Source organism: Streptomyces spinosisporus, assembly GCF_022698145.1.
GTDB lineage: Bacteria > Actinomycetota > Actinomycetes > Streptomycetales > Streptomycetaceae > Streptomyces > Streptomyces spinosisporus.
The window spans coordinates 1,086,160-1,198,500 of record NZ_JALDAX010000001.1; the positions used below are offsets into that span (position 1 = coordinate 1,086,160).

The window sequence follows — 112,341 nt, forward strand, 5'->3', positions numbered from 1 at the left end:
CGGCGGCAAGGCCGTGCGTCCCGCGCTCGCGGTGCTCTCCGCCGAGGTCACCGGTGCGGCGCCCGAGGCCGGCATCCCCGGCGCGGTCGCCGTCGAACTGGTCCACAACTTCTCGCTGCTGCACGACGACCTGATGGACGGCGACGAGCAGCGCCGCCACCGCGACACCGTCTGGAAGGTGCACGGCCCCGCCCAGGCGATCCTGGTGGGCGACGCCCTGTTCGCCCTCGCCAACGAGGTCCTGCTGGAGCTCGGCACGGTCGAGGCCGGCCGCGCCGCCCGCCGGCTGACCGCGGCGACCCGCGCCCTGATCGACGGCCAGGCCCAGGACATCTCCTACGAGCACCGCGACCGCGTCAGCGTCGAGGAGTGCCTGGAGATGGAGGGCAACAAGACCGGCGCCCTGCTGGCCTGCGCCTCCTCCATCGGCGCGGTGCTCGGCGGCGCGGACGACCGCACCGCCGACACGATGGAGAAGTACGGCTACCACCTCGGACTCGCCTTCCAGGCCGTCGACGACCTGCTCGGCATCTGGGGCGACCCGGACTCCACCGGCAAGCAGACCTGGAGCGATCTGCGCCAGCGCAAGAAGTCCCTGCCGGTCGTGGCCGCGCTCGCGGCGGGCGGTGCCGCCTCCGAGCGGCTCGGCGAGCTGCTCGCCGCCGACGCCAAGAGCAGCGACTTCGAGAACTTCTCCGAGGAGGAGTTCGCGGCCCGCGCCGCCCTCATCGAAGAGGCGGGCGGCCGCGAATGGACGGCCGAGGAAGCGCGCCGTCAGCACACCATCGCCATCGAGGCCCTCGACGCCATCGACATGCCCGACCGTGTCCGGGCCCAGTTCGCGGCGCTCGCCGACTTCGTCGTCGTACGAAAGAGATGATCAGTATCGGTCGAAGACTCCTCGCGTAGTCGCCGGCCGGTGCCGGACAAGATGTATAAGGCACCGGTCGACGGCGGACCCACAGCAGGCACGACACGCACGACTGCAAGAAGGGGAAGCCATGACAGCGACGACCGACGGAAGCGCCGGGGCCGTCCCGCCCCGAGCTGCCTCGGCCAGCGACACCGACAGCACGACCCCCGTGGCGGCCGGGGTGCACGACGCCGCCGCACGCGCGACCCGACGCGCCACCGACTTCCTGCTGTCCCGGCAGGACGCCGCGGGCTGGTGGAAGGGCGACCTCGAGACCAATGTGACCATGGACGCCGAGGACCTGCTGCTGCGTCAGTTCCTGGGCATCCTGGACGAGTCCACCGCGCACGCCGCCGGACTGTTCGTGCGCGGCGAGCAGCGCGAGGACGGCACCTGGGCCTCCTTCTACGGCGGACCGGGCGACCTGTCCACCACCATCGAGGGCTATGTCGCGCTGCGTCTGGCGGGCGACGAGCCGGACGCCCCGCACATGGCGAAGGCCTCGGCGTGGATCCGCGAGCAGGGCGGCGTCGCCGCCTCCCGTGTCTTCACCCGGATCTGGCTCGCGCTGTTCGGCTGGTGGAAGTGGGAGGACCTGCCCGAACTCCCGCCGGAACTCATCTACTTCCCCAAGTGGATGCCGCTGAACATCTACGACTTCGGGTGCTGGGCACGGCAGACGATCGTGCCGCTGACGATCGTCTCCGCCAAGCGGCCGGTGCGGCCCGCGCCGTTCGCGCTCGACGAGCTGCACCAGGACGCGAACAACCCGAACCCGCCCAAGCCCTTTGCCCCGGCGGCGAGTTGGGACGGAGCCTTCCAGCGCCTGGACAGGGCGCTGCACCAGGCGCGCAAGGTCATCCCGCGCCGGCTGCGCAAGGCGGCGATGAACTCCGCCGCCCGCTGGATCATCGAGCGGCAGGAGAACGATGGCTGCTGGGGCGGCATCCAGCCGCCGGCCGTGTACTCGGTCATCGCCCTCTACCTGCTCGGCTACGACCTCCAGCACCCGGTGCTGCGCGAGGGACTCGCCTCCCTCGACCGCTTCGCCGTGTGGCGCGAGGACGGGGCCCGGATGATCGAGGCCTGCCAGTCGCCGGTGTGGGACACCTGTCTCGCCACCATCGCGCTCGTGGACGCCGGTCTGCCCGTGGACCATCCGCAGCTCGTCAAGGCGGCGGACTGGATGCTCGGCGAGGAGATCGTGCGCCCCGGGGACTGGGCCGTGCGACGGCCCCAACTGCCGCCCGGCGGCTGGGCGTTCGAGTTCCACAACGACAACTACCCCGACATCGACGACACCGCCGAGGTGGCCCTCGCGCTGCGCCGGGTCAAGCACCACGACCCGGAGCGGGTGGACAAGGCGATCGGCCGGGCGGTGCGCTGGAACCTCGGCATGCAGTCGAAGAACGGCGCCTGGGGCGCCTTCGACGTCGACAACACCAGCCCCTTCCCCAACCGGCTGCCGTTCTGCGACTTCGGCGAGGTCATCGACCCGCCGTCCGCGGACGTCACCGCGCACGTGGTGGAGATGCTGGCCGTCGAGGGCCTCTCCCACGACCCGCGCACCCGGCGCGGCATCGAGTGGCTGCTGGCCGAACAGGAGCCGGACGGCTCGTGGTTCGGGCGCTGGGGCGTCAACTACATCTACGGCACCGGCTCCGTCGTCCCCGCGCTGACCGCCGCCGGGATCCCCGGCTCGCACCCCGCGATCCGGCGGGCCGTGGCCTGGCTGGAGAAGGTCCAGAACGACGACGGTGGCTGGGGCGAGGACCTGCGCTCCTACAAGTACGTCAAGGAGTGGAGCGGCCGGGGCGCCTCGACCGCCTCGCAGACCGCGTGGGCGCTGATGGCGCTGCTCGCGGCCGGGGAGCGGGACTCCAAGGCCGTCGAGCGCGGCATCGAGTGGCTCGCGGCCACCCAGCGCGAGGACGGCTCCTGGGACGAGCCCTACTTCACCGGGACCGGCTTCCCCTGGGACTTCTCGATCAACTACCACCTCTACCGGCAGGTCTTCCCGCTGACCGCACTCGGCCGGTATGTGCACGGAGAGCCCTTCGCCGTGACATCCGTCGGCAAGGGGGGCTGATGAGCACACAGCCCGCCCCGGCCCCGTTGCTGATCGCGTGTGCGCTGGGCATCGAGCGCCTTGCCCTGCGCACGGGCGACCGCAGTGGGGCCGGCGGGCCGGTCACCGTTCTGCGGACCGGCATGGGGCCCAAGGCGGCCGAACGGTCCGTCACCCGCAGGCTGGCCGACCCGGCCCTCGGCGGGGCCGCGGTGCTGGCCACGGGCTTCTGCGCCGGGCTCGCACCCGGCATGCACCCCGGCGATCTGGTGGTCGCCGAGGAGACCCGCGATCCGGACGGAACCGTTCGGTGTACCGGGACCGACCTACTCGTCAAGGAGCTTGCGCGCACCGTGCCCGGACGTACCGTCCACAGGGGTCCGGTGGCCGGTTCCGATCACGTCGTCCGTGGTCACGAACGGTCGGATCTGCTCGCGACCGGCGCAATCGCGGTCGACATGGAATCCGCGGCGACGCTCCTGAGCGCCGTTCGCACCGCTGAGCGCCCGGTTGCGGCCGTCCGTGTGGTCGTGGACGCTCCTGAACATGAACTCGTCCGGATCGGCACGGTACGCGGTGGAATATCTGCCTTCCGCGTTCTTCGTTCCGTTCTTCCGGCTTTTTTCGATTGGCACCGTTCTTTGCTGCTCCCCAGGAGGTGAGCCAGATGGCCATGCCGCTGCGCCAGTCCATCAAGGTCGCTACGTATTTGGCTGAACAGAAGCTGCGCAAGCGGGACAAGTTCCCGTTGATCGTGGAGCTTGAACCTCTCTTCGCATGCAATCTGAAGTGCGAGGGCTGCGGCAAGATCCAGCACCCGGCGGGTGTGCTCAAGCAGCGCATGCCGGTCGCCCAGGCTGTCGGGGCGGTGCTGGAGTCCGGTGCCCCGATGGTGTCCATCGCGGGCGGCGAGCCCCTGATGCACCCTCAGATCGATGAGATCGTGCGGCAGTTGGTGGCGAAGCGGAAGTACGTCTTCCTGTGCACCAACGCCATGCTGCTGCGCAAGAAGATGGACAAGTTCAAGCCCTCGCCCTACTTCGCCTTCGCCGTGCACATCGACGGACTGCGCGAGCGGCACGACGAGTCGGTGGCGAAGGAGGGTGTGTTCGACGAGGCCGTGGAGGCCATCAAGGAGGCCAAGCGGCGCGGCTTCCGGGTCACCACCAACTCGACCTTCTTCAACACCGACACCCCGCAGACCATCATCGAGGTGCTCAACTTCCTCAACGACGACCTCAAGGTCGACGAGATGATGATCTCGCCCGCCTACGCCTACGAGAAGGCGCCCGACCAGGAGCACTTCCTGGGTGTGGAGCAGACCCGCGAGCTGTTCAAGAAGGCCTTCGCGGGCGGCAACCGCAAGAAGTGGCGGCTGAACCACTCCCCGCTCTTCCTGGACTTCCTGGAGGGCAAGGTCGACTTCCCGTGCACGGCCTGGGCGATCCCGAACTACTCGCTCTTCGGCTGGCAGCGCCCCTGCTACCTGATGAGCGACGGGTACGTGCCGACGTACCGCGAACTCATCGAGAAGACCGACTGGGACAAGTACGGCCGCGGCAAGGACCCGCGCTGCGCCAACTGCATGGCGCACTGCGGCTACGAGCCCACCGCCGTCCTCGCCACCATGGGGTCGCTGAAGGAGTCCCTGCGCGCCATGCGCGAGACGGTCTCCGGAAACCGGGAGTGACGTCGTGACCGCCATTCCCTTGGGCCTCCCCGAGGTGCCGGCCCGTCCGATCGCCGAACGACGCGTGTCGCGGCAGATCCATGTCGGGCCGGTGGCGGTCGGGGGCGGGGCTCCGGTGTCGGTGCAGTCGATGACGACGACGCGTACGTCGGACATCGGCGCCACGCTCCAGCAGATCGCCGAACTCACCGCGTCCGGCTGCCAGATCGTCCGCGTCGCCTGCCCCACGCAGGACGACGCGGACGCGCTGGCGACCATCGCCCGCAAGTCGCAGATCCCGGTGATCGCGGACATTCACTTCCAGCCGAAGTACGTGTTCGCGGCGATCGAGGCCGGGTGTGCCGCGGTGCGGGTCAACCCGGGAAACATCAAGAAGTTCGACGACCAGGTGAGGGAGATCGCGCGGGCCGCCAAGGACCACGGCACGCCGATCCGGATCGGCGTCAACGCCGGCTCCCTCGACAAGCGGCTGCTGCAGAAGTACGGCAAGGCGACCCCGGAGGCGCTGGTCGAATCGGCGCTGTGGGAGGCGTCGTTGTTCGAGGAGCACGACTTCCGGGACATCAAGATCTCGGTCAAGCACAACGACCCGGTCGTGATGGTCGAGGCGTACCGGCAGTTGGCCGAGCAGTGCGAGTACCCGCTGCACCTCGGGGTGACCGAGGCCGGTCCGGCCTTCCAGGGCACGATCAAGTCGGCGGTCGCCTTCGGCGCGCTGCTGTCGCAGGGCATCGGCGACACCATCCGGGTCTCGCTCAGCGCGCCGCCCGCCGAGGAGGTCAAGGTCGGCATCCAGATCCTGGAGTCGCTGGGACTGCGCCAGCGGCGCCTGGAGATCGTCTCCTGCCCGTCCTGCGGGCGGGCCCAGGTCGACGTCTACAAGCTGGCCGACGAGGTCACGGCGGGCCTGGACGGCATGGAAGTGCCGTTGCGCGTCGCCGTCATGGGCTGTGTGGTCAACGGGCCCGGTGAGGCGCGGGAGGCCGACCTCGGGGTCGCCTCCGGCAACGGCAAGGGCCAGATCTTCGTCAAGGGTGAGGTCATCAAGACCGTACCGGAGTCGAAGATCGTCGAGACCCTCATCGAAGAGGCGATGAAGATCGCCGAGCAGATGGAGCAGGACGGGGCCGCATCGGATGCCCCCGGCGTCACGGGGAAACCGGCAGTGACGGTGAGTTGAAGCAAGGTACGGACCGAGAGGGGGCCCGAGCGTGACGATTCTGGAGAACATCCGGGGACCACGCGACCTGAAGGCGCTGTCCGAGGCGGAACTCGGTGACCTGTCCGAAGAGATCCGGGAGTTCCTGGTGCACGCGGTCGCCAGGACCGGTGGACACCTCGGGCCCAATCTGGGGGTGGTGGAACTGTCCATCGCGCTCCACCGGGTCTTCGAGTCGCCCGTCGACCGCATCGTGTGGGACACCGGTCACCAGAGCTACGTCCACAAGATGCTGACGGGCCGTCAGGACTTCTCCAAGCTGCGCGGCAAGGGCGGCCTGTCCGGCTACCCCTCGCGCGAGGAGTCCGAGCACGACATCGTCGAGAACAGCCACGCCTCCACGGCGCTCGGCTGGGCCGACGGCCTGGCCAAGGCCCGCCAGGTGCAGGGGGAGAAGGGCCACGTCGTCGCGATCATCGGCGACGGCGCACTCACCGGCGGCATGGCCTGGGAGGCACTGAACAACATCGCGGCCGCCAAGGACCGCCCGCTGATCATCGTCGTCAACGACAACGAGCGCTCGTACGCCCCGACCATCGGAGGCCTCGCCAACCACCTGGCCACCCTGCGCACCACGGACAGCTACGAGCAGGTGCTGGCCTGGGGCAAGGACGTACTGCTGCGCACCCCCGTCGTCGGCAACACCATCTACGAGTCGCTGCACGGCGCGAAGAAGGGCTTCAAGGACGCGTTCGCCCCGCAGGGCATGTTCGAGGACCTGGGCCTGAAATACGTAGGACCGATCGACGGACACGACATCGGGGCCGTGGAGTCCGCGCTGCGGCGCGCGAAACGCTTCCACGGGCCGGTGCTCGTGCACTGCCTCACCGAGAAGGGCCGCGGCTACGAGCCCGCCCTCGCCCACGAGGAGGATCACTTCCACACCGTCGGCGTGATGGACCCGCTCACCTGCGAGCCCCTCGCGCCGTCCAACGGCCCTTCCTGGACCTCGGTGTTCGGCGACGAGATCGCCGCGATCGGCGAGGAACGGGAGGACATCGTCGCGATCACCGCGGCCATGCTGCACCCGGTGGGCCTCGCCAAGTTCGCGGAGCGGTTCCCGGACCGCGTCTGGGACGTCGGCATAGCCGAGCAGCACGCGACCGTCTCCGCGGCCGGTCTCGCGACCGGCGGACTGCACCCGGTCGTCGCCGTCTACGCCACCTTCCTCAACCGCGCCTTCGACCAGCTGCTGATGGACGTGGCCCTGCACCGCTGCGGGGTCACCTTCGTCCTGGACCGGGCCGGCGTCACCGGCGTCGACGGCGCCTCCCACAACGGCATGTGGGACATGTCGATCCTCCAGGTCGTGCCCGGACTCAGGATCGCCGCCCCGCGCGACGCCGACCAGCTGCGCGCCCAGCTGCGCGAGGCCGTCGCCGTCGACGACGCGCCGACCCTGGTGCGCTTCCCCAAGGAGTCGGTGGGGCCGAGGATCCCGGCGGTCGACCGGGTCGGCGGCCTCGACGTCCTGCACCGCGGACCGGGCACGCCGGACGTGCTGCTGGTCGCCGTCGGCGTGATGGCGCCCGTCTGTCTGCAGGCCGCCGAGCTGCTCGAGGCCCGCGGGATCTCGTGCACCGTCGTCGACCCCCGCTGGGTCAAGCCCGTCGACCCGGCGCTGCCGCCTCTCGCCGCCGAGCACCGCCTGGTGGCCGTCGTCGAGGACAACAGCCGCGCGGCCGGCGTCGGCGCCGCGGTGGCGCTGGCACTCGGTGACGCCGAAGTCGACGTCCCCGTACGCCGGTTCGGCATTCCGGAGCAGTTCCTCGCGCACGCCAAACGCAGCGAGGTACTGGCCGACATCGGCCTGACCCCCGTCGAGGTGGCCGGCCGGATCAGCGCGAGCCTCGCCGTCAAGGAGGCCGAGGACACCCTGGCCGTCGGCGAACAGCCCGGCGGCACAGTCAAGGAGAAGGCTGAATGACCAAGGAGTTCGACCTCGGCGCTCTCCTGGCCGAGCGCGGAGCCGAGCGCTACGAGCTGCACGGGAAGTATCTGAACCACCAACTCCCGCGCATGCTGCACACCATCGGCTTCGACAAGGTCTACGAGCGCGCCGAGGGCGCCCACTTCTGGGACGCGGACGGCAACGACTACCTGGACATGCTGGCCGGGTTCGGGGTGATGGGCGTGGGCCGCCACCACCCCGTCGTCCGCAAGGCGCTGCACGACGTCCTCGACGCCCAGCTCGCGGACCTCACCCGCTTCGACTGCCAGCCGCTGCCCGGGCTGCTGGCCGAGCGGCTCCTGACCCACAGCCCGCATCTGGACCGGGTCTTCTTCGGCAACAGCGGCACGGAAGCGGTGGAGACGGCCCTGAAGTTCGCCCGGTTCGCCGCCGGCAGGCCGCGCATCCTGTACTGCGACCACGCCTTCCACGGCCTGACCACCGGCTCGCTGTCGGTCAACGGCGAGGACGGTTTCCGGGACGGCTTCGCCCCGCTGCTGCCCGACACCGCCATCCCCCTCGGTGATCTCGACGCGCTGGAACGGGAGTTGAAGAAGGGCGACGTCGCCGCCCTGATCGTCGAGCCGATCCAGGGCAAGGGCGTGCACGAGGCCCCGCCCGGCTATCTGCGCGCCGCCCAGGAACTGCTGCACAAGCACAAGGCGCTGCTCATCGCCGACGAGGTGCAGACCGGCCTCGGCCGCACCGGCGACTTCTACGCCTACCAGCACGAGGACGGCGTCGAACCGGACCTGGTGTGCGTGGCGAAGTCGCTGTCGGGCGGGTACGTGCCGGTGTCGGCGACGCTCGGCAAGGACTGGATCTTCAAGAAGGTCTACTCGTCGATGGACCGGGTGCTGGTGCACTCGGCGAGCTTCGGGGCCAACGCCCAGGCCATGGCGGCCGGTCTCGCCGTGCTGTCGGTGATGGAGGACGAGCAGATCGTCGCCAACGCGCGGGCCACCGGGGAGCAGTTGAAGTCCCGGCTCGCGGCGCTGATCGACAAGTACGAGCTGCTCGCCGACGTCCGCGGCCGGGGCCTGATGATCGGCATCGAGTTCGGCAGGCCCAAGTCGCTGAAGCTGCGCAGCCGTTGGACCATGCTGCAGGCCGCGCGCAAGGGCCTGTTCGCACAGATGGTCGTCGTACCGCTGCTGCAGCGCCACCGCATCCTCACCCAGGTCTCCGGCGACCATCTGGAAGTGATCAAGCTGATCCCGCCGCTGGTCATCGGCGAGGAGGATGTGGACCGCTTCGTGGACGCCTTCACTGCCGTCATGGACGACGCGCACAGCGGCGGCGGCCTGATGTGGGACTTCGGCAAGACGCTGGTGAAGCAGGCGGTGGCCAATCGCTGATCAGAGGCCGAGCAGCGGAAGGTAGGGGCCGAGCACGACGAACGGCCAGGCCAGCGCGAGCACGCCCAGGACCGTGCCCGTGACGGTGATCCACCGCCGGCCGATTCCGCGGCCGGCGTAGTGGAGCCCCATGAGGCCGAAGGTGACGGCGAGTCCGCCGCCGATGGCCATCAGGGGGATCATGAAGAGCGTCAGCCACGGCACGAAACCCGCCGCCGCCATCAGCCCCAGGAACAGTGAGACGGGGCCGAGGGCGGCGGCGGGTGTGGCGTCGCAGTCGGCGGGAGCGTTTCCCTGCATCTGGTCCCCCTGGTTTTGAACGCGTTCAAATGTCGGGGGCAGCGTAGCAGCCGGAGCCGTTCCGGGAGCGCCTCTCGGGGCTTTTGCCGCTGAGGCAAGAATTTTGCCTGCTGGGCAATACTCGGGCTCAATGGAGGCATGAACGCCCCAGATGCCGCTCCCGCGGCGGGCCAGGGTGACGTCCTGCCCGTCGTCGCGCCACAGCTTCGCGCCCTGCGCCGCCGGGCCTCTCTCACGCTGGAGGCGGCGGCCCGCACCGCCGGACTGTCGGCGGCCCATCTGTCCCGGCTGGAGACCGGGCAGCGCCAGCCGTCGTTGCCGGTGCTGCTCACCCTCGCACGTATCTACGGTACGACCGTCTCGGAACTGCTCGGCGAGACGGTCGCCGACCAGGACGCCGTCGTACGCGCCGGCGACATGGAACCGACCGCCGCGGGCGGCTGGACCTACTGGGAGGCCGGCGCGTCCGGCCGCGGGATGCAGGCCCTGCGGGTGCGCGTCCCGCACGGCTCGCAGGGCGACATCGTGCGGGTGCACCCCGGTGAGGAGTGGCTCTACGTCCTCAAGGGGCGGCTGCGGCTACGGCTCGGCGACACCGCGCACCGGCTCGGCCCCGGCGAGAGCGCGCACTTCGACTCGCTGACCCCGCACCGCATCGCCGCCCAGGATCCCGACGGGGTCGAGCTCCTCTTCGTCCACACCCTTCTGCAGAGCCCCACGGCCACGCTGTGCCTGGGCCCGATCACCGGAGACATGCCATGAGCAACAGCAACATGGAGGAGAAGTTCCCCCGCGCCCTGTGGGTGCGCCTGATCATCTACATCGCGGTGGGGCACCTCTTCGCGGCCTTCATCTATCTGCTCTTCGAGATCGGCGCCAAGTAAGTACCGGCGACCGCCGTGATCAGTCGAGCAGTCGCTCCCGCAGGCTCGCGCGCAGCTCCGGGGTGAGGCCCAGGCCCTGCTCCAGGTAGGTGTCGACGTCGCCCCAGGTCTCCTCGATCGTCTCGAAGGCCGCCGCCAGATACTCGGCGCGGGCCTCGAAGAGGGGGCTGAGCAGCTCCATGACCTCGGGGGAGTAGCCCGCGGCGGAGGAGCTGCTGCGGCGCACCTTGTAACGGCGGTGCTTGGCGTTCGACTCCAGGTAGTCCGCGACGATCGCCTCGCGCTCGACGCCCAGCGCGAGCAGCGTCACGGCTATGGACAGGCCCGCACGGTCCTTGCCCGCCGCGCAGTGCATGAGCGCGGGCACGCTGTCCTCGGCGAGCGAGCGCAGCACGCGCGCGTGCTCGGCGGTGCGCTCCTTGATGATCGTGCGGTAGGAGGTGATCATCCGGTTCGCGGCGCGACCGTCGCCCAGGATGCCGCGCAGCTGCTCGATCTCGCCGTCGCGGACCATCTTCCAGAACTCGGCGCCGTCCGCCGGGTCGGTCAGCGGCAGGTTCACATTGCGCACGCCTGGCAGCTCGACGTCCGGGCCCTCCAGCTTCTGGTCCGCCGCGTTGCGGAAGTCGAAGACGGTGTGCAGGCCAAGAGAGGCCAGGAACTCGCTGTCCTCCTGCGTCGCGTGCGCGAGGTGGCCGCTGCGGAACAGCACCCCGAACCGCACCCGTCGTCCGTCCGTGGTCGGGAGGCCGCCGACGTCGCGGAAATTGCGGACACCTGCGAGTTCCGGTTCGGTCGACGGGATCTGCTGCGTCACGGGTGCTCCTCCCACTCCACCCGAACGGCGCGACTCGTCGACGGGCTCTGTCGACCATACGACATGCGTTTCCTTGGGCAATGAGTTGTCCACAGGCGTTGCGACCAGGGCCCATGGCCCTTGATGATGTTGCAGATTGAGCGCACGTGTTCGGATCTGTGTGGGGGGCTTGGGATGCTGGAGATCGCCGACAACGGCCGTACATGGCTCCTGACGGGGCGGGCCAGCAGCTACGCCGTGCATCTCAACGAGGACGACGAACTCCTGCATCTGCACTGGGGTCCGCGGATCGCGCTCGCCGACGCCGAGGCTCTCGCCGCCCGGCCGCTGCCCGCCTACTGGCCCTTCGAGTCCCCGCTCGACGGGCACGAGGAGTACCCGGTCGAGGGCGGACCCCGCTTCGTACGGCCGGCCTTGTCGGTCCGCACCGACGAGCGCCGCGGCACGCAGTGGAGCTTCGAGGCCTACGACACCGAGGGCGGCGAGGGCGGTGACGACGGCGAGCTGCGCCTGCGCTTTTGTGACGACGCCGTGCGGATCACCCTCCACTACCGGATGCGGCACGACGTCGTGGAGCGCTGGGTGACCGTCGACAACGAGGGCCCGGCCCTGGAGCTGTTGCGGGCCGACTCCGCCACCTGGACCCTGCCCGACCGCGAGGACTGGCGCCTGTCCCAGCTGCACGGACGCTGGGCCGCCGAGTCCCGGCTGACCAGTGCCCCGCTCACCTACGGTGAGAAGGTCATCGGCAGCCGCCGCGGCCACACCGGGCACCAGCACCTGCCCTGGGTGGCGCTCGACACCGACGCGACCGAGGAGAGCGGCGAGGTCTACGGCTGCGCGCTCGGCTGGTCGGGCTCCTGGCGGATCGCCGTGGCGCAGCTCCCGGACGCGCGCGTGCAGATCACCGGCGGCGCGGGGTACGACGACTCGGGACTGCTGCGCCTGGAGGCGGGCCAGTCGTACACGACGCCCGTCTTCGCCGGCCTGTGGAGCGACGGCGGCTTCGGCGGCGCGAGCCGCGCCTGGCACGCGTACCAGCGCGCGTACGTCATCCCGGACGCGGACCGGGACCGGCCCGTGCTGTTCAACTCCTGGGAGGCCACGGAGTTCGACATCTCCGAGGAGCAGCAGGAGGCGCTCGCCCGGCGGGCCGCCGCGATCGGCGTCGAGCTGTTCGTGGTCGACGACGGCTGGTTCGGAAAGCGCACCAGCGACCGTGCCGGAATCGGCGACTGGACGCCCAACCCGGACCGCTTCCCGAACGGCCTCAAGCCCCTCGCCGACCATGTGCACGCTCTCGGCATGCAGTTCGGCATCTGGGTCGAGCCCGAGATGGTCAACCCGGACAGCGACCTGTACCGCGCGCACCCCGACTGGATTCAGTTCCAAACGGGACGAAAGAGGACGGAGTTCCGCAATCAGCTCGTACTGAACCTGGCCCGGGAGGACGTCCGGGAGTACCTGTGGGAACGGCTCGACGGGCTGTTGTCCAGCGCCCCGATCGACTATGTGAAGTGGGACTTCAACCGCTGTTTCACCGACGCGGGCTGGCCCGGCGAGCCCTACCCCCAGCGGCTCTGGATCGACCATGTCCGCGCCCTGTACGGCCTGTTGGACCGGCTGCGCGCGGCCCACCCCGGTGTCGCCTTCGAGTCGTGCTCGGGCGGCGGCGGCCGGATCGACCTGGGGATCATGAGCCGTACCGACGAGGTGTGGACCTCCGACAACACCGACCCGCTCGACCGGCTCGCCATCCAGCACGGCTTCAGCCAGATCCACCCCGCGCGCGTGATGGCCGCCTGGGTCACCGACAGCCCCAACATCCAGCTCAACGGCCGGGTCAGCTCGCTGCGCTTCCGCTTCGTCAGCTCCATGGCCGGTGTGCTGGGGGTGGGCGGCGACCTCACCCGCTGGAGCGAGGAGGAACTGGCCGAGGCGGGGGAGTGGGTGGCCCGCTACAAGGAGATCAGGCCCCTGGTGCAGCGCGGCGACCTCTACCGGCTGCGGCCTCCGCGCGGCGGGCTGAGCGCCGTGCAGTACGTGCGCGGGGACGAGGCGGTCGTCCTGGCCTGGCTCCAGGCGCAGAGCTACGGCGAACCGGTTCCGGCACTGCGCCTGCGCGGCCTTGACCCCGAGGCCTCGTACGAATGCCGCGAAACGGGCGAAGTGCACAGAGGTGCCGTCCTCCTGCATCACGGCCTGCGGACCGGTTTGCGCGGTGACCTCGACGCGACGGTTATCCGGCTACGTCGTACTTGAGCGTTCTGTCCGCTTCCTTCCAACTCGCCCGCGAATAGGGGCTCCTGGGATACGGGTGGGTGAGGAGCGTCATATTCGTGACGGTGCGTGGTCCGTCATGTTCACGTAATTCGCGTGCTTTACAAGGGGATTTACGCAGGGAGGCGGAGCCGGAATTCACGCACGGTCACCGGTATTTCCCACAAGGGATCAAGAGAAACGCATTCACCGGGAACCGTCACTTGTTGCTTTGCGTCTTCGTCGCTTACGTTCGCCACCAATCCGGACGGACGCCCAATCCTGCCGCCGCCCGGTACCCGCACAACTCACCCGTGAACGGCAGGAGCGGGGGACCCACAGGTATCACCGCCTGTTCCGGCCTCCGGAACGGCTTGGGGTAAAGCCGCGTCAAACGCGCGGCCGGGCATCTCCAGCTCGCACCCGACAGCTCACCTCGTAGGCGCCGGAGAGGAATTCGCCATGCCCGCGAAGGGTAAGCACCGCCGTCAGAAGCCCCAGCGCTTCACCCGCTCGATCGCCGTCGCCGGAACCGGTGGCGCCGCACTCGCACTTCCGCTCATGGGTGCCACCGGCGCCCACGCCGCCACCGCGGACTCCGTTTCCCAGTCGGTTTCGCAAAAGGCCGTCCAGTCCCTTCCGGGTGCCGAGAAGAAGACCACCGAGAAGAAGAGCGCCGCGAACCACAACGGCGTGCGCACCTATTCGGTGCGGGTCGGCGACTATCTCGCGAAGATCGCCGACGAGCAGCACGTCAACGGCGGCTGGAAGAAGCTCTACTCGGACAACCGCCAGGCCGTCGGCGACGACCCGTCGATGATCCACCCGGGTCTGAAGCTGACGATCGGCAAGAAGGCCGCGCCGGCCGCCAAGTCGTCGCACACGACCGCGTCTTCGGCCGCCCCGAAGGCGTCCTCGCCCAAGAAGGCGGCCAAGAAGACGACCGCCACGCAGGCCTCCAAGACGACCAGCGCCAACGGATTCACCCTCCCGGTGAGCAGCTCCGCCATCGGCACCGGCTACAAGGTGGCCGGCAGCATGTGGTCCAGCGGGTACCACACGGGCGTCGACTTCGTCGTCCCGACTGGTACCCCGGTCAAGGCCGTCGGCGCGGGCACGGTCGTCTCCGCGGGCTGGGGCGGCGCGTACGGCAACCAGGTCATCGTCAAGCTCGCCGACGGCCACTACGCGCAGTACGCCCACCTGTCCCAGCTCTCCGTCTCGGCCGGCCAGGCCGTGACCGAGGGCCGGCAGCTCGGCCTCTCCGGCGCGACCGGCAACGTGACCGGCCCGCACCTGCACTTCGAGATCCGCACCACGCCCGACTACGGGTCGGACGTGGACCCGGTCGCGTACCTGCGCTCGAAGGGCGTCACGGTCGGCTGACGCCCCCCAGCCACCTGCCTGACACGCCACCGAAGGCCGGACCCCGATCCCCGGGTCCGGCCTTCGGTATGTCCGGTGGTGCGCCGAGCGGTTGACGCTCCAACATCCCTGCTCGGAGGGTTATTCCGAGCTTGGTGAACACTTTAGAAGTGGCTTATCTCACCGCCCGTCAACCCCTTCATGCCGTTTCCTACGGTCGCGTAGGTCACATTCGAAGGTGGATCATTTCTCGACGTGGCAGACGATTCGAAGAGTGACAGCAGATCAGTGATCGGGTCGTACGTTGCGGTGGGGGACAGCTTCACCGAGGGCGTCGGCGACCCCGGCCCCGACGGGGCGTTCGTCGGCTGGGCCGACCGGTTCGCGGTACTCCTCGCCGACCGGCGACCCGAGGGCGACTTCGGCTACACGAACCTCGCCGTACGCGGCAAGCTGCTCGACCAGATCGTGGCGGACCAGGTGCCCCAGGCCATTGAAATGGCCCCGGACCTGGTCTCCTTCTGTGCGGGCGGCAACGACATCATCCGCCCGGGCACCGACCCCGACGAGGTCGCCGAGCGCTTCGAGCGGGCCGTCGCCCGGCTCACCCAGGCCGCGGGCACCGTCATGGTGACGACCGGGTTCGACACCCGTGGGGTGCCCGTGCTCAAGCATCTGCGCGGGAAGATCGCCACGTACAACGGTCATGTCCGGGCCATCGCCGACCGCTACGGCTGTCCGGTGCTCGACCTGTGGTCCCTCAAGAGCGTCCAGGACCGCCGGGCCTGGGACGGCGACCGGCTCCATCTCTCGCCCGAGGGGCACACGCGCGTGGCGCTGCGCGCCGGGCAGGTCCTCGGCCTGGAGGTCCCGGCCGACCCGGACCAGCCCTGGCCCCCACTGCCACGCCGCGGCACCCTGGAGATCCGCCGCGACGACGTCCACTGGGCCCGCGAGTACCTGGTCCCCTGGATCGGCCGCCGCCTGCGCGGGGAGTCCTCCGGGGACCACGTCACCGCGAAGGGCACCCTGTCGCCGAACGACATCAGGATGCGGATCTCGTCGGTGGCGTGAGAACCACCGGGTCCGACGGCCCGACCTGCCGGCGGCCCTGCGAGGTGAAGCGGGCATGAGCTCCAGCTCCGGACGGGGGTCCGGCCGCACTGGACGCCGTCCAGCGCTGCCCGCTCCGGGCCGGCCTGCCGGCCGTGGTCGGCATGGTGGTTGGGCGCGGTGCGTCGGCTCGGCGCGGTGGGTTCTCGCTGCGGGCGGGTCCGGCTTCCGGGTGCCGTCGGCGCTGCTCGTTGCGGGCCCCGGTAGGGGCGGTCGCGCCCGGTGGGCCAGCCCCCGGTCACGGTCGGTGCTGTGGTCCGGCTCGGCGAGACGATCTGGCGGTGTGAGTCCTCGCTCCGGGGGCGGGCTCAGCGCCCGGATGCCGTCAATGCCGCTCGTTGCAGGCCCAGTTCGTGTGCCAGGGCCTCGTCCACCCATTGCTGGGCACGTGCGCGGGAGACGGCGCCGGTGTAGGAGGTCAGTTGGACGGCGAGGCCGTCGAGGAGGGCCGTCAGGCGGAGGGCCGTGCCGTGGGGGTCCGGGCAGTGGAATTCGCCTGCGGCCACGCCCTCCGTGACGACCTCGGTGATCGCCGCCTTCCACTGCCGGTCGAGGTCGCGTGTGACCTCCTGCAGCGCGGGCTCGCGCAGTGCCGCCGCCCAGCCCTCGATCCACAGGCGCCAGCCCTTGGCCTGGCCGGTCGGCGCGTACCAGCGCACCGCCGACCGCAGTCGTCGTAGCGCCGTCGTACGGCGGCCGAGCAGTTTGCGCAGATGTGCGAGATCGTCCTCGGCCGCGAACGTGAACGCAGCGGCGACCAGCTTCTCCTTCGTCGAGAAGTGGTACAGCACCAGCGCGTTGCTCACCCCGAGCGCCGAGGCGACGTCGGCGATCCTGACCGCCGCCACGCCCCGCACCTCGATCTGCTCGATCGCGGCCCGCAACAGTTCCTCACGCCGCTCGGCCACACTCAACCGGACTCTCGCCACCCGTGCACCCTATTGCGTCGGGACGGGCGGTGCCGGGCGAGGTGGTCACTTGGCGAGTTCGACCGGGTACAGATCGGTCCGGGCGATCGCCGCGTCGCGCTCGCCGGCCAGCGCGGTACGCCGCGCGTCGGCCATGTAGCCCTCGTAGCCCTCCTGTGATGCGAACTCGATCAGCTGGATCTCGTCCGGCCGCCCGTCGGCTCCGTCGGCCCGGGCGCGCTGCACGAGCCGGCCGCCGTGCTCGCCGAGCAGGGCCAGCACCTTGTCCTCGTAGGCGACCAGGGCCTCGGCGGCACCGGGCCGGGCCCACAGCAGGACACACAGTTGCACCGTCTGAACCGTCATGTCGCCCGACCCTATCCACGCCCGCCCACCGGCAGCGGTTGTGGTCGGTCGGTCCGGTAAATCCGGTCAATCCGGCCAGTTCGGTCGGTTCGGTCAGTCCGGGAACTGGTAGTCGAGGCGGATGCGGCTGGTCTCGTCCAGGATGAGGAAGTTCCGGCCGCCTGCGGTCACTTGGCCCTCTATCCGGTTGAAGCCCTCCCAGCGGAACGTGACGGCGTCCCGCAGCTGCCGAGCCGTCCCGTGGACGCGGAACTCATAGGTGCCCGGCGCGACGAACTCCTCGTAGGCGCGCGTCACGCGCGCGTGCAGTTCGTCGTGGCCCCTGGCCTCCAGGGCGGCGGAGGTGAAGCCGAGACTCACCGCCTGGTCGTGCATCTGCTGCGGCGGGAGGAGGATGTGCTCCCCGTCCTCGGCCCACAGAGCGTGCACCGTCTTGCGGCGGGTCTCCGGGTCGGGCTCGTTCCACACGGCCACATAGCGGGCGGCGAGATCCTGTGGGTCGATGGCGGGCATGGTGCTGCTCCTCGGGTAGGTGCGCTCCGTATGCCCCTCGACTCTGCTGTCGCCGACGACCCGGCTCAATTCCCGACAGGGTATGGCGCATCGACGCGTGGGTGTTCAGGACGCCGCGTCGTCACCGGTACCACCCGAAGCGTTCCGCGATCACCGGCAGCCGGTCCGCAACGATGGCATGCGCGGCCGCGCGCGGGGTGGTGCCGTCGGCCTCCGCGCGGGCCAGCATCTGCTCCACCAGGGTGCGCATCGAGCGACGGATGTACGCGAACGCCTCGTCCGCGTCCGGGCCGATGTCGCCGAACAGGGTCCACCACCACCAGGCGTTCGTACCGGAGTTGACCACCACGTCGGGCAGCACGGTCACCCCGCGCGCGGCCAGCAGCTGCTCCGCCGCGGGCAGTACGGGCATGTTGGCCGCCTCCACGATCCAACGGGCCGTCACCCGGCCCTGGTTGGCGGTGTCGATCGCGTACGACACCGCCGCCGGTACGAGCACCTCCGCGTCGGCCGACAGCCAGGCGTCGCCCGGCAGTTCACGGTCGCCGGGGCGCAGCGCCGCGCGGTCCACGGTGCCGTACGCGTCCCGTGCCGCGAGCAGCGCCTCTACGTCGAGACCCGCCGGGTTGGCGATCGTGCCCTTGATGTCGGCCACGGCCACGACGACCAGCCCCCCGCGTGTGAGGAAGCGGGCCGTGGCGCCGCCCATCGTGCCCAGGCCCTGCACGGCGACCCGTGTCCCGGTGTGCGGCACGCCCGCCCGGTCCAGGGCCGTCAGCACCGACTCGGCGACCCCGCAGCCGCCGACGAGCTCGTCCAGCCCGATGCCGTCCACCTCGACCCCGAACGCGTCCGCGAGACGGCGGCGGGCCGTCGCCTCGTCGTCCAGCAGCGGGTACACGGCCTGGACGGACGACACGAGGCCCGCCTCGGCGGCCGCCCGGTCCACCAGGTCCTGGGTGAGGCCGAGGTCCTCGCCGGTGGTCCACATGTGCTCGACGTACGGCTTCATGGCACGCAGGTAGCGCACCAGGAGCGGGTACGCCCCCGGGTCCTGGGGGTCGCAGTCGATGCCGCCCTTGGCGCCGCCGAGGGGGACGTAGCGGCCCTCGGGGTTGTAGTGCAGCGCCTCCTTCATGGTCATGCCGCGGGCGAGCCCGGTGACCTCCTCCAGGGTGCAGCCCTCGCGCATGCGCAGACCGCCGCTCGACACACCGCGCACCAGCCGGTCGACGACCAGGAAGCCCTGGCGGCCGGTGAGGTGATCGGTCCAGGTGAGCGACATCAAGGGGGCGGTCATGCGATCTCCTCGCGGGGGGTGATCGGGGTGGAGCCGGGGTGCCGAGGACTTTCAAGAGCACCTGTCGACGGGCTGGAGGGCAGGAATGGACACCGACGGCCGGCGGTTCACCCGGTGACTGCTTCTTTGGGCTTTCCTTGGAAAGCGCACGCTGCGCACGGACGACGCCGGTGTTGTCAGAGGAGCCGACCATAATGGAATGACTCACCGACTCCACCTGGAGGTACCGTGTCCGGTTCCCGTTCCCTGAGCTCCGGGCTCCGTGCGCTGCGGCCCGAGGCCTTCGGCGCGGACCCGAGCGGTGAGCGCCTCGCGCGCATCCGCAGATCGCCGCACTTCAAGGACGGGGTCTTCCAAAACCCCGGGGGCACGGCCCGGACCCGCCCGTCCGGCTCTACGGTGGACTTCGCGAAGGTCTTCTTCGACAAGGAGCAGCGCCCCCGGCGCGCCCCCGAGGGCAACGTGCCGGTGCATCCCACCACGCTCGCCGACATCGCCCGTCCGCCCGCCACCGGACTGCGGCTGACCTGGATGGGGCACTCCAGCGTGCTCGCCGAGATCGACGGGCAACGGGTGCTCTTCGACCCCGTGTGGGGCGAGCGCTGCTCGCCGTTCTCCTTCGTCGGGCCCAAGCGGCTGCACCCGGTGCCGCTGCCCCTGGCCGCCCTCGGTCCGGTGGACGTCGTCGTCATCTCCCACGACCACTACGACCACCTGGACCTGCCCACGATCAAGGCGCTCGCCGGCACGGACACGCTGTTCGCCGTGCCCCTCGGCGTCGGCGCGCACCTGGAGCGCTGGGGTGTCTCTCCCGACCGGCTGCGTGAGCTGGACTGGCACGAGGCGACCAAGGTCGGCGGGCTCACCCTGACCGCGACCCCGGCCCGCCACTTCTGCGGCCGCGGCCTGCGCAACACCCAGCACACCCTGTGGGCGTCCTGGTCCGTCGCCGGGCCCGAGCACCGGATCTTCCACAGCGGTGACACCGGGTACTTCGACGGCTTCCAGGAGATCGGCGCCGAGCACGGGCCGTTCGACGCCACGATGATCCAGATCGGTGCGTACTCCGACTTCTGGCCCGACATCCACATGACGCCCGAGGAGGGCATGCGCGCCCACCTCGACCTCCAGGGCGGCCGGCCCCACGGCGTGATGCTGCCGATCCACTGGGCCACGTTCAACCTGGCCACGCACCCGTGGGCCGAGCCCGGCGAGGGCACGCTGGCCGCCGGCCACGCCACCGGCTCCCGGGTCGCCGTACCCGTACCCGGCGAGCCCTTCGAGCCCACCGCCGAGACGGTCCCCACCACCCCCTGGTGGCGCGCCGTCGCCCTCGCCCCGACCGGCGGCTGGCCCGCCACGGACGCCCTGACAGAGGCGGCAATCAGGACCTCCGCCGACGGCGGCACCAAGGGCCAGGCCGACGCGAACGACTCGGCTCAGAACGGGCCCACGGAGGGCACGGGGGAGCCTGAGAGGGTGCCGGCCGGCTGAAGCGGTCCTTGCCTCCGGCGTGGGGCACGGCAGGCGACGCGGGGTGTGCGCCGACCCGTGTGGGGGCCGACGGCTGCTGTGTCGGGGAGTGTGACCAGTTGAGGTCCGCGTACGTGGGTGTGTTCGGTCGTACGGCCGCATCGGACCCAGGTGGGGCCTCCGGCTTGGCTCGCGGCACATGGTGACGGGGTCGCAAGTCGCGCTGCGCGTGGCCGACGGCTGCTGTGTCGGGTGAGCTTGCCCAGCTGACGTCCGTGTACGTGGGGGGTGCCCGGGCGGTGAGGCCGCCGCATCGGAGACGGACTGGCGGCAGACGCTACGGGGTTCTGAACCGCGCCGCGTACGGCCGGCGGCGGTCGGCCCTCGCCTCGGGAGGAGCCGCCCGGTCGGCGCGAGCCCGCCTCCGTGTAGACGGAGACGGGCTCGATCGCGTCGAGGCGCGATGCCCCGGGCGCGTGAAGTCACGGACGCCGGGTTCGCCCGATCCCTACGGCCGCGTAGGAGACCAGTGGACGACGCCCACTGCCGTACCCGCGATCGCGAGCCCGATCCCGGCGGCTCGCTCATGGCCGTTGCACCATCGCGCCCGCCAAAAGGTGTGCGTCTATCAGGGACATGTCAGCCAGGCGGTCGGCGCGGGTGTAGCCCGTCAGCATGCGCTTGGTGAGGACGAGGGCTTCCGGGCGGCGGCGTACGAGGGGTCGCACCCAGGCGTCGACGGCGCGGTCCAGTTCGTCGACGGGGGCGGTCTTGTGGACGAGGCCGAGTCGCAGGGCGGTGGTCGCATCGAACCGGTCGCAGGTGAGCATCAGTTCGCGGATGTTTGCCGCGCCTGCCTCGGCGATGAGGCGGCCCATGGCTCCGCCCCAGGCGGGCGGCAGCCCCAGCCCCACCTCCGGCATGCGGAAGCGGCTGTTGTCCGCGGCGACGCGCAGGTCGCAGTACGAGGCGAGGGCGAGGCCCGCGCCGATGACCTCGCCGTGCAGGCGGGCGATCGTTATCACGTGCGCGGTCTCCAGTGCCTGGCACAGCCGCTGGGCCTTGTCCGCGATGTGGCGCAGCGAGGCACCGCTCGGGTCCGCCTCCAGCGCTGCCCGGTACTCGTCGCGGTCGGCTCCCCGGCAGAAGTTCTCGCCGAGGGAGGACAGGACGAGGACACGGATGTCGGGTCGCCGGTGGAGGTAGTCGAGGAGGGTGAGGAGGTCGTCGAGGGCGGGCGTGCCGAGTGTGTCGTCTCCCGAGGCCGGGTCGAGAGCGACTCTGAGCACCGGGCCGTCGATGTCGACGGCCACGGCTTTGTGCACACGGCGGGTGAGGGGATCGGTGGGTTCCATCATGCGAGGGCGACGTCCAGGTTCAGCAGACGCCGGAACGCCACTCGGGGCGCCCAGGACGGGCGTCGTACGAGGGTGAGGCGGGGGAGGCGTCTGACCAGGTGGAGGAGGAGGGTCTGGGCTTCCAGGCGGGCGAGGGGCGCGCCGAGGCAGTAGTGGATGCCGTTGCTGAAGGCGAGATGGTCGAACTTGCCGCGCTGGGGGTCGAAGCGGTCGGGGTCCGCGTGCCGGGTGGGATCGCGGTGCGCCGCTCCCACCATCAGGTGGACCATGGCGTCCTGGGCGATCTCGACTCCGCCCACTTCCCGGTCCTGGGCGGCGACCCGGCTGATCACGTGCGTGGGCGGGTCATAACGAAGCGTTTCTTCCACGAAGGCCGGCACGAAGGAGGGGTTGGCGGCGAGCAGGTCCCAGTGCAGGGGGTGCTCCAGGAGCCGTAACGTCATCGTCGACAGCAGGGTCGAGGTGGTCTCCAGGGCCGCCAGCAGGAAGAACAGGGCCAGGAAGTACACGGCCTGGTCGGCCTTGTCTCTGTCGGGTTCCAGGGTGTCCCAGGTCTGTATCCACAGCGAGACGGGGTCGTCGGCGGGTTTCAGGCGCCGCCGGCGGACCAGGTCCATGAAGTAGGCGCGCAGTTCGGCCGTGGCGGCGTCGGAGCGGGCCAACTGGCTTGCGGTGGGCAGCAGTTCCTGCGTGAAGACCTGATCGTGGGTCAGTTCCCGCAGGCGTGGGTGGTCGGCGGTGGGCAGCCCGAGCCACTCACCGATCGCGGCGATGGGCAGCTCCTCGGTCACGGTGGAGACGAAGTCCGCCTCGCCGTGGTGGAGTTGCTCGGACAGCGAGATCAGGAGCTGGTCGGTGGCCCGGCTGATCGTCCGGCCGATCCGTTTCAGTGCGGTGCGGCCGAACGTGCCGGCCGCCCGGCGGATGCGGGTGTGGTCCGGGGGGTTGAGGGCGGGCAGGGTGTTGCTCATCTCCCGCGACGAGGGGGCGTTCCAGCGCGTGCGCGGGCCTTGCTTCTCGCGCCAGTTCTTGTCCGGCTCCAGCCAGGTGCGGTCGCGCAGCACCTGGTCACAGAGGTCGAAGCCGGTCACGAGCAGACCGCCCCAGGGAGCGGGAGCGACCGGCCCCATGGACCGGAGGTCGGAGTAGACGGGGAACGGGTCGGCCTGCCCCTCCGCCGTCCGCAGACGGGCGAAGAGGCTGACGGTTGAACGACGGTCGTGCGACGGGCGTGCGTCGACCACCACGATGACGGCTCCTTCCTGGGAAACCAGCCGCCATACGTACCCATGCGCTGATTGAAACATCCACTAATGTCGGTCTGGTGAGGGTTACCTTCGTCACTCACCGCCAAGCCAAGCCCTGAAGCGGCTGAACAGGCCCCGGGGCTGGCTCGTTGCCGCCCGGGTCTCGGTCTGCGGCACCACCGTCGCGGCGGGCTGCGGCACCGGTGCCGACGGCTGGGCTCCGGCGGGCCGTGCCGGGCCGGCCGGGGCGAGGGCGCGAGGGGTGAAGCGGACCGGCAGGGTGACCAGGGTGCGGCTCCACGGCCCCTCCGCCCACTGCAGGTCCTTGAAGGGGACGCGCATCTCCAGATCGGGCAGTCCGGTCAGCAGGGACTCGACCGCGGTCACCGCGATCATGAAGGCGGGGTCCTTGGCCGGGCAGGCGTGCGGCCCCGCGCCGAACGCCAAGTGCGCCTTGGCGCTGAGCTGTTCGCGCTGCTGGGTCAGCTTGGGGTCGGTGTTGGCCGCCGCGAAGGAGATCAGCACCGGGTTGCCCGCCTTGAGGACCCTACCGCCCAACTCCACGTCGTGCGTGGGGTAGTGGCCCGCGTAGTTGGCGATCGGCGCGTAGTTCCACAGGGTCTGGTAGACGGCCTCCTCGACGGGCAGCGCGGCCTGGGCCTCCTCGCTCAGATACAGCGCGGCACTGGTGCCGAGGGCCGCGGCCAGCGGGGCGGTGCCGCCGGAGAGCAGCGTGACGAGCTGGTGCAGGACCTCTTCGTCGGTCAGCTGCGCATGGTGCTGCATCAGACGCGTCGTCAGGTCGGTGCCCGGCTGACGGTGCTTGAGGGCGATCAGCTCGGCGAGCGCCGTGCCCAGCACCTCGTCCGCCCCGGGCGTGCCCTGGAAGATGCCGCTGATCCCGACGATCACACGGTCGCCGAGCTCGGGCGGGCAGCCGAACAGGTCGCTGAAGACCAGCAGCGGCAGGGGCTGGGCGTAGGACTCCATCAGTTCCGCCCGGCCGCCCGGCTCGGAACTGAACTGGCTGATCAGATACTCGGCGGACTGCTGGACCTTGCGGCGCAGCTGGAGTTCGTTGACGGTGGCGAGGCTGTCGACGACCGCCTGGCGCAGCCGGGCGTGCGCCGCGCCGTCGCTGAACAGGGCGTTGGGCCGGTAGCCCATCATCGGTACGGCCGGGCTGTCGGCGGGGACGCGGCCCTCGTTCAGGGCGTTCCAGCGGCGCGAGTCGCGGACGAAGGACGCGGGGTTCTGCAGGATGTACAGGGCCGCGTCGTAGCTGGTGACCAGCTCGACCTCGACGTCGGGCGCGATGTCGACGGCGGCGCTCGGACCGAGGGAGCGCAGATGGCTGTAGGTGGCCTCGGGGTCGGAGCCGAACTGGGGTCCGTACAGCGGGACTTTGCCGTGCGCGGGGCAACCGGCCGGTATCTGCTGGCTGTCGTGGTGCTGGTGCATGGCGGGCTCCTAGTCGAGTAGGGACTGAAGGTGCTGCACGAGAGTGATGAGTGCCTGGGCCGCCGAACGCTGGTCGCGCACGTCGCAGCCCACGACGGGGGTGTCCGCGGGCAGGTTCAGCGCCTCGCGGACCTCCTCGAGCGGATAGGCGGTGGTGCCCTCGAAATGGTTGACGCCGATGGCGTACGTCAGGCCGAAGCGCTCGACCAGGTCCAGGACCGGGAACGACTCGTCGAGCCGCTGGGGGTCGACGATGACCAGCGCGCCCAGGGCTCCACGGGACAGCTCCTCCCACATCTCCTTGAAGCGCTCTTGTCCCGGCGTGCCGAAGATGTAGAGGACCAGCTCGTCGCTGAGGGTGAGCCGTCCGAAGTCCATGGCGACGGTGGTGGTCGTCTTCTCGGGCGTGCGGGACAGGTCGTCGACCCCCACGCTGGCCTCGGTGATCTCTTCTTCGGTCTGCAGGGGTTCGATCTCGGAGATGTTCCCGATGTAGGTGGTCTTGCCCACTCCGAAGGCACCTACGACGAGGATCTTCACCGAGCGCACAACGTCTGGATCCAGGTACACGGGTTACGCTCCGAATTTGGATTTCAGGCCAGCGAGGACATCGCCGAGCAGTTCTCGGTCGGTGGGCTCGGCCCGCGGTACGGGCTTTCTGACGAGGACGAGACCGCTCTCCTCGAGCTGCGCCAGGAGGATGCGCACGATGCCCAGCGGCAGATGGGTGTGGCCGGCCACCTCGGCCACGGACAGGAAGCCGTGGGCGACCAGGTCCACGATCGCCTGGGCCTCTGGCGACAGCGTGCGCGCCGCCGCCGAGGTGCCCTTGAGGGCGGTCACCAGGGCGGTGCGCTCGTACTGCTGGTCCGAAGGCAGCGCCCGCCCGTTGGTGATCACGAAGAAGGGCACTAACGCCGAGGTGAGTTCCAGTTCCGGTTCCTCGTCCTGGTCGTGCTCGTCAGGCATCGCTGGGTGCTCCCTCCCTCGATATCCGCTCCTCGCTCAATCTGGGCACGACCTCGTGCAGACGCGCGGTGAACTCCTCGATGTCGGTGTCGTGTTCGGCTGCCGCGGCCAGCAGGTGGCCCTTGCTGCCCGCGATCAGGAAGATCCAGCCGTGCTGGAACTCGATGACCGTCTGCCGCCACCCGGTGTCCTCGTGGACCCCGGTGAACTGTGACGTGACGCGGCTGTAGGCGTGGATGCCCGTCATGGCGGCCGAGATGGTGTCGACCAGATTCCGGCTGATGCCCGAACTCGCGCCCCGCGGAAGGCCGTTGATACCGAGAAGTACGGCGTGCCGGGCGCCGTGCACCTCGGCGATCACCTTGTCGAGGTCGGCGAGCACCAGCCCCGCCCGGTCGCCGGCCGGACTCCGGGACGAGGCGCCGCCGTCCGCGGACGACTCCTCCGCGTCCACCCGTGGCGGTGAGGTCAGGTTGTTGCCGAGCCGGGCGACGAGCCGGTGCATGCGGAAGGAGATCTGCTGGATGTCGACGTCCGGCTCCGCGGCCGCGGCGAGATAGGCACCCTCGCCGGCCCCGATGAGGAAGATCCACCCATGGGAGAACTCAATGATCGTCTGGTGCCACCGCGGGTCCCTCACCGGCTCGATGAAGTGGGACGTGGCCCGGCTGAGCGACTGCATCCCCGCCATGGCGGCGGAAATGGTCTGCACGTCTTTGCTGACAAGGCCTTCGGACGCCCCCAGCGGAACGCCGTCCGCGGAGAGCAGGACAGCGTGCCGTGCCTTGGGCACATTGGTCACGATGTCCTCGAGCATCCACGAGAGGTCAGTGGTCATGCGTCTTGGGACCCTTCGGTGGGCGAGGAGTCGAGGTTGCGGCCCGAGAGGGTGCCTCGCTGCAGCGCCCCCAGTGCACCCAGGCTGCGGCCGGAGGTACGGCCGGAGTCCTCGGTCGTCCGTGGCGGCTGCTCCTCCCGGTCGTCGGAGGCGACGGCGACGGGGGTCTGCCGGGACGCGCGCTTGGGCAGCCCGTTCAGCGTGCGGGGCCGGCTCTGGGTGGTGCCGCTCTCGGGGACGCGGGCGATGCTCACCGGCTCCTGCTCCACCGGGGACGGCTGCTCCTCGGTCCACAGGCCCTCGGGCAGCAGGACGACGGCGCGGACACCGCCGTAGCGGGAGTCCCCGGTGACGTCCACCCGGAATCCGTACTGGCGGGCGAGCAGGCCGATCAGCGGGAAGCCGAACTTCGGCTGGTTCCCGAGCTGCGACAGGCGCGGGACGACATCGCCGGAGAGCAGTTCGCTCGCGCGCTGCTTCTCCTCGTCGTTCATGCCGACGCCGCCGTCGTCGATCATGATGCACAGGTTGTTCTGGATGCGCTGGAAGGTCACATCGATGGGGGCGTCCTGCTGCGAGAAGCTGGCAGCGTTGTCGAGGAGTTCGGCCACGGCGAGCGCGACCGGCGTGACGGCGGAGGCCTTCAGCGCGACCCCGGTCTGTTGCCGGATCTCGACCCGGCGGAAGTTGCGGATCTGCGACTGGGCGCTGCGCACCACGTCGTAGACGCTCGCGGGCCGGTTGCGGCGTCCCACCGGCGCACCGCACAGCACGGCGATGCCCTGTGCCTTGCGCTGCATCTGCGCGTTGGCGTGGGTCACTTCGAGAAGATCGCCGAGCACCGCGTCGCCGCCGTACTTGCGCTGGATCTGCTCCAGGACGGTCATCTGCTCGGCGGCAAGGCTCTGCAGGAAGCTGGCGGATCCCTTCAGAACCGCCTTCGTGCTCTCCTCCGAGGCCTCCTCGGCCTCACGGATCGTTCCGTCGAACTCTTTCTGGTACTTCGTCAGTTCTGCCTGGGTCTGCAGCAGTTGACTCTTGGCGGCGTTCAGCTGAACGGTCAGCGAGTCCTCGGCCTGCCGCTTCTTTCTTCCCAGGGCCCTGTTGCGGACGACGAGCACCGCGATCGCGGCGACGGCTATCACCGTCATCGCAACCAGGCACCACGCAAGCGCGTCTCGAGACATGAAAACCTTTCCCGGCGCATGAAATGCGGACGTAGACGGATACACTCCCCCGCGAGTACGCACCCGCGACACAGCATGCCGGCTGCTCACGCGCGGTGGCGTGCCGAGCAGACGGCCCTCAAGTCAGCGCCTGAAGTGAGTGGATCAAGGTCGCAGATGCGGGGGATGCTACCACCGGCTCGCGAACCTCAGAGAGTCGCTCCCTGGTTCCTCCGCAAGCTCAACACGCCATCCGATTACGGTTGTTGACTGTTGTTCAGAGTGCGCGGCATCAAGTGCCGACAGCCTGTCGACAAGTGGAATGATCTTATCAGGATGCACGCAGCGTGTGGGTCCGGCCACCGAGGGCTCGGGATCATGGAACTCGGGATCACGGAACCTGACAGAGGCTGTTGAAACCGGCGTAGTGTCAGAGTTTGTGAGCCGTGCCGTCGAAGAGACCAACCGCCGCATGCTCCGGGCCCGGGACGCGATGGACCGTGCCTATGCGCAGCCGCTGGACGTGCCGGCCCTGGCCCGGATCGCCCATGTGTCCCCGGCCCACTTCGCCCGCACCTTCCGGGCCACCTTCGGCGAGACGCCGCACCGCTATCTGCAGCGGCGCCGCGTCGAGCGCGCCATGTTCCTGCTGCGGGAGACCGACCGCAGCATCACCGACATCTGCTTCGAGGTCGGCTTCGGCAGCCCGGGCACCTTCAGCCGCACCTTCCGGGACATCGTCGGCAGCTCGCCGAGGGAGTACCGCAAGCGGGCCGTCGCCCTGGACGTGCCCACCTGCTTCACGATGGCGTGGATGCGGCCGAGTGCGTGACGGAGCGGCCCCGGGTGCCCGACTGAGCAGTTCTGGATAAGTTTTCGCGCTGCAGGGCTCGTAGCGTGATGTCCATGTTCACAGGAATCACACACTCGCAGATCTACGTCCTCGACCAGGACGAGGCCCTCGACTTCTACGTCGGCAAGCTCGGCCTGGAGGTCAACACCGACGCCGACCTCGGCTTCATGCGCTGGCTCACGGTCAATGTCCCCGGGCAGCCCGACCGCGAGATCCTGCTGGAGCGGCCCGGTCCGCCGCGGCTGTCCGACGAGATTGCGGAGCAGGTGCGCGACCTGCTGACCAAGGGCGCGATGGGCGGCAACCTCATCTTCCGCACGGACGACTGCCGCAAGACCTACGACGAACTGCGGGCCAAGGGCGTCGAGTTCACCGAGGAGCCCACCGAGCGCGAGTACGGCATCGACTGCGGCCTGCGCGACCCCTTCGGCAACAGCATCCGGTTCACCCAGCCGAAGGGCTGATCTCGCGCGGAACGGCCGGATGGCTACGGTGAGTGATTCTCGGGGGAGGACTTCCGGGGGCGTAGAAACGCCTCGAACGGTCCCGGCGGGTTGATCGCCGGGCAGAAAAGGTCATCCGGCGAAGGCCGGGGAGCAGATGCTCCTCGGCCTTCTTTCGTTCGCCGCGACCGCTTCTGACCAGCTCTGATCGATACCTTCCTCGACGGGATCGCGCGCCTGCTCGGTTTATCGGTCTGTCGTACGACGCCTCATACCAGAGCGGGACGCTGCGCGGGGGACTTTGTCAACTGCCCACCGCACATGATGCGTTGCCGACTACTGTGAGTGTCCATCGGGCGACACCTGCCCGAAAAGCGCAGCCCGCGCTCCCGGCACCGACGGACCAGTACGACGAGGACTTCGATGTCTCACCTTCGCGCCCCGGCCGCACGCGCAGACCGCCGCGAGGGCGGGCGGCACGGACGGCCGGTAGCCCGTCCCGTACCCTCGCAGCCCGAGGCGCACATACGGCCTCAGCTGATGCGGCTCGCGGTGCTGCCGCCGATCGCGGTGGCCCTGAGCGCGGGCGCGGCCGTCCTGTTCACCGTGCGCTCCACCGGAGCACGGCCCGGCCTCGCCCTGTGGGGCGTACTGGCCGGCGCCGCGGCCGTCACCCTCGCGGGCATCCTGATCGCCGTCGTGGGCGCCGACCGCGCCGCCCGCTCCGTCAGCGACCGGGTCGCTGTCCTGCGCCGCAGCAGCGCCCGCGGCGAGGCCGAACTGCGCGCCCTGGTCAAGGCGTTGCGCCGCGGCGACGCCCCGCCCCAGCGCACGCCGCGCAGCGGACCGCCCGACGGCGCCGACGACCTCGAACTGCTCGCCGCCGACCTGACCCGTGCGCACGACGGCGCCGTCACCGCCGTCGTACAGGCCGCCCAGCTCTCCAGCCATGCGGGCAGCGAGCAGAAGCTCGAGGTCTTCGTCAACCTCGCCCGGCGGCTGCAGTCCCTGGTGCACCGGGAGATCTCGATCCTGGACGAGCTGGAGAACGAGATGGAGGACCCCGATCTGCTCAAGGGCCTCTTCCACGTCGACCATCTCGCCACCCGCATCCGCCGGCACGCCGAGAACCTCGCCGTGCTCGGCGGCGCCGTCTCGCGCCGGCAGTGGAGCCATCCCGTCTCCATGACCGAGGTGCTGCGCTCCGCCATCGCCGAGGTCGAGCAGTACTCCCGGGTCAAGCTCGTGCCGCCCGTCGACGGCACCCTGCGCGGCCACGCCGTCGCCGACGTCATCCACCTGCTGGCCGAACTCGTCGAGAACGCCACGGTGTTCTCCGCCCCGCACACCCAGGTCCTGCTGCGCGCCAACCTCGTCACCTCCGGCCTCGCCGTCGAGGTGGAGGACCGCGGCCTCGGCATGCCGGTCGGTGAGCAGAAGAAGATGAACGCCCTGCTCGCCGACCCCGACCAGGTCAATGTCGCCAGCCTGCTCGCGGACGGCCGTATCGGCCTGTTCGTCGTCTCGCAGCTCGCCCGCCGCCACGGCATCAACGTCCGGCTGCAGACCAACATCTACGGCGGGGTGCAGGCTGTCCTCATCGTACCGCAGGGCCTGCTGGGCTCGGCACCGGGGGTTCCCGGGAGCGCCGGGCAGGTGCAGGGGGCCGTGGGGTCCACGGGTACGGCAGGGGCGAGCGGGGTGGCCGGTACGGCAGGGGCAGCGGGTGCGGCAGGAGTGGCGGGTCTCGGCGCGCTGCCGCGGTCCGCGCAGCCGTCGGCGCCGCTCGTACCGCCCGCCCCCGGGCCCGAGACGGGCGCGCGGCGCATCGTGCCCGAGCCGCGCGCGCCGCGCGGGATCCAGCCGCAGGAGGGTGCGCGGCATGCGTCCGGGGTGCCGAACTCCGGGGCGCCGGGCGGTAGTTCGGCGGGCGGTGGTCCCGCGGGTGGCGGTTCGTTGGGCAGCGGCCCAGGGGGCAGCGGTCCGGCGGGCGGCGGTCCCGCCGGTGGCAGTGCGCTGAACGGTGGCCCGCTGGACGGCGGGCCTCCCGCCCCGCTGCCCGTACGCGGCTCGCACGAGGGGCGGTCCAACCCGGCCGAGGCGCTGCCCGGCATCCGGCCCGACGAGCGCGCCCGCGTCGCGGAGAACACGGCCGCCGCGCCCGCCCCCCGCACCGGAACGATCCGCGGCACCATGGGCAAGCCCCAACTGCCGCGCCGCCGCGCCCAGGAACACATCGCGCCCCAGCTGCGGGACGGCCCGGCGCCGCGTCAGGACTCCGAGCACCTGGCCGGCCACGACCCGGGACTGATGGCCGCCTTCCAGCGCGGCATCGGCCTGGCCGAGGCCCAGCAGAACGTGGACTCCGAGCACACGGGGGCGGCCCACACCCAGCCGGACCACATCACGGGGTCCGCACACAGGGAGCCGGCGGCGGAGTCCGGCGAGCGGGCGACCCGCATCCCACTGCACCCGCTGCTCGACCCGGCCCGTACCGAGACCACTCCCACCTTCCCGGCCTCACCGCTGGACGCCCGCCACACGGACGTAGGCCCCACGACCAAGCCGCACCCCATGGACGTGAGCCCCATGGACGTGAGCCCCATGGACGTGAGCCCCATGGACGTGAGCCCCATGGATGTGGGCCACATGGACGTGACCCCCATGGACCCGGCGCACATAGCCGAGGCGCGCCCCGCGTCCGCGCGCGGCATCGACCACCCCACCCGGCACGACGGGAGCGCGCCGGCCGGATGACCACCTTGCGTCCCACCCCCGCCTCCACCTCCACCGCTCCCGCAGACCTGCGTACCCCAAGGAGTCGATCCACCATGGCGAGCGAAGCGCCGACCGGCCATGTATCCGATCTCGACTGGCTGATGAGCGGCCTCGTCCAGCGCGTACCGCACACCACCAGTGCGGTCCTCCTCTCCTGCGACGGGCTCGTGAAGTCGGTCCACGGCCTCGATGCCGACAGCGCCGACCACATGGCCGCGCTGGCCTCCGGCCTGTACTCCCTCGGCCGCAGCGCCGGGGTCCGGTTCGGCGACGGCGGCGACGTCCGCCAGGTCGTCGTCGAACTCGACTCGACCCTGCTGTTCGTGACCACCGCGGGTTCCGGCACCTGTCTCGCGGTGCTCGCGGGCCGCGAGGCCGACGCGGCCGTGCTCGGCTACGAGATGGCGATGCTCGTCAAGAGCGTCCGCCCCTATCTGGTCACCGCGCCCCGGCAGCACGCCGTCGAACCCCCGGCGATGAGGCCTTGAGCGTGGCGACGGTCGGCGACGGGCCCTGGCTCGACGACGCGGCCGGTCGGCTGGTGCGCCCCTTCACGGTCAGCAACGGCCGCACCAGGCCCACCATCGCCCTCGACCTCCTGTCGCATGTGATGGCCACCGGGGCCACCCCCCTCGGCTATCTCGGCCCGGAGCACGCACAGGCGCTCGACCTGTGCCGCGCGCCCGTCTCGATCGCCGAGGTAGCCGCCCATCTGAAGCTGCCGGCGGTGGTCACCAAGGTGCTGCTGTCGGACCTCGTCGACTGCGGGGCGCTCACCACCAAACCCCCCGAGTTCCACCACAACCCGACTGACCGGGCCCTTCTGGAGGCAGTGCTCGATGGACTACGACGACAGCTCTGACCCCTTCCCCACCGCACTGAAGATCCTGGTCGCGGGAGGGTTCGGAGTAGGCAAGACGACCTTCGTGGGTGCGGTCAGCGAGATCGCGCCGCTCAGTACGGAGGAGTTGCTCACCACGGTCAGCGCCGCGACCGACAGTCTCGACGGGATCGAGAACAAGGTCGAGACGACGGTCGCCATGGACTTCGGCCGGATCACCCTCGATGCGGAACATGTGCTGTATCTGTTCGGCACGCCCGGGCAGGAGCGGTTCTGGTTCATGTGGGACGAGCTCTCGGAGGGTGCCCTCGGCGCGGTCATCCTCGCCGACACGCGCCGCCTGGAGGAGTGCTTCGCGGCCGTCGACTTCTTCGAACAGCGCGGCCTCGGCTTCATCGTCGCGATCAACGAGTTCGACGGCTCGTACCGCTACGACCCCGAGGAGGTCCGGGCCGCCATAGACCTGCCGCCGGAGATCCCGGTGGTGCGCTGCGACGCCCGGATCTCCAGCTCCGGCGTCCAGACCCTGCTCACCCTCGTCCGGCACCTCATCGAGTACGCCCCAGCGCATGCGCCGAGCCACGGCGCCCACATGTGATCCCCGCACACCGCCACGGAGCCCGTATATGCCTTGCGTCCACAGTGACGGAGCCCGCCCATGAGGTACGACCCGTCGCGTCCGGCCGGTCGGCTGCTGCTCACCCCCGAGGACAAGGAGGCCCCCGCCCGCGCCCGGCGGCTGAGCAGACTGGGCCTGGGCGAACACGCCGACCCGGCCCTGGACGCGTACGCGGACCACCTCGCCGAGCTCACCCGCGCGCCCTACGCCATGGTCAACTTCATCGACGAGCACCGCCAGTTCTTCGCGGGCCTGCACCTGTCGGACGTACGGCCCCCGGTCGTGAAGCCGGACGGGACCACGCCCGTGCTCGGCCGCGAACTCGCCCGCGACCACGGCTTCTGTCCGCACGTGGTGGTCCGGCGCAAGGCCCTGGTCCTGGAGGACGTGTGCGACTATCCGCGGTTCGCGGGCAATCCGGTCGTCGACGAGTTCGGCATCCGCTCCTATCTGGGCGCGCCGCTGATCGACAGCACGGGCATGGTGCTCGGCACCGTGTGCGCCGTCGACGTGGAGCCGCGGCCCTGGGGCAGGCCCGGTCTGGAGACCATCAAGGCGTCGGCGGCGGAACTGGTGGCCCGACTGGAGCGCCGCGAGGCGGACGGGCTTCCGCTGCTGTGAGGCTGCCGCCCTGCCGCAGCCGCTAGCCGACCGGTCTATTACCTCCGTAGACTGGTGGCGTGGGACGTACCAGTGACGCCAAGGAGAAGATCCTCGCCGCCGCCCGCTCGCTGATCGAGGCGCGTGGCTACTCCGCGCTGGGCGTGGCCGAGATCTGTACGGCGGCCGGTGTGCCCAAGGGCAGCTTCTACCACTTCTTCGACTCCAAGGAGTCCCTCGCGCTCGCAGTGGTGGACGAGCACTGGGCGGCCCAGAAGCGCGACTGGACCCGCGTGCTGGAGGGGGACGCGGCTCCCCTGGACCGGCTGCGGCAGCTGTTCGAGCAGACCGAGGCCGCACAGCACACCGCGCAGCAGGGCTGCGGCACCGTCTCCGGCTGTCTGTTCGGCAACCTCACCCTGGAGCTCAGCAACCAGACCGAGGCCGTACGCGCCCGCCTCCAGGAGATCTTCGAGGCCCAGATCGACATGGTCGAGTCGGTCGTCGCCGAGGCCCGCGAGCGCGGAGACGCCACCGTCACCGACACCCGCGAGGCGGCACGCGCCGTGGTGGCCCAGCTGGAGGGGCAGGTCCTCTTCGCCAAGCTGTACAACAACACCGGCCGCCTCAGCCCGCTGTGGCAGAACTGCCGGGCCCTGCTGGGCGCGACGGCCGCCTGAGGTCCGCCGCCTCATGTCGAAAGGCCGCCACCTGTCGCTGGACCCGTCTTCGGACCCGTCATCGTTCCCGTCTTCGGACCCGCCATCGGATCCGTCTTCGGACCCGTCGGGCGGGATGCCCCAGGGGGCCGGTTGGCTGCCGCACGGCTTCCGCCTCGACCCGCACTCGCACGTCCAGGGTCAATTGGTCTACGCCGCCGTCGGCGCCCTGGCCACCACGACCGAGCGCGGCACCTGGGTCGCCCCGGCCAACCGCGTGACATGGACGCCACCGGGGTTCACCCACTCCCACCGCTTCTACGGCCGCACCGACGTCCGGCTGCTCACGGTCCCGGTCGGGCTGTGCGGTGAACTCGCCCCGCATCCCAGCGTGTTCGCGGTGAGCCCGCTGCTGCGCGAGGCGATCCTCGCGCTGACCGACGACCGGCCTTCGGCCCGCCCCGGCGCCCGCGAACGGCTCCTCGCGGTGGCCGTCGACGAGCTGTCCGACGGTCCCGAGCAGTCCCTGCACCTGCCCGAACCCGACGACGACCGGCTGCGCGCGGTCACCGATCTACTGCACGCCGACCCCGCCCGGCCCGCCACCCTCGCGGAACTGGGCCGTGCGGCGGGGGCGAGCGAGCGCACCCTGAGCCGCCTCTTCCACAGCGAACTGGGCATGAGTTTCCACCGCTGGCGCACCATCCTGCGCATCCACCACGCCCTGGCCCACCTCACCAACGGCCTGTCGGTCACGGACACCGCGGTGGAGTGCGGGTGGTCCAACCCGTCCAGCTTCATCGACGCGTTCACGGAGGTCGTGGGGCAGACTCCGGGGCGCTATCAGGGGGAGCTGCGGGGCGGCGCTAGGTAGTCGCTCCGCGGGTTGGCGGGTTGGCAGGGTTGGGGTTGGCGGGTTTCCGGTATCCGCTGTCCATTTGCCGGTGGTCTGCACCCCTGGGCGGGTCCCACAGTGGTGCCAGTACGGCAGTACCGGCACCGGGCGGCTTCGTTCACGTCGCCGGTGCACCCACCACCATCTGCACGGAGACCCACACATGAGCGAGACCCGCGAACCCACAACCGTCGTCATCGTCGGGGCCGGCGTCGCCGGTATGACCCTCGGCAACCTGTTGCTGCGCAACGGTGTCGACTGCGTCGTACTGGAGAAGCACAGCCGTGCATACGTCGAACAGCGCCAGCGGGCCGGGACCATCGACACCTTCGGGGTGCGTCTGTTCCGCGACTGGGGCCTCGAAGAGGTGCTTGAAGGCGACCGCATCCCGGACAGCGAGGGCGGCTTCTTCATCGACGGCGAGGAGATGCCGATCGACGTGGGCGACGACAACGAGAGCCTGTTCTGCCCGCAGCAGGTCCTGGTCCGCAATCTCACCGACGTGTTCCTGCGCGACGGGGGAGACCTGCGCTACGAGGCCGCCGACGTGTCCCTGCACGACATCGACGGCGAGCGCCCCCTCGTGCGCTACCGGGACGTCGCCGGCACGACGAAGACCGTGTCCTGCGACTACATCGCCGGGTGCGACGGCTTCCACGGAGTCAGCCGACGCAGCATCCCGGCCGGTGTCCTGACCGAGTACTCCCACGAGTACGGCTACTCCTGGCTCAGCATTCTCGCGGCGGTGCCGACCAGCCCCTCCGGCATGGCGATCCATGCGCGCGGTCTCGCCGGCATGATCCCCCGAGGCCCGCAGGCCACCCGCATCTACCTCCAGTGCCCGGTCGACGACACCCCCGAGCAGTGGCCGCAGGAACGTGTGTGGAGCGAGTTGGAAGCGCGCTTCGGCACGTCCGTGTCCACCGGCGAGATCGTCGACAAGCGGATCGTGCCGTTGCGCAGCGTGGTGTTCGACCCGATGAGCCACGGGCGGCTGTATCTCCTCGGGGACGCGGCGCACATCGTTCCGCCGATGAGCGCGAAGGGAATCCATCTCGCCCTGCACGACACCGAGGTGTTCGCCCGCGCCGTCATCGCCCGGATCAAGAAGGGCGATCCGACCCTGCTCGCCACCTACTCGGAGACCTGCCTGCCGCACATCTGGAACTACCAGGCCTTCGCCTCATGGATCACCGACCTCATGCACAACGCCGGTGACACCTCCTACGAAGGAGAGTTCCGCAAGCAGACCGCCCGAGCAGAACTACAGCGCCAGTTCACCTCGGACACAGCGAGCAGGCTCTTCGCGGAACTGACCGCCGGAACCAACTAGTCGACGTCCGGGTCGACTTCGGGGTGCGTGAACCGCACGGGCTTGCCCAGCGACCGCGCGTAGGTGATTTCGGCTCGGGTGCTGTCCCCGATGTAGCCGCCGACCACGAGCACCTCATCAGCGAGCCGGATCTTCGCCCGGTGCAGATCGTCGAGCCGGACCTTCAGCGCCTCTGCCTCGACAGGATCGGACCAGAGTTCGTGCGGCGACTTCATGTCACACGCCGGTTTGACGACGATCCTGCCCGCTTCGGTCTCCCGCAGATCGGCCTCGTTCATCTCGGTCATGAAGCGGGTGGAGCCGCAGATCACGACGATGGGCGGGAGGGCCAACAGCTGCTTCGCGGATCGCATGTCGACCCGCTGATCCCCTGGATCAGACATCAGTAGCCCCGCCACACATTGTCGAACGCCGCGTCCTCGATCTGTTTGCGTTGCCGGACCGCCTCCAGTTCCATCACCGCGTCGCCCGCGGCGGCCAGTACGGTCGTGATGGTGTCGTCGTCGAAGTCCTGTTCGGTGGGGGCGTCGCGGAGGCCGGCGGTGGTGGCGAGGGCGGCGAGGACGGGTTCGTTCTCCGTCCAGCGTTCCTGGGCGCGGCGCCGGGGCGCCGAGTCGACCGGCTCGGTGCGCCAGGTCTTCAGCGGGAGTCGGCGGCCCCGCGGCCGGGTGGTCAGGCCCACGCGCTCCAGGTCGTCCACGTAGGCCGAGGCCAGCCCGCGGCCCCGGCGCCACAGCCAGTCCTCGACCGACTCGTACGGCTGCTGTCGTAGAAGTGCCGCGGCGGCCTCGTCGAGGAGGCGGTCGCCGGTGGGGGGCTGGGCGTTGGGCAGGATGCGGTCGCCGTCCAGGACGAGCGCCTTGGCCTCGATGAGGTCGAAGATCTCGGCCGCGGCGAGCGTGAGCGAGAGGTCGCCCTGTTCCACCGGGCGGTCGGGTGCCGCGTCCAGGGCGACGATCGCGAGGTCCCGTGCGGTGTTCATGTGCGGCTCCACGTCAGTTGGCCGGGTGCGGGGCGAGCGTTGGAGCCAGGTCCTAGGTGGGCCGGGCGTCCTCGGTCGATTCTCGCTGGTGCAGTGGGTTCGTGGGTCTTACTACGGCCATGTGGTGCGGGAATCCGATGCGCAGGACGGCGGCAGCCGCGGCGGCGGTGAGGACCGTGAGGGCGGCCAGGAGCAGGGCCTGGTGGTAGCCGTGGTGCAGGAGTGGGGCGACCAGTAGGGGGCCGAGGATCTGGCCGACGGAGTAGCCGGCGGTCAGCAGCGCGACCGAGCGAGGGAAGCGCAGGTGGGCGCCGGCGGCCAGGGCGAGGGTGCTGACCCCCAGGAAGGTGGCGCCGAACAGGATCGCCGAGGTGAGGGCGGCTGTCGTGGCGTCGGTCAGGGCGGGCAGGGCGATGCCGGCCGCCTGGATCGTCAGTGCGCTCAGCAGCAGGCCGGGCCGGGAGAAGCGGTGCCCGAGCCGGGCCCACAGGGCCGAGGAGGGTACGGCGGCCAGCCCTACGAGCACCCAGGCGCCGCTGCCGACCCAGCCGGGGGAGCCCTGTCCGACGGCTGCGACCAGGAAGGTCCCGGCGATGATGTAGCCGACGCCCTCCAGGGTGTAGCTGACGAAGAGCGCGCCGAACCAGCGGTGGGTACGGATGCCGGGGCCGGCGTCGCGCGCCGGGGCTGCGGGCGCCCCCTCCGGACGTAGATTCCACGCGCCCCAGGCCAGCAGTGCCGTAAGCGCGGCCGCCGCCCACCAGGCGGCCCGCCAGTCCGCGAGGGGTCGCAGGGCCAGGACCAGCAGCCCGGACAGTGCGATCCCGCCGCCGACCCCGCCGAACGCCCACCCGGACAGATGCGGCGGATGCTCCCGCAGATGGTGCAGGAGCGACCCTGCCGCGACGACGAAGACGAGCGCACTCGTCACCCCGGCCAGCAGCCGCAGCCCCTCCCACACCAGGGTGCTGTGGGTCAGCGGCATCGCGGCGAGCGTGGCCGTCAGCAGGAGCAGGGAGGCGCGGAGGACGGTCCGGGATCTGATCAGGGCGGGAGACAGGATGCCGGCCAGGGCGCCGATGAGGTAGCCGATGTAGTTGGCCGTGGCCAGGTTCGCGCCCGCGCTCGCGGACAGGCCCGCCCCGTCGTGCATCAGCGGGAGGATCGGCGTGTAGACGAAGCGGCCGACGCCCATGCCCGCCGCGAGTGCCGCAGCGGCCCGGGCGACATGGGTCCAGGGACCGGAGGAGTGACTCCGGGAGGCGGTGCTCATCGGGTGGCGTCGCCCCTGCCCGGGTCGTTCGGGTGGGACTCGAGCGGGGTGACGGTGAGGTTCATCCACGGGCGCAGCGGCAGCGTGCCGAGCACCTTGTCGTGCAGCTCCGCCTCGTCGGCGGCCCGCCACACACCGATACTGCGCAACTCGCCCACGGGGCGCCACAGCCGGACCAGATGCCCCGTCGCCGCCAGCTCCTTCGCCCGTACGGCCTCGGCGGCCCGGCGCCGGTCGACCTCGTCCTGCCCGGTGCCCTCGGGAACGGTGGTCGTGATCTCCACCAGGAACTCCCGAATGACGAACTCCCGCATGACATGCTCCTTCGCTGCGCGTGAGCCCATCACGCGCTGTCGCGAGCCCTTCATGGGCCCATCGCGAGCCCATCGTGCGCCCGTCACCAGCACCGATGCCACGACCGGCTGCCTCGCTGCTGAGAGGCGCAGCCTCCCAGCGCGCGTAGCATGGCGGGCGTGGAACTGCGTCAGCTGCGGTACTTCGTCGCCGTCGCCGAGGAACTCAATTTCGGCCGGGCCGCCGAGCGGCTCCTCATCGCGGGCCCGTCCCTCTCCCAGCAGATCAAGGCCCTCGAACGGGACCTGGGCGTGCGGTTGTTCGACCGGGACCGCCGCTCGGTCTCCCTCACTCCGGCCGGCGCGGCCCTGCTCCCGCACACCCGCGCCCTGCTGGAGGGGGCCGAGGACCTCAAGCGCCGGGCCGCCCGGCTCTCGGGCTCGGAGTCCGTCCGCCTCGGCTACGTCAACTGGCTTCCGCCGGACCTGAGTTCGCGTACGGCCGCGGTGGCCCGGGTGCATGTGGACGCCTGGGTCGCCCCCTCGCACACCCAGGCCGCCCGGGTCGCCGACGGCAGCCTGGACCTCGCCGTGTGCTGGGTCAGGACCGAAGATCTCGCCCGGCTCGGGCTGCGGGCCCGGCTGATCGGCGCCGACCGGCTGTACGCGGTCGCGAGGGGCGGCGACAGCAGCGACGTACCGGATGTGGCGGCCCGCGACGTCGACGTCCTGATCGACGACGACGTCACGTCGTGGGCGTCGTGGAACGTGTACGGCGAGGAGCTGGCGCAGGCCACCGGGGCCCGTACGGTCCGTATCTCCGACGGCGCGATCACCGGCCCCGCCTTCTTCGACCACGTCCGCCGCTGCACCCGCCCCGTCGTCAACTCGCCCAAGGGACAGACCAGTCCGCTCCCGTCCGACCTGGTCCGCCGGGAGATCGTGGCGCCGAAGGTGTACTGGACCTGGTCCCTGGTCTGGCGCGAGAACGAACAGCGCCCCGGCGTCCTCGCCGTCGTGGACGCCCTGTGCGCCGGGGTGGGCGACCTCGGGCTGCGGGCCGGGGACGTATGGCTACCGGCCGACGACCCGCACGCGCACACGCCCGGGATCCAGCGGGCTACCTGACACCCTGCCCATCCCCAAGAACCCTTCACCCGGACGGTGCGTCACATCACCACAGGCCAAGCGTTCGCTGTTACGCGGCCGCTCTGCCGGAACCGTGCACCACGCCGCCGCGTCCATCACGGGCATGGGCGAGAGAACCGCGCAGCGGGCCACGGGTATGAACCCGAAGACAGAGGGCGCCGCCGGATGCCTGCTCGCCGGCCTCGGTGCGACAGCCGCGCCGCTTGTCTGGGCACCGCGAGCCGCGGTCAGTATCGACGGAGGATTCGAGGGCCATGCCCGCGATCTGAGTGTGCTCTTCATCGATCTGCCGCTCATCGTGCTCGGCGGCGCATTGGTTCCGCTCTTCGCCTGGGCGTTGGCCACCAGACGGGTGCACCGCCCCTGGGCCGCGGCACTCATGGCCCTGGCCGCGCTCGCGCTCGCGGTGTGGGGGCTCACCGAGTGGTGGACCCCCCGCCGGCAGCCGGACCCCGGTTACGGACCTGGGATCTGACCACGGAGTCCGCGCCGCCTGGTCTGAGATCTCGTAAAGTCGCTGATCGCCCGCCGGGGCATCGAGCACGGCTCCGGTCTTGCGTCCCGGGTACCGGTTCCGACGCTCGACCTCGGGCAGCAGCGACTCGATCACCGCCCGCATCTCGTCGTCGACTTCCCACGGCTTCGCCGCGCGACCCGCGGTCCCGCACGAGCGACGCCGAAGTGGCCGCCCTGCTCACTGCCAAAGAAGGCGGACGCGGTGGGCGACCTCGGGCTGTGCGACGGGGATGTATGGCTCCGGCCGACGACCCGCACGCGTCCCCGCCCGACAACCCGCACACGCCCCCGCCCGGCGACCCCCACGCGCCCTGGCACCGCGCCCCGGACGCGCCCCCGCCTCACCGACGCGCCGCAGGCAGTTCCACGGTGATGCGCAGCCCGCCGGCCGGGCGCGGGGTGAGGGAGAGGGTGCCGTCGTGGGCCTCGGTGATGGTTTTGACGATGGCCAGGCCCAGGCCGACGCCCGCGTGGTCGGTGTGGATGCGGTCGGTGCCGCGGCGGAAGGGTTCGGTGAGGGTCTCGACCAGGTCTGCGGGGAGTCGTTCGCCGGTGTTCTCGACGGTGAGGACCACGGTCCGGGGGCGGAGGGCGGTGTGGATGCGGACGGTGCCCTGTGCCGGAAGGTTGTGGACGATCGCGTTGTGCACGAGGTTCGTGGCGAGCTGCAGCAGGAGCGCGGGCGAGCCGCTCGTCGGGGCGATGTCACCGCCGGTCTCGACCGTGACGGCGTGCTTCTCCGCGAGCGGCTGGAGTGTCTCGGCCGCTTCCTCCGCCACGAGGGACAGGTCCACCGGCTCCCGGGTGAAGGACCGCCGGTTGGCGCGGCTGAGCAGCAGCAGGGCCTCGGTGAGGTCGATGGCGCGGGTGTTGACGGTGTGGAGCCGCTCGACGAGTTCGCCGGCGTCGTGGTTCGGGTCGGCGCGGGCGACGTCGATGAGCGTCTTCGAGATCGCCAGCGGGGTACGCAGCTCGTGCGAGGCGTTGGCAGCGAACCTCTGCTGTTCCGCGACGTGCGCTTCGAGCTGCGCGAGCATCGTGTCGAAGGCGTCGGCGAGTTCGCGGAACTCGTCCTTGCGGCCCGGCAGACGGATGCGGTGGGACAGCGATCCGGCCGCGGCCGTGCGGGTGGCGTAAGTGATCCGGTCCAGGGGCGCGAGCATGCGTCCGGCGAGGATCCATCCTCCCAGCAGGCCGAACACCAGCAGGAACACCACGACCGCGGCAGCCGTCGGGGCGAAACTCTGCACGAACATCGTGCCCGGAGTCACCCTCACCGCCCCCGACTCATTGGTCTGCAGCCACCCCTGCCGCAGCATGAACACCCCCACGGCGACGAGCAGCAGAGCACCCGCGACCATGAGGAACCCGGCGTAGCTGAGGGTGAGCTTGAGGCGGACGCTCAGCCCGGGCTGCCTATCCACCGTCCCGTCCTTCAGCCCGGGCTGCCTGTCCACCGTCCCGTCCTTCAGCCCGGGCTGCCTGTCCACCGTCCCGTCCTTCAGCCCGGGCTGCCTGTCCACCGTCCCGTCCTTCGCGCCCGCCGCCGGGTGCCGTGTCGATGCGGTAGCCGACGCCCGGCACGGTGGCGATGACCCAGGGCTCGCCCAGCCGCTTGCGCAGGGCCGACACGGTGATGCGCACGGCGTTGGTGAACGGATCGGCGTTCGCGTCCCACGCGCGTTCCAAAAGCTCCTCGGCGCTGACGACGCCGCCCTCGGCGGCCACGAGGACCTCGAGCACCGCGAACTGCTTCCGGGTCAGCGCGACATAGCGGCCGTCGCGGTGGACCTCGCGGCGGAACGGGTCGAGGCGCAGCCCCGCGATCTCCCGCACCGGAGGCCTGCTGTGCCCGCGTCGGCGGTCCAGCGCCCGGAGCCGGAGCACGAGTTCCTGGAGTTCGAAGGGCTTGGTGAGATAGTCGTCCGCCCCCAGCTCGAACCCGGAGGCCTTGTCGTCGAGCCGGTCGGCCGCGGTGAGCATCAGGATCGGCATACCGCTGCCGGAGGCGACGATGCGCTTGGCGATCTCGTCACCGGACGGTCCGGGGATGTCGCGGTCCAGGACGGCGATGTCGTAGGAGTTGACGTCCAGCATCTCCAGTGCGGTGTCGCCGTCCCCCGCGATGTCGGCCGCGATCGCCTCCAGACGCAGCCCGTCTCGGACGGCTTCGGCGAGATACGGCTCGTCCTCGACAATCAACACACGCATACTCCCCAGGCTACGAGCCCGCACCTTTCGTCGGCGTATCGAAATTCGCATACGTCCCGGCAACATCGCTGCGGCTTGACTGGTGACGCGACGGCGTGGCCGCACGCCTTCGTGCGCCCGCCCACCAGGATCCGAGGATGCAGCAGTGACCAGCACTTTTCATACGGACACCCCCACCGCCGAGCCTGCGGGGGAAGCCGGAAACCGGCCCACGGGCGTCCGCCGGGCCGTCCGCGCGGGCCTCCGGCCGGAGCCCTGGAGGCGCGGCCCGGTACTCACGGCGCTGGCACTGCTGCTCGGCCTGCTCATGGCGCTGCACGCACAGATCCCGAACCGGATCGGGAACCTCGGCAGCCTGGTGGAGAGCGTGCTGCCGTGGTTCGGCGCGTTCGTCCCGGTGCTGCTGGCCGGGGCGCTGTGGCGGCGCTCCGCCTCCGCGGTGGTCGCGCTGCTGCTGCCGGTCGTGGTGTGGCTGAACCTGTTCGGCGGGCAGCTCGGCGACCGGTCCCACTCCGGCGGCGACCTCACCGTGATCAGCCAGAACGTCGACGCCGACAACTCCGACCCGGCCGGCACCGCCCGCGACCTGGCCGCCTCCGGCGCGGACCTGCTGGCGCTGGAGGAGATCACCCCGCAGGCCCTGGACACGTACGAGAAGGCGCTGGCGACGACGTATCCGTACCACGCGGTGCAGGGCACGGTCGGCCTGTGGAGCAGGCTGCCGCTGTCCGGCACCCAGCCCGTCTACGACGGCATGAACTACGGGCCGCTGGCGGCCACCAGGCCGGCCGACGCCACCCTGGCCTCGGACCGCGCCATGCGCACCACGGTGGCCACGCAGCAGGGCCCGCTGACGGTGTACGTGGCCCACCTGGGATCCGTACGCGTCAATCCCCGGGCGGGCTTCTCGACGGCCCAGCGGAACAGGGGAGTACAGGCGCTCGCCGAGGCCGTCGCCGCCGAGAAGAACGAGCGGGTGATGCTGCTCGGCGACCTGAACGGCACCCTGGACGACCGCGCCTTCGCCGACCTCACTGCGCAGATGCGCTCGGCGCAGGACGTGGCGGGTGACGGGTTCGGCTTCAGCTGGCCGGCGGCGTTCCCGGTGGCGCGGATCGACCAGATCCTGGTGCGGGGGGTGCGACCGGAGAGTGCGTGGGTGCTGCCGGCCACGGGCAGTGACCACCGGCCGGTGGCGGCGTCGGTCAGCTGGTGAATGCCGACAGCTGGTGAATGCCGATACCGCGCACCGCTGATCTGCGCTGCGAGTCCGAGCCTCACAGGAGGGAGGAAACGGGTCCCGCGCAGACCCCTTGTGGCCTTTGACGCTGCAGGTCAGCTGGCCTAACTTCCAAATAGTCGACCGGTCGTCTAGTAGATCGGTCCCTAGGTCGGAGAAGGTCACCATGAGCACGCAGAACCAGAAGGTCGCCATCGTCACCGGCGCTTCGCAGGGCATCGGCGCCGCCCTCGTCGAGGGCTACCGCAAGCTCGGCCACGCGGTCGTCGCGACCTCGCGCACCATCGCCCCCGCCGACGACGCCGGCATCCTCACCGTCCGGGGCGACATCGCCGACCCGGCCACCGCCGAGCGCGTGATCACGGCCGCCGTCGAGCGCTTCGGGCGGATCGACACCCTGATCAACAACGCGGGCATCTTCATCGCCAAGCCCTTCACGGACTACACCGCCGAGGACTACGCCGCCGTGACGGGTATCAACACCACCGGGTTCTTCCACATCACCCAGCAGGCCGTGCGGCACATGCTGGCCCAGGGCGGCGGGCACGTCGTCAGCATCACCACCAGTCTGGTCGACAACGCGGACGCACGCGTCCCCTCCGCCCTGGCCTCGCTGACCAAGGGCGCCCTGCAGTCCGCGACCAAGTCCCTCGCGATCGAGTACGCCACCCGCGGCGTCCGCGTCAACGCCGTGTCGCCCGGCACCATCAAGACGCCCATGCACCCGGCGGAGACCCACCAGGCGCTCGCCGGTCTGCACCCGGTCGGCCGGATGGGCGAAATGAGCGACATCGTCGACGCGGTGCTCTTCCTGGAGACCGCGCCGTTCGTCACCGGGGAGATCCTGCACGTCGACGGCGGTATGAGCGCCGGTCACTGACACTCCGTCAAACAGGAGAGCAAGGAGCGGACATGACCACCACAGCGGACGACGAGAAGGTGCTGGCCGGCGTTCTCGACCGGTGGAAGGCCGCGGTCGACGCGCACCAACCCGAGCGTGCCGCCGCCGTCTTCACCGAGGACGCCATCTTCCAGGGCCTGCATCCCTACAGCGTCGGACGGCCGGGCGTCGCCGCGTACTACGCCTCCCAGCCCCTCGGGATGACGGCGGCGTACCGCATCGTCGAGACCAGACGGCCGGCCGACAACCTCGTACTCGGCTACCTGGACGTCGAGTTCTCGTTCACCGACCGGCCCGCACTGGACGTCAAGCTCTCGGTGCTGGCCACCGAGGTGGGGGACGATTGGCGGATCAGCCACTACCAGGTCTCCCGCCTCGACTGACCCGCCGACCAGCACGGTCCTGGCGAGTGGCCCGGGGCGCACAACCAAGGAAGGGTCCACCATGACCGACCTGCGCCTCAGTGTCCTCGGTTACGGACTGCGCAGTTCCCTCGCCCGGGTCGCCCACCGGCCCGGCGAGGGAGCCCGTGTCACCGTCGTCGCGGACCACGACCCGGCGTGCCGCAGACAGGCCGTCGAGCAGATCGACGGGGTGCGGACGGTCGACGACCACCGCAAGGTGATCGAGGACCAGGACGTCGACGCCGTACTGATCCTCACCCCGGACCACACCCACGCCGACCTCGCCTGCGCGGCCCTGCGCGCGGGCAAGGCCGTGTTCGTGGAGAAGCCCCTCGACATCACCGTGGAGGGCTGCGACCGCATCCTGCGCACCGCCCGCGAGACCGGTACGCGCCTCTACGTCGGCCACAACATGCGGCACATGCCGGTGATCCGGAAGATGCGGGAACTCGTCGCCCGCGGCGACATCGGCACCGTCAAGACCGTCTGGGTGCGCCACTTCGTCGGTCACGGCGGCGACTTCTACTTCAAGGACTGGCACGCCGAACGCCGCTACACCACCGGCCTGTTGCTGCAGAAGGGCGCCCACGACCTCGACGTACTGCACTGGCTGGCCGGCGGCTACACCCGCCAGGTGCAGGCCTTCGGCGACCTCATGGTCTACGGCGACAACCCGCACCGCCGCGCGCCCGGTGAGCCGAAGACCGCCGACTGGTACACCGAGGACGGCCACTGGCCGCCGCACACCCAGCGCGCCCTCAATCCGGTCATCGACGTCGAGGACGTGTCGATGGTCAACATGCGCCTGGACAACGGGGTGTTGGCCGCCTACCAGCAGTGCCACTTCACCCCGGACTACTGGCGCAACTACACCGTCATCGGCGACGCGGGCCGCCTGGAGAACTTCGGCGACATACCCGGGGGAGCGGTCCGGGTGTGGAACGCCCGGCGCTCCGGCTACCGGGCCGAACCCGACGCCGAGTACCAGGTGTCCGAGCCGGTGGACGACACCGAGCACGGCGGCGCGGACCCGCTGATCATCGACGAGTTCCTGCGCTTCGTACGTGAGGGAGGGCGCACCGACACCTCGCCGGTGGCCGCACGGATGGCGGTGGCGGCCGGGTACGGGGCGACGGCGTCGCTGCGCGCGGGAGGCGTCGTGGAGGAGGTGCCGGCGCTGGACCCGGACCTGGCCGCCTACTTCGAGCGGGGGCAGGTGTGACGCGTCGAGCAGCGGCGGATGTGACGCGTCGAGCAGCGGCAGGTGTGACGCATCGAGCGGGGCAGGTGTGAAGCGGATCTGGGGCGCGGCTTAAGAAATCCTCGATGGACCCGGGGTGGTGCGGTGCGGCAGATTGCTGGGTGATTCCACCCCCCACCCCCGGATGCGGGCTGTTTCGGCATGCCCGCATCCGGCCCCTCGAGCACAGGAGCCGTAGCGTGAAGGCGCTGGTCAAGGAGAAGGCGGAGCCGGGGCTGTGGCTCGCGGACGTTCCGGAGCCCGCGATCGGCCACGGCGACGTACTGATCAAGGTGCTGCGCACCGGCATCTGCGGCACCGACCTGCACATCCGGGCCTGGGACGGCTGGGCGCAGCAGACGATCGACACGCCGCTGGTGGTCGGGCACGAGTTCGTCGGCGAGGTCGTGGAGACCGGCCGGGACGTCACGGACATCGCCGTCGGCGACCGGGTCAGCGGTGAGGGCCATCTCGTGTGCGGCAAGTGCCGCAACTGCCTCGCCGGGCGGCGCCACTTGTGCCGCTCCACGATCGGGCTCGGCGTCGGCCGCGACGGGGCCTTCGCGGAGTACGTCGCCCTGCCCGCGTCCAACGTGTGGGTGCACCGCGTGCCCGTCGACCTCGACGTGGCCGCGATCTTCGACCCGTTCGGCAACGCGGTGCACACCGCGCTGTCCTTCTCGCTGGTCGGCGAGGACGTGCTGATCACCGGCGCCGGGCCGATCGGCCTGATGGCCGCCGCCGTGGCGCGGCACGCGGGCGCCCGCCATGTCGTCGTCACCGACGTCAGCGAGGAGCGCCTGGAGCTGGCCCGCAAGATCGGCGTGAGCCTCGCCCTGAACGTGTCCAAGGCCGAAATCGCCGACGGGCAGCGGGAGTTGGGGCTGCGCGAGGGCTTCGACATCGGCCTGGAGATGTCCGGCCGCCCCGAGGCCATGCGCGACATGATCGCCAACATGACGCACGGCGGCCGTATCGCCATGCTCGGCCTGCCCGCCGCCGAGTTCCCGGTCGACTGGGCCCGCATCGTCACCTCGATGATCACCATCAAGGGCATCTACGGCCGTGAGATGTTCGAGACCTGGTACGCGATGTCGGTGCTGCTGGAAGGCGGCCTCGACCTGTCGCCCGTGATCACCGGCCGTTACGGGTACGGCGACTTCGAGGCGGCGTTCGCCGACGCGGCGAGCGGCCGCGGCGGCAAGGTCATCCTCGACTGGACTGCGTAACTCCCTCACAGCTTCAGGAGCTTCAGACATGTTCGACTCCGTGCGCGACGACCTGCGCGCCACCCTCGACGAGATCCGCGCCGCCGGTCTGCACAAGCCCGAGCGCGTGATCGGCACCCCGCAGTCCGCGACCGTGAACGTCACCGCGGGCGGCCGCCCCGGCGAGGTCCTCAACTTCTGCGCCAACAACTACCTGGGCCTCGCCGACCACCCCGAGGTCGTCGCCGCCGCGCACGAGGCGCTGGACCGCTGGGGCTACGGCATGGCCTCGGTCCGCTTCATCTGCGGCACCCAGGAGGTGCACAAGGAGCTGGAGGCGCGCCTGTCCGCGTTCCTCGGGCAGGAGGACACGATCCTCTACTCCTCCTGCTTCGACGCCAACGGCGGCGTCTTCGAGACGCTCCTCGGCCCCGAGGACGCGGTGATCTCCGACGCCCTGAACCACGCGTCGATCATCGACGGCATCCGCCTGTCGAAGGCCCGCCGCTTCCGCTACGCCAATCGTGATCTCGCCGACCTGGAAAAGCAGTTGAAGGACGCGTCGGACGCCCGGCGCCGCCTCGTCGTCACCGACGGTGTCTTCTCCATGGACGGCTACGTCGCCCCCCTCGCCGAGATCTGCGACCTCGCAGACCGCTACGACGCCATGGTCATGGTCGACGACTCGCACGCCGTCGGCTTCGTCGGCCCCGGCGGACGCGGCACCCCCGAGCTGCACGGCGTCATGGACCGCGTCGACATCATCACCGGCACACTCGGCAAGGCCCTCGGCGGCGCCTCCGGCGGCTACGTCGCCGCCCGCGCCGAGATCGTCGCCCTGCTCCGCCAGCGCTCACGCCCGTACCTCTTCTCCAACACCCTCGCCCCGGTGATCGCCGCGGCCTCCCTCAAGGTCCTCGACCTGCTGGAGTCGGCGGACGACCTCCGGGTGCGGCTGCGCGAGAACACCGCACTGTTCCGCCGCCGCATGGAGGAGGAGGGCTTCGAGATCCTGCCCGGCGACCACCCCATCGCCCCGGTGATGATCGGCGACGCGTCGGTCGCGGGGCGCATGGCGGAGCTGCTGTTGGAGCGCGGCGTGTACGTGATCGGCTTCTCGTATCCGGTGGTGCCGCAGGGGCAGGCGCGTATTCGCGTACAGCTGTCGGCGGCTCATTCCACGGAGGACGTGAACCGGGCGGTGGAGGCGTTCGTGTCGGCGCGGGCGGAGCTTCAGGGCTGAGCCTCACGGCTGAGCCGGAGGGCGCTGCCGCACGGGGGAGGCCGAGCCGGTGCTCGTCTGCTCGCCCGGCTTGCGATAATCGATCCCATGATCGAAGCGCGGCGGCTGCACATCCTCCGTGCGGTGGCCGGCCACCGTACGGTGACGGCGGCTGCCGCCGCGCTGTATCTCACCCCGTCCGCCGTCTCCCAGCAGCTCACGGCGCTGGAGCAGGAGACGGGGCACCGGCTGGTGGAGCGCGGCGCCAAGGGGGTGCGGCTGACCCAGGCCGGTGAGATCCTCCTCAGCCACACCAACGCGGTCCTCGCCCAGCTGGAGCGGGCGGAGGCGGAGCTCGCCGCCTACGACTCGGGCGCCGCGGGCACCGTCACCGTCGCCTCCTTCGCGACCGGCATCGCGCAGGTGGTCGCCCCCGCGGTGGCCCGGCTCGCCGACTCCGCGCCCGGCATCCACCTCCGCGTCCAGGACGCCGAGGGCGACGCCAGCCTGCCGATGGTCCTGGACCGGCAGGTCGACGTCGCGGTGGCCGTGGAGTACCGCGGGGCGCCGCCGGCCGACGACCCGCGGCTGACGCACGTGTCCCTGTACGCCGAGCCCTTCGACGCCGTCGTCCCCCTCACCCACCGCCTCGCCGACACCGCCGAGGTCCCCCTCGCCGAACTCGCCAAGGACCCGTGGATCGGCCCCTACCCCGGCAACCCCTGCCACGAGGTGGTCGTCCTCGCCTGCGAGAGCGCCGGATTCCAGCCCCGCCTGGAACACTCCTCCGACGACTTCCGGGCCGTCGTGGCCCTGGCGTCCGCGGGCGCGGGCGTCGCGCTCGTCCCGCGCTCGGCCCTGCGCGGCACGGACCTCACCGGCGTGGTCGTACGACCCGTCGACGGGGTGGCGCCAACGCGCCGGGTCTTCGCGGCGGTACGGCGCGGAGCCGAGGAGCATCCACTGATCCGCCCGGTGCTGCAGGCGCTGGGGGAGGCGGCGCAGACGTAGCGCCGCGGTCATCGTGGCGACCCGGCCGTCGCGTAAAAAGGCCGGCCGTCACTGTTCCCGCCCCTGGGCCTGGCGACCCTGGCCGGCTACCTCGACCCCGACGACGAGGTCACCCTCCACGACGAGCACGTGGAGCGCATCGACCTCGACGCCCTCGACACCCCCGACCTGCTGGTGATCCAGCCGTACATCACCTCGGCCCGGCGCAGCTACGAGATCGCCGATGTTCCTGAAGGACTTCCGCGACGGCGCCCCCGCCCGCCGCTACGACTCCACCCGGCGCACCCTCGCCGGACTGCCGCCGATACGCCGACCTGTTGGAGCGGGCGGTCGAGGCCGGTCTGCGCAGCCTGTTCGTCGGCTTCGAGACCGTCAACGACGCGAACCTCAGAACATCGGCACCGACTACGCGGCGGCGGTTCGGCGCCTGCACGACGCCGGTGTCATGGTCAACGCCAGCTTCGTCTTCGGGCTCGACCAGGACGGCCCCGACGTCTTCGACCGCACCGTAACTTGGACCGTCAAGCAGGGCATCGAGACGGCGACCTTCCACATCATGACGCCGTACCCGTCGACCGGGCTGTGGCGGCAACTGGAGTCCGAGAACCGCATCGTGCACCGCGACTGGGACCTCTACGACACTGATCCGCTCCAAGCGCGTGGTCCGGGCTCTCCCGGCGCTGGAGCGGACGTTGGCGGCGTTCGGAGGCAGGGAATGACGGGAGTCGTACGTCGGCGGGTCCAAATCCCCGTGACCTCCGTCTCTGATGTGGGATATCGTCCCGGATATGAAACAGGATGTCGTCGAGACCACCGGGCCGGACCCCGTAGACGCCCGGCTGGGCACCCGCCTGGCCGAGCTGCGGGCCGAACGGGGATGGTCCCTGGGGGAGTTGGCGGAGCGCAGCGGGATCAGCCGCTCGACCCTCTCCCGTGCCGAGCGCGCGGAGATCAGCCCCACCGCCTCGCTCCTGAACCGGCTGTGCGGGGTGTACGGCCGCACCATGTCCCGGCTGCTCAGCGAGGTGGAGGCGGAACCGGCGCAGGTCGTGCGGGCCGCCGAACAGCAGGTGTGGCAGGACAAGGCCTCCGGTTTCGTACGCCGGTCCGTGTCGCCGCCGCACCCCGGGCTGCGCGGCGAACTCGTCGAGGGCCGGCTCACCGCGGGCGCGGACATCGCCTACGACCGGCCGCCCGTGCCCGGCCTGGAACAGCACATCTGGGTGCTGGAAGGAGCGCTCGACGTGACGGCACAGGACGTGGAACACCACCTCGCCACCGGGGACTGCCTCCGGCTGCGCGTGTGGGGGCCGACGCGGTTCCGGTGCCCGGGACCCGAGGACGCGCGGTATGCGCTGGCGGTGGTGCTGCCATGAACGAGGACGTGAACCGGGACGTGAACCGGGACGTGCTCGTGCACCGGCTGATCGGCGACGAACTGCACGCGCGCGTGGAGCAGTTGGCGGACCTCCTCGTCGACACCGTGGAGAGCGGTGCCTCGATCGGCTTCCTCGCACCGTTCGACCGGGCGGAGGCCCTCGCCTGGTGGAAGGAGCGCGCCGCGGGCGTCGCCGCCGGACAGCTCGCCGTATGGGCGGCACACGACGGCGACCGGGTCCTCGGCACCATCAGCCTCGCCTTCCCGGACAAGCCCAACAGCCGCCACCGCGCCGAACTGGTCAAGCTCATGGTCCACCGTGACGCGCGGGGGCAGGGGCTCGGCCGCCGCCTCCTGACCACCGCCGAGGAGGCCGCCGCCGAAGCGGGCATCACGCTTCTGCATCTGGACACGGAGACCGACAGCCTCGCGGAGCACCTCTACGCGGCGGCCGGCTGGACCCGGATCGGCGCGATACCCGACTACGCGGCCGCCCCGGACGGCGTGCTGCGGCCCACGTCGATCTACTTCAAGAAACTGATCCCCGCCGCTCCCACCAGGTGATTGTCAGTGGCAGCGGCTACGGTGCTGGGCATGCCGGATGCCGAAGACGTACGCCGTATCTGCCTCGCCCTGCCGGACACGACGGAGAAGGTCGCCTGGAGCATGCCCACGTTCCGGGTCGCGGGCAAGATGTTCGTCACGCTGCCCGAGGACGAGACCTCGATCGCGGTGCGCTGTCCCAAGGAAGAGCGTGACGAACTGGTCCTGGCCGAGCCGGACAAGTTCTGGATCGCCGACCACGAGGCGATGTTCGCCTGGGTGAGAGCCCGTCTGTCCGCCATCGAGGACGAGGACGAGCTGCGCGACATCCTCACCGACTCCTGGCGCCAGGCCGCCCCGCCCCGACTGCTGGACGCCTATCCGGAGTTGGGGGTCCAGGGCGGGAGCTGAAAACCCTTCGGGGGTTGTCGGTGCCGCGTGGCATGATCCGGTGCGGGTGCGGGTGTGGCAGCCGGGGGAGGGGAGTGCGGGATGACGACCGGAGGACGTGACATCGTTGCCGACGCGGAAGCGGGGCGGGCGGTGACCAGGCGGCCGGTGTGGTCGCGGGACTTCGGTCTGTTCTTCGTCGCCCGAGCCGTCGCCCGGCTCGGCGACACGATGCTCCCCGTCGCCCTCGCCGCAGGCCTGCTGCAGCACGGGTACGGCGCGGGTGCGGTCGGACTCGCCATGGCCGCGACGGCCGCCGCCTTCGCCGGACTGGTCGTCTTCGGCGGCGTCATCGCCGACCGCTTCAGCACCCGCAAGCTGATGATCGGCGCCGACCTGGTGCGTCTGGGCACGCAGTCCCTCGCCGCGGTGCTCTTCTACTCCGGGCACGTCGTGCTCTGGCAGATCTGCGCCATCGGCTTCGTCAACGGCGTCGCGGGCGCCGTCTTCCAGCCCGGCGTCGCGAGCACGGTGCCCCGGCTCGCCTCCGACGTCCAGGGCGCCAACGGCGCCATACGCATCGCCGAATCCTCCGCCCAGCTCGCCGGCCCCGCCGCCGCGGGCCTCCTGGTCGGCTTCGCCTCACCCGGCGGAGTCTTCGCTGCCCACGCCGCCACCTACGCGATCAGCGCCCTGTGCCTGCTGCTGCTCCGCCTGCCCGCACCGGCCGCCGACGCCGGGACGTCGCACCACGGCGGCTCGGGCGCCTTCCGCGCCGACCTGGTGGAGGGCTGGCGCGAGTTCCGGTCCCGCACCTGGCTGTGGGGCGTCATCGCCATCTGGTGCGTCTACATGATCGCCGTCTGGGGGCCCACGGTCCCGCTCGTCGCCACAGAGGTGGTGCAACAGCACGGCCCGCGCGCGTACGGCCTGGTCAACTCGGCCCTCGGCGCGGGCACCGTCGTAGGCGGGCTCCTGGCCCTGCGCCTGAGACCCCGCCGTATGCTGCGCGCTGGCGCGGTCTCCCTGTTCGCCTTCGCGGGCTTCCCGGCGACGGTCGGTGCGGGCCTGGACGTACCGTTCATGGCGGCGGGAGCGGCTGTCGCCGGGGCCGGGATGTCCTTCTGGGGCGTCATGTGGGCGACCAGCGTCCAGACCCAGGTCCAGCCCGACGTCCTCAACCGCATCCACGCCTACGACGTCGCCGGCTCCCTCGCGATGATGCCGGTCGGTCAGGCCCTGGCAGGCCCCGCCGCCTCCGTTGTGGGCGCCGACCACGTCCTTCTCTTCGCGGGCACCGTCAGCTTCGCCATCCCCCTCGCCATGCTGTCGGTCCCGGCGATCCGGAACCTGATCCGCGCCGACGCCCCGAAGCCGATCACGGCCCCGGGCCCGCTGCACGACCGCTCCTGCCCGGAACCGACGACCTGACCGGCCGCCGAGGCCCCGCCGCGGAAAAGCCATTCACGACCACCGACCCGAGTGCGGTATGGTTTCTGTGCACGTCGGGCCCGGGGAAACCCCAGGTCAGACAGGCACCGGGACGTGGCGCAGCTTGGTAGCGCACTTGACTGGGGGTCAAGGGGTCGCAGGTTCAAATCCTGTCGTCCCGACCAGCTTGGATGCAGGTCGGAGGCCGTTCTCTCGTTTGCGGGAGGGCGGCTTTTCGCGTTCCTGGAGGGCTGGTGGTCGCAGTGTGGTCGCAGGCCGGGGTTGGGGCCGGGCTGCGGTGGCGTTGAAGGGCGGCGGGACGGGGGACCGCAGCCGGTGGAGGGCTTCACGCAGCCGCCGGATGTGGTCGCGTGGTGATCGCAGCTGCTTCGGCCGGGCCTGCCGGTCGGCTTTCTGCTCGGCCAGTGTGAGGGTCTCCTCGATGGTGTCGACGGCCTCGCGGGCGGCCTGCCGGGTGAGGTGGCTGTAGAGGGCGGCGTTGGGGCGGGGTGGCCAGGTGAGGGACAAGCCCGCGCGGCCGCCGGCCATTCCTCGCCCGCTGTGGCAGTGAGCGTGAGGTGACTGGTGCTCTTGCACCAGGTCAGCGGAGTGTAGAAGCAGCCGGTGCCGCAGCGGCGGAGGGGCAGTCGCTTCTTGGTGCCTCGGCGCGAGGCCCCGCCGGGAGCGCATGGCTCCGGCGGGGCCCTGGCGGGTTCAGTAGGCGGGCGTCACGGCCGGTCGGCCAGCTCCGACTCGGCGATCCGTACGGCCTCCACTACGAACGCCGCGGGCAACCGCCCACCGTCCTGCCGGCCGAGGAAGCGCACTTCGTCCTCCTCGAAACCGCGGGTCACCGCGCACAGGAACTCGGATCCGCCCGGCAGTTGGTAGAACTCCACCGAATACAGGTCCTCCGTCATGTCGGTGGAGACGATGACCTCGACGTCGAGGCCTCCGACCAGGGCCATGGGATGCGTCCTCACTTTGCGTATTCCGAGGGATCGACGAAGCCTATCCAACCGCCGTCGGCGGTGAACTGGGCTCCCTTTCCATCGGGGTAGCGGTAGTCGATGATGTCGCCGTGCGTGCCGTGGGTACGCCTCGTCACCGTGATGTCCTCGCTGTTGAGCAGGTCATTGAGCCACTTCTCGCCGACGGCGTTCCAGGCGTCGGGGTTCTTTTTCCCTTCTGGAATGGGCCAGCCGTTCGGGTTGCCCTTGCGGCCCGCGTGCTTGGCCGCGGCCCGGCCGGCGTTGCTGTATGGGAACTTCTTGCCCTTGTCCGAGGGATCGTCCTGCTTGGCGATCCTGAGCAGATCGTCCTTGTCGGGCAGTCCTGCCGCCATCGCAGGGAGCTTCGATGCCGTTCCGGCGTCTCCCTTGGCCGCCTTCTTGAAGAGGTTCTTCATGAAGTGCCGGGCGATCCCGACCAGGTTGAACATGGACGCCGCTTCGGTGAAGTCGCTGCCGGCGTCGTAGTTCTTGGTGTTCTCGTCGACGCCGTGCTTCTCGGTGAACTCCTTGTAGCCGTCGTTGACACCACAGCTGGAGTTGCCGCCCCAGCACCAGGGCTCGGTCGCGTACTCGATGGCGTCGAGGCCCTCGGTGATGGCGTTGCCGATGCCGCCGAGGATGTCCTTGAAGCTGCCCTGCTCGCGGGCGTCTTCCGGCTCCTTGCTGTCGCAGATGCCGTAGTTGCGCTGCACCAGGGGGCAGGAGTCGGCTTTGGCGGAGGCATAGTTGGCGCTGCCCATGGTCGACATGCCGCCGGAGTTCGCGGACTGGCTCGCCCGCCAGCGGACGTAGTTCAGCACCGCCATCACGGCCCGCACGACGGCGTGGATCAGCGCGATGAGCGCGCCGAAGAACTTGCCGTCGGGGTCGGCGAAGGTGACCGGATTGTTGTTGCTGTAGGCGTAGCCGTTGATCTGCTGCGGGTCGGAGAAGCCGGCGACGGGGTCGACGCTGACGAAGCGTCCGGAGGTCGGGTCGTAGTCCCGGGCGCCGAGGTGGACGAGGCCGGTCGGGTCCTTGGTGCCGCCGACGAAGTGTTTCTCGCCGACCCAGGCACCGGCCGTCTTCCCCCGGTCCTCGCCGAACGGCGTCATGTGCCGCCGGGTGACCGCCTGCGTGGCAGCGTCGACCTGCACGCTCGCGGTGCCGTTGTGGTCGCTTGCGATCCAGGTCAGTCCGGCCGGCGTGCGTACGGCGACGCTCTGTCCGCCGTGGACGTAGTAGCGGGTGGCCTCCACCTTGCCGCTCGCCTTGTCCAGCCGCAGTTCGGTCTCGCCGAGGTAGAGCGTGGTTCCGGTCTTGTCGCGCCGGATGAGCCGGCTGCCGTCGGCGTCGTCGAGGAACTCGGTGACCGTACCGTCGGCCTCGGTGACCTTCTGCAGGGTGTTCTCTGTGTTCCAGTCGAGGTCCTGCGTCCGTCCGCCAACGGTTCGGGTGTCGGTGTTGCCGGCGAGGTCATAGGTGTAATCGGTGGTGGCGGTGACCGCGCCGTCCTCCTTGGTCTCGGTGGAGGCCAGAGCGTGCGGGCGGGTCTGGTCGGCCGTCTTGTAGATGTACGAGGACGTCGTCCCGGCCAGATGGTCTGTGGCCGTCTCGCGGTTGCCGGCGCTGTCGTAGGTGAACGACTGCCAGTACGCGGCCGGGCCACCCACGATGTCCTTGCCGGGCGCTGTGGCGCAGTCGGCGGTTGTCGTCCACGCGGACTTCAGCCGGCGGTGACCGTCGTAGGCGAAGCACTGCCGGTCGCCCGGACTGATCGCCTTCTCCTCGATCTCCAGGGGTTGCCGGCGAGGTCGTAGCGGTAGGCGACGTCGGAGTCCGTGCCCGAGTGGGTCTCGGAGACGACGCTCTGCCGGGCGAGCCGCTTGGTGCCGCTCTCGTAACTGCGGTTGATCTCCGTCCAGTTCGCGGTCGAGGAAACGCCCAGGGTGGTGCGGATCTGCTCACCGGCCGGGAGGTAGTCCGTGTTCTGGACGATGCCGGTCAGGCCCTTGAGCGTGTCCGGCATCCGCTGCTCGGTGTAGCCGTAGTCCAGGACCTCCTGGTCGAGGCCGCCCATCGAGGGGATGGTCCGCTTCTTCAGGGTGCCGTCGGTGTTGTAGGCGTTGGTGATCGTCCACACACCGGAGGCGCTGGCCAGCGCGCCCTCGCTCTTGCTGATCGTGTACTGCTCGTTCAGGACGCGGTAGAGCTTGTCGTACTTGGCGTTGGTCTTCGCGTACACGTCACCGGCCTTGCCGCCGACGTACCGGATCGCCGACGTCAGCTGGCCCTTGGCGACCGTGTCGTAGGTCCAGCGCGCCAGATACCGTCCGTCCTCGGGGGCGGGCTTGCCGTCGACGACGGGCATTCTGCCGTCCAGGCGGCCGGTGGGGCGGCCGAGCGGGTCGTAGGTGTAGCCGAGGGTCTTGCCGCGTGCGTCGGTCGTCGCCACGAGCTGGTCGAGGTCGTCGAACTCGTAGGAGGTCGCGCCCGCGTCAGGGTCCGTGGTGCTGTCCTTGCGGCCCAGGAAGTCGTAGCCGAACGCCCAGCGGTTGCCGTCGTCGTCCTTGACCTCGGTGAGCCGGTCCGCGTGGTCGTACCCGTAGGTCAGGCGGGTGAACCTCGTGCTCACTGCGTTGCCGTCGTACTCGAGCTTCTCGACCGTGCGGCCGCGGGCGTCCACCTTCTCGCGGACGGCCGGGGCGCCGACGGGGGGCTCGACCAGGGTGGTGTCACCGCTGTAGGTGTGCTTGGTGCGGGAGAACTCCTTGCCGTTGGTGAGTGTCCTCTCGATCGTCGCCCGCCCCGCGCCGTCGTAGGTGGTTTCGGTCCCCGTCGGCGCGGCCGTGTCCCGACGGTGCGAAGGGTCCTCGCAGGCAGTTGCCTGTGGGGGCCTTTTTCGCGTGGGCCGGGACGGTTTCCGCCACCGAGGCCCGGAGGCGATCCGTTGCTCGACGCGGGCGGACGGCGACCGGACGTCCGACGCGCTGCGGTCGCCGCGGCCTCGGGCGGGCCGCGGCGACCGGATCCCCGGGCGGTTCCTCACGCCTGAGGTGCGCCTGCGGTGGCTCGGGTGCGGGTCGCGCGCAGGCGCTGGGCGAGCAGGGCGAGGGCGCAGAGGGTGGAGACCGCCGCCGCGTAGGTGACGAACGTGTCGTGCAGACCGGCGTGCGTGGTGGAGATGCCGGCGATCACCGCCGGGATGCTGAAGGCCAGGTAGGAGATGACGAAGGCGACGGAGAACAGCTCGCTGCGTTCGGCGGGGCGGGCTATCCGGGCCAGGGTGCCGAAGCTGGCGAGGGCGGAGCCGCCGAAGCCGACGCCGGCGATCGCGGTTCCGAGCGCGGCCGCGGTCAGGGAGTGCTCCTGCACACCGGTCAGGGCGACGGCCGTGCCGACGAGGAGCAGGGTCGCGCTGACGGCGAGGGTCCGTCCGACGGGCCAGCCGCGCAGGGCGAAGGCGGTGAGGAAGGCCGGGCCGGTGAGCAGGGTGACCACGAGTCCGCCGACGACGTGACTGGAGAGGCCGAACAGACCGACGGCGACGGACGGGCCGAGCGAGAGGTAGAGGCCGCCGAGCGCCCAGCTCGCGATGAGGATCGGGACCAGGCTCAGCAGGTCGGCCCGCAGGTGGGGGGCGATCCGCAGGCGCGGCTGGAGCGAGCGGGCGGCCCCGGGCCGGCGCTGCGAGGTCTCGGGCAGGGCGGACAGGAGGGCGCCGGCCACCACGAGGGCGATGAGGAGCAGTACGTAGACGAGGCGGGTGGGGTGGGGGCCGTACTCGATGAGGAGTCCGCATCCGAGCGAGCCCAGGCCGAGTCCGAAGGTGGGCGCGGTGCCCGTGACGAGGCCCGCCCGGTGCGGGGCGTGCGCGGGGTTGAGGTCGGACAGGGCTGCGCCGAGCGTGGTCATGGCGGCCCCGGTGGCGATGCCCTGGATGAAGCGTGCCGTCAGCAGCAGTCCGACGCTGCCCGCGGTGAGGAACAGGACCATCGAGACGGCTTCGACGGCGATCGCGGAGAGCAGGACCGGCCGGCGGCCGAGGTGGTCGGAGAGGGAGCCGAGGACGAGCAGCGCTCCGAGCATGCCGAGCACGTAGACGGCGAAGACGGTGGTGAGGGTGGTGGCGGAGAAGTGCCATTCCTGCTGGTAGACGACATAGAGCGGGGAAGGTGCGCTGGAAGCGGCCAGGAACAGCACGAAGACGACGGCGAGGGAGGCGAAGGCGACGGGACGGCTCAGCCGTCGTCGCCTCTCCTCCGGTGGCTCTACCTGGTCGGTGGATGGCGAGGACGGCTGGAGCTGGGACGGGGCGGGACCGGACACGGCGCGACTCCAAAAGCAGTGATCGATGCGTTTGTGACGCTACCACTAACGCAACGATCAGTGCGATAATTTCCCCATGGCTGACTCGTCGACCCAAGTACGTCCCGGCGGCCGCTCCGCGAAGGTGCGGGCGGCCGTCCACCGCGCCGTCGCGGAACTCCTCGCCGAAGAGGAGGCGGAGGCTCTGACCCTGCCCGCCGTCGCCGCGCGCGCCGGTGTGCACCCCACCACCCTGTACCGGCGCTGGGGGTCCACCGCGCAGCTGCTCAACGACGTCGCCACCAGCCGCTTCACCGGCGACCTGGTCGTCCCCGACTCCGGCTCCCTCGCGGGCGACCTCCAGCGCTGGCTCGCCGATGTGGCCACCGACGTCGCCGACCCGGACACGCTCGCGATCATGCGGGCGGCCATCGGCTCCGGACCGGCGGGCGGCTGTGCCTGCACCGAGGACCGCCACCGCCAGCTCGGCGCGATCATCCGGCGCGAACAGGACCGCGGGGGAGCGGCACTCGACGTGGAGTCGGCGGCGGACTTCCTTCTCGGCCCGCTGTACTACCGCGCCATCTTCACGCCCGAGCCCGCCTCTCCCGACTGGGCCCGCACGCTGGTGTCCACCTATCTGGCGACGCTCCGGACGCCCTGAGCCGCACACTTTCCCGGCGGTGCCGTCGAGGCGCGTACCACCAGTTCGGTGGCGAGTTCGATGTGGTGGGACTCGACCTTGTCGTGATCGGCCAGCCGCAGGGCGGTACGCAGGGCGGCGCCGCCCATCTCCCGCAGTGGCTGGCGCACGGTGCTCAGCGGCGGTGAGGCCATCTGCGCGAGGTCCGTGTCGTCGAAGCCGACCACGCTCAGGTCTTCGGGGATGCGCAGGCCCCGGGTGCGGGCGGTCTCGATGACACCGAGGGCGATCTCGTCGTTGCCCGTGAAGATCGCCGTCGGTGGCTCTTCCAGGTCCAGCAGTGCCGCGGCGCCGAGCACCCCCGTTTCGTAGGTGAATTCTCCGGGCCGGACGTACGTGTCGGGCACCGGCGCGCCTTCGGCCTCCATGGCGGCGCGATAGCCGTGCATGCGTGCCTGGTTGCACACGGCCATGGCCGGGCCGCCGAGGTAGGCGACACGGCGGTGGCCGAGGGAGAGCAGGTGCCGGGTCGCGGCCAGGCCGCCGGAGAAGTTGGTCGCCCCGACGCTGTAGACCCGGCTGTCGGGCAGGTGCAGCGGGTCCAGCACGACAAGCGGCAGGTTGGCCCGGGCCAGCTCCTTCAGGTGTGCGGCGGTGTACACGCTGGTGACGGCGATGACTGCGCGGCGCCCTGCCGCAACCAGATCGCGTGCCCAGTGCGGGGCGCGGGACGCCTTGCTGACCACCACCGAGGCTCCTTCCTCGGCGGCGGAGTCGATGATGCCTTCCAGCGTCCTGGCCACGTACGACTTGAGGTTGCCCTGGAACTGCACCTCGATGGTCGGGCGTTCCACGGCCTCGAAGGTGCGCGACACGGGCGCGAGGTAGTCGTGTTCGTGCAGCAGATCCAGCACCCGGGCGCGGGTCCGCGGCGCCACGTCACCGCGACCGTTGACCACTTTGGACACGGTCGCGACAGAGACCCCAGCCGCTCGGGCGATGTCCGCCAACGTGGTGCGTCTGGCGTTCGGTGGCATCGGTTCCTCTCCGCTGTACGTCCACCGGCGTGGCGAGCCGCCGGCCGGTCGTGAACGGCGACTCGGCTGGAACCGGTCAACCGTACGGCAATCCGGCAGGGAGCGCGGAGGATATATCGCCGATCGCTGCCACGGCCCGATCCCTTCGAATGTTTCGAAATGTTTCGACGCTCACTCAGGCCTTTTCGACGGCCCGTACGGCCTGGTATTACGCGGTTATTGGAGTGTTCAACGGCGATGCGCACGCATGTCTTGACACGGTGTGAGCCCGAAATTAGCGTGCACGAATCGATCGTTCAAACGAATGTTTCGAAACGTCTTCACCATGACGCACGAGAAGCCGCTGGCTCTCGAGTGGGGAGAACAAACATGGACGTCCCTCTCTCTCGGCACGCCCTGTCCCGGCGCACCCTCCTCGGCATGGCCGCTGCCGTGCCGGTCTCCGCGGCGCTGTCGGCCTGCGGCTCGTCCGGTCCCGGCACGAGCGATGCCGCCGCCACCTACTGGTACCTGCAGGGCCAGCCACAGGAAGGCGTCAGGGCCGGCGCGGTGAAGGCGTTCAACAAGGCCCACCCCAAGACGCAGATCAAGGACACCACCTTCCAGAACGACGCGTACAAGACGAAGATCAAGACCGCCATAGGCGCCGGGCAGGCGCCCACCATCATCTGGGGCTGGGGCGGCGGGACGCTGCGCACCTACGTGGAGGCGAACCAGGTCGAGGACCTCACGTCGTGGTTCGACCAGCACTCCGAGGTCAAGAAGAGGCTGTTCCCGTCCGCGTTCGGTGCGGCGACCGTCGACGGCAAGATCTACGCGATGCCGTGCGAGACCGTGCAGCCGATCATCCTCTACTACAACAAGAAGGTCTTCGACCAGGTCGGCGTGAAGCCGCCGCAGTCCTGGGACGACATCATGGCGCTGGTGCCCAAGTTCAACGCGAAGGGCATCGCACCGTTCTCCCTGGGCGGTCAGTCCCAGTGGACGAACATGATGTGGCTGGAGTTCCTGTTCGACCGCATCGGCGGTCCCGAGGTGTTCCAGGCCGTCATCGAGGGCGAGAAGAACGCCTGGTCCAACCCGGCCGCCATCAGCGCGCTGACCAAGGTGCAGGAGCTGGTCAAGGCCCACGGGTTCATCAAGGGCTTCTCCTCGATCACCGCGGACTCCAACGCCGACCAGGCGCTGCTGTACACCGGCAAGGCCGCGATGATGCTGCACGGCGCCTGGTCGTACGGCATCCAGCAGGCCGACGGCGGGGACTTCGTCTCCAGCGGCGGCCTCGGGTACATGAACTTCCCGCCCGTCGAAGGCGGCAAGGGCGATCCGAGCAACACCGTCGGCAATCCGGCCCAGTACCTGTCCATCTCCTCGAAGGCGAGCGCCGAGGAGAAGAAGGCCGCCAAGGAGTTCTTCGCCACCGGCGTCCTGCAGGACGCCGAGGTGAAGCAGTGGATCGACAACGGGTCGGTGCCGATCCGGCTGGGCACGGAGAAGCTGCTGGCCGCCTCCAAGAGCGCCGAGTTCCTGGAACTCACCTACGACATCGCCAGCAAGGCCAAGACGTTCGCCCAGTCCTGGGACCAGGCCCTCAGTCCGACGGCCGCCGAGACGCTGCTGGACAACATCTCCAAGTTGTTCCAACTGTCCATCTCGCCTAAGCAGTTCGCCGGCAACCTCAACGCGGTCATCGGCAAATGAGCGCGCTCACCAGCCGTCCGCCGCGTCGCGCGCCACGCAGCATCCTGCCGTGGCTGGCGATGCCGGCCCTGGTGGTCTTCGTCTGCTTCGCCGTGGTTCCGCTCGTCGGCGTCTTCGTGCTCAGCTTCACCACCTGGGACGGGATCGGTGCCATCCACGCGTCCGGGCTGACCAGTTGGCGTACGGTCCTCACCAACCCCGGGCTCCCGCACGCCCTTTGGGTGACGTTCCTCGTGATGATCGTGTCCTGGGCCGTGCAGACTCCCTTGAGTATTCTGCTCGGCACGTTCATGGCCGGGCGCCAGCGCTACCGCGGGGTGCTGGGCGTGGTGTACTTCATCCCGCTGCTGCTCAGCTCCGCGGCGATCGCGGTCGCGTACAAGGCTCTGCTGGACCCCAACTTCGGCCTGGGTGCCGGGCTGAAGATCGGGCTGCTCAGCCAGGACTGGCTGGGGCGGCCCGGGCTCGCGTTCGGTGTCGTCGTGTTCGTCGTCTCCTGGCAGTTCATCCCGTTCCACTCACTGATCTACCAGGCCGGCGTCCAGCAGATCCCGAAGTCCCTCTACGAGGCCGGGCAGTTGGACGGTGCCGGGCGGATCCGGCAGTTCTTCAGCATCACGCTGCCCCAGCTGAAGTACACCATCATCACCTCGTCCACGCTGATGGTGGTCGGGTCGCTGACCTTCTTCGACCTCATCTGGGTCCTGACCGAGGGCGGCCCCGGGGACGCCACCCGGGTCCTCGCGCTGGACATGTACAAACGGGGATGGCGGGCCAGCCAGATGGGACCGGCCAGCGCCATCGCGGTCATCCTGGTCCTGGTGGGCCTCGCCCTCGCCCTGCTGCTGCGCCGGCTCGGAGGCCGGGACGCCGGTGAGAGCCAACTCGAGGGGGCCTGACATGACCACCATGCTCACCAGGGCCGAACAAGCGGACAAGACCGCCCGCCGCGAGCGGCAACGCCCCTCCCGTGCGACGGCCCGAAGGCGCAACTGGGTCGCCGGCCTGGCCGGTTGGATCTGGCTCGTCGTCGTCGCCGTACCGCTGTACTGGATCCTCATCACCAGCCTCAAGGCGCAGAGCCGCTACTACTCCAGCAACCCGCTGGTGCCCACGAGCGACCCCACGCTGGACAACTACCGGCTGGTCATCGAGTCCGACTTCATCCGCTACTTCGTGAACAGCGTCGTGGTCACCGTCGGCGCCGTGGTGCCGGCGGTGGCGTTCTCCTTCATGGCCGCCTACGCGATCGTGCGCGGCTGGCGCATGCGGGGCCTGCGGGTGATGAACGGGCTGTTCCTCATGGGTCTGGCCATCCCGCTGCAGGCGACGGTGATCCCGGTGTACCTGATCATCATCAAGCTGAAGATGTACGACAGCCTGCTGGCGCTGATCCTGCCGTCGATCGCCTTCGCCATCCCGCTGTCCGTGCTGGTGCTCGCCAACTTCGTCCGCGACATACCCAAGGAACTGTTCGACTCGATGCGGGTCGACGGCGCCACCGAGTGGACGACGCTGTGGCGGCTGGCGGCACCGCTCACCCGGCCGGCCCTTTTGACCGTGACCATCTTCAACGGCCTGACCATCTGGAACGGATTCCTGCTGCCGCTGGTCCTCACCCAGAGTCCCGGCCGCCGGACCCTGCCCCTCGCCCTGTGGACCTTCCAGGGCCAGTACGGCGTCAACGTCCCTGCCGTTCTCGCCGCCGTCGTCCTCACCACACTGCCCGTCCTGGTCCTGTACGCATTCGGCCGCCGTCAGATGCTCAGCGGCCTGACGGCCGGATTCAGCCGGTGACAGGCACAGCCCGTCCTGCTCGTCTACCTGTTCGCCCATCGCGCCCTGCCCCAGGGCCCGATGGGCGTGGGAGGAACGTGAACGCCAACGTGGCCGTAGAGACCACTTCTGAAGTCCGCCTCTGGAACGACCCCACCCTCCCCGTCACCACCAGGGTCGACGCCCTGATCGACGCGATGACCCTTCGGGAGAAGACCGCCCAGCTGTACGGCGTGTGGGTCGGCGCCTCCGACCAGGGCGGTGAAGTGGCCCCCCACCAGCACGACATGGAGGAGGCCGTCGACCTTGAGGCTCTGCTGCCCACCGGACTCGGTCAGTTGACCCGTCCCTTCGGCACCGTGCCCGTCGACCCCGCTCTCGGTGCCCTCTCCCTGGCCCGCACCCAGGCGCGCATCGCCTCGGCCAACCGCTTCGGCATACCCGCCCTCGCGCACGACGAGTGTCTGGCCGGGTTCGCCGCCTGGGGCGCCACCGCCTATCCCGTGCCGCTGTCCTGGGGTGCCACGTTCGACCCGGACACCGTGCGCCGCATGGCCGCCGCCATCGGCCGCGACATGCGGTCCGTCGGCGTCCACCAGGGCCTCGCGCCCGTCCTGGACGTCGTACGCGACGCCCGCTGGGGCCGGGTGGAGGAGACCATCGGCGAGGACCCGTATCTCGTCGGCAGCATCGCCACGGCGTACGTGCAGGGCCTCGAGTCCGCCGGCCTCGTCGCCACCCTCAAGCACTTCGTCGGCTACTCGGCCTCGCGCGCCGGCCGCAACCTCGCCCCCTCCTCCGTGGGCCCGCGTGAGCGTGCCGACGTGCTGCTGCCTCCCTTCGAGATGGCGATCCGCGAGGGCGGCGCACGGTCGGTGATGAACGCCTACACCGACACCGACGGCATACCCTCCGCAGCCGACGCGGACCTGCTGACCGGACTGCTGCGCGACACCTGGGGCTTCGACGGCACCGTCGTCGCCGACTACTTCGCCATCGCCTTCCTCAAGACGCTGCACGGCATCGCGGCCGACTGGGCCGACGCCGCCGGTCACGCGCTCGCGGCCGGCATCGACGTCGAACTGCCCACCGTCAAGACATACGGCGAACCCCTCGTGCAGGCCGTCACCGAGGGCCGCATACCGGAAGAGCTCATCGACCGCGCCCTGCGCCACGTCCTCACCCAGAAGGTGATGCTGGGCCTGCTCGACCCCGACTGGAACCCGCTGCCGGCCGCCCTCGACGGCGCGGACACCGACGACCCGGAGGCACTGCGCGGCACGATCGACCTGGACCGGCCCGGGAACCGTCAACTGGCCCGTGACATCGCCGAGAAGGCGGTCGTCCTGCTCACCAACGACGGCACCCTGCCGCTCACGCGGCCGCGTCGCATCGCCCTGCTCGGTCCCAACGCTACCGAGCCCACGGCGGTACTGGGCTGCTACTCCTTCCCGCAGCACATCGGCGTCCGCCACCCCGGGACCCCGGCCGGCATCGAACTGCCCACACTGCGCGACACACTCGCCGCGGAGTTCCCCGACGCCGAACTCACCGTCGCCCGCGGCACCGGAATCGACGACGGCGACCTCTCCGGCATCCCCGAGGCCGTCCGGGCGGCACGCGAGGCGGACGTCGCCGTGCTGGTGCTCGGCGACCGCGCCGGGCTGTTCGGGCAGGGCACCAGCGGCGAGGGCTGCGACGCCGAGACGCTGGTCCTGCCCGGGGCACAGCAGCAACTGCTCGACGCCGTCCTGGAGTTGGACACGCCTGTGGTGACGGTGCTGCTCGCGGGACGGCCGTACGCTCTGGGCCGCGCCGCGGACGAGTCCGCCGCGATCGTGCAGTCCTTCTTCCCCGGCGAGGAGGGCACTCACGCGATCGCCGGCGTCATCAGCGGTCGTATCAATCCCTCCGGACGCCTCCCGGTCAGCGTGCCGCGCGAGCCGGGCTCCCAGCCGACCACCTACCTCGGTGCGCGGCTCGCCCACGCCAGCGAGGTGTCCAACGTCGACCCGACCCCGGCGTTCGCCTTCGGCCACGGCCTGTCGTACACGGAGTTCGACTGGAGCGATCTGACCGTGGACACCCAGGAGGCCCCGACGGACGGCGAGTTCACGCTCGCCTGCACCGTGCGCAACACCGGCGAACGGTCCGGCACCGAGGTCGTTCAGCTCTATCTGCACGACCCGGTCGCCTCCGTCGTCCAGCCGGTGCAGCGCCTCGTCGGCTACACCCGCCTCCAGCTGGAGCCGGGCGAGGCCCGCCGCGTCGCCGTCACGGTCCCGGCCGACCTCGCCTCCTTCACCGGCCGCGACGGCCGGCGCGTCGTCGAACCGGGCGAACTGGAACTGCGGTTGGCCGCCTCCAGCGCGGATACGCGCCTGACAGCCAGGGTCAGGCTGACCGGAGCCGAGCGCCAGGTGGACCACACGCGGCGCTTTCATGCCACGTTTGGCCAGGAACCGGTCGCCCGGGCCTGAGCGGGGTGTGCGCAGCGCACGTCGCGGCAGCGGCAGGCGCTGCGCACACCCGCCGCCGGGGCCGGCACGGGCTCACAGCACCCCGCGCCGGGCCAGGTTGTGCATGAGGGCCCGTACGCCGTACGTCCAGGGCGGGGCCTGCTCGCTGGGGACGACGGTGTTGACGAGGGCACCGAGGCGGGGGCTGGAGATCCGTACGATGTCGCCGTGCTGGTGGGTGAAGCCCGCGCCGGGTGCGTGGCGGTCCTCGGTGGGGGCGAACAGCGTTCCGGTGAACAGCACGAAGCCGTCCGGGTATTGATGGTGCGCGCCGTGCGTGGCGGCCACCAGGTCCAGTACGTCACGGCTGATCTCGCGCATGGAGCTGTGGCCGTTGAGGACGTAGCCGTCCGGGCCGTCGACGCGCAGGTCGATGTCGAGCCCGCGTACGGTGTCGAGGTCGAAGCCGTCGTCGAGCAGGCGGACGAACGGGCCTATCGCGCAGGAGGCGTTGTTGTCCTTGGCGCGGGACAGCAGCAGCGCGCTGCGTCCCTCGATGTCGCGGAGGTTGACGTCGTTGCCGAGCGTCGCGCCGCGTACCCGGCCGCGCGAGTCCACGACGAGGACGGCCTCGGGTTCGGGGTTGTTCCACACCGACGCGCCGAGCACACCGATGTCGGCCCCGGTGCCGACCGCGGACAGCACCGGGGCCTTGGTGAACACCTCCGGGTCCGGCCCGATGCCGACCTCCAGATACTGCGACCACAGCCCCTCGGCGACCAGGAGTTGCTTCGCCTTGTCCGCCTCCGGCGATCCGGGACGGATGCCGTCGAGCGTGCCGCCCACCAGCTGCCCGACGCGCTGCCGCACCCGGGCGGCCTGCGCCGGATCGCCGCCCGTGCGCTCCTCGATGACGCGCTCCAGCAGACTTTGGGCGAAGGTGACGCCCGCGGCCTTGATCACCTGCAGATCGACGGGGGCCAGCAGGTGCGGAACGTCACGGCGCCCGGCCGGGGCCCGGAGCAGTTCGTCGAGATGCCAGGTGGTCCCGCCGTCGGCCTCGCGGACGACCGCGGCCGCGTCGTCGCGTTCCAGCAGGTCGGAGACGGTTGGTGCGACGGCCGTCAGATCGACGACCCGCTCGCCGCGGACCGCGGCCACGCACGGTCCGTCCGACTCCGGATCGTGGACCCGTGCGACCAGGGCGGCGTGACCGGCGTCCTCGGGCAGGACGGAGGCGGCGGTGAGGACGGGGCGGGGACGCGCTGCTGCCGATTCCACGATCGATGCTCTCCTGGGTTCGAGGTGTTGGGGAACCGGGTCCGGCTCAGTGGGAGTCGCGGGGGACCTCGTGGCCGCGGCTTCCGCGCAGGAAACCGAAGTCGGCGCCCCGGTCGGCCTGTTCCACGTGCTGGGTGTAGAGCCAGGCGTAGCCGCTGGTGTGCCGCTCGGCGGGTGCCTTCCATGCCTCACGGCGCCGGGTGAGCTCGGCGTCGTCCACGTCCAGGTCCAGCGTGCGGTTCGGGACGTCGAGGACGACTACGTCACCGTCGCGCACCAGGGCGAGGGGTCCGCCGACGGCGGCCTCGGGCGCCACGTGCAGGACCACCGTGCCGTACCCGGTGCCGCTCATCCGGCCGTCGCAGACGCGGACCATGTCCGTGACCCCGGCCTTCAGCAGCTTGGCGGGCAGCGGGACGTTGGAGACCTCGGGCATGCCGGGATAGCCCCTGGGTCCTGCGTTGCGGATGACGATGACGGTGTTCTCGTCGACGTCGAGCTTCGGGTCGTCGGCGACCGCGTGGTAGGCCTCGGGGGAGTCGAAGACGCGTGCCGGACCGCGGTGGGTGAGCAGGTGGGGCGAGGCGGCGGACTGCTTGATCACCGCACCGTCGGGGCACAGGTTGCCGCGCAGGACGGCGGTACCGGTGCCGGCCGGCTGGAAGGGGGCGTCGAGGCCGGTGATGACGTCGGTGTTGTCGTTCTCGGCGTCGGCGACGTTCTCGGCGACGCCGCGTCCGGTGACGGTGATCTGCTCGCCGTGCAGCAGCTCGCCGCGGAGCAGTTCGGCCATGACGGCGGGCAGCCCGCCCGCGTAGCAGAAGTCCTCCATGAGGTACGTGCCGCTGGGCATCAGGTTGACCAGGGTCGGCACCGCGCGGACCAGTTCGTCGAAGTCCTCCAGGCCCAGGTCGACGCCGACGCGTCCGGCGAGGGCGGTGAGATGGATGATGGCGTTGGTGGAGCCGCCGATGGCCGCGTTGACCCTGATGGCGTTCTCGAACGCCTCCCGGGTCAGGATCCGCGAGGGGCGCAGCTCCTCCTCCACCATCGCGACGATGCGCTGCCCCGCCGACTGCGCGATCTCCATCCGCCGGGAGTCGACCGCGGGCCAGGCCGCCGAGCCCGGCAGCTGCATCCCGAGCGCCTCGGCCATGCAGGCCATCGTGGAGGCGGTGCCCATGGTCATGCAGTGGCCGTTGGAGCGGGCCATGCAGCCCTCGGCGAAGAAGCACTCCTCCTCGGTCATCCGGCCGGTCTTCAGGTCCTCCTCGAACTTCCACACATGGGTGCCGGATCCCACGTCCTTGCCGCGGTACTTGCCGTTCAGCATCGGCCCGCCGGTGACCATGACGGAGGGCAGGTCGACGCTGGCGGCGCCCATGAGCATGGCGGGGGTCGTCTTGTCGCAGCCGGACAGCAGGACCACTCCGTCGAGCGGGTTGGCCCGGATCAGCTCCTCGACCTCCATGGCCATGAGATTGCGGTACAGCATGGCGGTGGGGCGCATCAGGGTCTCGCCGGTGGCCATGGTGGGGAACTGCAGCGGGAAGCCGCCCGCCTGCCACACTCCGCGCTTGACGGCCTCGGCGACGCGGGTCAAGTGAGCGTTGCACGGGGCGAGTTCGGAGGCGCTGGTCGCGATGCCGATGACGGGGCGGCCGTCGAAGACCTCGTGCCCGAATCCCTGGTTGCGCATCCAGGAGCGGTACACCATCCCGCCGCGGCCACTCGCACCGAACCATGCCTGGCTGCGACGGCTCGTCCTGTTCCCGTCGTTCATGTAGCTACTCCCGTGGCTCTCGCGTCGGCTGGTTCGCGATGGGGCGGTGTCGTGGGGGACCGTCAGGCCGTAGCCTGGACACAATCATTAAATGATTCGATGAATGACGTCCAGGGGTGAACACAGATCGTGGTGCACTTCCCGACCACGCATGAGCGAGTGGTCGACGAACTCGGCCGGCGCATCGTGGGCGGAGCGTGGGAACCGGGGCACGCGCTGCCGGTCGAAGACCTGCTCGCGGCCGACATCGGCGTCAGCCGGGGCGCGTTGCGGGAGGCGGTCAAGGCTCTGGTGGCCAAGGGAATGCTGCGGGTACGCCCGCGCACCGGCACCCGCGTACTGCCCCCGGAGCACTGGAACCACCTGGACCGTGACGTACTGCGCTGGAAACAGGCCGGGGACGCCGCGGCCCTGCTGCGCGACACCGGTGAACTGCGCAGGATCGTCGAGCCCGAGGCGGCCCGGCTCGCCGCCGTCCGGGCCCACCCCGACGACGTACGAGCCCTGTACGACGCCCTGGCCGCCATGGAGGCCGCAGCGGCGGAACCCGGCCGCAGCGGCTACATCGAGGCCGACATCGCCTTCCACCGGGCCCTGCTCGACGCCGGCGGCAACCGTCTGCTCGGCTCACTGGGCCGCGCCATCGAGATCGCGCTGGAACACAGCTTCGTCGTCAGCACCCAGACCCCGGGCGCGGTGGAAGCCTCGCTGCCCGGCCATCGCGCCATCGTGGAGGCGGTGGCGGCCGGCGATCCGGCGGCGGCGACGGCCGCCGTACTGGCCGTGGTCGACGCCGCCGAACGGGAGATCGCCCAATCACCGGGGCTGCCGCGTGACGCCGTATGACCTGCGGCGGGCTACGGGTCGTGTTCTCGGACATAGACGGTGACTCGCGCCCCGTGGACATGAGTTGTTCCGTAGGCGCGGAAGTGGCGTCGCAGGGTGCTTGTTTTCGCTTGCTCCTGCGGGCTGGTCAGCGAATGCGCACCCGCCGCGCGGACCACGACGATCCGGTCGAATGCCAGCATGCGTGCCGCGATCTCCCGGGCGGGGAGCTCGACACCTGCGAGTGTGTTCGACGAAACGGGATCCTGTGCCAAGGCGAGATCTGTCAGAAAACGGGTGTCCTCGGGGTTGGCCGCGGTCAAGATCCGTTGCCGGCCGGAGAGATAGAGCAGCCCGTCGCCGGGACGGCCTTCCTTGCGTACGGCGGCGGCGATGGCGGTGACGTCATTGCTCCGACTCTGGGGCGTCCGCAGCGAAACGCTCGGCGGGACGAGCGCGGCCAGTACGGCAACCGCCGCGAGCCACGCATTGCGGGAAGACCTCTGCCGCCGGTGGAAATAGTCCATCCGGGCGCCCAGCAGCAAGGCGATTCCGATATTGCTGTAGAGCACATACCGGTCGACGAAAAGCGGCTTGACCAGGGAGGCGATCAGCAGCAGAAGGCCCGGAAGCACAAGAATCGGTACAGCCAGCGCGGAAAGCCGTACGGGTCCCCGCACCCCCAGGGGTACTCGGGCACACGCGACGCCCACGACCGCCACGATCAGGAGATAACGCAGCCGCACCGGTCCGTCGATCCAGGCCACCTGCCCCGACTGCCCCGCACTGCAGATCGCCGGCGGCAACAGCCCGGCCACAACACCCACGGCAGCCGCACTCCACGCCTTCAGCACCGGTCGTGGAACACGGGAGACGACCAGTGTGACGCCATGTGCGACCAGGGCGAGGACCGCGAACTCATGGAGCAGACAGGCCAGCAGCATGGTGGAGCCATAGACCGCCCACCGCCACCGGGCGCGATGCGGGACGCCGGTCACCAGCGCATGGGTGGCCCAGGTGACCAGGGCACAGACCATGGCGTACGAGCGGCCTTCCTGCGCGTACTTCTGCACCTGGGGGAGGAGTGGAAACACCAGCCCGGCCAGCAGTCCGGCCCGGGGCCCCGCCAGGCGTAGCCCCACAAGCCCGACTCCGCTCGCCGCCACCGACATCGCCAGCACGGACGGCAGCCGCAACGTCAGCAGCCCTCCGCCGAAGAGGCCGTAGAGCTCGTGCATCACGGCGTAGTAGAGGGCATGGACCAGATCAACGTGCTGGGCGGTGAGCCATATCTGCGAAAGATCGCGATGCGCGAGCAGATAGGTGACGGACTCGTCCCCCCACAAGGTGTTCTGCCTGCGGATGCCCCAGAGCCCCAGAGCGATGGTCAGCGACCAGGGCGCGATGACGACAACGGCTGTGGCCGGGCCCGGATTTCGCCGACGGGCGGGTGCGGGAGGGGAAACCGTCCTGGCCACGGCGGCGGGAACATGTTCAGCAACTGGCATCGGCAGAAGGGCCTTTCAGCAGCGGCGAAGAAGCTCCGCCAGCGTGCTCGGACCTCGTTGACCGTTCGCTGACCCAACCTGACCGGCCGATCAGGAAGGCGGCCCGGCGCTGTGCAAGGCTGCACCGCATGCGCATCCTGGTAGTCGAGGACGAGGTGGACCTCGCCCACACCCTGCACACCGGCCTCACCGCCGAGGGCTACAGCGTCGACCTCGCCCATGACGGCCGGCAGGGACTGTGGATGGCCCGGACCGGCGAATACGCCCTGGTCGTCCTGGACTTGATGCTGCCCGGACTCAACGGCTACAAGGTCTGCGCCCAGCTGCGCCGGGAGGGCAACGCGACTCCCATCCTCGTACTCACCGCCAAGGACGGGGACTGGGACCAGGCGGAGGCCCTGGACACGGGGGCCGATGACTACCTGGCCAAACCCTTCTCCTACATGGTGCTCGTCGCACGGCTGCGAGCCCTGGTCAGACGAGCCGCCACGGTCGTCCCGCCCGTCCTCGCCGTGGGCGACCTGTCGTTGGACGTCGCCGCCCGGGTCTGCCGCCGGGCCGGGGTCCGGGTGGAGCTCACCCCCCGGGAGTTCGCCGTCCTGGAGCTACTGGCCCGCCGAGCAGGCCAGGCGGTGTCCAAAATGGATCTGCTCTATCACGCGTGGCCCGACGAAGCATGGGATCCCAACCTGGTCGAGGCGCGCGTCAGCACCCTCCGCAAGAAGGTGGACGCCGCGTTCCACCGGCAGTCCCTGCAGACCGTACGAGGCACCGGCTACCGACTGGTGGACGACCGTGAACGCGACTGAACCGCGGCGTCGTTGGTGGCCGCGTTCGGTACGGGCCCGCACGGCCCTGGCCGCCGCCTCGACCGCCGCCCTCATCCTGGTCGCCATCGGCTGGTGGCTGCACCACGACGTCTACCGCCAGGGCACGCGGATCGCCGAGAAACAAGCCGAGCAACAGCTCTGGGCTCTCGTCGACCAGCTGAACGAGGGGGTGGTTCCCGCTCACAGAGACACCGTGCTGCCGTACGAGGTCGTCGCCACCGGCCGACGCGCCGCTGTCGCCTACGGCGGAGGCATGGACGCCTTCGATCCCGGCACCCGCCATGTGCTGCCCGCCCCGGCGGAGGCCAGGGAGCCCGGAAGCCTGACGATCCTTCCCCTGCGCATACCGATGCGCGACTCCAGCTCCAGAGACAGATTCGGCATGGCCGGCAGAACCCGCACGGTCATGTTCGCCGACATCAGCGCCGATGAACTCGGCAGCGACAAAGTCGCCGCTCTGGGCGTCACGACCGACGCCCACCTGCGGGTCTATGTAGTGGTGCTCCCGCGAACAGCCGAGGACATGGCCAGGACCACTGACCTCCTGCTGCTGCGGGCCGGGCTCGTCGGCCTCGTACTGATCGCCGCCGTCACCTACTTCGCGGTCCGTATCGCGCTGCGGCCGGTCGAGGCCATCCGCGTCCTCACCGCCTCGGTCACCGCGACCGACCCCCGTGAACGCGTCACCGTCCCCGCCACGGGACACGAGATCACCGCCCTGGCCACCACCATCAACGCCACCCTCCAACGCCTCGACACCGCCGCCGCCCAGCAACGCCGCTTCGTCGCCGATGCCGCCCACGAACTACGCAGCCCCCTGACCACCCTGCTGGCCAGTCTGGAAGTCGCGCTCGCCTACCCGGAACGCACCGACTGGCCCGCCGCGGCCACCACCGCCGCACGACAGACCCGCCGCCTCCAGGCGCTCGCCGAAGACCTGCTGCTGCTCGCCCGCCTCGACACCCGCACCCCCGTGACCGGCCCCGAGACCGTCGACCTGACAGCACTCGCCTCCCGGCTGACCGAGCAATACCCCCTCACCGAACGGCCGTTGACCCTCACCTGCGACAGCACCGCCCCCGCGCACGCCCACGGAAACCCCGACGAGTACGAACGGCTGCTGCGCAACCTCATCGACAACGCCGCCCGCCACGCCGCACACCGCATCCAGATCACCATCCGGAACCAGGACGACTGGGTCGTCCTCACGGTGCACGACGACGGGCCGGGCGTGCCCGCAGAGGACGCGGAGCGCATCTTCGAACGCTTCGTCCGGCTCGACGACGCCCGTTCCCGCGACGACGGTGGCACCGGCCTGGGCCTCGCCATCGCCCGCGATCTGGCCGACCGCCACGGAGGCACCCTCACCCTCGCCCCCCGGACCCTCGGAGCATGCTTCCGGCTACGCCTTCCCCGAGCTCGCACTCCGGCCGAGAAATAAGGCGCCTCACGGCGGCAGCCCTTCAGAACCGGAAGAATCAGCACGAGATCACCCGCTGGAGCGGCTGCCGATCGACTGGCGGCCGGAGCCCGGGACCGCAGCGGGCCCGGGCTCCGGCCTTGTCCTTCGATCCGCTTCGAGGAGGGGACTCGACGGCTCGCAGGACATCCCGCGCAAGGCCCAGGGGGGCGGGTCTCACGCGCACGGCCGCCGTCAGCGCCGACTCCGGCGGTGGTCGCGCCCGTCCGGGTACCCCAATTCCCTTGCCTCATGCCGCAGTTGTGGGACGCAGGTGGAGCCGTGCAGTCCGCTTGCGTCCCGGTGGGCTCGGTCAGGCGGCGGGCAGGGTGCCGGTGCGGGCGACCTGGGCGTACCAGCGGGCGCTGGCCTTGGGGATGCGGGTGCCGGTCGGGTAGTCGACGTAGACGGCCCCGAAGCGCTTGCTGTAGCCGTAGCCCCATTCGAAGTTGTCCAGCAGGGACCACAGGAAGTAGCCGCGTACGTCCGCGCCGTCCTCGATGGCCTGGTGCACGGCGGCCAGGTGGCCGCGTACGTAGGCGATGCGGTCGGGGTCGTTGACCTGGCCGGAGGGGTCGGCGTAGTCGTCGAAGGCGGCCCCGTTCTCGGTGACGACCAGGGGCAGGGTCGGGAACTGGGACGACAGCCGGGTCAGGAGGTCGTAGAGGCCCGTGGGGTCGACGGCCCAGCCCATGGCGGTGGTGTCGCCGGGCGGCTGGTGGAAGGCTACCTGGTCCGCTCCGGGCCAGGGGCTGTGCGAACTCCTGCCGTGACCGTCCGCGTTGTGCGTGCCGCTGCCGTCGGCCTCCGAAACCACCGTGGGCGTGTAGTAGTTGATGCCGAGGAAGTCCAGCGGCCGGCTGATCTGCTCCAGGTCGCCGTCGCGTACGAAGGACCAGTCGGTCAGCGTCGCCGTGTCCTTGAGCAGGTCCTCCGGGTACGCGCCCTGCAGCATCGGCCCGGTGAAGACCCGGTTGGCGAGCGCGTCGATCCGGCGGGCGGCGTCCGTGTCGGCGTCGCTGCCCGTGAGCGGGCGTACCTCGTGGAAGTTCAGCGTCACCGAGCACTGGGCGTTCGAGGGCAGCGCGGCGCGCAGCGCCTGGACGGCCAGGCCGTGCCCCAGGTTGAGGTGGTGGGCGGCGCGCAGGGCGGCCACCGGGTCGGTGCGGCCGGGGGCATGGACGCCGGAACCGTAGCCGAGGAAGGCGCTGCACCAGGGCTCGTTGAGCGTGGTCCAGGTCTTCACCCGGTCCCCGAGCGCGTCCGCGGCGATGGCCGCGTATTCGGCGAACCGCTCGGCCGTGACCCGCTCGGGCCAGCCGCCCGCGTCCTCCAACTCCTGCGGCAGGTCCCAGTGGTAGAGCGTGGCCACGGGCGTGATGCCCTTGGCCAGCAGCTCGTCGGCGAGACGGCGATAGAAGTCCAGGCCCTTCTGGACGGCGGGGCCGCGGCCGGTGGGCTGGATGCGGGGCCAGGCCAGGGAGAACCGGTAGGCGCCCAGGCCCAGTTCGCCCATGAGCGCCACGTCCTCACGCCAGCGATGGTAGTGGTCCGTGGCGATGTCGCCGGTGTCGCCGTTGCGGACCCGGCCGGGTGTGTGGGCGTAGGTGTCCCAGATGGAGGGGGTGCGGCCATCTTCGGCGGTCGCGCCCTCGATCTGGTACGAGGCGGTCGCGGAGCCCCACAGGAAGCCGTCGGGGAAGACGCGTGCCACGTCCGGGGCAGATCCGCCTTGTCGTGCTGCGGTGACCACGTAGATCCTCTCAAAGGGTGTGTCGCAAGGGTGAGTTGAAACCGGGATACGGACAGGGGGGTACAAGCAGGCGGCAGGCGGCTCGGGTTCAGCCCTTCACCGCGCCCGCCATGATCCCGCTGACGATCTGACGCCCGAAGACGATGAACATCGCCAGCAGCGGCAGGGTGCCGAGCAGTGCGCCCGCCATGATCAGTGACTGGTCGCGGACATAGCCCGCGCTGAGCTGGGTGAGGGCGACCGGGACGGTCGGGTTGGTCATGTCGAGCACCACGAACGGCCAGAAGAAGTCGTTCCAGGCGTGCACGAACGTGATCATGAACAGGACGGCCATCGCGGGCCGCGCGACCGGGAGCACGATGCTCCAGAAGATCCGCAGCGAGTGCGCCCCGTCCACCCGTGCCGCCTCGACGAGTTCGTCCGGCAGGGCCTCACCGAGGTACTGCCGCATGAAGAACACGCCGACCGCGCTCACCAGCGTCGGGAAGATGACGGCGGGCAACTGCTGCGCAAGACCGAGGTCGGACATCATCATGAACAGCGGTACGACACCGAGTTGGGGCGGCACCATCATGGTGCCGATCACCAGGGTGAGCAGGATGTTGCGGCCCTTGAAGCGCAGTTTGGCGAAGGCGAAGCCGGCCAGCGTCGCGAACAGCACCGTGGACAGCGCGATGACCCCGGCCACGATCAGGCTGTTGACCATGGCCTTGCCCATCGCCGCCTCGTCCCACGCGCGGGCGAGGTTGCTGAACAGGTTGGGGCCCGGCAGGAACGGCGGCGGGCTCTGGCTGACCCGGGTGTTGTCCGTGGAGGCCGCCACCATCGTCCAGTACAGCGGGAAGATCGACACGAGCGCCATGATCCCGAGCAGGACGTAGGCGAGCGGACCGGCGTGGTGCTGGCGGCCGGCACGTATGCGCAGCAGCCGGCGGCCGGCGCGCGGGGCTTTCGGGGCGGGGGTCCGGACCGGGGTGTCCGTGCGGACCGGAAGGGAGTTGACGGTCATGACGGCTCCAGGTCAGGGCGTGCGGGAGCGCAGCCGGCTGATCAGGCGCTGCGCCACGAAGACGAGGATGAGCAGCAGGAACATCGCCCAGGCGACGGTCGCCGCGCGGCCCATCTGGTAGTTCTTCCAGCCCTCCTCGTACAGCAGCAGACCCAGCGTCTGGTACTGGTTGTCGGCGCCGCCGGTGACGCCGTTGGGCCCCTGGCCGAAGATCAGCGGCTCACCGAAGAGCTGGGTGGCGCCGATGGTGGAGAGCACGATGGTGAAGACGATGGTGGAGCGGATCCCGGGCACGGTGACATGGGTGAACTGCTTCCATCGCGAGGCACCGTCGATGGACGCCGCCTCGTAGCGGTCGGCGGGGATGGCCTGCATCGCGGCCAGGTACAGCAGCGCGTTGTAGCCGGTCCAGCGCCAGATCACGATGGTCGAAATGGCCACCTGGGCGGGCCACTTGTTGGCCTCCCAGTCCAGCGGGTCGATGCCGACCCAACCGAGCACCCAGTTGATCATGCCGAAGTCGCGCTCGAAGAGCATCGTGAACACGAGGGCCGCCGCACCGACCGAGGTGGCGTACGGCACCAGCGACGCGACCCGGAAGAACAGCGAGGCGCGCATCCGGTAGTTGAGCAGGTGCGCCATGCCGAGCGCCATCAGCAGCTGCGGCACGGTGGAGATGACCCCGATGGTGATGGTGTTCCGCAGCGCGTTCCAGAACCGTGAGTCCTTGAACAGATCGACGTAGTTGTCGAACGCCACCCACTGCATGGAGTCGAGCGTGGCCAGCTCCACATGGTGCAGCGAGATCCACGCCGTGTAGATCAGGGGGTAGAAGCTGAACGCGGCGAAGACGACGAAGAACGGCGCGACGAAGGCGTACGGCGCGCCCTTGAGGTCGATCCGGTGCAGCAGCGCACCGCGCTTACGGCCGCTCTTCCCGTCGGGGCTTTTCGCGGGCGGGCCGGCACGCTCCTCGCCGGCCAGGGCGTTGGTGGTGGAGGTCGCCACCGAAGTTCCTTCCTGAATACGGACGTCCGAAGTGCGGATGCCCGACGTGCGGATGTCGGAGCCGGGCCCGGGCTGTCCGAGCGGAGCCCGGTTTGTCCGAGCGGGGCCCCGGGCGCGCCCGGCAGGGTGGGAGGCGCGCCCGGGGTGTCGTAGGACCCGAAGGTCAGCCGACCGCCTTGTCGATGCGGCTCGCGGTGGTCTTCCACGCCTTGTCCCGCGACTGGCCCTGCTCCACCAGGGCCAGACCCTGGGTGAAGGTGTCCTTGATCGTGCCGTCCTTGCGGCCGAGAACCTGCTTGTCGGGGATCTCCTGCGCGGCGGCACCGAAGATCTCGCCGATCGGCGCGTTGCTGAAGTACGCGGAGGTGACCTTCTTGACGTCCGCCCGCTCCAACGCCTGCTCGGAGGACGGGAAGTTGCCGAGCTTCTTGAAGATGTACGCCTGCTGCTCCGGCGCGGTCAGCCAGGCGACGAGCTTCTGCGCCTCAGCCTTCACCGGGCTCTTCTCCGTCACGCCGAGGAAGGAGCCGCCCCAGTTGGCGCCCTTGGGGGCCCGGGCGACATCCCACTTGCCCTTGTTCTTGTCACCGGCCTTCTCGCTGATGTGGCTCAGCATCCACGCCGGGCAGACCGCGGTGGCGAAGGTGCCGTTGGCCAGTCCCGGGTCCCAACCGGGCTGGAACTGGCGCAGCTTGGCGCTCAGCCCGGCGTCGGCGGCGTCCGCGGCAAGGTTCCAGGCCCGCTTGACGTCCGGGTTCTTGTCGTAGATCAGGTCGCCGTTCTCGTTGTAGTACTGCTGCGGGTAGCCATAGACCATGGCGTTGAACAGGCCGCTGACCGAGTCCGTGTAGGAGACCTTGCCGCCCTTGAAGTTTTTCTTGAAGGTGCGGCCGACCTGGACGTACTTCTTCCAGTCGCCCGCCCACAGCTTGGAGACCTGCTCGCGGTCGGTGGGCAGGCCGGCCTGGGCGAAGTAGTCCTTGCGGTAGCACACGGCCATCGGACCGGCGTCGGTGCCGAGGCCCAGCACCTTGCCGTCCTTGGTGGTGATCTGCGACTGCTTCCAGGGCAGGAAGTGGTCGGTGCCCGGCGTCTTGGAGAAGTCGGCGAACTTGTCGGCCTGGGTCTCGGTGATCTCCTTGGCCCGGCCGATCTCGATGCCCTGGATGTCCTTGAGGCCGTTGCCCGCGGCGAGATGGGTCTGCAGGGCGGTGTAGTAGGTCTGCTCGTCGCCGGCTATCTCGGCCTTGATCTCGACACCGGGGTTCTCCTTCTCGTACTTCTCGAGCAGGCCCGACTCCTTGAAGCCCATCACGCCGAACATGCCCATGGTGATGACGGTCTTGCCGTCCTTCTTGCCGCCGCCCGTGGCCGAGCCGTCGCTGCCGCCGCAGCCGGCGACGAGTGCCAGCGCACCCACGGCCGCGACTGCTGACGCCAGCCTCTTCCTGCCGAACGAACCGGGACTGCTCATGGATCTCCTCCTAGGCGGCGACGCAGACGTGCCGGAAAGGCGCGTTTTGCGGCGACAAATACGGCTCTGGTGAGAGGTGGGAACGTGCCCATCGATGCCCCAAAGAAAGGTGGGCACGTTCCCACCGATGCATGGCAGACTCACGCCACAGAGCCGATCTGTCAATGACTTGAAGACAACGAGCCCATATCGACCGGTCCCCGCCTTCATTTTTCTTGGCCGGCGCTTGGCCCGGCCGACAGCGGTGTCTGCAAGAATCGATGCTGGTCATCAGCGCGGCCGATGCCGCCGCGGCTGCCGGGAGGGGAGTGCATGGCTGGGAATCGCCGTCCGACGATCAAGACGGTCGCCGCCCGCGCGGGCGTGGGCAGGACGACGGTGTCCCGGGTCGTCAACGGCTCGGATCTGGTCAGCGCCGACGCACGCGCCAGGGTCCTGGCGGCGATCAAGGAGCTCAACTACGTCCCCAACACCGTCGCCCGCGGACTCGTCACCAGCCGCACCAACGCGGTGGCCCTGGTCATCCCCGAGTCGGCCAGCCGGCTCGGCTCCGAACCGTTCTTCGCCGCCCTGATCCGCGGCGTCAGCGAGGCCCTCGCCGACAACCGGACCCAGCTGCAGCTGATGCTCGTCCGCGACCAGGCCGAACGCGAACAGCTCACCGAGTCCGTGGCGGCACGCCGGGTGGACGGCGTCCTGCTGGTCTCCGTGCACGCCGACGACCCGCTGCCCGCGATGCTGGAGGAGATGGGCCTGCCGACCGTGCTGGCCGGGCGCCGCGACATCGGCGAACGGCTCAGCTATGTGCACGCCGACAACACCGGCGGCGCCGCCCAGGCCGTACGCCACCTGCTGGGCAGCGGACGCAGCAAGGTCGCCACCATCGCCGGGCCCCTGGACATGGACGTCGGCCGCAGCCGGCTGGAGGGCTGGCGCACCGCCCATCACGAAGCGGGGGTCACGGCAAGCCAAGTCCTGGTCGAGACGGGTGACTTCAGCTGGGAGAGCGGCCGCCGGGCCATGCATTCGCTTCTTGAACGCGCCCCCGACCTGGACGCCGTCTTCGCCGCCTCCGACCTCATGGCACTCGGCGCCCTCGACGAACTCCGCCGCCAGGGACGGGAAGTCCCCGGCGACGTCGCCGTCATCGGCTTTGAGGACTCCCTCGCCCGCTACGCCCACCCGCCGCTGACGACGGTGCGCCAGCCGGTGGAGGAGCTTGGGCGCACGATGGTGCGCATCCTCGCGGCGATCACCCAAGAGGGCGGGGCGCGGCAGCAGTTGATGCTGCCTACGGAGTTGGTGGTGCGGGAGTCGGCTTGATGGGCTGGGGTTTTTCGGGGGGCTGCGGGGTTGGGGTGCGGCGGGTCTGGGGTGCGGCAGTCTGGGGCGTGGCGGGTTCGTGGTTCGGCGGGTTTGCGGTGTAGCGAGTCTGGGGCGCGACGGGGCTGGGGTTCAGCGAGGTTGAGGCGTGGCGGGTTTGCGGTGTAGCGGGTCCGAGGTTACGGGTCTGTGGTGCAGCGAGTGCGAGGCGTGACGGATCTGGGACGCGGCGGGCTTGCGGTGCAGCGGGCGTGCGATGCAGTGAGTTTGAGGCGCGGCTGGCTTGCGCTTCAGCGGGTTTGGGACGCGGCAGTCTGCGGTGCAGTGGGTTTGAGGTGCAGTGGATGTGATGCGCGGCGGGTTTGATGTGCAGCGGGTTGGCGGCACGACGGGTGTGCAGTGCAGCGGGTTGGCGGCGCGGCAGCTTTGGGACGTGGCAGTTTGCGGTGCACTGGATGTGAGACGCGGCGGGTCTGTGGGGCGCGGGTCCGTGGCGGCGGGTCTGTGGCGGCGGGTCTGTAGGGCGCGGGTCCGTGGCGGCGGGTCTGTGGGGCGCGGGTCTGTGGGGCGGCGGGTCTGAGGCGGCTGGTCTGTGGGGCAAGCGGGTCTGAGGTGGCGGACCTGTGGGGCAGCGGGTTTGAGGCGCGATGGGCCTTAGGCGCAACAGGCCTGCGGCGTGACGGGTCTGCGGCGCAACAGGTCGGCGGTCAGCGGGGCTGTGGTGGGTTCTGATGGGGGTCGGGGTGTGTGGCGGGGGTGATGCGGCGGTAGGCGGCGCGGGCGTTGGCGACGCGGGCGGAGGCGGTGCCGACGACGGTGGCCGTCAGGAGGCAGCTGAGCCAGGCGAGGTCGCGTTCCGCAGCCCAGCTCAGTTCGCCGACGGGTGGTACGCCGAAGCTGTTGAGGAAGAGCCAGCACAGCAGCGCGGTGCCCGGGGCCGCGACGAACTTGGCCCACAGGCCGAGTGCGGCGGCGAGCAGTGACAGTGCGAGCAGGGCCAGCACCGGGCGGTCGGTGAGGCCGATCAGACCGAGGACCGGCATGAGCAGCAGCGCGCCGGCGAAGGCCACCGCCCAGATCCGCGGAGTGGCCACGGGTTTCGGTACGGCTCGTGCCCCGGTGCCGAGCTGCTGCCATACGATCACGTCCGCGGCTCCTCTCCGACACACGGCCGTACGTGGTCGAGAGCCTCAATGGACCACGCCTGACAGTGAATTCTCCCACTCCCGTTGATGCCGGTGGCCGCCTTGGACCGAACAGGCGCGGGCGCCCGGGAGCCGCGGTCAGTGCTCGTGCGGGCCGGGCCGGTGGACGGGGCCGTGGGCGTCGTCGCAGTGCTCCGTCGGCTCGGTCGACGCCGTGGTGATCTGCAGCAGCTCCTTGGCGTCGGTGTCCTCGCCGAGGTGGTCGACCTGGAGGGTGGCGTGGCCGATGCCGTGCTTGTCGCGCAGCAGCTGCTGCAGATGGCGGCGTACCGCGTGGCAGTCGCCGCCCGGTTCGACCAGGACGTGCGCGGAGAGTGCGGGCTCGCCGGAGGTGATGGTCCATACGTGCAGGTCGTGGATCTCCACGACCTGATGCTGCTCGGCGAGCTGGTCGCCGATCTCGTCGGGGTCGAAGCCGACCGGTGCGGCCTCCAGGAAGATCCGTCCCGAGTCGCGCACCAGCCCGTAGCCCGCCTTGAACATGAGCGCGACCACGACGAGCGTGGCGATGGCGTCGGCGCGGGCGAACCCGGTCAGTACGACGATCAGGGCGGCGACGGCCGTACCGATGAAGGCGAACAGGTCGTTGAGGATGTGCTGGTAGGCGCCCTCCACGTTCAGGGAGCTGCGGTTCGCCCGGGAGATGCACCAGGTGGCGACGACGTTGACGACGATGCCGGTGAGCGCGGTGGCCAGCATCAGCCCGCCCTCGACCTCGGGCGGGCTGACGAGCCGGCGGACCGCCTCGTACGCCAGCCAGGTCCCGAGCAGCAGCAGCGTCAGCCCGTTGGCCTGGGCGGAGAGGATCTCCGCACGCTTGAGGCCGTAGGTGAAGCCGCCGCGGGCGGGGCGGGCCGACAGCCGCATCGCGATGAGCGCGAGCACGATCGAGGCGGCGTCGGTGAGCATGTGCGCCGCGTCCGAGATCAACGCCAGGGAGCCTGCGAGGATGCCGACGACGACCTCCACCGCCATGAACACCGTGATCAGGGCGAGCGCGATGGCCAGCCAGCGACGGTCGGCGTCCGCCGAGACACCGTGCGCGTGCCCGGCATGCCCGCCCGCGCCGTGCCCATGATCGTCGTGGCCGTGGCCGTAGTGTCCGTGGCCCGGCTCGTGCTCGTGATCGCTCATGTTCTACGCCTTCCCCCTCGCATCGGTCCCCGGCCGCAGTGAAACGCATGATCGGGGCAATCGCCAAAGGCTGCACCGGTGACCGTTGTCATCTCCGTTAACACGGCTCTGACCTGGGAAAACCTCATGCCCGCGGATGGAAATGGGCCCTGTTTCCAGTATGGCCACCGGCGGCGCGGAACGGGCCGGTCAGACCCCCGGCACCGGTTGCGGGCGGACGGTGAGGATCTGCTGGGCCTGGCCGACGGGGCCGTGGACGTCGTGCAGGACGGTGCTGGTCAGGCCCTGCCCGGTGGGGCCGAAGGTGACCGTGGTGTCCAGACCCGTCCAGGGGCCGCGCGGCCGGCGGTGCAGATGGACCGTGAGGTCGACGTTGGGGAACATCCACTCGGCGGGCGACTGGCGCACGGCGATGCCGTTCGCGGTGTCGACCAGGGCGAGATAGGACGCGAGCGGGCTGACCTCCTGGCCCGCGACCAGGTCCAGCGGGGTGCTCACCCACGCGGTCGTACGGCCCGGCCTGGGCGGTCCGACGGGGCGTACGTCCACGGAGGCGATGTAGCCGCCGGGCCAGTCCTCGGACATGCGCCAGGGGGCCAGCGACTCCGGCGGGGCGAGGCGGTCGTCGGGGCCGCCCGCGACCGCGGCGGTGTCGACGGCGGTGAGGTACCAGGCCCGGGCCCGGACGACGGGACGGCCGGCGATCCGTACGACCGCCTCGACGAGCTCGATGGTGCGGCCGGGGCGGATGGTCTCCACCTCGATCTCGCACTCGTCGAGGGCGAGCCGGCCGAGGATGTCGTAGCTGATCCGGGAGAGCAGCAGCCCGCTGTCCGAACCGTCCGGACCATCCGGGCCGTCAGGGCCGTCCGGGCCCGCGGCCCGATGGCGGTCCAGGGCGTGGACGATCAGTCCGCCCAGCGGGCTGAAGTGCTGATCGTTCGGGTCCCAGGCGCCGCTCGCGTGGTGCGTCGGCTTGTAGCGGTGCTCGTCTATGGCCTCGAAGTAGCTGCCCTCCAGGGAGGGCGAGGGCGAGGTCGTCAGGGACACGGGCCGTTTCTCCTTGCGGGCACGCGCGCGCGGGGGCGCGAGTGCCGTTGTCATGTCAGCTGCTCGGCACGTTACCGGGCGGGCCGCGTCGTGCGCCCGTGAGAAAGTGCACAGTGCACCGATTTTGCAGGCGGCATGATGTGTGCGAGCCCGGCACGGGCGGAGTCGAGACCATCATGAAGCGGGGAGGGCGCCATGCGGGCGGCCTATCACGAGGAGCTGGAGTCGATCGGTGACAGCCTGGTGGACATGGCGAACCTGGTCACGTCGGCCATGGGCCGGGCCACCAGCGCTTTGCTGGACGCCGATCTGCAGCTCGCAGAGTCGGTGATCGCGGGCGGTGACACGGTCGACGATCTGCAGCGCGACATGGAGAACCGGGCGGTCGCGGTGCTGGCGCGGCAGCAGCCGGTCGCCAGGGACCTGCGGCTGGTCGTCACGTCGCTGCGCATGAGCGCGGATCTGGAGCGCTGCGGGGTTCTCGCCCAGCACGTGGCCAAGGTGGCCCGGCGCAGGTTTCCCGACCAGGCCGTGCCGCGGGACCTTCGCCGCACGATCCTGGAGATGGGGCAGCTCGCTCAGCGGCTGATGGCGCAGGCCGCGGAAGTGATCGTCACCCGCGACGTCGAGTCCGCCCTCCAGCTGGAGAAGGACGACGACCGGATGGACGAGCTGCACCGCATGATCTTCCATCACCTCCTGGACGAGAAGTGGCACCACGGCGTGGAGACGGCCGTGGACGTCACCCTCGTCGGCCGCTACTACGAGCGGTTCGCCGACCACGCGGTGTCCGTGGCCAAGCGCGTCGTCTATCTGGTCACCGGGGAACACGCCGACGGCCTGCCCGCGGACGGCTGCGCCTGACCCCTACCGGACCGTGCGTGGTGCGAGCCCCGCCCCGGCACCTGTATCCCGTAGTGGGCGATCTTGCGGTAGATCGTTGCGCGGCTCATGCCGAGGCGTTCCGCGGCTTGTGCGACGGTGGTGCCGGGTTCGGTCAACGACCGTACGATCTCGTCCCGTTCGAGCTGCTCGATACGGCTCAGCCGGCGGGCGGTGTCGGTGAAGAACTCGGCGGGCAGGTGCTGTATGTCGACGGTGTCGGTGCGGGAGGCGGCCTCCTGGACGACGCGGCGCAGTTGGCGTGCGTTCTCCGGCCAGGCGTGGGCGCAGAGCGCGCGGGCGGCAGCGGGGGTGAAGGTGACGGTGCGTCCGCGGTGCCGCAGTGCGAAGAGGTCGGCGAGCGGGAGGACGTCCTCGGGGCGCAGCCGCAGCGGCGGCACCTCCACCACGGAGTCCACGAGCGGCCGTAGCACCGCCGGGATCGCTTCGTAGCGCTCGGCGGTGACGACGAACGGCTGTGGCGGCCGGTCGGCACCGGGGGTGACCGGGCGGCGGGCGGACGCGAGGACCTCGGCGAGCCGGTCGGCGGCCCACGCGGGCAGCGCGTCCGTCGCCTCCAGGACCACACAGGTGTCGTTTTTGACGAGCTCGGGCGCCCACAGGCTCAGCCACGGCTCGATGTCGGCGTCGTTCGGGGGAGTCGCGCCGAGCAGCCGCTCCCTGGGCCGCACGGCCCGGCGCGCACGGCAGGCCAGGGCGGTCTTCCCCGCGCCGGGTTCGCCCACGACTGCCAGCGCCTCGCCCCGGGCCATGGCCGCGCGGGCCCGCTCCAGGGCGCGGGTCCAGCCCGGCGACAGAGGCGGCTCCGGCCGCTCCCGGTCCGCGAGCCCCGCGACCTGCACCCGGAACACCTTGCCGCGGGGCGCCCGGTACACGGCCTTTCCGGGATGGCTTCCCCTCGCCAGCATCAGGGCGCTCGTATTGCCGGCGGCGGCCTGCGCGAGGGCCAGCAGCAGCGCCGACGACTCGTCCGACCACGTGGTCAGATTGACGCTGCCGGCCAGTTCGCCGCTGGCCGGGTCGAGCACCGGCACCGCAGCGCAGGTGAAGCCCCGCAGCTCCGCGCAGTAGTGCTCGTCGGCCCGCACGAGGGAGGGGGCGCGGTCGGCGAGGGCGAGCCCGAGACCGTTGGTGCCCGCGTTCTGCTCGGCGAAGTAGAAGCCGGGGGCCAGATGCACCCGGTCCAGGGCACGGTCGACCGCGGGATCGTCCGTCAGCCGGCACAGCACCAGACCGTCACTGCCCGTGATCATCATGCTGACCGGCTCGTTGGCCAGCGTCGACCGCAGCCCCTGCAACACCTCCCGGCCGCAGTCGTACAGCAGCGACTCCGTGTCGACGAACCCGGTGAAGACCGGCTCGACGTGATCGGGCGCCACGCCGTAGCGCCTGCTGCGCTGCCACGAGGCGCGCAGCCGCGGCGCCAGCGTGGCGATGCCGCTGCCGTCCTCGCTCCGGCGTCCTTCGGGCCGTGGCGGATTCGTCCCGTCGTCCATCGAAACCTCCACCTGCGCGTCGTTGCGCCTGTCCGGCCAGCGTAGGTCCGCGGCCCCGGCCCGGACAGCGCCCGGTGTCTCAAAGTGAGACACGCCGGGACTGCCCACGACCGTGCTCGCTGCCTAGCGTCGCTGACATCCCCGATGGCACGGAACATGGAGGCCGCACATGTACGCCAAGGACGGCGAGACCTATTTCGTCGTGGACGCACACATCGCGCTCTGGGACGCCCGGCCCGAGAACCAGCTCAACATCCACGGCAAGCAGTTCATCGACTGCTTCTACGACTACCACCGCAACCTCAGCCCCGAGTCCGAGGTGTGGCCGTACGAGGAGTACCTCTACTACGGCAGCGAGCGGCTGATGAAGGACCTGTTCGCCGAGGGACACGTCGATCACGCCATCTTCCAGCCCGCCCTGCTCAGCGCCTTCTACCGCACCGGCTTCGGGCAGACCGAGGAGGCGTTCGCGCTCGCCGAGCAGCACCCCGACAAGCTCACGTACAACCACTGCTGGGACCCGCGCCACGAGCAGGCCGGTCTCGACCAACTGCGGCGCGACGCCGAGCGGTTCCACCTCAAGGGTGTCAAGCTCTACACCGCCGAGTGGCAAGGCGACTCGCGCGGCTACAAGCTCGACGACCCTTGGTCGTACCGCTATCTGGAGACGGCCCAGGAACTCGGCATCAAGAACATCCACATCCACAAGGGCCCCACCATCCGCCCCCTGGACCGCGACGCCTTCGACGTGGCGGACGTCGACAAGGTCGCCACCGACTTCACGGACCTTAATTTCGTGGTGGAGCACTGCGGACTGCCACGCCTCGAGGACTTCTGCTGGATCGCCACCCAGGAGCCCAATGTGCACGCGGGCCTGGCCGTCGCGATGCCGTTCATCCACACCCGCCCGCGCTACTTCGCCCAGATCATCGCCGAGTTGCTCTACTGGGTGGGCGAGGACCGCATCCAGTTCTCCAGCGACTACGCGCTGTGGACGCCGCGTTGGCTCGTGGAGAGGTTCGTCGACTTCCAGATCCCCGAGGACATGGACGACTACGCACCGCTCACCGTGGCCCAGAAGAAGAAGATCCTCGGCCTGAACGCCGCCGCCATGTACGACATCCCGGTGCCCGCCGAGTGCGCGGTCACCGAGCCCGCGGCGGTGTGAGATGCAATCCGACGACCTGCGACGCCGGGCGCACCACGCACTCGACGCCGTCCTCGACCCCGAACTCGACGAGCCCATCACCGACTTGGGGTTCGTCCACAGCCTGGACGCGGACGACACGGGACGCATCACCGTGCACCTGCGGCTCCCGACCTCCTTCTGTTCCCCCAACTTCGCCTATCTGATGGCCTCCGACGCCAAGGACGTCCTGTCCGCCCTGCCCGGCGCCGCAGCCGTCACGGTCGTCCTGGACGACCACCACGACTCGGACGTCATCAACCGCGGCCTGGCGGCGGACGCCGGCTTCCGCGGAACCTTCGGACCGGAGGCGGAGCAGGACCTGGAGGAACTGCGCGCCGTCTTCCGCCGCAAGGCACACGCCGCCGCCATGGAACGGGCCCTGACCCGGCTGCTCCGCACCCGCCCCGGCCTCACCGACGAGGGCCTGTACGACGTCGTCCTCGGCGATCTGCCCGACGACGACACGACCCGGGCCCTGCTGCGCCGCCGCGCCGCACTCGGCCTCGACCCCCGGCCGACGGCGCCCGTGCTCGTCGACGACCACGGCGAACGCCCCCGCCCCGAGGACGTCCCGCTGCGCCTGCGCTTCGCCCGCGCGACCCGCATCTCCATCGAAGGAAACGCCCACTTCTGCCGTGGACTGCTGCGCACGCGGTACCCGGACGAGGCCACCGACCACCAGTCCCTCGCACCCCACAGGGAGGCCGTCTCGTGAAAGCAGTGCAGGTCATCGGCTACCACCAGAACCTGCGGATGACGGACGTCCCCGAGCCCGAGGTGTCGGGTCCGTTCGACGTCGTCGTCAAAATCGGCGGGGCCGGGGTGTGCCGTACGGACATCCACATCCTCGAAGGGCAGTGGGCCGAGAAGAGCGGCGTCACCCTGCCGTACACCATCGGCCACGAGAACGCCGGCTGGGTGCATGCGGTCGGCAGCGCCGTCACCAATGTCGCCGTGGGCGACAAGGTCATCGTGCACCCGCTGATCACCTGCGGGCTGTGCCCCGCCTGCCGGGCCGGCGACGACGTCCACTGCGAGCAGAGCAGCTTCCCCGGCATCGACACCGCCGGGGGCTACGCCGAGTACCTCAGGACGTCCGCGCGGAGCGTGGTGCGCATCGACGACTCGCTCGAACCTGCGGACGTGGCCGCCCTCGCCGACGCCGGCCTGACCGCCTACCACGCGGCGGCCAAGGCGGCCCGCAGGCTGCGGCCGGGGCATCGCTGCGTGGTGATCGGCGCGGGCGGGCTCGGCCACATCGGCGTCCAGGTGCTGCGCGCCCTGACGGCGGCCGAGATCGTCGTCGTCGACCGCAACCCGGACGCGGTCAAGCTGGCCGGCGAGATCGGCGCCCATCACGGGATCGTCGCCGACGGCAGCCATGTGGAGGCGGTCCTCGAACTGACCGGCGGCAACGGTGCCGAGACCGTCGTGGACTTCGTCGGCGAGGGCGGCGCCACCCGGGACGGCGTACGGATGCTGCGCCGGGCCGGCGACTACCACGTGGTCGGCTACGGCGAGAACATCGACGTGCCCACCATCGACATCATCTCCACGGAGATCAACTTCATCGGCAACCTGGTCGGTTCGTACAACGATCTCAGCGAGCTCATGGTCCTCGCCGCACAGGGCCATGTCCGGCTGCACACCGAGAAGTACGCGCTCGACGACTTCCAGTCCGCCCTGGACGACCTCGGCGCGGGCCGGGTCAGGGGACGCGCGATCCTGGTGCCCTGACGACCGGTCGTACACGGTCGACGGGCTCGGTCGAGCCGGTGCTCAGCCGAGCCCGTCGAGCATCAGCCCGAGGGTGAAGTCGAAGCGGTCGTGGAGGGTCCCGGCGGTGAGCTCGGCGGCGTAGCGCTTGCTGTTCGGGAAGGTGTCGGGCAGTGCCGCGAACCGGCGCAGCAGTTCGTCGCGCCCGACGACCCACTCCTCGTCACTGCGCGCGAGCCGCCTGTTCGCCAGCGACACCTCGAGGCTGTAGGCGCCGACGTAGAGCATGAGTGAGTCGATGGCCCAGGCGGCGGTCTGCGGGGCGATGCCCCCGGCGAGCAGGATGGCGAGCATTCCCTCGCCGACGCGCAGTGTGTCCAGATTGGACGGGGCGGAGGCGAAGGCGGCCCGGGAGATGCCGGGGTAGCGCAGGTACTGGTCGCGCAGCTGGGTGCAGACTCCGGTGATCTGCTGCCGCCAGCGGTCGGGGTCCGGTTCCGGCAGCTCGATCTCGGCGCACAGCCGGCCGATGAGCAGCTCGTCCAGGTCCTCCTTGTTGACCACGTGGGCGTAGAGCGAGGAGGGTCCCGTCTCCAGGGCGGCGGCCACCCGCCGCATCGTCAGGGCCTCGTAGCCCTCCGCCTCCACGATGCCGAACGCGGAGGCGATGATCGCGTCGACCGTGATCGGCTTCTTGCGCCCGCCGGACGGTCCGCGCCGGGCGGCGGGCGCGTCCGGGCCGGTGCCGAGCTGGTGCCGCGCTGCGCGCCGTTCCTGCGGAGTCGGTGACATGCGGGCAGTCTAGCGGATCTACGAACAGTGTTCTACGTCACTAGGAACACTGTTCGCCTTGCTCTGAACAATGTTCGTCTGTAGAACGGTGTTCGTGTCCATTGACCAGCGCACCTCTCAAGCGCCCATCCCCAGCAGCCTGCCGCTGCGCACCGCATGGCTCGTCCTGGTAGTCGTGGTCCTCGCCGACCTGATGGATCTCATCGACTCCAGCATCGCCAACCTCGCGGGCCCCTCCATCCGCTCCGACCTCGGCGGCGGCCAGGTCACCGTCCAGTGGGTGCTCAGCGCCTACACCGCGGCCTTCGCCCTCGGGCTCGTCACCTCCGGACGGCTCGGGGACCTGCTCGGCCGCCGGCGCCTCTTCCTGCTCGGCATGACCGGCTTCACCCTGGCCTCACTGGCCTGCGGACTCGCCCCCGACGTGGTCTTCCTGATCGTCGCCCGCACCCTGCAGGGCCTGTTCGGGTCGGTCATGATCCCGCAGGGCCTGGCCCTGGTGAAGGTCGTCTTCCCGCCCCAGCATCTGCGCAAGGCCCTGGCCCCGGTCGGCCCGCTGATGGGTCTGACCATGGTGGCCGGGCCCATCCTGGCCGGCTGGCTGCTCCACCTCGATCTCTACGGCAGCCAGTGGCGCCCCATCTTCCTGATCAACGTGCCGTTCGGCGTCGCCGCGCTCCTGCTCGGCCGGCGCGTCCTGCCCCGGCACGGGGGAGAGGACCGCACCGCCCGCCTCGACCTCACCGGCGTCGCCCTGCTCACCGCGGCCTCGGCCCTGCTCATCGTCCCGCTCATCCAGGGCCGCGAACTCGGCTGGCCCGCCTGGACCTACGTCATGATGGCCGCCGCGGTCGCGCTGCTCGCCCTGTTCGTCGTCTCCCAGCGGCACAGCAGCCACCCGGTCATCACGCCGTCGCTGTTCCGCAAGCGCAGCTTCGTCGTCGGCCTGGTGATCGTCGCCGGGTTCTACGCCTCCCTGAGCGGCTTCGTCCTCGTCATCAACCTGCTGCTGCAGCAGGGCATGCACTGGACGCCGCTGCGCACCGGCCTCACCCTGATCCCCTGGGCCCTCGGCACCGCGGTCGCCGTCCTGCTCGCCGGCGCCGTACTCGCCGAGAAGCTGGGCCGCGCCACCCTCCACCTGGGTCTGTCCCTCGCCGTCGCCGGCCTGCTGGCCGACTGGTGGACCGTCGCCCACTGGAGCGCCGACCTCACCGTCTGGAAGCTGACTCCCGCGCTGCTGCTCACCGGATTCGGCTCCGGCCTGGTGTTCGTCCCGCTCGTCGACTTCATCATCGGCGACGCCACCCCCGAGGAGGTCGGCACCGGGGCGGGCCTGCTCAACGCCGTCCAGCAGTTCGCCGGCGCCATCGGCGTCGCCGCCCTCGGCACGGTCTTCCTCGCCCGCGTCGGACACCCCTCCGTCCACTCCTACTTCGCCGCCGCGGAACTGGTCTTCGCCATCACCGCGGGCCTCAACCTCCTGACACTCCTGCTGGTGGGCCTCCTGCCCCGGCACGCCCAGCAGGCGCACGGCTGAGCCCACGCTCGAGACGACCCCCCCCAATGGCCACACCCTCGGCCGATGATCTAGCGTCGAACCATGCATCCGCCCCGCGGCGAGCCGGCCGAAGACACCGTGCCCGGTCTGTCCGCCGGGCCGGTCGCACTGGCCTGGCTGACGCAGTTCCTGGTGGGGACCGATCTCTTCGTGGTGGCGCCGCTGCTCCCGCGCATCGCCGCGTCGTTCGACGTCTCCGCGGCCGGCACCGGCCTGTTGGTCACGGTCTTCTCGGTCGCGTACGTGGTGGCCTCACCCTTCGCGGGCTGGCTCTCCGACCGGTGGGACCGCGCCACGGTCCTGGTGGTGGCCCTGGTCCTGTTCTCCGCCGCCAACATCGGCACCGCCCTGGCGCCAAGTTTCGGCGTGCTCCTGGTGGCCCGCGTGGTGGCCGGTGTCGCGGCCGCCGCGACAGGGCCCACGGTGTACGCCCTGGTCAGCACCCGCGCACGGCCACAGGTCCGGGCGCAGGTGCTGGCCGTGGTGGGTTCGGGCCTGCTGACGGCCCTGTGGGTGGGCGCACCGGCCGGGTCGCTGCTGGGACGGTACGTCGGCTGGCAGGCCGCCTTCGTCATCCTGGCCGCGGGCACGTTGCTGCTGGCCCTCCCGCACGCGTTCGTCTGGCGTGCGCGCCCGGTCCCGGCGGACACGGCCCCGGCGGCCCCGCCGGACGCGGCCCCGGCGGCCCCGGCGGACACGGCCCCGCCGGACGCGGTCCCGCCGACCGTGGCGCATCAGGCCGACCGGCCCGCCACGCGCCTCGCGATATCGGCCGTAGCGGTCACGACCCTGTGGGCCTTCTCCGTCTACACCCTCTACACCTTCCTGGCCGTCGCGCTGCACACCGACGGCCGGTCGACCGACGTCACCTGGCTGCTGGCCGTCTACGGCGTCGGCGCCGTCGTCGGCGGTCAGGTGGGCGGACGTATCGCCGACCGCGCCGACGCCGTACGGGTCACCGGGTCGGCACTGGCACTGACCGCGCTGCTGGAGGTCGGCGTCGCCCTGGCCTTCCCCGTCACCTGGGCGCTGGCCTGCACACTGGCCCTGTTCGCGCTCGCTGCCTACGCCTTCTTCCCCGCCCAGCAGCGGCACTTGGTGGACCTGTTCCCCGGCCGCGCGACCGCCGTGCTGTCCTGGAACAACAGCGCCCTGTTCGTGGGCCTGTCCGTGGCGGGCGCCGTCGGCGGGCAGATCGTGCATGCCCTCAACTACCCGGCCCTGCTGTACATCGGCGCCGCCGTGGCGGTACCGGCCTGTCTGCTCGCCCGGGGCGGGCCTACAACGCGTACACCTGCCCGGTTTGGCCGCCCTCCACAGAGCGGACGTAGGCCTGGGTGACCTCGTCGAGGCCGACCGAGCCCATGCCGGGGAAGTAGGAGCCGTAGTCGGCGAGGCTCTCGGTGAAGACGTTGGGGCTGACCGCGTTGATGCGCCGCGGGGCGATCTCGATCGCGGCGGCGCGGACGAACGCCTCCAGCGCGCCGTTGGCCATGGAGGCGGCGCTGCCGGTGGGGATGGGCTCGCGCGCCAGGATGCCGGTGACGAGCGTGAACGAGCCGCGTTCGGCGATGTGCGCGAGCCCCTGGCGGACCAGTTCGATCTGGGCCAGCACCTTGCCGGTGAACGCGGCCCTGTAGTCCTCGGGCGTCATCTCTGGGAGGGGCTTGTAGGGCACGTCACCGGCGGCGCTCACGACCGCGTCCACCCGGCCGACCCGGCGGTACAGTTCGGCGGTCTGCGCCGGGTCGCTGATGTCGCAGCGCAGGTCGCCGGCGCTGCGGCCGACGGCGATCACGTCGTGGCCGCGGGCGGACAGTTCCTTGTGCACGGCCGTGCCGAGCGTGCCGGTGGCCCCGATCAGAAGAGTCTTCATGCCTGCGACGCTAGAACCGGCAGGGCAGGGACGGAAATGCCGATCGCCGGGCATTTATGCTTGACGGTCATGAATGTGGAGCTGCGGCATCTGCGGGCCCTCGTCGCGATCGACGAGGAGCGCACCATCACCGACGCCGCGATCGCCCTGCACCTCAGCCAGCCCGCGCTCTCGCGCACCCTGGAGCAGCTGGAGAGCCGCCTCGGCGTCCGCCTGGTGGAGCGCACCACCCGGCGTCTCGCGCTGACCGGCGCCGGGCAGCGTCTGTCGGAGCACGCCCGGCGCATCCTCGGCCAGCTCGACGACGCCCTGTCCGAGGCGTCCGGCCGCAGCGGCCCGCGACCGCTGCGCCTCGCCTTCGCCTGGGCCGCACTCGGCCGGCACACCGTCCCCCTGCTGCGCGACTGGCGGGAACGCCACCCCGGGACCCCGGTCGAGGTGCGCCGCCTGGACGACCCCGAAGCGGCTCTGCGTCGCGGCGAGGCGGACGTGGCCTTCCTGCGCACCCGGCCCGCCGACGGCTCAGGGCTGACGTACACCGCGCTGGCCCGGGAGCGGCGTGTGGCGGCGGTGCCCGAAGGCCACCGGCTCACCGAGCGCGACGCCGTCGCGTTGGCCGACCTGACCGGGGAGGTGGTCGCCCTGTGCACCACGGCCGCCACCACCGGCACCTACCTGTGGCCCGAGGGCCGAAGTCCCCGTACCGTGCGGGTTCCCGGCGTGGACGAGTGGCTCACCGTCATCGCCACCGGCGAGGCCGTCGGCGTCACCGCCGAAGGCACCAGCCACCACCACCTCCACCCGGGCGTCCGCTACCTCCCGCTGACGGACGCGGCCCCCGTCACCGTCCACCTCGCCCGACCGGCCGTGCCGACACACGCGGCCACGGAGGCCTTCGTGGGGCTGGCGCAGGAGCATCTACGACGGGCCGACACGGCACGGTGATGGGGTGCGAGGAGCGCCGGGGGCCGGCCCCAGACGCGGTACGGGTGCCACAGCGGCTGCGGTAGGGGTGTCACAGCGGCGTGGCCGCGTGCAGCACAAGCAGCAGCGTGTAGGCCGAGTTGGCGGAGAACATCGCCGACAGCACGGCCCCTGTCGCGGCCGTCCACAGGGCCAGCCCCACGGCGGTGGAGAGCGGCGGCCAGGTGCGCGCGGCGGGCGCCGGTGCGAGCAGGGCCGCGATCCGGCGCGGCAGCGGGCCGGGAGCGGCGAGCCCGGCCAGCGTCGGTGTCGGGGTGCCGCGCGAGACCAGGGCGGCCCTGCCGATCGCACGGGCCACCGTCCTGCGGCTGGCGACGGCCCGAGCCGCGTCCTCGTCCGCCCACCGCTCCGCCGCATAGACCACCGCGGTGCGCAGCGGCAGCAGGAACGGATTGGCGCGGGCGGCCAGTCGGACGAGCAGCAGATGCCGGTGGTGCCGGGCCGCGAGGTGGGCGCGCTCGTGCGCGAACAGGGCGCGGCGCTCCCGCGAGCCGAGGCAGTCGAGCATCCCCGTGGACACCACGACGCGGTCGCGCGGGCCGCCGGGCAGGGCATAGGCGTAGGGCCGGGGGTCCGGCAGAACCGCCACCCCGGTCGGCCGCAGACCGTCGAGCGCGCGGGTGGCCCGCCGCCGTACGACGCAGTGCCGCAGCACGGCGTGACCGCAGCTGACGACGACCGCGATCAGCGCGGGGATCGCCGCCCGGCCGGCGATCCCGTCCTGCGGCACGCTCTCGCGCACCTCGGGGTCGGACCAGGCGTCCGGCAGTGGATTGCCCGGCAGTTGAGCGGTACCGACCACCATCAGCAGCGCCAGGCACACCGTGCTGCACAGCGCCATGACGCACGAGACGCCGGTCAGCAGCACGGTCGCGGTGCGTGGGTGCAGGCGTTGTTCGGCAAGGCGTGCGATCGGCCAGGCGCTCAGGGGCAGCACCAGGGGCAGGAAGACGAAGATGCCCATCCGTGTCAGACCTCGATGCCCATCCGTGTCAGTCCTCGATGCCCATCCGTGTCAGTCCTCGTCGCCCGCCTGGTCGAGCAGTTCGCGCAGCAGCTGCTCCTCGCCCTCCGGCAGCCGCGTGATGAAGCTCGCCAGCACCGCTCTGCGGTCCTGCTCGCTGTCCAGCACCCGGTGCATCTTCCAGGCCGCGAGCGCCGCCTCGTCCGCGGCGGGCTTCCAGAGGAACGACCGGCCCTCGCGGCGGCGGGTGACGGCGCCCTTGGCGAGGAGCCGGGCCAGTACCGTCATCACGGTCGTGTACGCGAGATCGGCGGCCAGCCGGTCCTGGACCCAGCCCGCGGTCACCGGTCCCTCGGCCGTGTGCAGCGCGGCGAGCACCTGAGTCTCCAGAGCGCCCTGCGCCCGTCGCGGGCGACGCGGATCCGGCTCCACCACGCGGGGGTCTCCCTCCTGTTTCACCCTCGCCCCGTCCTTCGAGCCGAGGGAGCGCACATCGTACAGAGCCGTCCGTGACGGCCCGTTCCCGCCGTACAGACTCTTCTACAGTGTTGTAGATTCTAGCTTGGGTTCGCGGTGCGGACCCGAAACGACGCAACGGAGGGGCGAGTCATGGGTGTTTCCCTGTCCAAGGGCGGCAACGTCTCACTGAGCAAGGAGGCGCCGGGGCTGTCCGCCGTCCTGGTGGGCCTCGGGTGGGACGTGCGGACCACCACCGGCGCCGACTTCGACCTCGACGCCTCCGCGCTGCTGCTGGACGCCTCGGGCAAGGTCGTCTCCGACCAGCACTTCGTCTTCTACAACAACCTGAAGAGCCCGGACGGTTCGGTCGAGCACACCGGCGACAACCTCACCGGCGAGGGCGAGGGCGACGACGAGAGCATCAAGGTCGACCTGGCGGCCGTGCCCGCGAACGTCGACAAGATCGTCTTCCCGGTGTCGATCCACGACGCGGACGCGCGCGGCCAGAGTTTCGGCCAGGTGCGCAACGCCTTCATCCGCGTCGTCAACCAGGCCGGTGGCGCCGAACTCGCGCGCTACGACCTGTCGGAGGACGCCTCGTCCGAGACGGCGATGGTCTTCGGCGAGCTGTACCGCAACGGCGCAGAGTGGAAGTTCCGCGCGGTGGGCCAGGGTTACGCCTCCGGCCTGGCCGGCATCGCCTCCGACTTCGGGGTCAACGTCTGAGCGGAGCACGCACTTTGGGGGTCGGCGTGAGCGACGTGTCCAGTCCTTCCGCGCGGGACCGAGCGGACTTCGAGCGCGTGCTGCGCCGGGCGCTGGACACCCCGGACATCCGGTCCGCGCTGCACGCCGACCCCACGGGCCGGGCGGCGAAGCGGCTGCGGGAGTGGGCCCTGGAGGCGGCCGACGAGATCGGGGCCGCCGCCGACGAGGAGTACCGGGCGTACCGCGAGGCGCGCGACCGGCGGCCCCGGGGCCGGTTCCCCGTGGTCGACGGCACGGTGGCGCCGCTGCTCCTGGTGCTCACCCCCCTGGTCGCCACCCTGTCCGCGGCCGTACTGCTGCTCGTCGGGTATGCGCTGCGCCTCGCCTCCGTGGCCGCGGACTTCGCCACCTCGGCCGTGATCGCCGGCTGGGTCCTCGCGGGGATCGCCGCGGTGACCGCGCTCACCGGCCTCGGCGTACTGCTGCGGGCCGCACTGCGCGGTGGCGACGGGACACCGGAGGAGCGGCCCGGGACCACGCCGGACGTGCAGCGGGCGAGGGACCGTTGGCAGCAGGCACTGCTGGAGCGGGGCGTCCTGCCCTACCTGCGCCACCGTCTGCCGGAAGCGCTCGCCCCGTAGAGCGGCACGGCGCGGGCCGATACGCGGTTGCCGCTGAGTGATCGGCCGCTCTACGGTCGGTCCCATGGCGGATGACGAAGTCACACGTGCGGCACGGCTGCTGGACGCCCAGGACAAGGCCGCACGGCTGTTCGCGGAGATCGACAGGCGCGGGCTGGTCGCGCCGGGCGAGGGGGAGCGTGCGGTCAGCGACCGGGTGCGCGACCTGGCGAACGAGATGTTCGGCACGACCCGGCACTGGCACAAGCGGATCGTGCGCTCGGGGCCGAACACCCTCATGCCGTACCGCGAGAACCCGCCGGACCGCGTGATCGGCACGGACGACATCGTGTTCGCCGACTTCGGCCCGATCTTCGAGGAGTACGAGGCCGACTTCGGCCGTACCTTCGTCCTGGGCGGCGACCCGGTCAAGCGGCGGCTGCGCGACGACCTGCCGAAGGTCTTCGCCGCCGGGAAGCGGTACTTCGAGGACCACCCGGACATCACCGGGAAGCAGCTGTACGCCGAGGTGGAGCGGCTGGCGGCCGACCGCGGGTGGCAGCTCGGGGGCTGGCACGCCGGACACCTGGTCGGCGAGTTCCCGCACGAGACGATCGACGGCGCCGACATCGAGGCGTACATCGCCCCCGCCAACGACACCCCGCTGCGCCGCACGGACAAGGCGGGCCGCCGCTGCCACTGGATCCTGGAGATCCATCTCATCGACCGGGACCGGGAGTTCGGCGGCTTCCATGAGGAGCTGCTCACACTCGGCTGACGAGGTGGAGGCCACGATGACGAACCCCGTTCCGGTGAAAATCCTGCGGTACACCGCTCTGCTGGGCAGCGGCATGCTCGCCGGCGTCGCGCTCACCGTGCTCTTCCTGGAACTGGCCCTGCGGGACCTGAACGGCCCCGAGTACGTCCGGGTCCGGCAGGCCGAGTACGCCCCCTTCACCTGGTTCATCGGTGTCCTGTTGGTGCCGACGTTCGTCGCCGTGCTCCTCCTCACCCTCCGGGCGCGCAGCGAGCGCACCCCCGAACTGCCCCTGCTGGCCTGGGCGTTCGGGCTGATCCTGGTGGCCCTCGTGGTCTCGCTCGTGGTCAACGGACCCATCAACGTGGAGCAGACGGACTGGAGCGTCACGTCCCCGCCCGGTGACTGGGCGAGCGTCCGCGACCGCTGGCAGATCGCCCACGCCGTACGCACCGTCGCCCTGGTCCTCGCCTTCGGCTGCCTGAGCGCGGCGGCTCTCGACCGCCGGCCCAGGCCTCCGCGTGCGTGAGGGCACCGTGGGCGCGGGGGCATCACCGCAGGTGAACCATGACGGGCGCTGCTTGACACCCTTTTCCCGGCGGCCCTAGCGTCCACGCCATGAGTGAGCCGTCGACCACCCCCGGTGAAGGTTTCCACCCCCATCTCGGTGCTGCGGACGAAGCACCGGCAGCCCCCTTGCGCACGCGGCTTCACCACATCCGCGCCGACGCGCTCGACGGCGACACCGCCCAGAGCGGCGGCATGCGCAGATTCGCGGCGATCAGCGGGAAGACGGTCGGGTCGCAGAAGCTGTGGATGGGCCAGACCCATGTCGCCCCCTCCACAGCCTCCTCCGACCACCACCACGGCGAGTCCGAGACCGCCATCCATGTGGTCAGCGGCCACCCCGAGTTCGTCTTCGTGGACGACTCCGGCCCGCAGCCGGAAGAGGTACGGCTGCGCACCGCGCCCGGCGACTACGTCTTCGTCCCGCCGTTCGTGCCGCACCGCGAGGAGAACCCGGATCCCGACGAGGAAGCCGTCGTCGTCATCGCCCGCAGCACCCAGGAGGCGATCGTGGTCAACCTCCCGCATCTGTACGCGTACAAGCCCGAGGGCGTCTGACCATCAGCCCGCCCGTACGGGCGCCGAGCACAGTCATACATACGCTAAGATCGTTCACGAGCCGGTCACCGCAACCGCGGTTGCCTGGTACTGCGTTGGTGGTCCAAGGAAAGACGTCCCGCTTCCTGCGGGGAGATGCAGGTGCAAGGCCTGCCCGGCGCTCAAGAATGAGGCCCGTTCACGCGTACTGCGTGAACGGGCCTTATCTGTTGGCTAGTCCACGTCCACCGGGCCGTCGTCCGCCTTGCGGTCCTTGCCCGAGCGGAGCTGCAACAGCCCGTTGCCGGCAGTGCCGTTGCCCTCCTCGGGGCGGCGTTGGTCGGTCGCGTCCTGGCCGTTGAGGTTCGCCCGGACCGAGTCGAGGATCGTCAGGCCCTGCGAGACCAGTCCCGCGGCGATCTCGCCCAGGCCGTCCGCGCCGTTGAGGACGTTGACGTTGGCGCCGGACAGACCGCCCGCGGCCTCCTTCACGATCTGCGGCAGCTGGTCGATCAGCATGCGGTCGAGCGCGACCCGGTCGTAGGAGGCGGCCGCCTCGGCCTGGATCTTCATGCGCTGGGCCTCGGCGGCGGCGAGGACCCTGACCCGCTCGGCCTCCGCCTCGGCCGGTTTCACGACCTCGGCCACCAGCTGCTGCTGACGCAACTTCGCCTGCCGCTGGGCCAGTTCGGTCTGCGCCGCGAGCACCTCCTGCTGGGCGTGGGCCTGCGCGAGCGGTCCGGCCTGCGCCGCCTGCGCCTGCGCGCGGTCCACCTCGGCGGAGTACTCCGCCTTGACGATGGCCGTCTGCCGGGCGTACTCGGCCTGCTTGCGGTCCGCCTCCTGCTGCGCCTCCGCCGCCGTCTGCGTGGCCTGCGCCTGCGCGATCTGGGCCTGCCGCTGGATCGCCGCCCGGTGCGGCTGCGACATGGCGTCGATGTACCCGGCGTCGCCGTCGTCGATGGACTGGATCTGCAGCGAGTCCACGATCAGACCGATCTTCGCCATCTCGGTCTTGGAGGTGTCCAGCACCTCCGCGGCCAGCTTCTGCCGCTCGGTGACGATCTCCTCGACCGTCATCGAGCCGATGATGGCGCGCAGATGACCGGCGAAGATGCGCCCGGTCAGCACCGACATCTGGTCCTGGTCGGAGAGGAAGCGCTGGCCCGCGTTGATGATGCTCTCGGTGTCGTTGCCGACCTTGAAGGCGATGACCGCGCGCACGCTCAGCGCGATGCCCTGCCGGGTCACACAGGTCTCCGTGACCTCGGACTCGTTCATCGACAGGGTCAGGAAGCGGGTCTTGCGGAAGAACGGGAGCACGAACTTGCCGTGCCCCGTCACCACTCGGAACGGCGCGCCCCCCAGTCCCCGCCGGCCCCCCGAGATCAGCATCGCCTCGTCGGGAGCGGGAACGCGGTATCCGAACATGTTGTTGTACTCCTCAGTCTGCGCCGGCGGTGTCACCGCCGAGCGCGTCCAATGGATCCGCCCACTCGATGACGCCGACCTCCCGGCATCCGCGCGACTCGATCACGAGCACCGTCGCCCCCGTGGGCAGTGGTTCTTCGGACCAGGCGAGGAAGGTTTCGGAGCCGCCCCTGACCCGCACGAGAACTTCACCCGGGCCCGCGGATCCGCGCGTTCCGATGAGTACCTTGCCCGTGCAGCCGATCACGGCTTCGTCCTGCGGCATCACGCCCGCTCTTTCCTGTACAGGCCCATGATTCAGACGATAGACCCACCCGGGTCGGCGACCCAATGGGCATGACTTTGCTGTGTGCGCGGCTGGGACGGGCCGACGCCGAACGCGGCACACGGACCGCCTCCCGCATCTATCCCCGGACACATACCGAGCGGTATACAGACTCCGTCGCGTGTGACGCTCGCACCCCGGGTGCCGGTTCCACGCGACGTCCACGTCGTGAGGGGCGGATCCGGGGGAGGGTCGCATGGCGGACGACGGACGTGCGGACGACAGGGGCTCGGGAAGAGCAGCGAGACGCAGACGGAGCATCGCGGTGGGGGTGGCGCTCGGCAGCAGCGCCCTCGTGGCCCTGTCGACGTCGCCGGCCGCGGCGCACGGTGGGGGACACGGCCGCGGCACCACGTACGCGGCGCTGGGGGACTCGTACACCTCCGGCCCGCTGATCCCCACCCAGGTCGACGCCAACTGCGCGCGCAGCGACCACAATTACCCCTCGCTCGCGGCGGCGGCCCTGAAGGTCTCCGCGTTCAAGGACGTGAGCTGCGGCGGGGCGACGACCGAGAACATGTGGAAGGCGCAGGGCACCAACGGCCCCCAGCTGAACGCCGTGCACCGGGACACCGATCTGGTGACGGTGCAGATCGGCGGCAACGACATCGGCTTCGGCTCCATCATCAGCACCTGCGCCAAACTCGCTCCCGAGGACCTGGCCGGGGCCCCGTGCCGGCGCTACTACACCTCGTCCGGCACCGACCGGCTCGCGCTCAACATCCTGCGGACCGCGCCGAAGGTCGACGCCGTGCTGCGGGCCGTGCACGCCAGGGCGCCGCACGCCCGGGTGCTCGTCGTGGGCTACCCGGACCTGCTGCCCGACGACGGCAGCGGCTGCTACCCCTCGGTGCCGTTCGCGGCCGGCGACTTCCCCTATCTGCGCGACACCGGCAAGCGGCTGAACCTGATGCTGCGCCTGGTGGCGCAGTGGAACCGGGCGGAGTACGTCGACACCTACCGGCCCACCCGTGGCCATGACATGTGCAAGGCGCCCGGCGTCCGCTGGATCGAGCCGCTCCAGCCCGCCTCGCCCGCGGCCCCCGCGCACCCGAACGCCCAGGGCGAGGAAGCGATGGCGCGTGCGCTGCTCGAACGTCAGGACAAGGGGCACGGCCACCATTGAGCGTGTGTCACCCGAAGTTCATCGGCATTGGTGTGACGTCGGGGATGTAACGGAATGAAAGGTGCTGAACGGGCAACGTTCCCCTTCATGCCCCGTTTCATGCCCCGTACTCACAGCGCTCTGCAGGTGATTCGATGACGACGGCGACCAGGGCCACCGGGACGCCGTCCGCCATCGCGACCACAGCCCCCGCCCAGAGATCCACCCCCGCCCCGGCGCCGTCGCTGCCCTCGCTCACCGGGCTGCGGTGGATCGCGGCCCTGCTGGTCTTCGGGCTGCACGTGAACAACTTCCGCTATTTCGACGGCACCGGCGGCCGCATCGTGAGCTGGGCGTTCGGGGCGGGCGCCACGGGGGTGTCGTTCTTCTTCGTGCTGTCGGGGTTCGTGCTCACCTGGTCCGCGCGGCCCGGCGACCGGGCCCGTCCCTTCTGGCGGCGCCGCATCGCCCGTGTCGTGCCGGTGCATCTGGTGACCGCCGCGATCGCGCTGCTCATGGCGTACACCCTGGAACACCAGACGAAGCCGACGCTGCGTCAGGGGCTGGCCAACGTCCTGCTGGTGCACTCCTGGTGGCGCCCCTGGTGGCAGACCCTCGACCCGGTCAGCTGGTCACTGGCCTGCGAGGCCTTCTTCTACGCCGCCTTCCCGCTGCTGGCGCTCCTGGTGCGCCGTCTCGGCGCGCGGGGCGCGACGGCGCTGGCCGGACTGTCGGTCCTCGCGGTCCTCGTCGTCGCCTGGGTGGACGCGCAGCAGTGGGTGAGCCAGCCGCTGGACTCCCTCCCCGCCGCGCGCCTGCCCGAGTTCGTGCTCGGCGTCGCGATCGCGCGTCTGGTGGTGCTCGACCGTTGGCGGGGGCCCGGCCTGGAGGCCTCCCTCGCGCTGGCGATCATCGGGTACTTCCTCGTCCCGCAGGTCGCCACCGAGTACCAGGCCACCACCTGCACCGTCGTCGGCTTCGCCCTGCTCATCCCGGCGGCCGCCGTCGCGGACCTGCGCGGTCTGCCGTCGCTGTGGCGCGGGCGGCGGCTGGTCCGGCTCGGGGAGCTGTCGTTCGCCTTCTACATGGTCCATCTGCTGGTGCTGCGCGCCGGCACCAACGTCATCGGCCTCAAGCCCCGCTACGACCTGGCGGAGGGGCTGGCCGTCACCGCGGTCGCCTTCGCCGTCTCCCTCGGCCTGTCCTGGGTCCTGTACGAGACGGTGGAAGGGCCCGCGCGACGGCTGCTGCTGCGCAAGCGCCGGCCCACCGTGAGCGGCCGGGCGCGGCAGACGACGTAGAGCAGATGACGTAGAGCAGATGACGATGGGCTCGGCGGGGTCGGCGCTCAGTGCGCCGGGCGTGCCGCCGGGCCCGGCTGGACCGTGACCTCGGTCGGGTCGAGGGCGGTGTGCTCGTCGGGGCACTCGACGACGACCCGTACCGGGGAGCCGCAGTCGCGGTGGCGGATGTCCAGGACCGGGCCCTCGGGGTTGCCGACATGGGTCTCGCCCCACTGCCGCAGCGCCACCAGGACGGGCCACAGGTCGCGGCCCTTGGGGGTGAGGCGGTACTCGTGCCGGGTCCGGCTGCCGCGCTCCTGGTAGGGGACGGTGGTCAGGATCCCGGCCGCGCTCAGCTTGCGCAGCCGGTCGGCCAGGACCGCCTCGGAGAGCCCCACATGACGGCGGAAGTCGTCGAAGCGCCGCACTCCGTTGAAGGCGTCGCGCAGGAGCAGCAGCGTCCACTTCTCGCCGACCAGGTCGAGGGTGCGCTGGACCGTGCAGTTCTCGGTGCTCATCTCCAGCCACTTCATGAGGTCCATCGTAGGGCACCTGGCTTCGTCATTGACAGTCAGCTGCAGGGGCGGCTAGCTTCGAGAAGCGAAGCCAGAGGGAGGAAGCGCCGCCGCATGGAACGCTCTCGTACGTACGACTGGGACGACCCCGCGATCTCCGCGGCCGCCGTCGGACAGGGCTCCGGCCTGCACTTCCTGCGCGAACTCCTGGCCGGGCGGCTGCCCGCGCCGCCGATCGCCGCCACCCTGGGCATGGCCCTCGAAGAGGTCGAGCACGGGCACGCGGTGTTCTCGCTGGAGCCGGGCGAGGAGCACTACAACCCCATCGGCAGCGTCCACGGCGGTGTCTACGCGACCATGCTCGACTCGGCGGCCGGCTGCGCCGTCCAGTCCACGCTGCCGGAGGGCATGGCGTACACCTCGCTCGACCTGAACGTGAAGTTCCTGCGCCCCATCACCGCCGACACCGGCAAGGTCCGCGCCGTCGGCACCGTCCTCAGCAGCGGCCGCCGCACCGCCCTCGCCGAGGCCCGCCTCCTCGACCCCTCCGACCGCATCCTGGCCCACGCCACCAGCAGCTGCATGCTGTTCCCGGTACCGGGGGCCTGACGGCCCGTGGCGTCGCGCGGCTGGGTGAACCGGCCCCGCGATGAGGAACTCCCCCCTCCGCCCCCCACCCATTGCAGCCCCGCCCGAGCCGTCCCAGTGTGGGAGCCATGCCGGGTTGGTGAGGGAGGCGGACCATGGTGGGTCGGAGTGCGGTGGGTGCCGAACGGCAGCGGATCGTGGAGGCCGACCAGGGGCGGGTGGCCTGGCGGCGGTGGGGGCCCTATCTCGCTGAGCGGCAGTGGGGGACCGTCCGGGAGGACTACAGCCCCGACGGCCAGGCCTGGTCGTACTTCACCCACGACCAGGCGCGCTCCCGCGCCTACCGGTGGGGCGAGGACGGCATCGCCGGCGTCAGTGACGACAAGCAGCGGCTGTGCTTCGCACTGGCCCTGTGGAACGGCCGGGACCCCATCCTCAAGGAGCGGATGTTCGGCCTGACCAACGCGGAGGGCAATCACGGCGAGGACGTCAAGGAGTACTACTTCCACCTCGACAACACGCCCACGCACTCGTACATGAAGTACCTCTACAAGTACCCCCAGGGCGAGTTCCCCTACGCCGACCTCGTCGCCACCAACGCCGCCCGCGGCCGCCGCGACCACGAGTACGAGCTGCTCGACACCGGAATCTTCGACGAGGACCGCTACTTCGACGTCTTCGCCGAGTACGCCAAGGCCGGCGCCGACGACCTGCTGATCGAGATCACCGCGCACAACCGCGGCCCAGAGGAGGCCACCCTCCATCTGCTGCCGACGCTGTGGTTCCGGCACACCTGGTCCTGGGCCGGCGGCACCACCGTCCCCGGCCTGCGCCGCACCGGCACCGCCGTCCGCGCCGACCACGAGGAACTCGGCGCACACTGGCTGTACTTCGACACCGACGCCCCCGTCCTGTTCACCGAGAACGAGACCAACGACGAGCGCATCTTCGGCAGCCCGAACACGACCCCGTACGTCAAGGACGGCATCGACCGTCACGTCGTGCACGGCGAGACCACGGCCGTCAACCCCGCCGCAACCGGCACCAAGGCCGCCGTCCACCACACCCTGACCATCCCCGCGGGCGCCGGCGCGACCGTCCGCCTGCGCCTGACCGACACCGAACTCACCGACCCCTGGGCGCAGTTCACGGCCGTCATGGAGGCCCGAAAAGCCGAGGCCGACGCCTTCTACGAGGACGTCGTCCCGGACGGCATGGGCGAGGACGAGCGCCGCCTGGTGCGCCAGGCGCTCGCCGGGATGCTGTGGAGCAAGCAGTACTACCACCTCGACGTCGAGCGCTGGCTGTCCGAGCACGGCGTCGACCCGCTCGCCGCCGACCCCGGCCTGCGCAACAGCGCCTGGTACCACATGATCAACGACGAGATCATCTCGATGCCGGACACCTGGGAGTACCCGTGGTTCGCGGCCTGGGACCTCGCCTTCCACACCATCGCCCTGGCCATGGTCGACACCGGCTTCGCCAAGTCGCAGCTGGAACTGCTGCTGCGCCGCCTGTACATGCACCCCAACGGCCAGATCCCGGCGTACGAATGGAACTTCGGCGACGTCAACCCGCCGGTGCACGCCTGGGCCGTCCTGTTCGTCTACGAACTGGAGAAGCACCGCACCGGACGCGCGGACCGCGCCTTCCTGGAGAACTCCTTTCAGAAGCTGACGAAGAACTTCACCTGGTGGCTCAACCGCAAGGACGTCGACGGCAACAACGTCTTCCAGGGCGGCTTCCTCGGCCTGGACAACATCGGCGTCTTCGACCGCAGCGCCCCCCTGCCCACCGGCGGCCACCTCGACCAGGCCGACGGCACCGCGTGGATGGCGCTGTACTGCCAGAACCTCATCGAGATCGCGATCGAACTCGCCGTGGACAACCCGGTCTACATCGAGCAGGCACAGATGCTGTTCGAGCACTTCGCCTGGATCGCGGTCGCCATGAACCGCATCGGCAAGGACAACGAGAGCCTGTGGGACGAGGAGGACGGCTTCTTCTACGACGTGCTGCGGCTGCCCGACGGCGGCGCCACCCGGATGAAGGTGCGGTCCCTGGTCGGTCTGATACCGCTGGCGGCGACCAGCGTGATCGGCGAACGGGTGGCCCAGGACTTTCCCGAACTGGTCGAAGGGGCGCGGGAGTTCATCAGGCGGCACCCGGCCGTCGAGGCGGTCGTCTCGCGGCGGACCCCCGCGGACCCCGAGCACAAAGGCCGCTATCTGTTCGCCCTGTTCGGCGAGGACCGGCTGCGCAGGGTGCTGGCCCGGATGCTCGACGAGGAGGAGTTCCTCGGCCCGCACGGCATCCGGTCCCTCTCGCGCCACCACGCCGAGCACCCGTACCACTTCGAGGTCAACGGCCGGACGTACGGCGTCGGTTATCTGCCCGCAGAGTCCGACTCCGGCATGTTCGGCGGCAACTCCAACTGGCGCGGCCCGGTGTGGTTCCCGATGAACCTCCTGCTGATCCGCGCCCTGCTCAACCTGCACGCCTACCACGGCGCCGGCTTCACCGTGGAGTGCCCGACCGGCTCCGGCCGGCGGCTCAACCTCTACGAGGTCGCCCGCGAGATCTCCGACCGGCTCACCGCCACCTTCCTGACCGGCGAGGACGGTCACCGCCCGGTGCACGGCGCCCAGCCCAAGTTCGCCAAGGACCCGCACTGGAAGGATCTGATCCTCTTCTACGAGTACTTCCACGGCGACAACGGCGCAGGCCTCGGCGCCTGCCACCAGACCGGCTGGACCGGCCTGGTGGCCGCCACCGCAACCCTGTTCCACAGCATCAGCGCCGAGGACGTCGAGCACGGCGGCAGGGAGGCCCTGCGACCCGCGGACGAACGGTTCATGGGCGCGAGCGACGAGGAGCCCCTGTCATGACGGTCATCCACGAGATCAACACCGTTGTCTGGCTGGGCGAGTTGAGCGCGCGGCATGGACAACGTGTCACCCTGGGCGACGTCCCCACCGAGGCCTGGGACGAGGCGGCCCGGGCCGGTGTCGACATGGTCTGGCTGATGGGGGTGTGGCGGCGCAGCCCGGCCGGTCTCGCCATCGCCCTGCGCGACGAACCCCTGCGCGCCTCGTTCCGCGACGCCCTGCCCGACATCACCGAGGCGGACATCGCCGGATCGCCGTACTGCGTACGCGACTATGTGGTGGATGAGCGGCTCGGCGGCCGGGCGGGACTGGCGGAGGCGCGCGCCCAACTGGCCGCGCGTGGCGTGCGGTTGATGCTCGACCACGTTCCCAACCATGTGGCCCCCGACCACCCCTGGCTCGCTGAACGCCCCGGCTGCCTCATCCACGGCGACCAGCAGGACCTGACCCGGTCGCCCGAGGCGTTCATCGAGGCGGGCGGGCAGATCTACGCCCGCGGCCGTGACCCCTACTTCCCGCCCTGGCCGGACGTGGTCCAGCTCAACGCCTTCAGCGACGACCTGCGCACCGCCACCGTGGACACCCTGACCGCCATCGGCGACCAGGCGGACGCCGTGCGCTGCGACATGGCGATGCTGATGATGAACGACGTCTTCGCCAAGACCTGGGGGGAGCGCGCGGGACCCCAGCCGGCGCAGGACTTCTGGCCGTACGTCATCGAGCGCGTACGGGCCCGCCACCCGGACCTTCTCTTCGTCGCCGAGGCCTACTGGGACCTCGAATGGGCCCTGCAGCAGCAGGGTTTCGACCATTGCTACGACAAGCGGCTGTACGACCGTCTGGTCCATGAGGACGCCGCCTCGGTCCGCGCCCACCTCCGGGCCGACCTCACCTACCAGCGCGGCCTGGTCCGCTTCCTGGAGAACCACGACGAACCGCCGGCCGCCGCCACCCTCCCGGGCGGACGCGAGCGCGCCGCCGCCGTCACCGTAGCCACCCTGCCCGGCGCCACGCTCTGGCACGAGGGCCAGTTCGAGGGCCGCACGACACGCCTGCCGGTGTTCCTCTCCCGCAGGCCGCCAGAGCCGGTCGACGAGGAACTGCGCGCGTTCTACGGGCAGTTGCTCCCGGCCGCGGCCACCGTGCGCGACGGCGCATGGCAGCTGCTGGACACCACCGGATGGCCGGACAACGACAGCCACCGGCACCTCATCGCCCACAGCTGGACCGGCACCCACGCCCGCCACATCGTGATCGTCAACTACTCCGGCACCCCCGCCCAGGCCCACGTGCCGCTGCCCTGGCCCGATCTGACCGGCCGCGCCTGCCGCCTGACCGACCTGCTCTCGGCGCGGACCTACGACCGAGAGGGCGACGAGCTGCTCGCGCCGGGCCTGTACGTCGACCTGCCGGCCTGGCAGTCCCATGTGCTGACCCTGAGCTGACACACGCCCGTGGTAGAAGCGGACCATGACCAACTGCTGCACCACCCCGCTGCGGACCGGGGGTGCCCGATGACCGAGGGCATCGACACCCCGGACCGCCGCGGCCGCACCGGCCTGGACCGCACCGGCCTCGACCTGACCGGAAACCCGCGCGTGAAGGTGCGGGAGGTGAAGCTGCTCTCCAGCCACTGGTACGTGGAGCGCGCCACCACCTTCGACTTCCGGCACGCCGACGGCACCTGGAGCACCCAGCAGCGCGAGACGCACGACCGCGGCAACGGCGCCACCATGCTGCTGTACGACAAGGACCGCGGAACCGTCCTGCTCACCCGGCAGTTCCGCTTCCCGGTGTATGTCAACGGCCACCCCGACGGCATGCTGATCGAGACACCCGGCGGGCTCCTGGACGACGATGACGAGCACCCCGAACTCGCCGTGCGCCGCGAGGTGGTGGAGGAGACCGGGCACACCATCGGCGAGGTCCAGCACGTCTTCGACGTCTATATGAGCCCTGGCTCGGTCACCGAACGCGTCAGCTTCTACGCCGCCGCCTACGGCTCCTCGACTCGCACCCACGAGGGCGGCGGCCTCGACGAGGAGGGCGAGGACATCGAGATCGTCGAACTGCCCTTCCGCCGCGCCCTGGAGATGATCCGCACCGGCGAGATCAACGACGCCAAGACCATCATGCTGCTGCAGTGGGCGGCGCTGGAGGGCCCGTTCGCGGATCGGGCCGAAACCCCTTGACTTGAAGTGCGCTTCAGCCTGAAGACTCCCGTTCGTGCCCGAGAACCCGGGCACGAACGGGAGGGACACCCATGAAGTACCGCACCATCGGAAGCGACCCGGCCCACCGCCGCGAGGTCAGCGTCATCGCCCTCGGGGCGATGCTCATGGGCTCGCGCACGGACGAGAAGACGTCGTTCGCCGTCCTCGACCGCTATGTGGAGGCCGGGGGAACCTTCATCGACACCTCCGACAACTACGCCTTCTGGGAGGACGGCGGCCAGGGCGGGCAGAGCGAGGAACTGCTCGGCCGGTGGCGGCGCAGCCGCGGCATCGGCGACGAGATCGTCATCGCCACCAAGCTCGGCGCCCGCCCGCTCGCCCCCGGCACCAGCTATGTCGACAACCCGGAAGGCCTCTCGGCGAAGGTGATCCGCGAGTCCTCCGAACGCAGCCGGGAGCGCCTCGGCGTGGACAAGCTGGATCTGCTCTACGCCCACATCGACGACCCCGCCACGCCCCAGCGCGAGACCGTGGAGGCCTTCGCCGCCCTGGTCGCCGAGGGCACGGTCGGCCTGCTCGGCGTGAGCAACCAGGCCGCCTGGCGGGTGGAACGGGCCCGCGCGATCGCCGCCGCGTCCGGGCTGCCCGGCTACGAGGTCCTGCAGTACGCACACAGCCATCTGCGCCCGCGCACCGACGTGCCCGACGACATGTTCCCGGACGGCAGCCTCGGCCACGCAGGCCCCGACCTGATCACCTATCTCAGGGCCGAACCCGGTCTGACCATGGTCGCCTACTCCCCGCTCCTGAAGGGCGCCTACGTCCACCCGGACAGGCTCCCGGCCGACTTCGACCACCCGGGCACCCCGCCCCGCCTCGCGGCCCTGCACGACGTGGCCCGCGAGACCGGCGCCACCGTCAACCAGGTCGTCCTCGCCTGGCAGCTGGGCGGCAGCCTCCCGATCATCCCGCTGGTCGGCGCCTCCTCGGTGGCCCAGCTGGAGGAGACCCTCGCAGCGGCCGACCTGGAACTGACATCGGACCAGCGCGCCCGCCTGGACGCCGCGCACTGATCTCATGGGGCACGGCGGTCAGGGCTCCACGGGGTCATCATGGAACCCATGAGCCCTCTTCCCGGCGAACAGTCCGTCCGCACCACCCCGGAAGGTCTTCTGTGGGAGCCCGGCGAGCGCTGGGTGCGCGGCGTCAAGGGCGACGTAACCGTCGTCGACAGCCGGCACCCGGTCCTCGTCTGGGAACCCTCGCTGCCCGTACCGACGTACGCGTTCCCGCACGGGGACGTCCGCGAGGAGCTGCTGCGCCCCGCGAGGAACCCGCGGTCGGGCGCCCACACCGGATCGAAGATCTTCTACGACCTCGAAGTCGACGGCGAGCTGCTGGAGAACGCCGCCTGGACGTTCCCGGCCGCGGACCTGGCCGAGTACATCGCCTTCGAGTGGTTCGAGCGCAGCGGCAGGGGCCTGGACCACTGGTTCGAGGAGGAGGAAGAGATCTTCATCCACCCCCGCGACCCGCACAAACGCGTCGACGCCCTGCCCAGCAGCCGTCACGTCCGGGTCGAGGTCGACGGCCAGGTCCTCGCCGACACCATCCGGCCCGTGCTGCTCTTCGAGACCGGCCTGCCCACGCGCTACTACGTCCCGCCCGAGGACGTCCACCTCGACCTCCTCGAACCCACCGACCACCACACCGGCTGCCCGTACAAGGGCACGGCCCGGTACTGGTCGCTCGGCGCCGAAGCCGACGTACCGCCGAACATCGTCTGGAGCTACCCGGAACCCCTGCCCGCCGTCGGCCCGATCCGCGGCCTCCTCGCCTTCTTCAACGAGGCCGTCGACATCACCGTGGACGGCGAGCGGCTCGATCGGCCCGTCACGCCGTTCAGCGCGATGCTCAGACGGAGCAGCCCACGTGGGCCAGCGCCTGCTTGAGCAGGACGCCGTGGCCGCCCGGCATCTCGCTCTGCACCGCCCCCGAGACGGCCTCCTGGGGGCTGAACCAGACCAGGTCGAGCGCGTCCTGCCGGGGCCGGCAGTCACCGGTGACCGGGACGACGTAGGCCAGGGAGACCGCGTGCTGACGCGGGTCGTGGAACGGTGTGATGCCCAGCGTCGGGAAGTACTCCGCGACCGTGAACGGCTGCAGTGAGGCCGGGACCCGCGGCAGCGCGACGGGGCCGAGGTCCTTCTCCAGGTGGCGCAGCAGGGCGTCACGGACCCGCTCGTGGTGCAGCACCCGCCCGGAGACCAGGGTGCGGCTGACCGTCCCGTCCGGGCCGATGCGCAGCAGCACGCCCACGCTGGTCACTTCGCCGCTGTCGTCGACGCGCACGGGCACGGCCTCGACGTACAGGATCGGCATCCGGGCCCGCGCCG

General features: G+C 70.6%; 106 protein-coding genes, 1 tRNA gene, 2 pseudogenes and 1 riboswitch (2 of these 110 cut by a window edge). Of the genes and pseudogenes, 66 read left to right on the top strand and 43 right to left on the bottom strand.

Features of this window, described 5'->3' with window-relative positions; translation table 11 throughout:
* The 7 genes from MQN93_RS04695 to MQN93_RS04725 all read left to right on the top strand — a co-directional run.
* Window positions 1–880: the 3' portion of a polyprenyl synthetase family protein gene (locus tag MQN93_RS04695; RefSeq protein WP_037780080.1), read on the top strand. The gene continues 185 nt to the left of window position 1, outside the view; the window shows 880 of its 1,065 coding nt (coding positions 186–1,065); its start codon lies off the left edge, out of view; its stop codon occupies window positions 878–880.
* 121 nt (window positions 881–1,001) lie between these two features.
* Window positions 1,002–3,002 carry a squalene--hopene cyclase gene (gene shc / locus MQN93_RS04700; RefSeq protein WP_016431358.1) on the top strand — a complete coding sequence of 667 codons (2,001 nt, stop codon included), beginning with the start codon at window positions 1,002–1,004 and terminating at the stop codon, window positions 3,000–3,002.
* Window positions 3,002–3,643: a phosphorylase family protein gene (locus tag MQN93_RS04705; RefSeq protein ID WP_016431357.1), complete on the top strand. Its 642-nt coding sequence runs from the start codon at window positions 3,002–3,004 to the stop codon at window positions 3,641–3,643. Before shc ends, MQN93_RS04705 begins: the two co-directional genes overlap by 1 nt.
* Window positions 3,644–3,648: 5 nt before the next feature.
* Window positions 3,649–4,671, top strand: a complete 1,023-nt coding sequence (hpnH, locus tag MQN93_RS04710) for an adenosyl-hopene transferase HpnH (protein ID WP_016431356.1) — start codon at window positions 3,649–3,651, stop codon at window positions 4,669–4,671.
* A 4-nt stretch (window positions 4,672–4,675) separates the two neighbouring features.
* A complete protein-coding gene (gene ispG / locus MQN93_RS04715) occupies window positions 4,676–5,851 on the top strand; it encodes a flavodoxin-dependent (E)-4-hydroxy-3-methylbut-2-enyl-diphosphate synthase (RefSeq protein WP_016431355.1) in 1,176 nt (391 codons plus the stop codon).
* 31 nt (window positions 5,852–5,882) lie between these two features.
* Window positions 5,883–7,817 (top strand): 1-deoxy-D-xylulose-5-phosphate synthase, encoded by a 1,935-nt coding sequence (dxs, locus tag MQN93_RS04720; RefSeq protein ID WP_016431354.1) that lies wholly within the window; start codon window positions 5,883–5,885, stop codon window positions 7,815–7,817.
* Window positions 7,814–9,199 carry an aspartate aminotransferase family protein gene (locus tag MQN93_RS04725; RefSeq protein ID WP_242708418.1) on the top strand — a complete coding sequence of 462 codons (1,386 nt, stop codon included), beginning with the start codon at window positions 7,814–7,816 and terminating at the stop codon, window positions 9,197–9,199. Before dxs ends, MQN93_RS04725 begins: the two co-directional genes overlap by 4 nt.
* Here the strand turns inward: MQN93_RS04725 and MQN93_RS04730 are convergent, their stop codons facing one another.
* Window positions 9,200–9,499 (bottom strand): hypothetical protein, encoded by a 300-nt coding sequence (locus MQN93_RS04730; RefSeq protein ID WP_242708419.1) that lies wholly within the window; start codon window positions 9,497–9,499, stop codon window positions 9,200–9,202. It abuts the gene before it with no gap.
* Between the two features lie 138 nt (window positions 9,500–9,637).
* On the opposite strand from MQN93_RS04730, the gene MQN93_RS04735 reads away from it, so the two are divergent.
* Together MQN93_RS04735 and MQN93_RS04740 are read left to right on the top strand one after the other, a co-directional pair.
* Complete coding sequence (locus tag MQN93_RS04735; RefSeq protein WP_242708420.1) at window positions 9,638–10,261, top strand: helix-turn-helix domain-containing protein; 624 nt, start codon at window positions 9,638–9,640, stop codon at window positions 10,259–10,261.
* The gene (locus MQN93_RS04740; protein WP_016431350.1) at window positions 10,258–10,383 is read left to right on the top strand and encodes a DUF6126 family protein; all 126 of its coding nucleotides are present in this window, start codon (window positions 10,258–10,260) and stop codon (window positions 10,381–10,383) included. Before MQN93_RS04735 ends, MQN93_RS04740 begins: the two co-directional genes overlap by 4 nt.
* A gap of 19 nt (window positions 10,384–10,402) precedes the next feature.
* Here the strand turns inward: MQN93_RS04740 and MQN93_RS04745 are convergent, their stop codons facing one another.
* Window positions 10,403–11,200, bottom strand: a complete 798-nt coding sequence (locus MQN93_RS04745) for a tyrosine-protein phosphatase (RefSeq protein ID WP_242708421.1) — start codon at window positions 11,198–11,200, stop codon at window positions 10,403–10,405.
* Between the two features lie 174 nt (window positions 11,201–11,374).
* On the opposite strand from MQN93_RS04745, the gene MQN93_RS04750 reads away from it, so the two are divergent.
* From MQN93_RS04750 to MQN93_RS04760, 3 genes are all read left to right on the top strand, one after another.
* Window positions 11,375–13,462, top strand: coding sequence for an alpha-galactosidase (locus MQN93_RS04750; RefSeq protein WP_242708422.1), 2,088 nt, complete (start codon window positions 11,375–11,377; stop codon window positions 13,460–13,462).
* A gap of 287 nt (window positions 13,463–13,749) precedes the next feature.
* A riboswitch (cyclic di-AMP (ydaO/yuaA leader) is annotated at window positions 13,750–13,917 on the top strand.
* A gap of 4 nt (window positions 13,918–13,921) precedes the next feature.
* A complete protein-coding gene (locus MQN93_RS04755; protein WP_016431347.1) occupies window positions 13,922–14,845 on the top strand; it encodes a M23 family metallopeptidase in 924 nt (307 codons plus the stop codon).
* A 267-nt stretch (window positions 14,846–15,112) separates the two neighbouring features.
* On the top strand, window positions 15,113–15,898 hold the full coding sequence (locus tag MQN93_RS04760; RefSeq protein ID WP_242708523.1) for an SGNH/GDSL hydrolase family protein: 786 nt from the start codon (window positions 15,113–15,115) through the stop codon (window positions 15,896–15,898).
* Between the two features lie 347 nt (window positions 15,899–16,245).
* On the opposite strand, the gene MQN93_RS04765 is transcribed toward MQN93_RS04760, so the two are convergent.
* The 4 genes from MQN93_RS04765 to MQN93_RS04780 all read right to left on the bottom strand — a co-directional run bounded on the left by MQN93_RS04765 (window position 16,246) and on the right by MQN93_RS04780 (window position 19,024).
* On the bottom strand, window positions 16,246–16,866 hold the full coding sequence (locus MQN93_RS04765; protein ID WP_308404244.1) for a TetR/AcrR family transcriptional regulator: 621 nt from the start codon (window positions 16,864–16,866) through the stop codon (window positions 16,246–16,248).
* Window positions 16,867–16,911: 45 nt separating this feature from the next.
* Window positions 16,912–17,211: a hypothetical protein gene (locus MQN93_RS04770; RefSeq protein WP_242708423.1), complete on the bottom strand. Its 300-nt coding sequence runs from the start codon at window positions 17,209–17,211 to the stop codon at window positions 16,912–16,914.
* Window positions 17,212–17,304: 93 nt separating this feature from the next.
* Window positions 17,305–17,724 (bottom strand): hypothetical protein, encoded by a 420-nt coding sequence (locus MQN93_RS04775; protein ID WP_242708424.1) that lies wholly within the window; start codon window positions 17,722–17,724, stop codon window positions 17,305–17,307.
* A gap of 121 nt (window positions 17,725–17,845) precedes the next feature.
* Complete coding sequence (locus MQN93_RS04780) at window positions 17,846–19,024, bottom strand: glutamate dehydrogenase (protein ID WP_242708425.1); 1,179 nt, start codon at window positions 19,022–19,024, stop codon at window positions 17,846–17,848.
* A 228-nt stretch (window positions 19,025–19,252) separates the two neighbouring features.
* Here MQN93_RS04780 and MQN93_RS04785 point away from each other — a divergent pair, with 228 nt between their 5' ends.
* Window positions 19,253–20,518, top strand: coding sequence for an MBL fold metallo-hydrolase (locus MQN93_RS04785; RefSeq protein WP_242708426.1), 1,266 nt, complete (start codon window positions 19,253–19,255; stop codon window positions 20,516–20,518).
* A gap of 563 nt (window positions 20,519–21,081) precedes the next feature.
* On the opposite strand, the gene MQN93_RS04790 is transcribed toward MQN93_RS04785, so the two are convergent.
* The 7 genes from MQN93_RS04790 to MQN93_RS04820 all read right to left on the bottom strand — a co-directional run bounded on the left by MQN93_RS04790 (window position 21,082) and on the right by MQN93_RS04820 (window position 27,521).
* Window positions 21,082–21,855 carry an enoyl-CoA hydratase/isomerase family protein gene (locus MQN93_RS04790; RefSeq protein WP_242708427.1) on the bottom strand — a complete coding sequence of 258 codons (774 nt, stop codon included), beginning with the start codon at window positions 21,853–21,855 and terminating at the stop codon, window positions 21,082–21,084.
* On the bottom strand, window positions 21,852–23,102 hold the full coding sequence (locus tag MQN93_RS04795) for a cytochrome P450 (RefSeq protein WP_242708428.1): 1,251 nt from the start codon (window positions 23,100–23,102) through the stop codon (window positions 21,852–21,854). The genes MQN93_RS04790 and MQN93_RS04795 overlap by 4 nt, the downstream gene beginning before the upstream one ends.
* Before the next feature lie 93 nt (window positions 23,103–23,195).
* Entirely contained in the window at window positions 23,196–24,563 is a 1,368-nt protein-coding gene (locus tag MQN93_RS04800) for a cytochrome P450 family protein (RefSeq protein WP_242708429.1), read from the bottom strand.
* 9 nt (window positions 24,564–24,572) lie between these two features.
* Window positions 24,573–25,133 carry a GTP-binding protein gene (locus MQN93_RS04805; RefSeq protein ID WP_242708430.1) on the bottom strand — a complete coding sequence of 187 codons (561 nt, stop codon included), beginning with the start codon at window positions 25,131–25,133 and terminating at the stop codon, window positions 24,573–24,575.
* 3 nt (window positions 25,134–25,136) lie between these two features.
* Entirely contained in the window at window positions 25,137–25,532 is a 396-nt protein-coding gene (locus MQN93_RS04810; protein ID WP_016431336.1) for a DUF742 domain-containing protein, read from the bottom strand.
* Window positions 25,525–26,370: a roadblock/LC7 domain-containing protein gene (locus MQN93_RS04815; protein ID WP_242708431.1), complete on the bottom strand. Its 846-nt coding sequence runs from the start codon at window positions 26,368–26,370 to the stop codon at window positions 25,525–25,527. The genes MQN93_RS04810 and MQN93_RS04815 overlap by 8 nt, the downstream gene beginning before the upstream one ends.
* Window positions 26,367–27,521 (bottom strand): ATP-binding protein, encoded by a 1,155-nt coding sequence (locus MQN93_RS04820; protein WP_242708432.1) that lies wholly within the window; start codon window positions 27,519–27,521, stop codon window positions 26,367–26,369. The genes MQN93_RS04815 and MQN93_RS04820 overlap by 4 nt, the downstream gene beginning before the upstream one ends.
* A 454-nt stretch (window positions 27,522–27,975) precedes the next feature.
* Between MQN93_RS04820 and MQN93_RS04825 the strand changes: the two genes are divergently transcribed.
* From MQN93_RS04825 to MQN93_RS04870, 10 genes are all read left to right on the top strand, one after another.
* Complete coding sequence (locus MQN93_RS04825) at window positions 27,976–28,368, top strand: helix-turn-helix domain-containing protein (protein WP_242708433.1); 393 nt, start codon at window positions 27,976–27,978, stop codon at window positions 28,366–28,368.
* A 74-nt stretch (window positions 28,369–28,442) separates the two neighbouring features.
* On the top strand, window positions 28,443–28,853 hold the full coding sequence (locus MQN93_RS04830) for a VOC family protein (RefSeq protein ID WP_242708434.1): 411 nt from the start codon (window positions 28,443–28,445) through the stop codon (window positions 28,851–28,853).
* A gap of 402 nt (window positions 28,854–29,255) precedes the next feature.
* Complete coding sequence (locus MQN93_RS04835) at window positions 29,256–31,589, top strand: sensor histidine kinase (RefSeq protein WP_242708435.1); 2,334 nt, start codon at window positions 29,256–29,258, stop codon at window positions 31,587–31,589.
* A 74-nt stretch (window positions 31,590–31,663) separates the two neighbouring features.
* The gene (locus tag MQN93_RS04840; RefSeq protein ID WP_016431330.1) at window positions 31,664–32,098 is read left to right on the top strand and encodes a roadblock/LC7 domain-containing protein; all 435 of its coding nucleotides are present in this window, start codon (window positions 31,664–31,666) and stop codon (window positions 32,096–32,098) included.
* 2 nt (window positions 32,099–32,100) lie between these two features.
* Window positions 32,101–32,472: a DUF742 domain-containing protein gene (locus tag MQN93_RS04845; RefSeq protein WP_016431329.1), complete on the top strand. Its 372-nt coding sequence runs from the start codon at window positions 32,101–32,103 to the stop codon at window positions 32,470–32,472.
* Window positions 32,450–33,049 (top strand): GTP-binding protein, encoded by a 600-nt coding sequence (locus MQN93_RS04850; RefSeq protein WP_016431328.1) that lies wholly within the window; start codon window positions 32,450–32,452, stop codon window positions 33,047–33,049. Before MQN93_RS04845 ends, MQN93_RS04850 begins: the two co-directional genes overlap by 23 nt.
* A 60-nt stretch (window positions 33,050–33,109) precedes the next feature.
* On the top strand, window positions 33,110–33,691 hold the full coding sequence (locus MQN93_RS04855) for a GAF domain-containing protein (protein WP_016431327.1): 582 nt from the start codon (window positions 33,110–33,112) through the stop codon (window positions 33,689–33,691).
* A gap of 59 nt (window positions 33,692–33,750) precedes the next feature.
* Entirely contained in the window at window positions 33,751–34,350 is a 600-nt protein-coding gene (locus MQN93_RS04860; protein WP_242708436.1) for a TetR/AcrR family transcriptional regulator, read from the top strand.
* A 115-nt stretch (window positions 34,351–34,465) separates the two neighbouring features.
* Window positions 34,466–35,203, top strand: a complete 738-nt coding sequence (locus tag MQN93_RS04865; RefSeq protein ID WP_242708437.1) for a helix-turn-helix domain-containing protein — start codon at window positions 34,466–34,468, stop codon at window positions 35,201–35,203.
* A 184-nt stretch (window positions 35,204–35,387) separates the two neighbouring features.
* Window positions 35,388–36,557 (top strand): 4-hydroxybenzoate 3-monooxygenase, encoded by a 1,170-nt coding sequence (locus MQN93_RS04870; RefSeq protein ID WP_242708438.1) that lies wholly within the window; start codon window positions 35,388–35,390, stop codon window positions 36,555–36,557.
* Here the strand turns inward: MQN93_RS04870 and MQN93_RS04875 are convergent.
* The 4 genes from MQN93_RS04875 to MQN93_RS04890 are packed head-to-tail and all read right to left on the bottom strand — an operon-like array spanning window position 36,554 to window position 39,111.
* The gene (locus tag MQN93_RS04875; protein ID WP_372504267.1) at window positions 36,554–36,910 is read right to left on the bottom strand and encodes a hypothetical protein; all 357 of its coding nucleotides are present in this window, start codon (window positions 36,908–36,910) and stop codon (window positions 36,554–36,556) included. The two genes, MQN93_RS04870 and MQN93_RS04875, sit on opposite strands and share 4 nt — an antisense overlap.
* A 29-nt stretch (window positions 36,911–36,939) precedes the next feature.
* Complete coding sequence (locus MQN93_RS04880; protein ID WP_242708440.1) at window positions 36,940–37,539, bottom strand: GPP34 family phosphoprotein; 600 nt, start codon at window positions 37,537–37,539, stop codon at window positions 36,940–36,942.
* A 52-nt stretch (window positions 37,540–37,591) separates the two neighbouring features.
* Window positions 37,592–38,812 carry a YbfB/YjiJ family MFS transporter gene (locus MQN93_RS04885; RefSeq protein WP_242708441.1) on the bottom strand — a complete coding sequence of 407 codons (1,221 nt, stop codon included), beginning with the start codon at window positions 38,810–38,812 and terminating at the stop codon, window positions 37,592–37,594.
* Window positions 38,809–39,111, bottom strand: coding sequence for a muconolactone Delta-isomerase family protein (locus MQN93_RS04890; protein WP_242708525.1), 303 nt, complete (start codon window positions 39,109–39,111; stop codon window positions 38,809–38,811). Before MQN93_RS04890 ends, MQN93_RS04885 begins: the two co-directional genes overlap by 4 nt.
* A 165-nt stretch (window positions 39,112–39,276) precedes the next feature.
* Here MQN93_RS04890 and MQN93_RS04895 point away from each other — a divergent pair, with 165 nt between their 5' ends.
* Entirely contained in the window at window positions 39,277–40,233 is a 957-nt protein-coding gene (locus MQN93_RS04895; protein ID WP_016431320.1) for a LysR family transcriptional regulator, read from the top strand.
* Window positions 40,234–40,357: 124 nt separating this feature from the next.
* Entirely contained in the window at window positions 40,358–40,729 is a 372-nt protein-coding gene (locus MQN93_RS04900; protein WP_242708442.1) for a hypothetical protein, read from the top strand.
* Window positions 40,730–41,111: 382 nt separating this feature from the next.
* On the opposite strand, the gene MQN93_RS04905 is transcribed toward MQN93_RS04900, so the two are convergent.
* Together MQN93_RS04905 and MQN93_RS04910 are read right to left on the bottom strand one after the other, a co-directional pair.
* A complete protein-coding gene (locus MQN93_RS04905) occupies window positions 41,112–42,194 on the bottom strand; it encodes a sensor histidine kinase (RefSeq protein WP_242708443.1) in 1,083 nt (360 codons plus the stop codon).
* 94 nt (window positions 42,195–42,288) lie between these two features.
* A pseudogene (locus tag MQN93_RS04910) lies at window positions 42,289–42,981 on the bottom strand (response regulator transcription factor); the annotation flags it as partial.
* Window positions 42,982–43,264: 283 nt separating this feature from the next.
* On the opposite strand from MQN93_RS04910, the gene MQN93_RS04915 reads away from it, so the two are divergent.
* The 12 genes from MQN93_RS04915 to MQN93_RS04970 all read left to right on the top strand — a co-directional run bounded on the left by MQN93_RS04915 (window position 43,265) and on the right by MQN93_RS04970 (window position 54,134).
* Complete coding sequence (locus MQN93_RS04915; protein WP_242708526.1) at window positions 43,265–44,197, top strand: endonuclease/exonuclease/phosphatase family protein; 933 nt, start codon at window positions 43,265–43,267, stop codon at window positions 44,195–44,197.
* A 190-nt stretch (window positions 44,198–44,387) separates the two neighbouring features.
* Window positions 44,388–45,101, top strand: coding sequence for an SDR family NAD(P)-dependent oxidoreductase (locus MQN93_RS04920; RefSeq protein ID WP_016431315.1), 714 nt, complete (start codon window positions 44,388–44,390; stop codon window positions 45,099–45,101).
* Between the two features lie 32 nt (window positions 45,102–45,133).
* Window positions 45,134–45,505 (top strand): YybH family protein, encoded by a 372-nt coding sequence (locus MQN93_RS04925; RefSeq protein ID WP_016431314.1) that lies wholly within the window; start codon window positions 45,134–45,136, stop codon window positions 45,503–45,505.
* 61 nt (window positions 45,506–45,566) lie between these two features.
* The gene (locus MQN93_RS04930; protein WP_242708444.1) at window positions 45,567–46,748 is read left to right on the top strand and encodes a Gfo/Idh/MocA family protein; all 1,182 of its coding nucleotides are present in this window, start codon (window positions 45,567–45,569) and stop codon (window positions 46,746–46,748) included.
* A gap of 218 nt (window positions 46,749–46,966) precedes the next feature.
* Window positions 46,967–47,995: an L-threonine 3-dehydrogenase gene (gene tdh, locus MQN93_RS04935; protein WP_242708445.1), complete on the top strand. Its 1,029-nt coding sequence runs from the start codon at window positions 46,967–46,969 to the stop codon at window positions 47,993–47,995.
* 28 nt (window positions 47,996–48,023) lie between these two features.
* Window positions 48,024–49,217, top strand: coding sequence for a glycine C-acetyltransferase (locus MQN93_RS04940; RefSeq protein WP_242708446.1), 1,194 nt, complete (start codon window positions 48,024–48,026; stop codon window positions 49,215–49,217).
* Between the two features lie 87 nt (window positions 49,218–49,304).
* Window positions 49,305–50,207 carry a LysR family transcriptional regulator gene (locus MQN93_RS04945; RefSeq protein ID WP_242708447.1) on the top strand — a complete coding sequence of 301 codons (903 nt, stop codon included), beginning with the start codon at window positions 49,305–49,307 and terminating at the stop codon, window positions 50,205–50,207.
* 788 nt (window positions 50,208–50,995) lie between these two features.
* Entirely contained in the window at window positions 50,996–51,583 is a 588-nt protein-coding gene (locus MQN93_RS04950; protein ID WP_242708448.1) for a helix-turn-helix domain-containing protein, read from the top strand.
* The gene (locus tag MQN93_RS04955; protein WP_242708449.1) at window positions 51,580–52,149 is read left to right on the top strand and encodes a GNAT family N-acetyltransferase; all 570 of its coding nucleotides are present in this window, start codon (window positions 51,580–51,582) and stop codon (window positions 52,147–52,149) included. The genes MQN93_RS04950 and MQN93_RS04955 overlap by 4 nt, the downstream gene beginning before the upstream one ends.
* Window positions 52,150–52,179: 30 nt before the next feature.
* Window positions 52,180–52,539, top strand: a complete 360-nt coding sequence (locus tag MQN93_RS04960) for an MmcQ/YjbR family DNA-binding protein (RefSeq protein WP_242708450.1) — start codon at window positions 52,180–52,182, stop codon at window positions 52,537–52,539.
* Between the two features lie 81 nt (window positions 52,540–52,620).
* On the top strand, window positions 52,621–53,949 hold the full coding sequence (locus tag MQN93_RS04965) for an MFS transporter (RefSeq protein WP_242708451.1): 1,329 nt from the start codon (window positions 52,621–52,623) through the stop codon (window positions 53,947–53,949).
* Between the two features lie 108 nt (window positions 53,950–54,057).
* Window positions 54,058–54,134: transfer RNA gene (locus MQN93_RS04970), tRNA-Pro, on the top strand.
* Window positions 54,135–54,677: 543 nt separating this feature from the next.
* Here the strand turns inward: MQN93_RS04970 and MQN93_RS04975 are convergent.
* The 4 genes from MQN93_RS04975 to MQN93_RS04990 are packed head-to-tail and all read right to left on the bottom strand — an operon-like array spanning window position 54,678 to window position 59,270.
* A complete protein-coding gene (locus MQN93_RS04975) occupies window positions 54,678–54,917 on the bottom strand; it encodes a hypothetical protein (RefSeq protein WP_016431305.1) in 240 nt (79 codons plus the stop codon).
* A gap of 11 nt (window positions 54,918–54,928) precedes the next feature.
* Window positions 54,929–56,614 (bottom strand): RHS repeat domain-containing protein, encoded by a 1,686-nt coding sequence (locus MQN93_RS04980; protein WP_242708452.1) that lies wholly within the window; start codon window positions 56,612–56,614, stop codon window positions 54,929–54,931.
* Between the two features lie 53 nt (window positions 56,615–56,667).
* Window positions 56,668–57,990: an RHS repeat domain-containing protein gene (locus MQN93_RS04985; protein WP_242708453.1), complete on the bottom strand. Its 1,323-nt coding sequence runs from the start codon at window positions 57,988–57,990 to the stop codon at window positions 56,668–56,670.
* Window positions 57,987–59,270: an MFS transporter gene (locus MQN93_RS04990; protein ID WP_242708454.1), complete on the bottom strand. Its 1,284-nt coding sequence runs from the start codon at window positions 59,268–59,270 to the stop codon at window positions 57,987–57,989. Before MQN93_RS04990 ends, MQN93_RS04985 begins: the two co-directional genes overlap by 4 nt.
* Window positions 59,271–59,346: 76 nt before the next feature.
* Here MQN93_RS04990 and MQN93_RS04995 point away from each other — a divergent pair, with 76 nt between their 5' ends.
* The gene (locus MQN93_RS04995; protein ID WP_242708455.1) at window positions 59,347–59,913 is read left to right on the top strand and encodes a TetR/AcrR family transcriptional regulator; all 567 of its coding nucleotides are present in this window, start codon (window positions 59,347–59,349) and stop codon (window positions 59,911–59,913) included.
* Here MQN93_RS04995 and MQN93_RS05000 read toward each other — a convergent pair.
* Window positions 59,886–60,929: a LacI family DNA-binding transcriptional regulator gene (locus tag MQN93_RS05000; protein ID WP_242708456.1), complete on the bottom strand. Its 1,044-nt coding sequence runs from the start codon at window positions 60,927–60,929 to the stop codon at window positions 59,886–59,888. The two genes, MQN93_RS04995 and MQN93_RS05000, sit on opposite strands and share 28 nt — an antisense overlap.
* Window positions 60,930–61,298: 369 nt before the next feature.
* On the opposite strand from MQN93_RS05000, the gene MQN93_RS05005 reads away from it, so the two are divergent.
* From MQN93_RS05005 to MQN93_RS05020, 4 genes are all read left to right on the top strand, one after another.
* Entirely contained in the window at window positions 61,299–62,630 is a 1,332-nt protein-coding gene (locus tag MQN93_RS05005; protein WP_242708457.1) for an extracellular solute-binding protein, read from the top strand.
* Window positions 62,627–63,529, top strand: a complete 903-nt coding sequence (locus tag MQN93_RS05010) for a carbohydrate ABC transporter permease (RefSeq protein WP_016431298.1) — start codon at window positions 62,627–62,629, stop codon at window positions 63,527–63,529. The genes MQN93_RS05005 and MQN93_RS05010 overlap by 4 nt, the downstream gene beginning before the upstream one ends.
* 1 nt (window position 63,530) lies before the next feature.
* Window positions 63,531–64,427, top strand: coding sequence for a carbohydrate ABC transporter permease (locus MQN93_RS05015; protein WP_242708458.1), 897 nt, complete (start codon window positions 63,531–63,533; stop codon window positions 64,425–64,427).
* Between the two features lie 77 nt (window positions 64,428–64,504).
* Complete coding sequence (locus tag MQN93_RS05020; RefSeq protein ID WP_242708459.1) at window positions 64,505–66,886, top strand: beta-xylosidase/alpha-l-arabinosidase; 2,382 nt, start codon at window positions 64,505–64,507, stop codon at window positions 66,884–66,886.
* 72 nt (window positions 66,887–66,958) lie between these two features.
* Here MQN93_RS05020 and MQN93_RS05025 read toward each other — a convergent pair whose 3' ends face one another.
* Together MQN93_RS05025 and MQN93_RS05030 are read right to left on the bottom strand one after the other, a co-directional pair.
* Window positions 66,959–68,146 (bottom strand): fumarylacetoacetate hydrolase family protein, encoded by a 1,188-nt coding sequence (locus tag MQN93_RS05025; protein WP_242708460.1) that lies wholly within the window; start codon window positions 68,144–68,146, stop codon window positions 66,959–66,961.
* Between the two features lie 46 nt (window positions 68,147–68,192).
* A complete protein-coding gene (locus MQN93_RS05030) occupies window positions 68,193–69,929 on the bottom strand; it encodes an IlvD/Edd family dehydratase (RefSeq protein WP_242708461.1) in 1,737 nt (578 codons plus the stop codon).
* A 103-nt stretch (window positions 69,930–70,032) separates the two neighbouring features.
* Between MQN93_RS05030 and MQN93_RS05035 the strand changes: the two are divergent.
* Window positions 70,033–70,775: pseudogene (locus tag MQN93_RS05035) on the top strand (FadR/GntR family transcriptional regulator).
* An 11-nt stretch (window positions 70,776–70,786) separates the two neighbouring features.
* On the opposite strand, the gene MQN93_RS05040 reads toward MQN93_RS05035, so the two are convergent.
* Window positions 70,787–72,262, bottom strand: coding sequence for a glycosyltransferase family protein (locus tag MQN93_RS05040; RefSeq protein WP_242708462.1), 1,476 nt, complete (start codon window positions 72,260–72,262; stop codon window positions 70,787–70,789).
* A 128-nt stretch (window positions 72,263–72,390) separates the two neighbouring features.
* On the opposite strand from MQN93_RS05040, the gene MQN93_RS05045 reads away from it, so the two are divergent.
* Window positions 72,391–73,071 (top strand): response regulator transcription factor, encoded by a 681-nt coding sequence (locus tag MQN93_RS05045; RefSeq protein WP_016431291.1) that lies wholly within the window; start codon window positions 72,391–72,393, stop codon window positions 73,069–73,071.
* Window positions 73,058–74,533, top strand: a complete 1,476-nt coding sequence (locus tag MQN93_RS05050) for a sensor histidine kinase (protein ID WP_242708463.1) — start codon at window positions 73,058–73,060, stop codon at window positions 74,531–74,533. Before MQN93_RS05045 ends, MQN93_RS05050 begins: the two co-directional genes overlap by 14 nt.
* A 331-nt stretch (window positions 74,534–74,864) precedes the next feature.
* Here MQN93_RS05050 and MQN93_RS05055 read toward each other — a convergent pair whose 3' ends face one another.
* The 4 genes from MQN93_RS05055 to MQN93_RS05070 all read right to left on the bottom strand — a co-directional run bounded on the left by MQN93_RS05055 (window position 74,865) and on the right by MQN93_RS05070 (window position 79,795).
* The gene (locus MQN93_RS05055; RefSeq protein WP_242708464.1) at window positions 74,865–76,304 is read right to left on the bottom strand and encodes a GH1 family beta-glucosidase; all 1,440 of its coding nucleotides are present in this window, start codon (window positions 76,302–76,304) and stop codon (window positions 74,865–74,867) included.
* A gap of 88 nt (window positions 76,305–76,392) precedes the next feature.
* Entirely contained in the window at window positions 76,393–77,313 is a 921-nt protein-coding gene (locus tag MQN93_RS05060; RefSeq protein ID WP_242708465.1) for a carbohydrate ABC transporter permease, read from the bottom strand.
* A 12-nt stretch (window positions 77,314–77,325) separates the two neighbouring features.
* Window positions 77,326–78,321, bottom strand: coding sequence for a carbohydrate ABC transporter permease (locus MQN93_RS05065; RefSeq protein WP_016431287.1), 996 nt, complete (start codon window positions 78,319–78,321; stop codon window positions 77,326–77,328).
* Between the two features lie 163 nt (window positions 78,322–78,484).
* Window positions 78,485–79,795: an ABC transporter substrate-binding protein gene (locus tag MQN93_RS05070; RefSeq protein ID WP_242708466.1), complete on the bottom strand. Its 1,311-nt coding sequence runs from the start codon at window positions 79,793–79,795 to the stop codon at window positions 78,485–78,487.
* A 312-nt stretch (window positions 79,796–80,107) separates the two neighbouring features.
* On the opposite strand from MQN93_RS05070, the gene MQN93_RS05075 reads away from it, so the two are divergent.
* Window positions 80,108–81,118 (top strand): LacI family DNA-binding transcriptional regulator, encoded by a 1,011-nt coding sequence (locus tag MQN93_RS05075; RefSeq protein ID WP_242708467.1) that lies wholly within the window; start codon window positions 80,108–80,110, stop codon window positions 81,116–81,118.
* 707 nt (window positions 81,119–81,825) lie between these two features.
* Here the strand turns inward: MQN93_RS05075 and MQN93_RS05080 are convergent.
* From MQN93_RS05080 to MQN93_RS05090, 3 genes are all read right to left on the bottom strand, one after another.
* The gene (locus tag MQN93_RS05080) at window positions 81,826–82,263 is read right to left on the bottom strand and encodes a hypothetical protein (protein WP_016431284.1); all 438 of its coding nucleotides are present in this window, start codon (window positions 82,261–82,263) and stop codon (window positions 81,826–81,828) included.
* Window positions 82,264–82,401: 138 nt separating this feature from the next.
* Window positions 82,402–83,457, bottom strand: a complete 1,056-nt coding sequence (locus MQN93_RS05085; RefSeq protein WP_242708468.1) for a cation diffusion facilitator family transporter — start codon at window positions 83,455–83,457, stop codon at window positions 82,402–82,404.
* Window positions 83,458–83,646: 189 nt separating this feature from the next.
* Window positions 83,647–84,507, bottom strand: coding sequence for a thioesterase family protein (locus MQN93_RS05090; protein ID WP_242708469.1), 861 nt, complete (start codon window positions 84,505–84,507; stop codon window positions 83,647–83,649).
* Window positions 84,508–84,702: 195 nt separating this feature from the next.
* On the opposite strand from MQN93_RS05090, the gene phoU reads away from it, so the two are divergent.
* The gene (phoU, locus tag MQN93_RS05095; RefSeq protein WP_242708470.1) at window positions 84,703–85,371 is read left to right on the top strand and encodes a phosphate signaling complex protein PhoU; all 669 of its coding nucleotides are present in this window, start codon (window positions 84,703–84,705) and stop codon (window positions 85,369–85,371) included.
* Here phoU and MQN93_RS05100 read toward each other — a convergent pair.
* Entirely contained in the window at window positions 85,317–86,906 is a 1,590-nt protein-coding gene (locus MQN93_RS05100) for an AAA-type ATPase lid domain-containing protein (RefSeq protein WP_242708471.1), read from the bottom strand. The two genes, phoU and MQN93_RS05100, sit on opposite strands and share 55 nt — an antisense overlap.
* A gap of 169 nt (window positions 86,907–87,075) precedes the next feature.
* Between MQN93_RS05100 and MQN93_RS05105 the strand changes: the two genes are divergently transcribed.
* Genes MQN93_RS05105 through MQN93_RS05115 form a run of 3 tightly spaced genes read left to right on the top strand, consistent with a single transcriptional unit; the run spans window position 87,076 to window position 89,832 of the window.
* Window positions 87,076–88,074: an amidohydrolase family protein gene (locus MQN93_RS05105; RefSeq protein WP_242708472.1), complete on the top strand. Its 999-nt coding sequence runs from the start codon at window positions 87,076–87,078 to the stop codon at window positions 88,072–88,074.
* A 1-nt stretch (window position 88,075) separates the two neighbouring features.
* Window positions 88,076–88,810, top strand: a complete 735-nt coding sequence (locus tag MQN93_RS05110) for an iron-sulfur cluster assembly protein (RefSeq protein WP_242708473.1) — start codon at window positions 88,076–88,078, stop codon at window positions 88,808–88,810.
* On the top strand, window positions 88,807–89,832 hold the full coding sequence (locus MQN93_RS05115) for an NAD(P)-dependent alcohol dehydrogenase (RefSeq protein ID WP_242708474.1): 1,026 nt from the start codon (window positions 88,807–88,809) through the stop codon (window positions 89,830–89,832). Before MQN93_RS05110 ends, MQN93_RS05115 begins: the two co-directional genes overlap by 4 nt.
* A gap of 42 nt (window positions 89,833–89,874) precedes the next feature.
* On the opposite strand, the gene MQN93_RS05120 is transcribed toward MQN93_RS05115, so the two are convergent.
* Window positions 89,875–90,603, bottom strand: coding sequence for a TetR/AcrR family transcriptional regulator (locus tag MQN93_RS05120; RefSeq protein ID WP_242708475.1), 729 nt, complete (start codon window positions 90,601–90,603; stop codon window positions 89,875–89,877).
* Between the two features lie 94 nt (window positions 90,604–90,697).
* Here MQN93_RS05120 and MQN93_RS05125 point away from each other — a divergent pair, with 94 nt between their 5' ends.
* Together MQN93_RS05125 and MQN93_RS05130 are read left to right on the top strand one after the other, a co-directional pair.
* Window positions 90,698–92,143, top strand: coding sequence for a DHA2 family efflux MFS transporter permease subunit (locus MQN93_RS05125; RefSeq protein WP_242708476.1), 1,446 nt, complete (start codon window positions 90,698–90,700; stop codon window positions 92,141–92,143).
* Between the two features lie 63 nt (window positions 92,144–92,206).
* Window positions 92,207–93,505, top strand: coding sequence for an MFS transporter (locus MQN93_RS05130; RefSeq protein WP_242708477.1), 1,299 nt, complete (start codon window positions 92,207–92,209; stop codon window positions 93,503–93,505).
* On the opposite strand, the gene MQN93_RS05135 is transcribed toward MQN93_RS05130, so the two are convergent.
* A complete protein-coding gene (locus MQN93_RS05135) occupies window positions 93,444–94,040 on the bottom strand; it encodes a short chain dehydrogenase (protein ID WP_242708478.1) in 597 nt (198 codons plus the stop codon). The genes MQN93_RS05130 and MQN93_RS05135 overlap by 62 nt on opposite strands.
* Window positions 94,041–94,109: 69 nt before the next feature.
* Here MQN93_RS05135 and MQN93_RS05140 point away from each other — a divergent pair, with 69 nt between their 5' ends.
* Complete coding sequence (locus tag MQN93_RS05140; protein WP_242708479.1) at window positions 94,110–94,985, top strand: LysR family transcriptional regulator; 876 nt, start codon at window positions 94,110–94,112, stop codon at window positions 94,983–94,985.
* Window positions 94,986–95,055: 70 nt separating this feature from the next.
* Here the strand turns inward: MQN93_RS05140 and MQN93_RS05145 are convergent, their stop codons facing one another.
* On the bottom strand, window positions 95,056–95,988 hold the full coding sequence (locus tag MQN93_RS05145; protein ID WP_016431270.1) for a M56 family metallopeptidase: 933 nt from the start codon (window positions 95,986–95,988) through the stop codon (window positions 95,056–95,058).
* A gap of 51 nt (window positions 95,989–96,039) precedes the next feature.
* The gene (locus MQN93_RS05150; RefSeq protein WP_242708528.1) at window positions 96,040–96,423 is read right to left on the bottom strand and encodes a BlaI/MecI/CopY family transcriptional regulator; all 384 of its coding nucleotides are present in this window, start codon (window positions 96,421–96,423) and stop codon (window positions 96,040–96,042) included.
* 174 nt (window positions 96,424–96,597) lie between these two features.
* Between MQN93_RS05150 and MQN93_RS05155 the strand changes: the two genes are divergently transcribed.
* The 5 genes from MQN93_RS05155 (at window position 96,598) to MQN93_RS05175 (ending at window position 99,657) form a co-directional block, all read left to right on the top strand.
* Window positions 96,598–97,173, top strand: coding sequence for a TerD family protein (locus MQN93_RS05155; RefSeq protein ID WP_016431268.1), 576 nt, complete (start codon window positions 96,598–96,600; stop codon window positions 97,171–97,173).
* Window positions 97,174–97,208: 35 nt separating this feature from the next.
* On the top strand, window positions 97,209–97,796 hold the full coding sequence (locus MQN93_RS05160; RefSeq protein ID WP_242708480.1) for a hypothetical protein: 588 nt from the start codon (window positions 97,209–97,211) through the stop codon (window positions 97,794–97,796).
* Between the two features lie 64 nt (window positions 97,797–97,860).
* Window positions 97,861–98,553, top strand: a complete 693-nt coding sequence (locus tag MQN93_RS05165; protein ID WP_016431266.1) for a M24 family metallopeptidase — start codon at window positions 97,861–97,863, stop codon at window positions 98,551–98,553.
* Window positions 98,554–98,569: 16 nt separating this feature from the next.
* On the top strand, window positions 98,570–99,061 hold the full coding sequence (locus MQN93_RS05170) for an anthrone oxygenase family protein (protein WP_016431265.1): 492 nt from the start codon (window positions 98,570–98,572) through the stop codon (window positions 99,059–99,061).
* An 89-nt stretch (window positions 99,062–99,150) separates the two neighbouring features.
* The gene (locus MQN93_RS05175; protein ID WP_242708481.1) at window positions 99,151–99,657 is read left to right on the top strand and encodes a cupin domain-containing protein; all 507 of its coding nucleotides are present in this window, start codon (window positions 99,151–99,153) and stop codon (window positions 99,655–99,657) included.
* A gap of 213 nt (window positions 99,658–99,870) precedes the next feature.
* Here the strand turns inward: MQN93_RS05175 and MQN93_RS05180 are convergent, their stop codons facing one another.
* On the bottom strand, window positions 99,871–101,067 hold the full coding sequence (locus MQN93_RS05180; RefSeq protein WP_016431263.1) for an SPFH domain-containing protein: 1,197 nt from the start codon (window positions 101,065–101,067) through the stop codon (window positions 99,871–99,873).
* 13 nt (window positions 101,068–101,080) lie between these two features.
* Entirely contained in the window at window positions 101,081–101,332 is a 252-nt protein-coding gene (locus MQN93_RS05185) for an NfeD C-terminal domain-containing protein (RefSeq protein ID WP_242708482.1), read from the bottom strand.
* A gap of 256 nt (window positions 101,333–101,588) precedes the next feature.
* On the opposite strand from MQN93_RS05185, the gene MQN93_RS05190 reads away from it, so the two are divergent.
* The gene (locus MQN93_RS05190; protein WP_242708483.1) at window positions 101,589–102,518 is read left to right on the top strand and encodes an SGNH/GDSL hydrolase family protein; all 930 of its coding nucleotides are present in this window, start codon (window positions 101,589–101,591) and stop codon (window positions 102,516–102,518) included.
* Window positions 102,519–102,652: 134 nt separating this feature from the next.
* The gene (locus tag MQN93_RS05195; RefSeq protein WP_242708484.1) at window positions 102,653–103,798 is read left to right on the top strand and encodes an acyltransferase family protein; all 1,146 of its coding nucleotides are present in this window, start codon (window positions 102,653–102,655) and stop codon (window positions 103,796–103,798) included.
* Window positions 103,799–103,845: 47 nt separating this feature from the next.
* On the opposite strand, the gene MQN93_RS05200 is transcribed toward MQN93_RS05195, so the two are convergent.
* Entirely contained in the window at window positions 103,846–104,313 is a 468-nt protein-coding gene (locus tag MQN93_RS05200; RefSeq protein ID WP_037780813.1) for a winged helix-turn-helix transcriptional regulator, read from the bottom strand.
* Between the two features lie 96 nt (window positions 104,314–104,409).
* On the opposite strand from MQN93_RS05200, the gene MQN93_RS05205 reads away from it, so the two are divergent.
* The 6 genes from MQN93_RS05205 to MQN93_RS05230 all read left to right on the top strand — a co-directional run bounded on the left by MQN93_RS05205 (window position 104,410) and on the right by MQN93_RS05230 (window position 111,897).
* Window positions 104,410–104,904, top strand: coding sequence for a PaaI family thioesterase (locus tag MQN93_RS05205; protein WP_242708485.1), 495 nt, complete (start codon window positions 104,410–104,412; stop codon window positions 104,902–104,904).
* Between the two features lie 134 nt (window positions 104,905–105,038).
* Entirely contained in the window at window positions 105,039–107,771 is a 2,733-nt protein-coding gene (locus MQN93_RS05210) for an MGH1-like glycoside hydrolase domain-containing protein (protein WP_242708486.1), read from the top strand.
* The gene (locus MQN93_RS05215; RefSeq protein WP_242708487.1) at window positions 107,768–109,216 is read left to right on the top strand and encodes an alpha-amylase family protein; all 1,449 of its coding nucleotides are present in this window, start codon (window positions 107,768–107,770) and stop codon (window positions 109,214–109,216) included. Before MQN93_RS05210 ends, MQN93_RS05215 begins: the two co-directional genes overlap by 4 nt.
* Before the next feature lie 69 nt (window positions 109,217–109,285).
* A complete protein-coding gene (locus MQN93_RS05220; protein WP_016431255.1) occupies window positions 109,286–109,963 on the top strand; it encodes an NUDIX domain-containing protein in 678 nt (225 codons plus the stop codon).
* A gap of 71 nt (window positions 109,964–110,034) precedes the next feature.
* On the top strand, window positions 110,035–111,018 hold the full coding sequence (locus MQN93_RS05225; RefSeq protein WP_242708488.1) for an aldo/keto reductase: 984 nt from the start codon (window positions 110,035–110,037) through the stop codon (window positions 111,016–111,018).
* A 39-nt stretch (window positions 111,019–111,057) separates the two neighbouring features.
* Window positions 111,058–111,897, top strand: a complete 840-nt coding sequence (locus MQN93_RS05230) for a DUF427 domain-containing protein (RefSeq protein ID WP_242708489.1) — start codon at window positions 111,058–111,060, stop codon at window positions 111,895–111,897.
* Here MQN93_RS05230 and MQN93_RS05235 read toward each other — a convergent pair.
* Window positions 111,860–112,341 carry the 3' portion of an NUDIX hydrolase family protein gene (locus MQN93_RS05235; RefSeq protein ID WP_242708529.1) on the bottom strand. The gene runs 46 nt beyond the window's last position, so the window shows 482 of its 528 coding nt (coding positions 47–528); the start codon falls outside the window, past its right edge; its stop codon occupies window positions 111,860–111,862. The genes MQN93_RS05230 and MQN93_RS05235 overlap by 38 nt on opposite strands.

Bases quoted from the DNA above. Each gene is read 5' to 3' on its own strand.
- MQN93_RS05110 (WP_242708473.1), top strand. From the start codon at position 88,076: ATGCAATCCGACGACCTGCGACGCCGGGCGCACCACGCACTCGACGCC.
- MQN93_RS04865 (WP_242708437.1), top strand. From the start codon at position 34,466: ATGCCCCAGGGGGCCGGTTGGCTGCCGCACGGCTTCCGCCTCGACCCG.
- shc (WP_016431358.1), top strand. From the start codon at position 1,002: ATGACAGCGACGACCGACGGAAGCGCCGGGGCCGTCCCGCCCCGAGCT.
- MQN93_RS04810 (WP_016431336.1), bottom strand. From the start codon at position 25,532: ATGCCTGACGAGCACGACCAGGACGAGGAACCGGAACTGGAACTCACC.
- MQN93_RS04855 (WP_016431327.1), top strand. From the start codon at position 33,110: ATGAGGTACGACCCGTCGCGTCCGGCCGGTCGGCTGCTGCTCACCCCC.
- MQN93_RS05135 (WP_242708478.1), bottom strand. From the start codon at position 94,040: ATGAAGACTCTTCTGATCGGGGCCACCGGCACGCTCGGCACGGCCGTG.
- MQN93_RS05180 (WP_016431263.1), bottom strand. From the start codon at position 101,067: ATGTTCGGATACCGCGTTCCCGCTCCCGACGAGGCGATGCTGATCTCG.
- MQN93_RS05175 (WP_242708481.1), top strand. From the start codon at position 99,151: ATGAGTGAGCCGTCGACCACCCCCGGTGAAGGTTTCCACCCCCATCTC.
- MQN93_RS04735 (WP_242708420.1), top strand. From the start codon at position 9,638: ATGAACGCCCCAGATGCCGCTCCCGCGGCGGGCCAGGGTGACGTCCTG.
- MQN93_RS05010 (WP_016431298.1), top strand. From the start codon at position 62,627: ATGAGCGCGCTCACCAGCCGTCCGCCGCGTCGCGCGCCACGCAGCATC.
- MQN93_RS05105 (WP_242708472.1), top strand. From the start codon at position 87,076: ATGTACGCCAAGGACGGCGAGACCTATTTCGTCGTGGACGCACACATC.
- MQN93_RS04975 (WP_016431305.1), bottom strand. From the start codon at position 54,917: ATGGCCCTGGTCGGAGGCCTCGACGTCGAGGTCATCGTCTCCACCGAC.
- MQN93_RS05075 (WP_242708467.1), top strand. From the start codon at position 80,108: ATGGCTGGGAATCGCCGTCCGACGATCAAGACGGTCGCCGCCCGCGCG.
- MQN93_RS05120 (WP_242708475.1), bottom strand. From the start codon at position 90,603: ATGTCACCGACTCCGCAGGAACGGCGCGCAGCGCGGCACCAGCTCGGC.
- phoU (WP_242708470.1), top strand. From the start codon at position 84,703: ATGCGGGCGGCCTATCACGAGGAGCTGGAGTCGATCGGTGACAGCCTG.
- MQN93_RS04945 (WP_242708447.1), top strand. From the start codon at position 49,305: ATGATCGAAGCGCGGCGGCTGCACATCCTCCGTGCGGTGGCCGGCCAC.
- MQN93_RS05060 (WP_242708465.1), bottom strand. From the start codon at position 77,313: ATGACCGTCAACTCCCTTCCGGTCCGCACGGACACCCCGGTCCGGACC.
- MQN93_RS05005 (WP_242708457.1), top strand. From the start codon at position 61,299: ATGGACGTCCCTCTCTCTCGGCACGCCCTGTCCCGGCGCACCCTCCTC.
- hpnH (WP_016431356.1), top strand. From the start codon at position 3,649: ATGGCCATGCCGCTGCGCCAGTCCATCAAGGTCGCTACGTATTTGGCT.
- MQN93_RS04960 (WP_242708450.1), top strand. From the start codon at position 52,180: ATGCCGGATGCCGAAGACGTACGCCGTATCTGCCTCGCCCTGCCGGAC.
- MQN93_RS04875 (WP_372504267.1), bottom strand. From the start codon at position 36,910: ATGCGATCCGCGAAGCAGCTGTTGGCCCTCCCGCCCATCGTCGTGATC.
- MQN93_RS05165 (WP_016431266.1), top strand. From the start codon at position 97,861: ATGGCGGATGACGAAGTCACACGTGCGGCACGGCTGCTGGACGCCCAG.
- MQN93_RS05145 (WP_016431270.1), bottom strand. From the start codon at position 95,988: ATGGGCATCTTCGTCTTCCTGCCCCTGGTGCTGCCCCTGAGCGCCTGG.
- MQN93_RS04950 (WP_242708448.1), top strand. From the start codon at position 50,996: ATGAAACAGGATGTCGTCGAGACCACCGGGCCGGACCCCGTAGACGCC.
- MQN93_RS04840 (WP_016431330.1), top strand. From the start codon at position 31,664: ATGGCGAGCGAAGCGCCGACCGGCCATGTATCCGATCTCGACTGGCTG.
- MQN93_RS04900 (WP_242708442.1), top strand. From the start codon at position 40,358: ATGGGCGAGAGAACCGCGCAGCGGGCCACGGGTATGAACCCGAAGACA.
- MQN93_RS05070 (WP_242708466.1), bottom strand. From the start codon at position 79,795: ATGAGCAGTCCCGGTTCGTTCGGCAGGAAGAGGCTGGCGTCAGCAGTC.
- MQN93_RS05000 (WP_242708456.1), bottom strand. From the start codon at position 60,929: ATGCCACCGAACGCCAGACGCACCACGTTGGCGGACATCGCCCGAGCG.
- MQN93_RS04790 (WP_242708427.1), bottom strand. From the start codon at position 21,855: ATGATGGAACCCACCGATCCCCTCACCCGCCGTGTGCACAAAGCCGTG.
- MQN93_RS04995 (WP_242708455.1), top strand. From the start codon at position 59,347: ATGGCTGACTCGTCGACCCAAGTACGTCCCGGCGGCCGCTCCGCGAAG.
- MQN93_RS04930 (WP_242708444.1), top strand. From the start codon at position 45,567: ATGACCGACCTGCGCCTCAGTGTCCTCGGTTACGGACTGCGCAGTTCC.
- MQN93_RS04925 (WP_016431314.1), top strand. From the start codon at position 45,134: ATGACCACCACAGCGGACGACGAGAAGGTGCTGGCCGGCGTTCTCGAC.
- MQN93_RS04740 (WP_016431350.1), top strand. From the start codon at position 10,258: ATGAGCAACAGCAACATGGAGGAGAAGTTCCCCCGCGCCCTGTGGGTG.
- MQN93_RS05205 (WP_242708485.1), top strand. From the start codon at position 104,410: ATGGAACGCTCTCGTACGTACGACTGGGACGACCCCGCGATCTCCGCG.
- MQN93_RS04920 (WP_016431315.1), top strand. From the start codon at position 44,388: ATGAGCACGCAGAACCAGAAGGTCGCCATCGTCACCGGCGCTTCGCAG.
- MQN93_RS04730 (WP_242708419.1), bottom strand. From the start codon at position 9,499: ATGCAGGGAAACGCTCCCGCCGACTGCGACGCCACACCCGCCGCCGCC.
- MQN93_RS04705 (WP_016431357.1), top strand. From the start codon at position 3,002: ATGAGCACACAGCCCGCCCCGGCCCCGTTGCTGATCGCGTGTGCGCTG.
- MQN93_RS04940 (WP_242708446.1), top strand. From the start codon at position 48,024: ATGTTCGACTCCGTGCGCGACGACCTGCGCGCCACCCTCGACGAGATC.
- MQN93_RS04750 (WP_242708422.1), top strand. From the start codon at position 11,375: ATGCTGGAGATCGCCGACAACGGCCGTACATGGCTCCTGACGGGGCGG.
- MQN93_RS04775 (WP_242708424.1), bottom strand. From the start codon at position 17,724: ATGCCCGCCATCGACCCACAGGATCTCGCCGCCCGCTATGTGGCCGTG.
- MQN93_RS04835 (WP_242708435.1), top strand. From the start codon at position 29,256: ATGTCTCACCTTCGCGCCCCGGCCGCACGCGCAGACCGCCGCGAGGGC.
- MQN93_RS05040 (WP_242708462.1), bottom strand. From the start codon at position 72,262: ATGCCAGTTGCTGAACATGTTCCCGCCGCCGTGGCCAGGACGGTTTCC.
- MQN93_RS05015 (WP_242708458.1), top strand. From the start codon at position 63,531: ATGACCACCATGCTCACCAGGGCCGAACAAGCGGACAAGACCGCCCGC.
- MQN93_RS05170 (WP_016431265.1), top strand. From the start codon at position 98,570: ATGACGAACCCCGTTCCGGTGAAAATCCTGCGGTACACCGCTCTGCTG.
- MQN93_RS04770 (WP_242708423.1), bottom strand. From the start codon at position 17,211: ATGACGGTTCAGACGGTGCAACTGTGTGTCCTGCTGTGGGCCCGGCCC.
- MQN93_RS05045 (WP_016431291.1), top strand. From the start codon at position 72,391: ATGCGCATCCTGGTAGTCGAGGACGAGGTGGACCTCGCCCACACCCTG.
- MQN93_RS05100 (WP_242708471.1), bottom strand. From the start codon at position 86,906: ATGGACGACGGGACGAATCCGCCACGGCCCGAAGGACGCCGGAGCGAG.
- MQN93_RS04755 (WP_016431347.1), top strand. From the start codon at position 13,922: ATGCCCGCGAAGGGTAAGCACCGCCGTCAGAAGCCCCAGCGCTTCACC.
- MQN93_RS05085 (WP_242708468.1), bottom strand. From the start codon at position 83,457: ATGAGCGATCACGAGCACGAGCCGGGCCACGGACACTACGGCCACGGC.
- MQN93_RS05225 (WP_242708488.1), top strand. From the start codon at position 110,035: ATGAAGTACCGCACCATCGGAAGCGACCCGGCCCACCGCCGCGAGGTC.
- MQN93_RS04880 (WP_242708440.1), bottom strand. From the start codon at position 37,539: ATGAACACCGCACGGGACCTCGCGATCGTCGCCCTGGACGCGGCACCC.
- MQN93_RS04955 (WP_242708449.1), top strand. From the start codon at position 51,580: ATGAACGAGGACGTGAACCGGGACGTGAACCGGGACGTGCTCGTGCAC.
- MQN93_RS04725 (WP_242708418.1), top strand. From the start codon at position 7,814: ATGACCAAGGAGTTCGACCTCGGCGCTCTCCTGGCCGAGCGCGGAGCC.
- MQN93_RS05130 (WP_242708477.1), top strand. From the start codon at position 92,207: ATGCATCCGCCCCGCGGCGAGCCGGCCGAAGACACCGTGCCCGGTCTG.
- MQN93_RS04820 (WP_242708432.1), bottom strand. From the start codon at position 27,521: ATGACGGTGATAGCCGTCGCCGCGATCGCGGTGCTCGTCGTCCGCAAC.
- MQN93_RS05195 (WP_242708484.1), top strand. From the start codon at position 102,653: ATGACGACGGCGACCAGGGCCACCGGGACGCCGTCCGCCATCGCGACC.
- MQN93_RS04830 (WP_242708434.1), top strand. From the start codon at position 28,443: ATGTTCACAGGAATCACACACTCGCAGATCTACGTCCTCGACCAGGAC.
- MQN93_RS04815 (WP_242708431.1), bottom strand. From the start codon at position 26,370: ATGACCACTGACCTCTCGTGGATGCTCGAGGACATCGTGACCAATGTG.
- MQN93_RS04965 (WP_242708451.1), top strand. From the start codon at position 52,621: ATGACGACCGGAGGACGTGACATCGTTGCCGACGCGGAAGCGGGGCGG.
- MQN93_RS05030 (WP_242708461.1), bottom strand. From the start codon at position 69,929: ATGAACGACGGGAACAGGACGAGCCGTCGCAGCCAGGCATGGTTCGGT.
- MQN93_RS04780 (WP_242708425.1), bottom strand. From the start codon at position 19,024: ATGACCGCCCCCTTGATGTCGCTCACCTGGACCGATCACCTCACCGGC.
- MQN93_RS05200 (WP_037780813.1), bottom strand. From the start codon at position 104,313: ATGAAGTGGCTGGAGATGAGCACCGAGAACTGCACGGTCCAGCGCACC.
- MQN93_RS04895 (WP_016431320.1), top strand. From the start codon at position 39,277: ATGGCGGGCGTGGAACTGCGTCAGCTGCGGTACTTCGTCGCCGTCGCC.
- MQN93_RS04870 (WP_242708438.1), top strand. From the start codon at position 35,388: ATGAGCGAGACCCGCGAACCCACAACCGTCGTCATCGTCGGGGCCGGC.
- MQN93_RS05215 (WP_242708487.1), top strand. From the start codon at position 107,768: ATGACGGTCATCCACGAGATCAACACCGTTGTCTGGCTGGGCGAGTTG.
- MQN93_RS04885 (WP_242708441.1), bottom strand. From the start codon at position 38,812: ATGAGCACCGCCTCCCGGAGTCACTCCTCCGGTCCCTGGACCCATGTC.
- MQN93_RS05230 (WP_242708489.1), top strand. From the start codon at position 111,058: ATGGAACCCATGAGCCCTCTTCCCGGCGAACAGTCCGTCCGCACCACC.
- MQN93_RS05140 (WP_242708479.1), top strand. From the start codon at position 94,110: ATGAATGTGGAGCTGCGGCATCTGCGGGCCCTCGTCGCGATCGACGAG.
- MQN93_RS04800 (WP_242708429.1), bottom strand. From the start codon at position 24,563: ATGCACCAGCACCACGACAGCCAGCAGATACCGGCCGGTTGCCCCGCG.
- MQN93_RS05185 (WP_242708482.1), bottom strand. From the start codon at position 101,332: ATGCCGCAGGACGAAGCCGTGATCGGCTGCACGGGCAAGGTACTCATC.
- MQN93_RS04850 (WP_016431328.1), top strand. From the start codon at position 32,450: ATGGACTACGACGACAGCTCTGACCCCTTCCCCACCGCACTGAAGATC.
- MQN93_RS05210 (WP_242708486.1), top strand. From the start codon at position 105,039: ATGGTGGGTCGGAGTGCGGTGGGTGCCGAACGGCAGCGGATCGTGGAG.
- MQN93_RS05155 (WP_016431268.1), top strand. From the start codon at position 96,598: ATGGGTGTTTCCCTGTCCAAGGGCGGCAACGTCTCACTGAGCAAGGAG.
- MQN93_RS05190 (WP_242708483.1), top strand. From the start codon at position 101,589: ATGGCGGACGACGGACGTGCGGACGACAGGGGCTCGGGAAGAGCAGCG.
- MQN93_RS05220 (WP_016431255.1), top strand. From the start codon at position 109,286: ATGACCGAGGGCATCGACACCCCGGACCGCCGCGGCCGCACCGGCCTG.